77 protein-coding genes (1 of these 77 cut by a window edge) are annotated in these 90767 nt (G+C 44.0%); 21 read left to right on the top strand and 56 right to left on the bottom strand.

Features of this window, described 5'->3' with window-relative positions:
• The 7 genes from ACVBIL_RS01795 to yqfB all read right to left on the bottom strand — a co-directional run.
• On the bottom strand, positions 1-1629 hold a 1629-nt coding region (locus ACVBIL_RS01795; RefSeq protein ID WP_447165277.1), incomplete at its 3' end, for a FimV/HubP family polar landmark protein.
• Between the two features lie 180 nt (positions 1630-1809).
• Positions 1810-2826 (bottom strand): aspartate-semialdehyde dehydrogenase, encoded by a 1017-nt coding sequence (locus ACVBIL_RS01790; protein WP_447165276.1) that lies wholly within the window; start codon positions 2824-2826, stop codon positions 1810-1812.
• A gap of 2 nt (positions 2827-2828) precedes the next feature.
• Positions 2829-3959, bottom strand: coding sequence for a 4-phosphoerythronate dehydrogenase (locus ACVBIL_RS01785; RefSeq protein ID WP_447165275.1), 1131 nt, complete (start codon positions 3957-3959; stop codon positions 2829-2831).
• Between the two features lie 374 nt (positions 3960-4333).
• Positions 4334-7444 carry an efflux RND transporter permease subunit gene (locus tag ACVBIL_RS01780; protein WP_447165274.1) on the bottom strand — a complete coding sequence of 1037 codons (3111 nt, stop codon included), beginning with the start codon at positions 7442-7444 and terminating at the stop codon, positions 4334-4336.
• Positions 7441-8814: an efflux RND transporter periplasmic adaptor subunit gene (locus ACVBIL_RS01775; protein WP_447165273.1), complete on the bottom strand. Its 1374-nt coding sequence runs from the start codon at positions 8812-8814 to the stop codon at positions 7441-7443. Before ACVBIL_RS01775 ends, ACVBIL_RS01780 begins: the two co-directional genes overlap by 4 nt.
• Entirely contained in the window at positions 8807-9100 is a 294-nt protein-coding gene (locus tag ACVBIL_RS01770; RefSeq protein ID WP_447165272.1) for a hypothetical protein, read from the bottom strand. Before ACVBIL_RS01770 ends, ACVBIL_RS01775 begins: the two co-directional genes overlap by 8 nt.
• Before the next feature lie 171 nt (positions 9101-9271).
• On the bottom strand, positions 9272-9586 hold the full coding sequence (gene yqfB, locus ACVBIL_RS01765; RefSeq protein ID WP_447165271.1) for a N(4)-acetylcytidine aminohydrolase: 315 nt from the start codon (positions 9584-9586) through the stop codon (positions 9272-9274).
• 230 nt (positions 9587-9816) lie between these two features.
• Here yqfB and ACVBIL_RS01760 point away from each other — a divergent pair, with 230 nt between their 5' ends.
• Positions 9817-10062, top strand: coding sequence for a DUF2986 domain-containing protein (locus ACVBIL_RS01760; RefSeq protein WP_447165270.1), 246 nt, complete (start codon positions 9817-9819; stop codon positions 10060-10062).
• Positions 10063-10186: 124 nt separating this feature from the next.
• On the opposite strand, the gene ACVBIL_RS01755 is transcribed toward ACVBIL_RS01760, so the two are convergent.
• The gene (locus ACVBIL_RS01755; RefSeq protein WP_447165269.1) at positions 10187-11716 is read right to left on the bottom strand and encodes an MATE family efflux transporter; all 1530 of its coding nucleotides are present in this window, start codon (positions 11714-11716) and stop codon (positions 10187-10189) included.
• Between the two features lie 43 nt (positions 11717-11759).
• Positions 11760-12602: an ion transporter gene (locus ACVBIL_RS01750; RefSeq protein ID WP_447165268.1), complete on the bottom strand. Its 843-nt coding sequence runs from the start codon at positions 12600-12602 to the stop codon at positions 11760-11762.
• A 293-nt stretch (positions 12603-12895) separates the two neighbouring features.
• Between ACVBIL_RS01750 and ACVBIL_RS01745 the strand changes: the two genes are divergently transcribed.
• Together ACVBIL_RS01745 and ACVBIL_RS01740 are read left to right on the top strand one after the other, a co-directional pair.
• Positions 12896-13330: a L,D-transpeptidase family protein gene (locus ACVBIL_RS01745; protein WP_447165267.1), complete on the top strand. Its 435-nt coding sequence runs from the start codon at positions 12896-12898 to the stop codon at positions 13328-13330.
• A 127-nt stretch (positions 13331-13457) separates the two neighbouring features.
• Positions 13458-14018: a VOC family protein gene (locus ACVBIL_RS01740; protein WP_447165266.1), complete on the top strand. Its 561-nt coding sequence runs from the start codon at positions 13458-13460 to the stop codon at positions 14016-14018.
• Between the two features lie 81 nt (positions 14019-14099).
• On the opposite strand, the gene ACVBIL_RS01735 is transcribed toward ACVBIL_RS01740, so the two are convergent.
• From ACVBIL_RS01735 to ACVBIL_RS01710, 6 genes are all read right to left on the bottom strand, one after another.
• The gene (locus tag ACVBIL_RS01735; protein WP_447165265.1) at positions 14100-14561 is read right to left on the bottom strand and encodes a MarR family winged helix-turn-helix transcriptional regulator; all 462 of its coding nucleotides are present in this window, start codon (positions 14559-14561) and stop codon (positions 14100-14102) included.
• Entirely contained in the window at positions 14527-15552 is a 1026-nt protein-coding gene (locus ACVBIL_RS01730) for a DUF2955 domain-containing protein (protein ID WP_447165264.1), read from the bottom strand. The genes ACVBIL_RS01735 and ACVBIL_RS01730 overlap by 35 nt, the downstream gene beginning before the upstream one ends.
• Before the next feature lie 24 nt (positions 15553-15576).
• Positions 15577-16626 carry an HlyD family secretion protein gene (locus tag ACVBIL_RS01725; RefSeq protein ID WP_447165263.1) on the bottom strand — a complete coding sequence of 350 codons (1050 nt, stop codon included), beginning with the start codon at positions 16624-16626 and terminating at the stop codon, positions 15577-15579.
• Between the two features lie 276 nt (positions 16627-16902).
• Positions 16903-17550, bottom strand: a complete 648-nt coding sequence (locus ACVBIL_RS01720; RefSeq protein WP_447165262.1) for an alpha/beta hydrolase family protein — start codon at positions 17548-17550, stop codon at positions 16903-16905.
• Positions 17489-17890 (bottom strand): hypothetical protein, encoded by a 402-nt coding sequence (locus ACVBIL_RS01715; protein WP_447165261.1) that lies wholly within the window; start codon positions 17888-17890, stop codon positions 17489-17491. The genes ACVBIL_RS01720 and ACVBIL_RS01715 overlap by 62 nt, the downstream gene beginning before the upstream one ends.
• 588 nt (positions 17891-18478) lie before the next feature.
• A complete protein-coding gene (locus tag ACVBIL_RS01710; RefSeq protein WP_447165260.1) occupies positions 18479-19393 on the bottom strand; it encodes a M14 family metallopeptidase in 915 nt (304 codons plus the stop codon).
• A gap of 240 nt (positions 19394-19633) precedes the next feature.
• On the opposite strand from ACVBIL_RS01710, the gene ACVBIL_RS01705 reads away from it, so the two are divergent.
• A complete protein-coding gene (locus tag ACVBIL_RS01705) occupies positions 19634-20014 on the top strand; it encodes an STAS/SEC14 domain-containing protein (RefSeq protein WP_447165259.1) in 381 nt (126 codons plus the stop codon).
• 108 nt (positions 20015-20122) lie between these two features.
• Here the strand turns inward: ACVBIL_RS01705 and lolE are convergent, their stop codons facing one another.
• From lolE to ACVBIL_RS01690, 3 genes are all read right to left on the bottom strand, one after another.
• A complete protein-coding gene (lolE, locus tag ACVBIL_RS01700) occupies positions 20123-21376 on the bottom strand; it encodes a lipoprotein-releasing ABC transporter permease subunit LolE (RefSeq protein ID WP_447165258.1) in 1254 nt (417 codons plus the stop codon).
• Complete coding sequence (lolD, locus tag ACVBIL_RS01695) at positions 21373-22071, bottom strand: lipoprotein-releasing ABC transporter ATP-binding protein LolD (protein ID WP_447165257.1); 699 nt, start codon at positions 22069-22071, stop codon at positions 21373-21375. Before lolD ends, lolE begins: the two co-directional genes overlap by 4 nt.
• A gap of 63 nt (positions 22072-22134) precedes the next feature.
• Positions 22135-23358: a lipoprotein-releasing ABC transporter permease subunit gene (locus tag ACVBIL_RS01690; RefSeq protein ID WP_447165256.1), complete on the bottom strand. Its 1224-nt coding sequence runs from the start codon at positions 23356-23358 to the stop codon at positions 22135-22137.
• 238 nt (positions 23359-23596) lie between these two features.
• On the opposite strand from ACVBIL_RS01690, the gene ACVBIL_RS01685 reads away from it, so the two are divergent.
• The 3 genes from ACVBIL_RS01685 to ACVBIL_RS01675 all read left to right on the top strand — a co-directional run bounded on the left by ACVBIL_RS01685 (position 23597) and on the right by ACVBIL_RS01675 (position 28769).
• Positions 23597-24193, top strand: coding sequence for a hypothetical protein (locus ACVBIL_RS01685; protein WP_447165255.1), 597 nt, complete (start codon positions 23597-23599; stop codon positions 24191-24193).
• Positions 24194-24282: 89 nt separating this feature from the next.
• A complete protein-coding gene (mfd, locus tag ACVBIL_RS01680) occupies positions 24283-27756 on the top strand; it encodes a transcription-repair coupling factor (protein WP_447165254.1) in 3474 nt (1157 codons plus the stop codon).
• Positions 27757-27758: 2 nt separating this feature from the next.
• A complete protein-coding gene (locus ACVBIL_RS01675) occupies positions 27759-28769 on the top strand; it encodes a peptidoglycan binding protein CsiV (protein ID WP_447165253.1) in 1011 nt (336 codons plus the stop codon).
• Here ACVBIL_RS01675 and ACVBIL_RS01670 read toward each other — a convergent pair.
• From ACVBIL_RS01670 to nagZ, 3 genes are all read right to left on the bottom strand, one after another.
• Positions 28766-29041: an acylphosphatase gene (locus tag ACVBIL_RS01670; RefSeq protein WP_447165252.1), complete on the bottom strand. Its 276-nt coding sequence runs from the start codon at positions 29039-29041 to the stop codon at positions 28766-28768. The genes ACVBIL_RS01675 and ACVBIL_RS01670 overlap by 4 nt on opposite strands.
• Before the next feature lie 198 nt (positions 29042-29239).
• Positions 29240-29776, bottom strand: a complete 537-nt coding sequence (gene ycfP, locus ACVBIL_RS01665; RefSeq protein WP_447165251.1) for an alpha/beta hydrolase YcfP — start codon at positions 29774-29776, stop codon at positions 29240-29242.
• A 72-nt stretch (positions 29777-29848) separates the two neighbouring features.
• Positions 29849-30856: a beta-N-acetylhexosaminidase gene (gene nagZ, locus ACVBIL_RS01660; RefSeq protein ID WP_447165250.1), complete on the bottom strand. Its 1008-nt coding sequence runs from the start codon at positions 30854-30856 to the stop codon at positions 29849-29851.
• 406 nt (positions 30857-31262) lie between these two features.
• Between nagZ and ACVBIL_RS01655 the strand changes: the two genes are divergently transcribed.
• Complete coding sequence (locus tag ACVBIL_RS01655; RefSeq protein ID WP_447165249.1) at positions 31263-32639, top strand: L-serine ammonia-lyase; 1377 nt, start codon at positions 31263-31265, stop codon at positions 32637-32639.
• Between the two features lie 104 nt (positions 32640-32743).
• Here ACVBIL_RS01655 and cysB read toward each other — a convergent pair whose 3' ends face one another.
• Positions 32744-33718, bottom strand: coding sequence for an HTH-type transcriptional regulator CysB (cysB, locus tag ACVBIL_RS01650; RefSeq protein ID WP_447165248.1), 975 nt, complete (start codon positions 33716-33718; stop codon positions 32744-32746).
• A 226-nt stretch (positions 33719-33944) separates the two neighbouring features.
• Here cysB and ACVBIL_RS01645 point away from each other — a divergent pair, with 226 nt between their 5' ends.
• On the top strand, positions 33945-34721 hold the full coding sequence (locus ACVBIL_RS01645; protein ID WP_447165247.1) for a hypothetical protein: 777 nt from the start codon (positions 33945-33947) through the stop codon (positions 34719-34721).
• 145 nt (positions 34722-34866) lie between these two features.
• Here the strand turns inward: ACVBIL_RS01645 and topA are convergent, their stop codons facing one another.
• Entirely contained in the window at positions 34867-37566 is a 2700-nt protein-coding gene (gene topA, locus ACVBIL_RS01640) for a type I DNA topoisomerase (RefSeq protein ID WP_447165246.1), read from the bottom strand.
• A 336-nt stretch (positions 37567-37902) separates the two neighbouring features.
• Between topA and astB the strand changes: the two genes are divergently transcribed.
• The gene (gene astB, locus ACVBIL_RS01635) at positions 37903-39240 is read left to right on the top strand and encodes an N-succinylarginine dihydrolase (RefSeq protein WP_447165245.1); all 1338 of its coding nucleotides are present in this window, start codon (positions 37903-37905) and stop codon (positions 39238-39240) included.
• Positions 39241-39337: 97 nt separating this feature from the next.
• On the opposite strand, the gene ACVBIL_RS01630 is transcribed toward astB, so the two are convergent.
• Positions 39338-41851, bottom strand: coding sequence for a hypothetical protein (locus tag ACVBIL_RS01630; RefSeq protein ID WP_447163421.1), 2514 nt, complete (start codon positions 41849-41851; stop codon positions 39338-39340).
• A 217-nt stretch (positions 41852-42068) separates the two neighbouring features.
• Between ACVBIL_RS01630 and ACVBIL_RS01625 the strand changes: the two genes are divergently transcribed.
• Positions 42069-43397 carry a dicarboxylate/amino acid:cation symporter gene (locus ACVBIL_RS01625; protein ID WP_447165244.1) on the top strand — a complete coding sequence of 443 codons (1329 nt, stop codon included), beginning with the start codon at positions 42069-42071 and terminating at the stop codon, positions 43395-43397.
• Positions 43398-43613: 216 nt separating this feature from the next.
• Here ACVBIL_RS01625 and ACVBIL_RS01620 read toward each other — a convergent pair whose 3' ends face one another.
• From ACVBIL_RS01620 to ACVBIL_RS01550, 15 genes are all read right to left on the bottom strand, one after another.
• Positions 43614-44918, bottom strand: a complete 1305-nt coding sequence (locus ACVBIL_RS01620) for an inosine/guanosine kinase (RefSeq protein WP_447165243.1) — start codon at positions 44916-44918, stop codon at positions 43614-43616.
• Between the two features lie 260 nt (positions 44919-45178).
• A complete protein-coding gene (gene hemH, locus ACVBIL_RS01615) occupies positions 45179-46174 on the bottom strand; it encodes a ferrochelatase (RefSeq protein WP_447165242.1) in 996 nt (331 codons plus the stop codon).
• Between the two features lie 182 nt (positions 46175-46356).
• Complete coding sequence (adk, locus tag ACVBIL_RS01610; RefSeq protein ID WP_447165241.1) at positions 46357-47001, bottom strand: adenylate kinase; 645 nt, start codon at positions 46999-47001, stop codon at positions 46357-46359.
• Between the two features lie 167 nt (positions 47002-47168).
• Positions 47169-48014, bottom strand: coding sequence for a tetratricopeptide repeat protein (locus tag ACVBIL_RS01605; RefSeq protein WP_447165240.1), 846 nt, complete (start codon positions 48012-48014; stop codon positions 47169-47171).
• A gap of 82 nt (positions 48015-48096) precedes the next feature.
• Positions 48097-50013, bottom strand: a complete 1917-nt coding sequence (gene htpG, locus ACVBIL_RS01600; protein ID WP_447165239.1) for a molecular chaperone HtpG — start codon at positions 50011-50013, stop codon at positions 48097-48099.
• A 167-nt stretch (positions 50014-50180) separates the two neighbouring features.
• Positions 50181-50780, bottom strand: a complete 600-nt coding sequence (gene recR / locus ACVBIL_RS01595; protein ID WP_447165238.1) for a recombination mediator RecR — start codon at positions 50778-50780, stop codon at positions 50181-50183.
• A gap of 260 nt (positions 50781-51040) precedes the next feature.
• Positions 51041-51985: a hypothetical protein gene (locus tag ACVBIL_RS01590; protein ID WP_447165237.1), complete on the bottom strand. Its 945-nt coding sequence runs from the start codon at positions 51983-51985 to the stop codon at positions 51041-51043.
• Between the two features lie 2 nt (positions 51986-51987).
• Positions 51988-52671, bottom strand: coding sequence for a tetratricopeptide repeat protein (locus tag ACVBIL_RS01585; RefSeq protein WP_447165236.1), 684 nt, complete (start codon positions 52669-52671; stop codon positions 51988-51990).
• A gap of 306 nt (positions 52672-52977) precedes the next feature.
• Positions 52978-53307 (bottom strand): YbaB/EbfC family nucleoid-associated protein, encoded by a 330-nt coding sequence (locus ACVBIL_RS01580; protein ID WP_012154758.1) that lies wholly within the window; start codon positions 53305-53307, stop codon positions 52978-52980.
• A gap of 99 nt (positions 53308-53406) precedes the next feature.
• Positions 53407-56340: a DNA polymerase III subunit gamma/tau gene (gene dnaX, locus ACVBIL_RS01575; RefSeq protein ID WP_447165235.1), complete on the bottom strand. Its 2934-nt coding sequence runs from the start codon at positions 56338-56340 to the stop codon at positions 53407-53409.
• Positions 56341-56536: 196 nt separating this feature from the next.
• On the bottom strand, positions 56537-57088 hold the full coding sequence (gene apt, locus ACVBIL_RS01570; RefSeq protein ID WP_447165234.1) for an adenine phosphoribosyltransferase: 552 nt from the start codon (positions 57086-57088) through the stop codon (positions 56537-56539).
• Between the two features lie 256 nt (positions 57089-57344).
• The gene (locus ACVBIL_RS01565; protein ID WP_447165233.1) at positions 57345-57713 is read right to left on the bottom strand and encodes a YbaN family protein; all 369 of its coding nucleotides are present in this window, start codon (positions 57711-57713) and stop codon (positions 57345-57347) included.
• A 282-nt stretch (positions 57714-57995) separates the two neighbouring features.
• The gene (locus ACVBIL_RS01560; protein ID WP_447165232.1) at positions 57996-58751 is read right to left on the bottom strand and encodes an HvfC family RiPP maturation protein; all 756 of its coding nucleotides are present in this window, start codon (positions 58749-58751) and stop codon (positions 57996-57998) included.
• Positions 58751-59602 carry an HvfB family MNIO-type RiPP peptide maturase gene (locus ACVBIL_RS01555; RefSeq protein WP_447165231.1) on the bottom strand — a complete coding sequence of 284 codons (852 nt, stop codon included), beginning with the start codon at positions 59600-59602 and terminating at the stop codon, positions 58751-58753. Before ACVBIL_RS01555 ends, ACVBIL_RS01560 begins: the two co-directional genes overlap by 1 nt.
• A gap of 81 nt (positions 59603-59683) precedes the next feature.
• Positions 59684-60085, bottom strand: coding sequence for an HvfA family oxazolone/thioamide-modified RiPP metallophore (locus tag ACVBIL_RS01550; RefSeq protein ID WP_447165230.1), 402 nt, complete (start codon positions 60083-60085; stop codon positions 59684-59686).
• A gap of 376 nt (positions 60086-60461) precedes the next feature.
• On the opposite strand from ACVBIL_RS01550, the gene dusC reads away from it, so the two are divergent.
• Together dusC and ACVBIL_RS01540 are read left to right on the top strand one after the other, a co-directional pair.
• The gene (gene dusC / locus ACVBIL_RS01545) at positions 60462-61406 is read left to right on the top strand and encodes a tRNA dihydrouridine(16) synthase DusC (RefSeq protein ID WP_447165229.1); all 945 of its coding nucleotides are present in this window, start codon (positions 60462-60464) and stop codon (positions 61404-61406) included.
• A gap of 128 nt (positions 61407-61534) precedes the next feature.
• On the top strand, positions 61535-61891 hold the full coding sequence (locus ACVBIL_RS01540; RefSeq protein WP_447165228.1) for a TraR/DksA C4-type zinc finger protein: 357 nt from the start codon (positions 61535-61537) through the stop codon (positions 61889-61891).
• A gap of 104 nt (positions 61892-61995) precedes the next feature.
• Here ACVBIL_RS01540 and ACVBIL_RS01535 read toward each other — a convergent pair whose 3' ends face one another.
• The 13 genes from ACVBIL_RS01535 to trmJ form a co-directional block, all read right to left on the bottom strand.
• Positions 61996-64749, bottom strand: coding sequence for a TonB-dependent receptor plug domain-containing protein (locus ACVBIL_RS01535; protein WP_447165227.1), 2754 nt, complete (start codon positions 64747-64749; stop codon positions 61996-61998).
• Between the two features lie 883 nt (positions 64750-65632).
• Positions 65633-66064 (bottom strand): nucleoside-diphosphate kinase, encoded by a 432-nt coding sequence (ndk, locus tag ACVBIL_RS01530; RefSeq protein ID WP_447165226.1) that lies wholly within the window; start codon positions 66062-66064, stop codon positions 65633-65635.
• A 226-nt stretch (positions 66065-66290) separates the two neighbouring features.
• Positions 66291-66461: a hypothetical protein gene (locus ACVBIL_RS01525; protein ID WP_447165225.1), complete on the bottom strand. Its 171-nt coding sequence runs from the start codon at positions 66459-66461 to the stop codon at positions 66291-66293.
• A 186-nt stretch (positions 66462-66647) separates the two neighbouring features.
• Positions 66648-66845: a Fe-S cluster assembly protein IscX gene (gene iscX, locus ACVBIL_RS01520; RefSeq protein WP_447165224.1), complete on the bottom strand. Its 198-nt coding sequence runs from the start codon at positions 66843-66845 to the stop codon at positions 66648-66650.
• A 368-nt stretch (positions 66846-67213) separates the two neighbouring features.
• The gene (gene fdx, locus ACVBIL_RS01515; protein ID WP_447165223.1) at positions 67214-67549 is read right to left on the bottom strand and encodes an ISC system 2Fe-2S type ferredoxin; all 336 of its coding nucleotides are present in this window, start codon (positions 67547-67549) and stop codon (positions 67214-67216) included.
• Between the two features lie 8 nt (positions 67550-67557).
• Complete coding sequence (gene hscA, locus ACVBIL_RS01510; RefSeq protein WP_447165222.1) at positions 67558-69420, bottom strand: Fe-S protein assembly chaperone HscA; 1863 nt, start codon at positions 69418-69420, stop codon at positions 67558-67560.
• A gap of 70 nt (positions 69421-69490) precedes the next feature.
• Positions 69491-70015, bottom strand: a complete 525-nt coding sequence (gene hscB / locus ACVBIL_RS01505; RefSeq protein ID WP_447165221.1) for a co-chaperone HscB — start codon at positions 70013-70015, stop codon at positions 69491-69493.
• Between the two features lie 18 nt (positions 70016-70033).
• Positions 70034-70357, bottom strand: a complete 324-nt coding sequence (gene iscA, locus ACVBIL_RS01500; RefSeq protein WP_447165220.1) for an iron-sulfur cluster assembly protein IscA — start codon at positions 70355-70357, stop codon at positions 70034-70036.
• Between the two features lie 14 nt (positions 70358-70371).
• Positions 70372-70755, bottom strand: coding sequence for a Fe-S cluster assembly scaffold IscU (gene iscU, locus ACVBIL_RS01495; RefSeq protein ID WP_447165219.1), 384 nt, complete (start codon positions 70753-70755; stop codon positions 70372-70374).
• Positions 70756-70795: 40 nt separating this feature from the next.
• Positions 70796-72010, bottom strand: a complete 1215-nt coding sequence (locus ACVBIL_RS01490; protein WP_447165218.1) for an IscS subfamily cysteine desulfurase — start codon at positions 72008-72010, stop codon at positions 70796-70798.
• An 83-nt stretch (positions 72011-72093) separates the two neighbouring features.
• Entirely contained in the window at positions 72094-72555 is a 462-nt protein-coding gene (iscR, locus tag ACVBIL_RS01485; RefSeq protein WP_220770735.1) for a Fe-S cluster assembly transcriptional regulator IscR, read from the bottom strand.
• A gap of 195 nt (positions 72556-72750) precedes the next feature.
• On the bottom strand, positions 72751-73572 hold the full coding sequence (cysE, locus tag ACVBIL_RS01480) for a serine O-acetyltransferase (protein ID WP_447165217.1): 822 nt from the start codon (positions 73570-73572) through the stop codon (positions 72751-72753).
• Between the two features lie 27 nt (positions 73573-73599).
• Entirely contained in the window at positions 73600-74364 is a 765-nt protein-coding gene (gene trmJ / locus ACVBIL_RS01475; RefSeq protein ID WP_447165216.1) for a tRNA (cytosine(32)/uridine(32)-2'-O)-methyltransferase TrmJ, read from the bottom strand.
• A 156-nt stretch (positions 74365-74520) separates the two neighbouring features.
• On the opposite strand from trmJ, the gene suhB reads away from it, so the two are divergent.
• From suhB to ACVBIL_RS01460, 3 genes are all read left to right on the top strand, one after another.
• A complete protein-coding gene (gene suhB, locus ACVBIL_RS01470) occupies positions 74521-75321 on the top strand; it encodes an inositol-1-monophosphatase (RefSeq protein WP_447165215.1) in 801 nt (266 codons plus the stop codon).
• Positions 75322-75997: 676 nt separating this feature from the next.
• A complete protein-coding gene (locus ACVBIL_RS01465; protein WP_447165214.1) occupies positions 75998-76405 on the top strand; it encodes a phosphate-starvation-inducible protein PsiE in 408 nt (135 codons plus the stop codon).
• 165 nt (positions 76406-76570) lie between these two features.
• Positions 76571-76867, top strand: a complete 297-nt coding sequence (locus tag ACVBIL_RS01460; protein ID WP_447165213.1) for a PilZ domain-containing protein — start codon at positions 76571-76573, stop codon at positions 76865-76867.
• A 115-nt stretch (positions 76868-76982) separates the two neighbouring features.
• Here ACVBIL_RS01460 and ACVBIL_RS01455 read toward each other — a convergent pair whose 3' ends face one another.
• Positions 76983-77225 (bottom strand): YecH family metal-binding protein, encoded by a 243-nt coding sequence (locus ACVBIL_RS01455; protein ID WP_447165212.1) that lies wholly within the window; start codon positions 77223-77225, stop codon positions 76983-76985.
• A gap of 226 nt (positions 77226-77451) precedes the next feature.
• On the opposite strand from ACVBIL_RS01455, the gene ACVBIL_RS01450 reads away from it, so the two are divergent.
• From ACVBIL_RS01450 to ACVBIL_RS01440, 3 genes are all read left to right on the top strand, one after another.
• Complete coding sequence (locus ACVBIL_RS01450) at positions 77452-79125, top strand: LytS/YhcK type 5TM receptor domain-containing protein (protein WP_447165211.1); 1674 nt, start codon at positions 77452-77454, stop codon at positions 79123-79125.
• A 3-nt stretch (positions 79126-79128) separates the two neighbouring features.
• Positions 79129-79839: a two-component system response regulator BtsR gene (btsR, locus tag ACVBIL_RS01445; protein WP_447165210.1), complete on the top strand. Its 711-nt coding sequence runs from the start codon at positions 79129-79131 to the stop codon at positions 79837-79839.
• A gap of 135 nt (positions 79840-79974) precedes the next feature.
• Entirely contained in the window at positions 79975-81414 is a 1440-nt protein-coding gene (locus ACVBIL_RS01440) for a carbon starvation CstA family protein (RefSeq protein ID WP_447165209.1), read from the top strand.
• A 723-nt stretch (positions 81415-82137) separates the two neighbouring features.
• Here the strand turns inward: ACVBIL_RS01440 and ACVBIL_RS01435 are convergent.
• From ACVBIL_RS01435 to ACVBIL_RS01425, 3 genes are all read right to left on the bottom strand, one after another.
• Positions 82138-83424: a peptidoglycan DD-metalloendopeptidase family protein gene (locus ACVBIL_RS01435; protein WP_447165208.1), complete on the bottom strand. Its 1287-nt coding sequence runs from the start codon at positions 83422-83424 to the stop codon at positions 82138-82140.
• 240 nt (positions 83425-83664) lie between these two features.
• Entirely contained in the window at positions 83665-86721 is a 3057-nt protein-coding gene (locus ACVBIL_RS01430; protein WP_447165207.1) for an AAA family ATPase, read from the bottom strand.
• Entirely contained in the window at positions 86718-87863 is a 1146-nt protein-coding gene (locus tag ACVBIL_RS01425; RefSeq protein WP_447165206.1) for an exonuclease SbcCD subunit D, read from the bottom strand. The genes ACVBIL_RS01430 and ACVBIL_RS01425 overlap by 4 nt, the downstream gene beginning before the upstream one ends.
• 320 nt (positions 87864-88183) lie before the next feature.
• On the opposite strand from ACVBIL_RS01425, the gene ACVBIL_RS01420 reads away from it, so the two are divergent.
• Positions 88184-89434 carry a valine--pyruvate transaminase gene (locus ACVBIL_RS01420; RefSeq protein ID WP_447165205.1) on the top strand — a complete coding sequence of 417 codons (1251 nt, stop codon included), beginning with the start codon at positions 88184-88186 and terminating at the stop codon, positions 89432-89434.
• 408 nt (positions 89435-89842) lie between these two features.
• Positions 89843-90767: the 5' end (the start) of an SslE/AcfD family lipoprotein zinc metalloprotease gene (locus tag ACVBIL_RS01415; RefSeq protein ID WP_447165204.1), read on the top strand. It continues 3761 nt past the right edge of the window; the window shows 925 of its 4686 coding nt (coding positions 1-925); it begins with the start codon at positions 89843-89845; the stop codon falls past the right edge of the window.

The following is a 90767-nucleotide window of genomic DNA, read 5'->3' as shown; positions in this document are numbered from 1 at the left end:
CGCATCTATGTCATCGATATCATCTTCTGTAGCAACACCCGTTTCATTGCTTTGTTCTAATTGAACAACTTGATCATTGTCATGTTCGAATCCAGCAAGCAAGGCATCTAAATCATCTTCTGCGCTCGCTTCAGGATTAGAAGTATCAAAGTCTGCAAGTAACGCATCTATGTCATCGATATCATCTTCTGTAGCAACACCCGTTTCATTGCTTTGTTCTAATTGAACAACTTGATCATCATCATGTTCAAATCCAGCAAGCAAGGCATCTAAATCATCATCTTTATCGCCTGATAATTGCTGTTCTTGTTCTTGCTCTGCCGGCTCATCAAAGCCCGCAAGTAGTGAATCAAGATCCGCTTCATCTGATGACATTGAAGCACTATCATCAGATGAAGCCGTAGTTAAAGTATTATTAAATGCGTCGAACTCATCAGTTTCATTTTGATCTTGCTCCCCCATCGCCTCAGCCCATAAATCATCTAAGGATTGACCTTCGTCTTGGGAGTCTTCAACTACAATATCTTGTTCTTCAGCAAACGCATCTGCAGCCAGGGCTCCCTTTAATGGCGTCATGCTAGAAGAGTCATCAGTATCCAGATGCACTGCTAAACCATCGGCATCATCAAGCTTATCTTCTAGCGTTCCATCAGCTTGAGCGTCTGAATGTTTTTCTATTACAGGTGCATCATCAGCTGATGGCTCTTCTGTTTTAGCGTCATTTCTGCGTCTAATAAACAACCAGAACAACATGATTACGAGGAGCGCGGGTAACACTGCCCCTAAAACTAACAGTAAAGGATTGTCTAATATCGTTCGCCACAGGTCGGACGTCGGCTCTTGTTTAGCCTCGAGTTGAGGCTCAGGTGCCGTAGCAAGCTGTTGCTGTTTAAGCTGAAGCTGCTGATTTAGAGCTTCATTTTCAGACTTTGAGTCTTGAAGTGCTTGCTTTAATAATGCGTTTTCTTCTTTAAGCTGCGAAATTTCATCTTGAAACGCTGCCGTATCCGACGAGCCGACAACAATCTCGTCACTCGCTCGGGCTAACTCATCGGTAAGCGCAAGATTTTGAGCTTGGATATCTTCCATTTGCTTAGTTAAAGCAGCGACTTCTGCTGATAATTCTGCAATGAGAGGGTTGTGCTTAGCGACAACCGCTGGCTTAGGAGTCGCTCTAGGACTTACAGACGTTGGAGCGACCGTTTTTGCGGTTACACTTGGCTTGACCGCTACAGGGCTTGAAGTCCATCTGCGATCATTACGTTCGGCGCGGGCTTTCGCGTCAGCTTGAGACGTTTGCAGCATCACAGCTTTACTCGGCACCAGTAAAATCATACCGCGCTCTAAGCTGTTATAGTTTTTGCTAGAAAATGCATGAGGATTGGCGTCGTATAACGCTGTCATGACTTGGTAAACAGTCACACTATTATCTGGCTTTACCCCTTGTGCGATACTCCAAAACGTATCTGCCGAGGTTGTCGGGCCATATTGACGAATGCTTTGCTTTACTTGGCCATCTGGCCCTGTAATTTTTAATGGCTCAGCAGCAACTGAATTAATCGAAGGGGCTGTAATAGCCACTATTCCCGTGGCGATTAAGCCGACAAGATGCGATGTGCGAAAGTTCATCAATCCTTCCCTTTAAAGCACGCTAGAGTCACCAGCCTGGTGACGAGCTTTAGGCAATTGTATTTATTGAGATTACTATAAACTAGATTCTGTCACCCTGCTACTGTTCACATCTTTAAAACATAAAAAGCCCGCATAATGCGGACTTTTTAATCATTGCTTACCCGCTATGAGCAGATATCAATAATAGTCTCTAATCAAAACTTCAGCGATTTGGACACTATTTAGTGCCGCACCCTTACGGATGTTATCTGATACTACCCAAAGGTTTATGCCATTTTCGTGTGAAATATCTTTTCTTACACGGCCAACATAAACAGCATCCTTGCCAGTACCTTCGGTGATTGCTGTTGGGTAATCGTCATCACCTTCAAACAATTCGACGCCCTCTGCACTGCGTAATACTGCTTTAACGTCTTCAGCATCAACAGCTTGTAGGGTTTCTAAATGAATCGCTTCTGAGTGACCGTAGAAAACTGGGACACGTACAGCCGTTGGGTTAACAACAATGCTGGTATCACCAAAAATTTTCTGGGTTTCCCACACCATTTTCATCTCTTCTTTGGTGTAGCCATTGTCCATAAACTTATCGATTTGTGGCAATACGTTAAACGCGATTTGCTTAGGATAAGTCTTAGGTTCAACAGGTAAACCTTGTAAAAGCTTCGCGCACTGACCCGCTAATTCTTCAATCGCCTGCTTGCCTGAACCTGAAACTGATTGGTAAGTTGCCACGTTAATACGTGAAATACCAAAGGCATCATAAATAGGTTTTAGTGCAACCAACATCTGAATCGTTGAGCAATTTGGGTTGGCAATGATGTTACGGTTTCTGAAATCAGCAATCGCTTCAGGGTTCACCTCTGGGATCACTAGTGGCACATCGATGTCGTATCTGAAATGCGACGTGTTATCGATAACAACACAGCCATTTTCGGCGGCAATAGGCGCCCATTTAGCTGAAACATCACCACCAGCAGAGAAGAAACCGATTTGCGCCTGTGACCAGTCAAAGGTGTCTACATCTAAAATTTCGACCTGTTTACCGTGGAAGCTTACCGTATTACCGGCACTGCGGCTGCTGGCAAGAGGATACAAATTCGCAATCGGAAAGTTACGCTCTTCGAGGATCTCAATCATTGTTTGACCCACTGCGCCCGATGCACCTAATACGACAACATTAAATTCCTGCGACATAATTACAGCCCGACTCCTGAAAACCCTAAATTGGATAACCAATTTACATTAGTTTGCCCTGTATTGCCTACCTTTAATGCGCTAAATTCACGGCGATGGGTGTGATTTTTTCTCATATGATCGAACCCTTGCTTATTTAGAAACTGTTTTCTAAATAATTCGTCGTCATCGCGCAAATCGTATACAAATCTGGCTAGCTGCAATAATGCTCTTTCACTGCTTATGTCTTTAAGAGTAACTTGCTCGCTCCAAAGGGCTGGCAGCAGTGTGTCCATCTGTTTATCGGTACTAATCTGTAAAACCTGTGCCAGTTTCTGATACAAGATATAAGTGCCGCGCGCTTTCCCCTCTAATGAGTAACCTGCGATATGCGGCGTGCAAAACTCAATATAAGGAACAAGCTCTGCCATAGGGTTGGGCTCACCTTCCCACACATCAAGCACCACTTTTACATCGTCTCGCCGCTGCTTGAAGTTTATTAGGGCGCGGTTATTTATCACCTCACCGCGGCAGCAGTTAAGCAGCCAACAGTTTTCACCTAGGCTATTGAGCCGCGCCTCATCAAACAGATACCAGGTTTTGTGCTCCCCGCTTTTAGTTATCGGCACATGTAGGCTAATCACATCACACTTTTTAATAAGCGTTTCTAACGACACAAAAGTACGGGGATCACCGCGTTGCGCTAATAGAGGATCATTTAGCAGCACTTTTATCCCGTAAGCCTCAAGGCATTTAGCAACCGCCGTGCCGGTATTACCCGCACCGACTATACCGACCACCTTGCCTTTAAGAGGACTATTAAAACGCTGCGCTAATTCAAGCATTGCTATAAAAGCGAATTCCCCCACCGCCGTCGCGTTACAACCTGGCGCGTTCGAAAATGGAATATCACGACTCGCAAGATAGTCGAGGTCGATATGATCGGTGCCAATGGTGGCGCTGCCAACAAATTTAAGTTGTTTATTGTCAGCTAACAGCGATTGATTCACTTTAGTCACCGAGCGGACGAGCAACACGTCAGCATCTTTCACTTGCTCAGGGGTGAGCTCCCTACCGTTTACCGTTTCAATGGTACCTAAATCACCAAACAACTGTTGAACATAAGGCATATTTTCATCGGCAAGGATCTTCATCATGATTCCCAAAAAGTGTGCTAAATAGGTAAGGATTGCATTCTAGCAAGATGGCTATAGCTTTAGAAACAAGCGATGTTAATATTTAAGCTGAACTCTGGATAATGAGTGTTTTTCGCACCTAAAGTTAACTAAAAATAATACCTTGCAGGCACCCGTTTATTGATACTGTTAATCACCAGCTTAGTCCGAATGATTATCGGTACATGATTATCGGTACATTATTATCGGTACATCATCATAGATGCATTGCCCGTAATTCACCCTTTGCAGATCATACGAAAACGGTTTCACTTAAAAAAAGACACTAAACCTAACGATTCAGTGTCTTTACTTTGACTGCCCTTTAGTTAAAGGGCTCTAAACACACGACGTTATCCCTCTATCGCCTCATTTTTTTTACTAAAGCTCACTTTGCCAAAGTCTTCTAGAATCGCGTAGCATGCTGGCACCATAAACAGCACCAGTGCCGTTGATGCAAAAATACCAAATACCATAGAGACGACTAATGGTTGCAAAACCTGAGCCTGAATACTGGTCTCTAATAAGAGTGGCAACATGCCCGCAGCCGTGGTTAAGGACGTAATAAATACCGCTCTGAAGCGCTCTTTGCTAGCACTCACTACCGCTTGATGCACCGATTGGCCCTCTTCTACATGAAAGCGGATATACTGCACTAGCAATATAGAGTCATTAACAACCACTCCCGCTAAGGCCACAAAGCCGAGTATCGATGGCATGCTCATGGAGTAACCCAATAATAGATGCCCCCATAACACGCCAATTAACCCAAGCGGAATAACCGCCATCACGACTAATGGCTCAATGTAGCTCTTGAACTGCAAGCTTAAGATGGCAAATACCGCCAGCAAGCCAACAATAAAACCACTCGCCATTGAGTTTTGGGTGGTGGCACTCTCTTTCACTTCGCCTTCATAGCTGACACGAATACCTGGATAGCGCTTTTTAAGCTCAGGTAATAGCTCATCTTTAAAGGCGTTATTGATTTCGCTAGCGTTAGCTAAGTGAGTATCCACTTCGCCAGTAATGGTGACAAATCGCATACCATCGAGGCGCGAGATCTTAACGTAGCCTCGTTGCCACTCAAAGTTGGCCACCGCGGATAGCGGCACTTGCTCACCGGCATTGCCGATGTTGATGGGGAAATTTGCCAAGTTTTCAAGCTTAGCGGCATCACTCTTATCTAACTGCACATCGATTTGAATGCTCTCAGGCCCTACTTGAATGGTATCGGCGGTTTGATGAAAATAGGCGCCGCGAAGTTGACTCGCGAGCATCATACCGTTGACGCCATATGCCTCGGCGCCCGGTTTTAAGGTCATCAAAATTTCGGCTTTACCCGGTCTCATGCTGTCCATCACGCCTGATACGCCATTAAAGCCTTGTAAGTATTGCTGCACCTCTATGGCTGCCGCTTTAAGCTCGTCTAAATTGTCACCTCTAACGCGAATTTCAATTGCGCGCCCAGCGGGCCCCATCTTAGGTTGCTTAAAGACAATGGCAATGGGATCAACCATTTCGCCCACGCCCTGCTGCCATTCTCTGATAAAGGTACTCATCAGTGTTTGGCGCACTTCAGCGCTGAGCAAGTCAACTTTTACCGTGGCCACATGGGCGCCACTTTCACCGGCATCGGCGTTAAAGTTAAAGCGCTCAGTGATGTGCTGGATAAGTTGTTGTCCGTCTTCTTTCTCGCTGTATTTATCACCTAGCTGGTTAGCAACGCTGACCACTCGATTAACCACCCGCTCAGTTTGTTGCAGCGTTGCGCCTGGCGGCAAGATAATGCGCGCTTCGGCTACATCACCGTCAAGCTCTGGAAAACCAACAAACTTAACTGCGCCACCTGCTGCTAGCGAAATAGAAATAAGCAATAAGCTGACCACTGAGCCCATAAACAGATAGCGCCAGTTGATCACCCACTCAACAGCAGCCACTAATTGCACGGTTCTAAAATGCTCAAACTGTTGGTTAAATTTTTGCTTAAAACGACTGGTTTTTCGCTCCTTGCCTTTGGCTGCGTGAGCCAGATGATTTGGCAAAATCAAAAAGGCTTCGACTAAACTCACGGTCAAGATAAGCAATAAGGTTTGCGGGATCACTCTGAGCACTTTGCCCATATCGCCTTCCATAAAGGCGATGCTAGAAAAGATAAATACCGTGGTTAAAAAGGATGATATCACCCCAGGTAATACCCGCTTTACCCCTTGAATAACGGCGTCAGTTTTACTCAAGCCTCGCTCAATATGGGCAGCAATAGACTCGGCGATAACAATCGCATCATCCATCATGATGCCAATCGCCATTAAAAAGGCCACCAGCGTCATAATATTAATGGTTAAACCCACTTGCGCCATAATGAACAAGCTCCCCATAAAGGCAACGGGTAAGCCCATCGCGACCCAAAATGAGTAACGTAAACTGAAGAACAACCACATACACAGGAACACAAGCACCACACCTTGCAAGCCATTTTCAATCAGCATATTGAGGCGGTCCCATAGCAAGGAGCTCAAATCATTTGAGGTGCTGATGGTGATCCCATTGGGAGTGCGGAGTTTTTCGGCGTCTAAAAAGCCAATGACTTCCTCTTTTAGCCTTAATGAATCTTGTGACTTATTCTTAAACACAGTCAATATTGCAGCTTGCTCGCCATCGAAGCGAATGCTCTCTTCATCAAGCTCAAATCTATCTGTAATGGTGGCTATATCTTTTAATCGAACCACGCCACCTTGTGCGTCTGAGCGAATAACAATATTGGCAAGACGCTCGGGTTGCACTTCACGCTGATCGAAGCGGATAAGAATATTCTTACTAGGTGTTTCGACAGTACCGCTGGGGAGCTGCACATTTTGCTGTTCAATCTGCTTCGCCACATCTGCCACACTCATGCCCAGACGTTTAATCGCCCCAAGCGAGATCTCGACTAATAGCTGGTGCGATGAAAAGCCGGCGATCTCTACTTGGCGAATACTGGTATCTAGCTTGAGTCGGCGCTTTAAGTCCTCCGCGTAGGCTTTAAGCTCAGGCTTGCTGGTTGAGGCCGATACCGCGATATCGATAATGCGTTCGTTAAAATCTAACTGCTCAACAATTGGCGGTTCAATCTCGGCGGGGAAATCTTTAATGGCAGAAATTTTAGTTTGCACATCAACAAGGCTTCGACCAATTTCAGCCTTATCGTCAAGTTTAAGCGTCATGCGCGCAACGCCTTCTAGCGCGTCACATTTGGTCTCAATAATGCTGCCCAAACTATCAACGGCATCTTCCATTCGAAGACACAAGTTTTCTTCCACATCTTGAGGCGATGCCCCCGGTAAAACCACTTGCGCACTAATATAGTTTTTAGAAAACTCAGGAAACGTCTCCCGCTTAAGCTGAGGCAGCGCCTTAATCCCTAGAATGATAAACGCCAACATCAACAAGGTCGTGGCGGTGCGATGACGGACAAAGAAACCGATCACGGCTTAATCTCCGCTTTGTTAGTTTCCGCCTGCTTAGTGTTCGCTTTAGCCGCGTTGTCGACATTAGCGTCATCTGTTTGAGTGCGCAGCGCCATACCGTTCACAGCAGGAATAAGGTCGGTTAACACTAACTTCATGCCCTCAACTAACTCACCTTGCAGCGCCGCTTGGCCTTGTTGACGGAACATCACCTGTACATCAACCAGCTGCAAGCGATTGTCTTGGTCCATAATGTAGAGCTTATCACCGTGCAACGCGCGCTCAGGCACCATCCAGTGATCACGCTCGCCACCTTTAATACGGGCGCTAACAAACATGCCATTGACTAGCGGAGGAGACTGACCGATTTTAAGCTCGCGGTACTGCTGCTCAACCTGTAATACCACGCTGACCGTCGCAAGTGTCGGGTCAACGGTTTCACCTATGCGGCTGATTTGAGCTGGCCAGCTAAAGGAGTAAGTGGCTCCTTTTAAGGTGATTTCTGCGCTTAGGCCTAATGACTCAGCACGCGGTAACTGTTTTTCTTGCCCTTGTGGCTTGTTGACGGTTTTCATCAAGGTCATCACATCGCCCAGTGACACTTGGGCCTCGACCTCCATCACCTCGATGCCATTTATACGAGCCAACACTTGCTGCGGCGACACCACCTGATTATTTTCAACATTCACTTCCGCTACCCGCCCCTCAAAAGGCTGACGAATTTTGGTTTTAGCCAGTTGGCTATTAGCTTCTGCTTCACGGGCGATGGCTTGTTGTAATTGCGCCTTGAGTATATCGGTCTCGTTGGGCATTAGGTTTAGACTGTTATCTAACTCTTGTAATTTTTGCTGCTGGGCTAAGAGGTTTTGTCTTTCACCATCAAGCTCTGATTGCGAGATGAGATTTTGCTTGCGCAGGCTTTCTTTACGCTTTAAATCTGACTTTACTAAGTCATAGCGATTATTTTCAATGGCTAGCGACAATTGTAAGTTTTTAAGCTGCAGGGCTTTACCTACTAGTTGTCCTTCAAGTGCTTTGCGGTCGGCCTTTGCTTGAGACAAACGAATTTGATAATCGAGTGGGTCGATAGACAATAATAGCGTGTCTTTGGGTAGGATTTTACCGACGGCAAGATCCGGGTGTTTATACACGACGCGGCCGCCAACCTCTGGCAGTAACTGCCACTGAATCTTAGGACTAACACGGCCAAACGCATCGACCTGCGCCACAACTGGAACTTGCTTTAACGCGATAACCTCAACCAACTTGCTCGGCTCTGCCTGTAGCTCTAGTGGCGGATGGCTACGCATTTTAACCACTAGAATAAGCACTACAAGCCCGACGGCAAGTGCAGGGAAAAAATACCACGGTTTTCCTTTTAAGCTAGACATGATGACTCTCCTTTATATAAACCGTGTTTTTGCACGCACAATATTGCGTTTGGCTAGTTGGGTGTAAATTGTTCATTAAGTTGATAACCGTGTCGTTTTCATTAATCGCATCTGCCTGCGAGTCATTTTCAAGCTGGCTGGAGTCATCATAGTCTGAAGCGGTAATACTTTGGTTTTTAGACGAACAGCTGTTCTGAGCGAATTGATTGCCCTCGAATAAGCTCTGCCGAACATCATGCTCGGCAGCTTTTTTGGGGCTGACTTTAAGGAAGATTTGCTCAGGCATAACACCAGACCCTATGATTCACGTTAATCGCGCAAGTCTACTGTTTGGCCTGTTTTTTTGCATGAACTATCGTTATTCAAAAACCAGAGTTTTGAATAACTGCACACTACGTGAAATTAAGCCGATTACGTACAAATATTATTGAACTAAAAACAATAATAACAAAGGCCGCTAAACTAGACTGAAACGGATTAAATACATGGATGTGATCCCAGGATAAATCAGTCTAATTAGGGTTTTAAGTTCTGCAAGGCTCATGTTTTCTTGTTCGGCATGGGTAGCATCTAAGTCGTTATAAGCCACTTTTTCAACCGACAAGATATCCAGCTCACCGTAACAGCGACCATCTTCTAGGTTTGATACGCTCACGCGCTGACCCGCAAGATAGAAAGACTCGGACTCATCACGCAGTGTAATGGTTTTCTTACCCGCTAAAATATCGGCCTCGAAGCGGCTAAAAAAGGTGATATTATTCGGTGGATTCATACTATTTTTTATACTCTTTGATGCATCGATATTGATGCTTTACCACTATTTTAATGGGAAGCGACTCATTGTTACAGGTTTTTGCATTCAACAGGTTAAAATAGTCGATTAAGATAGTATCAATACTGCGGTGGCAGTCACGCCTCGTTTAGGGTAAAATCCGCATCCGATTTCTAGCTTGGCGCACAATGTGCCACAATTGTCATATATAGGCATATCGTAGAGAACCCATGAACAGAAAACAGAAGATGATCAAAAGGACCGCAAAACGTGCTAAGGCTCGCCTTAACAAGCACACAGCGCCTACGATCAAAAAATATGTGTCTAAAGCTGAACGCGCTGAGCAACAAATTAAACTTGATGCAGAAGATGCCCAGCAAGACATGGTTACAGCAGAAGGGACAACTGAAGCGGATGCGGCAACTAACGACGCTCCAGTAGAAACTAACGAAGAAAAAGCGACACCTGCTAACTAATACTTTTCAAATGTTCTCTTTTATTAAGGCTATCTTTTTAAGAGCACCTTTAACTTAAAGTATGTGTTAGTTGCTGCGATTAAACCGTAGCGCAAAGCGAATTTCGTTAGATTTTAGATTGAGCTTACTTGGTTGAAGCCTTCTCTTCTTGTACACCAATAAGCTCAGCCACTTTATTGCTGGCTTCACAGTCTTGCTCTTCATTCACTATGGCCATGTTCGCGCAAGAGGAAGACAGTGGGCTTTGACTACTTAAGCTCAACTCCTCGTCAAACTCATTCTTATCAGCTTCTAGCTTATCTTGTCCCCCATATACGCCAGCAGTTGCTGTCATTGCTTGTACCTTATCGACCAACCTATAAGCCACTAACACACCTAACACACCAAAAATAATCGAGCCAACAGCTTGACCCACCAACACGCCATAGACTCCGCCCCAGTGTGCACCAAAGTACACAAACGGAATCGTGCCTAAGGTAGCTTTTCCTACATTAAACAAGGTTGAATATTTGGCCTTACCTAAGTTATTAAATGAAGCGTTAGCCACGAATAATATGCCAGAAAAGATAAAGAACACCGCAATATAGGTGCAAAAGAATAAGATCAGCTCTGCTGCATCCCCTTTCATATCAAACGCGCTAACAATTTGGTGACGCGTCAAGAAGAGCAATAGTGAAACACCCAGCACATAGAGGGTACAGAACTGAATCGCGCGAGTGAGTGACTCTTTAACACGCTCAAATTCTAGTGCGCCAAAGTTTTGCCCAACAATTGGCCCTACTGCGCCAGATAACGCAAAAATCATCCCGAATGACACCGGAATAAGTCGGCCCAATACTGCCCAACCAGCAACATAGCTGTCACCGAAATCAGCAATTGCACGCGTTACCACTGCGTTAGCGATAGGCGTTGCAACGTTAGTGAGCATGGCAGGGCCCGCTATGGCGAAAATAGGCTTTAGGTCTTCGACAAAGTGATCAACATTAAAACGACCGAGTAAATTGTGTTTAACCGCAACACCTCGTGCTGCTACAGCAAATACGGTAATGCGCGCCATAACAGAAGCGATTGCGGCACCTTCTATCCCCATGGCAAACATAAAGATAAAGATTGGGTCAAATACCGCATTAACACCACCACCGATGAGCGTCGATACCATAGAGAGTTTGGCATCGCCCACTGCGCGCAGCGCACTACCTAATGCCATGGCAAGACAGATAAACGGTAAAGATGGCACAACGATAACAAGGAAGCTCTCGGCCAGTTTTGCGGTTTCTCCTGTCGCGCCGACTAAACTGAGTAACTCTGGAATAAACATGTACACCAACAAGGCGACAAAAATACTCACTAAAAGCGTTACCACTAAGCTATTTAGCAGTAATCGTTTCGCTTTTTTAACGTCTTTGCTACCAATTGAGCGCGACACTAAAGCGCCTAATGCTATCGATAAGCCAATGCCTATTGAGGTGGTAAAAAATGAGATTGTGCCAGCATAACCCACGGCAGCAGCAAGCTCTAGCTCACCAAGTAAACTGAGAAAGAAGAGATCTAATAAGTCGACCACAAACAGCGCCGAAATACCCACAGCAGCGGTTGAACTCATCACCATTATGTGGCGTAAAATCGATCCCTGTACAAACTTGGCTACTGCCATATCACCTCGTTCCTCTTGGCTAATCCTTTAACATTGACTCTATTTATTCGTCGCTTTCCAACTCACTGCCACACTGATCGCAGTATTGTGCATTCGGATCATGACCCACTTTAAGACAGTTACTGCAACGCCTTAAGTCTCGCGAGCGGCCTATTTCTTGAGAAATTTCGGCGGTTAAAATACCAGTTGGGATCGCAATAATCGAGTAACCCAACAGCATGGTAAATGCAGCTATCGCCTGGCCTAAAGGAGTATGGGGAGTGATATCACCATAACCCACCGTTGTAATGGTGACAATGGTCCAATAAATGGATTTGGGTATCGAGCTAAAGCCATTATTTGGCCCTTCAACCATATACATAATGGCACTTAAAATGACCACAATAAGGCTGACAGAGAAAAAGAAGATAAATACCTTACGACTCGACTGCATCATGGCCCGCAGCAGTAAATTCCCCTCACTTAAATAACGTAATAATTTTAATACGCGGAAAATCCTAAACAGTCTCAGGATCCTAATCACCAAAGTGAAGTTTGCACCAGGGAAAAATAGCGCTAAATATGAGGGTAGCACTGATAACAGATCGACCACACCATAGAAACTTTTAGCATAGCTAAGCGGTTTAGCCGAACAATAGAGCCTTAATATGTATTCGATGGTGAAGATAATGGTAAAACACCACTCCATCACGACAATGATGTCACCGTACCGTTCATGAACCTTAGCGACGGTATCAAGAAAAACAATGAGAACACTCATCACGATACATATCATTAAGCTGATATCAAAATACCGCCCTGCAGGCGTATCTGTACCAAAAATCACTCGGCGTAATTTAAGCTTTAGTAAACTTTCAGACTTTTTTTCGGTTTTCTCGGTTGCCATTGGCTACAGCAAGTCCTTGCGCATTATGGCGAAGATTCAATCGACTAAGATTGATAAATCAACGCATTAAAATAAATGATATCAATAGTGTGACACGCCTATGCAGATAGCTCAAAAATAATCTTAGCTTTTAGCATCAACACGCGCGCTATTTTAGGGTAAAATGATTGTTATATTCGACACTGTTTTAGCTTATTTATTCAAGGTTTTTCATGCCCGCTATTGGTTTATCATTCAGTTTGCTAATATTCATATTTAGCAGCCTCTTCTCAACGACCACTTTAGCCAGCGCTATGGTCAACACAAAAGCCGATTTGGTTGTTGTGACAAAGTCAGAAGCGAGTATGTCACTACTGCGCCATGGCAAGCTCATAAAGAAATACCGCATTGCCATGGGCGACAATCCTGTTGGTCATAAGTTAACCGAAGGTGACCAACGCACGCCTGAAGGCCGTTACTTATTAGATTATAAAAAGTCTGATAGTGCATACTACCGCGCAATTCATATCTCGTACCCTAATGACGAAGACCGATTACGTGCCGATGCGCTAGGCATTAGTCCCGGCGGACAGATCATGATCCATGGCGAAAATCCCAACTCAAATTTGTCACCAGAAGAAGCACAGCAGTACAACTGGACTGACGGCTGCATTGCCATCACTAACGCCGAAATGGATGAGCTTTGGCGTGCGATAGATGAAGGTACACCGATTGAGATCTGGCCCTAAGCCTATTTAATTTAGCCCTGAAATCCTCAAAGTGAGCAAACGAGGCGATAAGGACTGAATTAACTACACCGTTTCCCCATACTCTTTTTCACTATATTCCGCCCCTTTTCAGCCTTAAGGCCTAAACATGACATACCAAGAATTAATCAACAGCTGGACGACATTTAGCCTAAATATCCAAGCCTTTACTCAAGAGTTAGGTCTAGATGAGCTGTCTTTAGAATGTGACCATACCGCGCTCAGAGTGAACAGTAACCAAAGTGCCGATGCACTACGTACTGAGTTTGCTAACGTCGGCAATATCATTTCTGATAACGTGATTAACGGCCGCCCGATTTTGATTATCGAACTCACCACGCCGTTAATGATGGGCACAAGTGCCATTGAATGTGTAGAGCTACCTTACCCAAGTGATAAGCTTTACCCGACTGAAGGCTGGGAGCATATTGAACTGGTACTCGATTGTAATGCTAAAGATTGCGATACATTGACTCAAGCGCTGCTTGAGCATGCCCCACAGTTAGCCCCCGTGTTAGCTGGAGAAACTGATATAAAAGTTAAAGTCAGTTCACCAAAAGGTGATAAAGAACGTTTAGCCAATCCGACTATTGCCTTTAAAAAAGACGGCATTTGCGTCAAGGTGCACGCTCACGGCATAAAAGCGGTGATTGCATCGGAAGCGGAATAAAGCGCTAAATTTATAGACTCAATGGAGAATCCTAGGTCCTAGGTCCTAGGTCCTAGGTCCTACAAAGTTTTAACCCATTAGTTAGTCATTTGCCAATAAAACATCATCTTTTACCAGCTTACGGCAAAGCACTAATATCGTTTCTCTCTCCTGAGCAGTTAATGGCGCGTAAAACTGTTCAATAATTCCTGACAAGATAGCGCTAGCCTGCTCTTTTACCTGTATGCCTTTATCTGTAATCGCTAAATATTTCGCTTTTTTATTTGTTTCATTTTTATAGCTGCTGATTAATTCGCGCTTAATGCAGTTATCAACTAGTCGCTTAGTCGCCGAGCGTTCACGCAGTAGGCTTTCAGCTAACCCTTGCTGCGGCATCTCGCCAGCATGGGCTAACACTTTAAGCGCACCTAACATTTCAAGACTAATGCCAAGCTTTGCCGTCAACGCTTGGTTAGCCAAGGTTCTAAATTGTTTATAAGCAAGTCCCATCATAAATGACGTACTAGCTTCAAGCTCCGGCACCATTTTGCTCGTCTGTGACATTGTGTTCTCTTCTGTTAGATAGCTGAAATAATAGGAATAATATACCTAATGTTAGCGCCAGTTCCCACGCTCTAAGTAAAATACTCTCCAACCCCATACTAGCGGTACCAATATAAAGTTGGATTGGTAGGACTGTCGCTAAAAGCGCATCGCCATGAAAGTCTCGTAACGCTTTTTCGGCTGTGACCATCTGGGTCGCAATCAAAAAAATAGCCGCGCCAACAATAAGCGTATAGTAACTGATAACCGCTTGATGGCCTGCAAGTAAAACGCTCACTATCACTGCAATGGCGCAGCCACCTACTTGAGTGATGAAGCGGCGCCTCACCACCTCTTTATAGGCATTGCGATCAATTTGAGTTGCTGCGGCGATGACTGGCACCATACAAAAGGTTGCCGAAAGAAGATTAATGTTCATCAATACCGCAATACCCGTACCGATAAGACTCATAGCCACAAGTCTTTGCTGATAGGTGACTTGTTGCGGCTTAAATATCACAGTTTTAGCGTTTTCCGCTAAGTCTGATACAGGGAAAAGCCGAACGACAACCTTTGCGACACAAACAGTAATCAACATCGATAGAAAAATTTCACCAATTCTATCCGGCATGCTTTGGCGACTAAATTGTGAAAAAACCACGATAAGAATCCAATTAAAAACCGGCATTATCATTGCGCCACGCTTAATGGGTGTATCTGCTTTTTTTCGCATCCAATCGACAAACAGTAAACTAATTGTCCACACAATAAAGGGATGAGACTGAAACAGTTCAACAACCACAAGCGCTATAGATGCACTGAGCAGTGTTGGCGCAAAGGTTTTTACAAGATGACTCCAAGAATAATCTTTTACTTTGGTCATCACGATTGTTGGATACAGCGCAAGGTAGACCGCAGAGTCAAAACTAAACATTTGACCAACCAACATACAAAGCGTAATCACTAAGGTGATCCTAATGGCTTCATTTCTTTGCATTGCGTTAGAAAACATATTCGAACCTGACTTCAAACCTGGCTAATACACATAGTGAAAGTAACTAACCAAGCTCATCCAGATCTTAGCGCTAGCATCCACCAGCCAATTACCGTTTATCACCATCACACTGGCTCGAGAGCCTGAAATCAATTGCTTATTTAGATCATTAACAGTAATACGAGTGCGAATTTTTTGCTGTTCCCTGATCCAGCGATCGCTATTAGTGACCTCGGCTAATTGATTGCTCATGCTCGATTGATCGTAAATGGCGCGATCCTGATTAATAATCTTTCCATCAAATATCTTGCCTGGCAGCGCATCAAATACAACCATCACGGGAGCGTCAGCTTGTATATGCGCAATACCATTTTCATTAAAATCTGCACTTAGCCAGGTGTCATGCTCATTTACAACAAACATGGCCGTCGCACCCTCCGCGACATAGCTTCCAGCTTGTAGTTGTAAATTACTCACCGAACCCGCGAGTTGCGCTGTAACCTGTGTATGCTCAAGATCTAGCTGAGCTTGAGCTAACTTTGCTTTGGCCAGTTCAATTGCGGCATTATCTTGCTCAGTTGCAAGCTCTGCTTTAATACGCTTCACATCCGCTTTGGCTGCAGACTCACCACTCAATGCGACGTTATAGGCTAACTCGGCATCTTCTAGCGCTTGCTGCGTGACCGTACCCTGCTTTAATAGCGTCTGATAACGCTTCATCTTACGGGTTGCATTCATTTTCTCTGAGCTGCGCTGAGATATAACCTGCTCAGCCGCAACTAACTCTTGCCCCTTGGCAGAGTTATCTTCTAATGCTTGATTAAGCTCAGCTTGGGCCTGTTTTACCGCAATCAGATACTTGCTTTTATTAATTGCAAATAATGGCTGCCCCTGAGTCACCTGCTGGCCATTTTCAACGTAAACCTGAGTAACGACTCCGGGCACTTCAGCAGCTATAGTCGCCACGTTCTTATGCACTGAAGCTTGAGTGGTAAAGGGAGCGATATTGTCGGTAGTGATCAAAAACAGCGAAAAAACGACTGCTAAGCCAAGAACTAAATAGCTAATATATTGGTACATTTTCTCTTTCATTATGTCTCCACAAGAATCCCTAGCTCTTGAGCCAGTATCTTTAATCAGTGGCTATAACAGGCTTAAGCTAGGCCTGTCTTGAACAGACTAACTAACATGCCATTTTAAAAGGTATATTGTTGCATATGCAACATGCGAAGAGTTTAGACTCATTTTGTTGTACAAGCAACAAAATGTTAGTTTTGCACCAATAAAAAAACGCAGCCACCTGATCCCAGATAATGACTGCGTTTTCTATTTATAACGCTATGTTTTAAGCTATGCCATAACTCTGGCTTAACCTATACGTTCACTCTGACCTGAGACGATCTCTTGGTTCGCTTGCTCTTTGTTGTGGGTTAAGCCGTGATCATCCTTTTCATAAACAACCAGCTTATGGCTCAAGTTATGCTGTTTCAGCTTCTCGGCAAGTGTAATTGAGTGGCTGACATCGACTCGCCTATCATCGCTGCCATGTAACAATAAGATGGGGACATTATTCGGTAACTTATTGACCCATTTAATCACCGAGCGCTTTTCAAGTTCGGCTACTTTATTTTGACGATAGTTTGGAATACGTTTTTTATATACACGCTCCATATCAGGCCGCGGGTTAAGACCCGCGAACAGATCAGTGTTCCCAGCTACCGTCACTACCGCTTTAATATTTTCAATCTGCTTCAATACTAGATAGTTTTGCATGCCTCCTCGGCTCCAGCCAAATAGGCCAATATGCTCGGAGTCTGCACCAGCAATACTTGGGATATAACCGATTAAACCAGTGACATCTTGTACATCTCTACCACCAAATTCGTCCTCGGCATTCATTTTATTGCGGGCTTGAGAGCCTGACTTAGAAGCGGCTGAAGCGCTATATGTCCCTCTATATTGGCTGCCAAGAATCACAAACCCCTCTCGCGCGATGGGAAAAAGATTGCGCATCATTGCGCTGAAGCCTACCCGGCAAAATCACCGTTGCACCGCGGTTAAAAACCACCACCGGCAAAGGTTTTATCGAGAACTTGGGGTTAATCACAAAGCCGTCTACGGGGATGCCACCGACCGAATAGGTAATCGTGCTGCAAGCTAATTCGCGCTGAGCATCATTAAATTTATGCCGGGGATATCGAGCTTCGAACGAGCTCATTGCATGACTTAGCTGCTCTTGGGTATGGTATTGCGGTTGGTATCTTTGCTTAATCTCTTTTTGCCACACATCATAGCTAGAGAACATCCCGCTAAAGCAATCCTGCTGCTGAGTAATATTGGCATTATCAATCAGCATCGATGGCTCACCGTTGAAGGGAGCAAGTACTGAGAGAGATTAAACAAAAGCGGCGGCCAAAACGGAGCTCATAAAAACCCTTTTAAATCAGCGTTAAATCTAATACAAACGGTAAATATAAAACATAGGAGTGACTAACTTATGCATTGAATTTCGAAGGTTCCTCTAGGCTTGAATGTCTTTTTTTAACGCTAGCACAGCGATAAAAATGAGTCCTAACGGAGGAATTATTGACAGCACAGCGCCGATTAACGCGATGAGTATGGGTGTAGTTGTCTTACGTTTGCCAAGATAGAAGCTTATCCCGCCAATCACTAACATTATCAGGAAGATAAACTGTCCAAAGAGGCTTGCATTAATGTTTATTCGCAAATTTCCTTTTGCTTGATATTTCAAATTATTGTTGCAAACAGGTTAACTGAAAATGGTCCTTCATTTCAAATCTATTGCTTCTAGCTGACTAAAAAATAGTCATAAAAAAGCCTCATCAAAATGACGAGGCTGTTATACAAAAGGCGTGCAACTGAAGGTAAAATTGCAGTTCCTAAACCAGAGACCTAAACCAGAGGCTTAAACTAGAGACGAAAACTACAAGCTCAGCAAGTAGTCCAATCCACCCGTTATCGCAGCGACCTGCGCCACAATGCAGTTTTCATCATCTGATAATGGGCTATCAGGGTAGACTTCTGTTGTGGTGACATATTTTGCATCTGTCACGCCCGCGCATAAACCTAAGGCTTTAGTCGCGTAATTAATCACGCCAAACTGAGCCAGAACGACACCAATTAACTTACCGCTGTCATCGGCTGGAGCGATATGAGTCACCTGCTCTACTGCCGTTATCATTGCGGTTTGAAACGCATCTTGTGGATTGATGGTATCGCCAACCAGATAGAATCCGTCTGGAATATTCCAGTTAGTGTGTTCTACCGCGTCACGCGCCGCCAATGCTGGTCTAAATTCGCTGTTATCGGTATCAGTGGTTTCATGCAAGTCGATATGGGCAAAAATATCCACTCCAATATCGGCTAACAGCTTAATTAACGCAGCCGACTCTTCTGCTGGGCTATCAGCATAGAACGAGCGATTAGGGTCAGTAGCCTTCGGGTTCCAGCGGTTAATGGTTTCATAGCCCCAAGGGCTAATACAGGGTGCCACTAAAATATTAAAATGCTTCGCATACTCAGCCGCTTTAGTCTCAGCAAAACGAATCGCACCTTGCACGCCGCTTGTCTCGTAGCCGTGCACGCCACCGGTCACTAAAATGGTCGCTTTGTTGTCATCCCAGTTTAGCGATTTAATGGCAAATAGAGGATAACGTGCAGCATCGTATGACAGCGCGCCATACTGCTCGACGTCAAAGCGGCCTTTAAGCGCTAGAATTTTACTCACTACTTCATCTTGGTAAGAGCGTTTCACTGACTGAGCATTAAACCACTGGGCTTTTTCTGCGTCTCCCCACTTTTGGCCTGTGACGCCAATTGAATATGCTTGCTGTTCCATTATTATTCCTTTTGGCTTGGTTTTCGCTCCAAGCTCTTCTATACCTAGTACCAAATATCAAATATCAAATATCAAATATCATCTAACCTTATAGCTAAACAGGCTAAATTAAATTGCCGAAAGCATAAACGTGATAATCATTGATATCAATGCAGTTGTCTGGATTAGTTTTCATGGCGCTAATATTATCAATATCAACAAATACTGTATGACGCGCATTATCTAACAAGGAGAGTCTATATGAATGCACTAAGACACGGTTTCTCTATCGGCATAGAGAGAGTGAGTGATGAGTTTTTCTTAACCTTAAAAGCCAAAGGTAAGCTGACCCATAGCGATTACCTTGCGATTACCCCTGTCATTGATTCCGCCCTATCTGAGGTCAAACAGCCTAAAATTAAGGCCTTATTCGATGCCACAGAGCTTGAAGGTTGGGAGCTTAGTGCCGCTTGGGACGATTTTAAACTGGGGCTTAAACACGGCAATCAATTTGTTAAGATTGCTCTATATGGTAATAAAGGTTGGCAAGAAACCGCCACCAAACTAGGGCGCTGGTTTGTCGCTGGAGAAATTAACTTCTTTGACAATGAGGATGATGCACTCGCTTGGCTACATGAATAGCGATTAAGTAAGCCGCCTAACTGTAGCTTATTGCATGAGTACGCATCTTAAAAATAACGCCAGCATTTGCTAGCGTTATTTTTTGACTTATAGAGCTGATAATCGGTATTACCTTCCGGCCAATGCTCTTGCCGGCGGAGTTTGGCTCGCTTTCCATGCGGGGTATAAGGTCGCGATAACACTCATCACAAAAGCCAAACAGACAACCGTTACCACATCACCACTTTTTAGCTGCGAGGGTAAAAAATCAATAAAGTACACATCTGCCGATAACAGTTGAACGCCTAATACTGACTCTATGGTACGTGCTATGGCACTTAAGTTAAGTGAAATCATGACCCCTAATACGCCGCCAATCGCACAGCCCAAAATGCCATTAAAGGCGCCTTGGACAATAAAGATCAGCATGATTGATGTTTTTCTCATCCCCATGGTCAGTAAGATGGCAATTTCAGACTGTTTATCGCGCACCGCCATTACTAGAGTCGACACAATATTAAAGCATGCCACCGCAATGACTAATGCAAGCACTAAGTACATCACCATGCGCACCAATTGAATATCTTGGTATAGATGCCCTTGAGTGCGTGTCCAATCAGAAATATACACATATTGCTGCTGACTATAACCAAGATCACGAATAAGCCTAGGGGCAGCAAATACATCATCAACTTTGATCCGCACGCCCGACACGCTGTCACCTAACTTTAAGGTCTTTGCAGCATATTGCATCGGAATATAAGCTGTGGTCATATCCAGTTCGCCACCAAGCTCAAAAATGCCCGAAACCACAAAGCGATGACTCTTAGCCGCGCCAATTTTACTTTGTGACTGGCCATTGATATTGGGCATATACAAGCTTAACGACTGACCCACTTTTAAATCTAAACTCTTAGCTAAACCTTTACCAAGAACAATATTATTACTGTGTTGCTCGCCGAGACTCTGCCAGCTATTTGCAGACATAAACTGCTGGATATTCGATACTTTTGCCTCGGTATTGATATCAATACCCAGTACAGACAGCCCCTGAAAACCACCGACTTTTTGTACTAAGCCCTGCATACGCACAAATGGGGCTGCGGCCGTGATCCCCGGCACTTTATTGGCATCATCAACGATGTTTTGCCACTGATGAATGGGTTCATTGACACCAATTAACTCACCATGTGACACCACACCTAACAAGCGATGCTCTAACTCTTTCTCAAAACCATTCATCGCCGACAACACCACGATAAGCACGGTTACCCCGAGCGCGATCCCCGCCGTTGAGGCAAACGAGATAAAGTTAATAAATCGATTTGACTGACGCGCTAAATAGAAGCGCCAGCCAACCCACATAGCTAACAGACTTCTCATGCAGTGAATTCCTCGGCTTGCACCAAGCGGCCATCTTTCATATGCAGCTGCCTATCCATTCTTGCCGCGAGGCTTTGATCGTGAGTCACCACAACAAATGCAGTGCCCAGCTGCGCAGCAAGTTCAGTGATAAGCTCATATACGGCTTCGCCGCTATTAGCATCGAGATTACCGGTTGGCTCGTCTGCGAGCACTAACTTAGGATCGTTAATCAAGGCTCTAGCAATTGCTACCCGTTGACGCTCACCACCTGACATTTCGGCGGGTGTATGGCTTAGTCTGTGACCTAACCCCACGCGCTCGAGCAATGACTTGGCTTTGGCTTCAACCTGTTTACGACGTTGACCTTGAATTAACGCCGGCATAGACACATTTTCAAGCGCAGTAAATTCAGGTAATAGGTGATGAAACTGGTAGATAAAGCCTAAATCTTCGTTACGCACCTTCGCTTGACGCTGACTCGATAACTTATACAGGTTCTCTCCAAGCATAGTGACGGTGCCACTGGTTGGGCTATCGAGCGTCCCCATAATATGCAGTAAGGTACTCTTCCCCGACCCTGAGCTACCGACAATAGCCAGTTGCTCACCTTTAAATACCTGTAAGTCAACATTATGCAAAACCTCAGTATCGACAGAGCCTTCTTGATAACGTTTGCTGACACCGCTGACTTGGAGCAATAATTCTTGATTCATTGTTAACTCGCTATTGTTACTTATTCTGTTCTTAGTCATATCACCGCTTACTCGTATGTTTGCTTACTCATACCTAAGCGCGGTAGCAGGCTGAACATTCGCCGCTCTAATTGCAGGGTAAACGGTGGCAACCAGTGTCATCACTAACGTACCGACCACAATCCAAGTTAATTGACTTAGTTCAAGTTGCACCGGTAAATTTTGCCCCGCTCCCAAGATAGAGATCCCTAAAAGGTGAGTAATAGTGTTGAGGTTATAAGTTAACAACACACCGACTGCAACGCCTGATATCAACCCGATAATTGCATTAAGTGATCCTTGGATCATAAAGATCCCCATCACGTTAGATGTGGTTAATCCTTGAGTTTTAAGCACTGCAACGTCAGTGGTTTTATCAACAACCATCATCACCAAGGCAGAAACTATATTAAATGCAGCAACGGCAATAATCAGGCTGAGCATTAAAGACATCATGTTCTTTTCCATCTTAACCGCACCGAACAAGTGGCCGTAGGTATCACGCCAATCAGTTGTCGTCACGGGCATGGCAAATTGGTCAATGACTTGAGGCGCCATTTTTGCAGCGTTAAAAGGGTCATCTAAGTACAAGCGTAGCTCTTTAACTTCCCCCGCCTTTTGCCTCATTAAGCGCTGAGCGTCATCATGATGGATATAGGCAAGCGTGGCGTCCACCTGAGAACCCATCTCAAATATACCAGCCACGGTAAACTTGCGCTGACTTGGCACAGGGCCCAGTGGCGTATACACCACGCCATCGCCGCTCAATACACGAATTTTATCTCCAGGGGCCACATCGAGCATTCGGGCAAGTTCTGCGCCTAAAATAATGCGGTATTTTCCAGACTCAAGTGCATCAAAGTCACCGGAATAAACTTGCTTGGTGGTATTGAGTAAGCTCTTTTCTTGTTCAGGGTAAATCCCATAAACCTGCGCAGCACCAATATTACTCGGTGATTGCACCATCGCTTGAGTTGAGATACTGGGGGTCGCCCCAATGACACCGGGAAGTTCACTTAGTTTGGCAACTTGTTCTGGCCAATCAACTATCGCGGTTTGCGAATGCACAGTTAATTGCGGCACTGCGCCTAAAATTCGCTGCTTGAGCTGACCTTCAAGGCCGTTCATTACGGAGCTGACTACGATCAGTGCTGCAACACCGAGTAAAATGCCAGAGACGGCAAAGATGGTAATAAATGATGCAAATGCATTGGACTTACGCGCTCGCCAATAACGATAACCAATATAAAACGATAATGAAAAATTCATTAAAAAACCCAAATATAATCGACTTAAGCTGAGCTCAATAGCCAGAGTATTTAACTGGCTAGCCCCATTAAAATGGGATTACAGAACCCCAGCACTTCACAAAATAACCTTAATATTTACTCAGTATCTTCTTAATACCGAACAAATAGTAAGACATTTGCGTGTCTAACCTTGCTAAATCATAAAGATGCGCACGATAATAGGGGTATTAGCCCCCTAAAAACAAGAGGCAAAACCCTTGTTAACTGACTCTACAGCCTATTTTAGTATTAATCATCCATTTGATGTCTATTTGAGTCCTTGGGATAGTGCTAAACCACTGCCGTCGACAGCGCAACTGGCCATGATGCTGCCTACCAGCTTGCAACTAATTAGTGATGTTAAAGCCCTTGAATCAGATTGCCTAATACAACTTCGTCATTTCGATGATGAAGCAAAAACGATAGTGGAGTTTTTAAAGCTTCAATCCCGTAAAATTGACATGGTTCTGCAACACGTCATGGCCAAAGAAGAATATGAAGGCACTCTCTATAAAGGCAGCTATTTTGGTGGCAGTGGCATTACACTTGTCAGCGCCGCACCGATTGAACTTGGACAGATATTTCAAGTGACATTGCATATAAAAGAGGAACTTGTTGCCCTGCTATGCCTTGCGAAAGTGAAAAGCTGTACTCTGCTTGAAGCTGACGCTGAAACAACCTCACAAGCTACCGCAGCCCAGTATGCCTGCGAACTCTCTTTTAGTGTGATCCAAGACAGCGATGTAGAACAACTAGTGAAAGCCAGCTTAAGCATACAGCAGAAGCAACTTAAACTGCGTAAGTTAGCTCGTTAAGACAAACATAATTTTCACTGGCATGAGTTGAAACAAGCCTCTACAATACTTAGCAACTTTACTGCTAATGGACTTGTTTCCTCGCCTTAATGAATGCTTTTTCCGTATTGACTCCACCAGCTGTCAAGAGTGCCAAATTGGCACAAACGCTGTGTACACTTAGCGGCGCAGCCCAAGCGCTAACCATCGCCAATATTGCTAGGCAACATCAGGGTGTGACCTTGGTTGTGACTGCCGATACGCCTAACGCTATCGGTCTAGAAGCTGAGCTAAGTTACTTACTCAGTGAGCAGTCAATACCGATTTGGCTGTTCCCTGACCGAGAAACACTTCCGTACGACAGTTTTTCGCCGCATCAAGATTTGGTTTCTCAGCGACTCGAAGCCCTATCACGGATCCCTCAAGCTCAGCAAAGCGTTGTCATTGTGCCGGTTACCACCTTAATGGTGCGCTTACCGCCGCAATCATTTCTCACAGGCAATGTACTGATGCTAGAAAAAGGCGATAAATATCGTCTTTTAGATGTGCGCGAGCAGCTAATTAATACTGGCTATCACGTGGTTGAGCAAGTTTACGAGCATGGCGAATTTGCCGTGCGCGGCTCTATTATCGATATTTTTCCTATGGGCTCGAGCCAGCCTTATCGAATCGAACTATTTGATGATGAAGTGGAGACCATCCGCAACTTTGACCCTGAAACTCAGCGTTCAAGTAAAGAAATCAATGCGATCCGCTTGCTGCCTGCAAAAGAGTTCCCAACCGATGACGCGGCCATTGAAGGCTTTAGACAAAGATATCGCCGCCGCTTTGAAGTATTAGTCAAAGAGCCGGGTTCGATTTACCAAATGGTCAGTAAAAAAACCATGCCTGCAGGTATTGAAAACTATCTGCCGCTGTTTTTTGATGAAACTGCTACTTTATTTGATTATTTGCCAGATCATACCCAATTAGTCACAGTGGGAGATATTGAGTCGGCGATTCAATCGCACCTTAATGAAGTTGAAGTGCGTTATGAAGATAGGCGCGTCGATCCATTAAGACCCTTGTTAGCACCGCAGGAGTTATACCTACTTACTGAGCAGGTTTTTTCCTCGTTTAAAACACTTCCTCGGTTTGGGCTTAAAAATGAAACCTATACAGGCACGGCTCTGCAAGGCAAAGTCGGCAAACTGCCGGATGTCACCGCCAATCATAAACTCAAGCAACCGTTAACTGAGCTTGAGAAATACGCCGCACAGGCCGATCGCCTGTTATTTAGTGCCGAATCAGAAGGCCGCCGTGAAGCGCTGTTAGAACTGCTCGCTAAGATTGATATCAAGCCAAAGCTATTTAGCCACTTCGATGAGTTTGTGACCAGCAAGACAAAACTTGGCCTGATTGTTTCACCGCTAGCCCAAGGCTGCATCGTTGAGAAAAAAACGGGTGGCAAGTTCAGCTTAATTTGTGAAACGGAACTGTTTGGTCAACGTATTTCACAGCGACGACGCCGTGATAAACAACGCCAAATAAGCTCTGACGCACTGGTTAAGAACCTCGCAGAGCTAAAAGTCGGCCAACCGATTGTTCATTTAGATCATGGTGTTGCCCGCTATCAAGGTCTAGAAACATTAGACACGGGCGGCCTCGTTGCCGAGTACCTAGTACTTGAATACTCAGGCGGCGATAAACTCTATGTGCCAGTGTCATCCTTGCACCTCATTAGTCGCTACAGTGTTGGCCCCGATGAAGAAGCCTCGCTGAATAAACTCGGTAACGAAACTTGGGCCAAAGCGAAGAAAAAAGCGGTTGAGAAAATTCGCGATGTCGCTGCTGAGCTGCTTGATGTGTATGCCCGCAGGCAGGCACGGCCAGGTGAAGCTTGCCACATTGACCAAGAAGAATATGCTCAGTTTGCTAACAGTTTCCCTTATGAAGAAACGGTTGATCAAGAGACCTCAATTAATGCGGTGCTTGAAGATATGCGCTCACCAACGGCGATGGACAGACTCGTTTGCGGTGACGTAGGTTTTGGTAAAACTGAAGTGGCTATGCGAGCCGCCTTTGTTGCCGTCAATGATGGCAAACAAGTCGCCATTTTAGTACCGACCACTTTGCTAGCCCAGCAGCATTACGAGAACTTTAAGGACCGCTTTGCTGATTGGCCTTTCAAAATTGAAGTGATGTCTCGCTTTAAAACGGCAAAAGAGCAAACTCAGGTGATGAAAGACTTGCTCAATGGCAAAGTCGATATCGTTATTGGTACCCACAAATTACTGCAATCTGAGGCTAAGTTTGAAAACTTGGGCTTGTTGGTCATTGATGAAGAACACCGTTTTGGCGTAAGACAAAAAGAGAAGATTAAGGCATTACGAGCCAACGTCGATATCTTGACCCTAACAGCAACCCCTATTCCACGTACATTGAATATGGCCATGTCGGGTATGCGTGACTTGTCGATTATCGCTACGCCGCCTGCCAAACGACTCGCAGTAAAAACCTTTGTCAGAGAATATGATGAAGCCACTATTCGCGAGGCATTGCTGCGCGAGATCTTAAGAGGTGGCCAAGTCTATTTCTTGCATAACAGTGTTGAAACTATTGAAAAACGCGCAGCTGAAATTAGCGAGCTTTTACCTGAAGCGCGAGTCGTTACCGCCCATGGTCAGATGCGTGAGCGTGAACTTGAGCGAGTGATGTCTGATTTTTATCATCAACGCTTTAACGTACTCGTTTGTACCACCATTATTGAAACCGGTATTGATGTGCCATCAGCCAATACCATCGTTATTGAACGTGCTGACCATTTTGGTTTAGCCCAGCTGCATCAACTTCGTGGTCGTGTAGGACGCTCGCATCATCAAGCTTACGCATATTTGATGACACCTCATCCAAAGCGCATGACAAAAGATGCCCGTAAACGTCTTGAAGCCATTGGCGCGCTCGAGGACCTCGGTGCAGGCTTTATGCTCGCCACTCAGGATTTAGAAATTCGCGGCGCGGGGGAATTGCTTGGTGATGAACAGAGCGGCCATATCTCTAAGATTGGTTTTACCCTCTACATGGAGATGCTAGAGGATGCGGTTAAGTCACTAAAACAGGGTAAAGAGCCTTCGCTTGAGCAGATGCTACGTCATCAATGTGAAATTGAGCTGCGAATTCCAGCATTATTGCCTGAAGATTACGTCGCTGACGTTAACATGCGTTTATCTTTATATAAACGCATTGCCAACTGTGAAACCGCTAAAGCTCTTGATGAATTAAAAGTCGAGTTGATTGACCGTTTTGGTATGTTACCCGACGCCACCAAAAACTTGATGGAAATGACCCTTTATAAGCACTTGGCCACACAGTTAGGCTTAAGAAAAATCGAAATGCATGCCAAAGGTGGTAGTATAGAGTTTGGTGAAAATAACAAGGTTGATCCAACCTTTATCATCGGCTTACTGCAAACTCAGCCCCAAGTATATCGAATGGACGGGCCCAATAAGCTAAAATTTGCTATGCCTTCTGAAACAGCAAAAGACAGGCTCGCATTACTCAAACTGTTAATTGAGCAGTTGTTTCAGCATCGTCTTGGAGAATGATCGTGTTAGGACTATCTAAAAACAAGCTAAGCACAGCTTTAGCTCTTAGCCTTTTATCCAGCCTATCTGCAAGTGTATTTGCGGCAGAAGAGCGTTGGTTTGAGGTCGAAGTCTACATCTTCGAACGCGATGTTCCGAGTGTTGAGCAATGGTCAACCAAGACCACTGAAGCGCGTAGTCGAAAAACCGTCGACTTTATCACGCCAATGGTCAGCACTGATTTAACCGCGGTGAGCATGGGGCTTAACGGTTGTACATCAACAGATTGGGCGACCGACAGCGTTAATTGTAATGAACAGTTAACTAGCGCCAACCATAAAGCCATGGCGGATATACCGATGCAAATAGCAGCAGCGAAGCCTGCTATTGCGCATTTAGGTGATGGCGCCGTGTTACTGGCTCAGAGCCAAAGTCAGTTTCAAGATATTATGGCAAGGATTTCTCGCGAAAAAGGCACCCACAGCCTTTTGCATATGACTTGGCAGCAATCTATGCTTCCGCGTAATCGCGCTGTTCCCGTTAAGTTGTACTCAGGTCATGATTATTCTGAAGAGTATGAATTTAACGGCCAACCTATTAAAGCTACAGATCCCAGCTCAGAGTTTGGCAACTTTGACTTTATGGGCTCCCAATTTAGCAGTGATACCAATAAGCCAGTGTGGAAATTTGACGGTACTATCAATATCTATCTGCAGCACTATCTGTTCATCGAAACTGATTTTAGATTACGTGAACCGGGCAGCAAAACCGTTTTAGTGGCTAAAAATGAGCTCAGAGCGTCGCCTAGTGAGATAGAAACAGGCGGGGCTGAAACAACACCTCAAGAGGTGATAACCCCTTATCTTTACTCTATCCCTATGGTACAAAACCGCCGAGTACGTAGTGATGAAGTACATTATTTTGACCACCCTAAGATGGGGATGATCATTCAGATAAGAAAAATGCAGCACCCCACAGCGAAAGTAACAGGTGCAAGCACTGACACTGTGGCCTTGCCTCTAGCAACCTTTTAAAGCTGCATAATTGAAAAGTCGAGGTAGATATCATCTGCCTCGTCCTCTTCTACAATCACCTCAGACACTTGCGACATGGGTGCACCAATGTGACACCAGCTAATGAGTTTATCGACAGCAAGATATCCACCTTGGGCTAAGATCTGCACTGAACCATCGCTAAGGTTACTCACGTATCCCGTCACGCCAAGTGCATTGGCCTGCATCAGGGTGTTTTGTCGATAAGAAACCCCTTGCACCTTTCCCTTCACTTTAATCATGACGCGCTTCATAGTGTCTTCCTTAGATGAGCGTTGAAATCTTCATATTGAAATCTTGATACTGATTGCTATAAAGATAACCCAAACCCCTGCGTTGAGCAAAAAACACCCATAAAAAAACCACTTACAGCAAAGACACTGTAAGTGGTTCTATTAAGCTTCGAGTACTAAAATAAAGTTAAGCAAAAATTAGCTTAACGTGAGCCTAATTCAGCCTTTGAACTCTTTAATTCGCTTTAGCTGAGCAGCAAGAGAGGCAAACTTATGCTGCTGCTCTTCATCCCACGCTATAGAGTAGTAACCTTTTAATGTCGACTCGACTTGCGTGTTGTCGTTAACCTCATCCAGCCTTGCTAAAATACACAGCGACTTACCCCTGTTCAAAGCACGAAAGTCCTTCACACACTTGTTGGCAATATCACGATACTCTTCAGGCCTATCAATACTGCCGACCATATTCTCTTGAGGCGTCAAATTTGGATTAATCAGTACTGACTTAATGCCATTTAAAAAACCAATCCGCTCAGCCCAATAACCGCCTAAGCCAACGCCTATAATTAACGGCGATTTATCATCAGACGATGCGATCTGCTTACTCACTTCATTAAGTAAATGTTGCATATCGTTTTTAGGATGCTGTGTGCTGTAACTCACTAAACGTACATCATCATCAATGAACTGCAACTGACGCATCTTGTCGTGATTACCCGGGCTTGTAGCATCAAACCCGTGAAGATAAAGGATCATTGTATCCCCCCAATAATTTATTCATCATTAATGTTAGCCAACCTAGCAAGCAATGCTTGTCTTTGTGTTGCGCTAAATCAAACTTTTAGCAATGGCCTTAGCATGCTCCCAGCGCTCATAATCCTCAAGTGCTTTAACCACTTTTTGGGGATTAGGCTTTAATAAGTTAGCACTTAATCCCTTGTCATCATTTGGCCACTGCACGCCATTGAGCACCTCTGTAGCCCCTTCGCTATCGTTACACACTAAAATCATGTTGCAACCCGCATCGAGTGCAGCTTGTGCTCTTGCGGTGTATCCACCAGCGACAGCGGCACCTTTCATTCCTAGATCATCAGAGAAAATGACCCCGTTAAAGCTTAACTGCTGACGCAGTACATCTTGTAGCCAAAATGAAGAGAAGCCTGCAGGCTGACTATCAACTTTTGGATAAATAACATGCGCAGGCATGATGCCTTGCAATCGATTGTTATCGATTAACGCCTTAAATGGCTGCATGTCATTAGCAAAAATCTCATCTTTTGTGCGCTCATCAACTGGCTTAGCAATGTGTGAATCGGCTTCGACGCTACCGTGGCCAGGAAAATGTTTGCCTACCGCGCACATACCCGCTTGCTCCATGCCATCAATAAACGCTCCCGCAAGTTCAACCACTTCATCTTTATTAGGGCTAAAGCTTCTGGTGCCTATCACTTGGCTAACCCCATTTAAATCCAGCACAGGTGCAAAGCTCAAATCGATATCAACAGCCAACAACTCAATGGCCATTAGATAGCCAAGCTCTGTTGCCCATTTCTTAGCTTGTGCCATATCACCATTTGCAGCGGGTAGAATATCTCCCATTGCAGGCAGAACAGTAAAACCATCACGAAAACGCTGCACGCGACCACCTTCATGATCGACGGCTATCACAATATCGGGGCGCACTGCGCGAATAGACTGGATAAGTGTAACCAGCTGGCTTCGGTCAACATAATTACGGCTAAATAAAATCAATCCACCTATCATAGGATGAACTAGCTGCGCAGATTCAGCTGCACTGAGCTCCGTGGACTCGATATCTAACATTAAATAACTCATATAACCCTCTAAATTTTAATCCCGATGATGCTATAGCCTACCTAAGCTTGAAAGAACCTCACCCATCAGTACATAACGAAATTCTCAATAAACACATGTTAAACAACAACTATTATAAAAATAATACAAATCCGCAGGTGATAATATTGTTGCTGATGTGTAATTAGTTTATCTAATGTTTAAATATTGCATACAAAAAAACTAATGATAGAGAAAAAGCTAAAGTATGGGATACTTTTTTACACCAATGAATTCAAGCGACTAAGATTAACATCAAGCATCATTTTTACACGCTGAATATAAGAAATATATCAAGAATAGAGTCATACCTCCATTCAGTTCTATCTTCAGTTTTATCTTAGTGAATTGGTAATAATTATAACGACTAGAGCAATAAAGGTTTAACATGATTAGTGTATTCGACATGTTCAAAATCGGCATCGGGCCGTCAAGTTCTCACACTGTTGGCCCAATGAAAGCCGGCAATATCTTCATCGAACAACTACAAGCGTTAGGTCATCTCGACAGCATAGATGAATTACGTTCAGAGCTATTCGGTTCTTTAGGTCAAACAGGTAAAGGCCACGGTACAGGAAAAGCGGTGATCTTAGGCCTAATGGGTGAAGCGCCGGATACGGTTGATACCGATAGCATTGACGCCATTTTAGAGCAAGTGAGTGACAATGAACGCTTAATCTTAGCCTCAGGTCGTGATGTACTATTCTCTCGAGCCAACGGCATTACTTATCATAGACGTAAAAGCCTTCCAGCCCACGCCAATGCCATGACCTTATATGCTTATAAGGAAGGCAAATGTATTTATGAGCGTACCTATTATTCAGTCGGCGGTGGTTTCATTCTCGATGAAGATGAAATAAAAGCCCAAGACGCCTCGCCTGCAGCGCCGATTAAGTCAGCACCTTTTGATTTTAATTCTGCACAGCAACTACTAGAGCTTTGTACTGAGAATGGTTTTAGTATTTCGTCCCTAATGATGGCCAATGAGCTTAGTATTGCCAATGCTGACGATATTAATGATCAACTTTGGCAAATTTGGCAAACCATGAAAACTTGCGTTGAGCGTGGTTATCAAAAAGAAGGTATTTTACCGGGAGGGCTAAAACTTAGACGCCGTGCACCTTCCCTTCACCGCCGCTTAAAAGCTGAAGGCAAAAACTGTGTTGACCCACTCACAGTTATGGATTGGGTTGACTTATTCGCACTGTCTGTTAACGAGCAAAATGCTGCTGGCGATCGTGTTGTCACCGCTCCAACTAACGGCGCTGCGGGTATTATTCCGGCCGTTTTATGCTACTACGATATGTTCGTCCAAGAAGTTGATAGAGACGTATGCGCTCGCTACCTGCTTACCGCCGCTGCTATCGGTATTCTTTATAAGAAGAACGCGTCTATCTCTGGCGCAGAAGTAGGCTGTCAGGGCGAAGTAGGTGTAGCTTGCTCTATGGCTGCTGCGGCACTGACTGAGATCATGGGCGGCACAGTTGAGCATGTAGAGAACGCTGCAGAGATTGGCATGGAGCATAACCTAGGACTCACTTGTGATCCCGTAGGCGGTCTTGTACAAGTTCCTTGTATTGAACGTAACGCTATGGGTGCAGTAAAGGCGATTAACGCTTCCCGTATGGCAATGCGCGGTGATGGTAACCATAAAGTCTCACTCGATAAAGTGATCAAGACCATGATGGATACAGGTAAAGACATGCGCAGCAAGTACAAAGAGACCGCCAAAGGCGGCTTAGCCGTCAATATTGTTGAATGTTAAAGCTGAGCAGATGTAAGCTTGCCAAGTAATACTGATATTGCATTAACAAAAAACCTCGCTATTGCGAGGTTTTTTTATTCTAAGGAGTCAACAGCGCCTATACCCTATCTAACGGGCAGTTCGACATTCGCAAACATCGCTTCAATCTGCTGAGCATCTCTTAACGCTACAGCTTGCTCAACCACGGTGCGGGTCAAGTGTGGTGCAAAATACTCAATAAAGTCATACATATAAGTACGTAGGAAGTTACCCTTTCTAAAGCCAATCTTTGTCGTACTATGCGCAAACAGGTGACTAGCATCAATTGCAACCAAATCTTTATCCATATGCTCATCAATTGCCATCGACGCAATCACACCGACACCTAAACCAAGCCTGACATAAGTTTTAAGTACATCAGCACTGGTGGCACTGAAAACAACTCTAGGTTCAAGGCCTGCACGATTAAACGACTTTTCGATCTCAGAGGCACGGTCAAAACCAAATACGTACGTGACTAAGGGGAAGCGGGCCAGATCTTCGATACTAATGTTGCTTCTCGCGGCCAATGGATGATCACGGGTCACGACAATAGAGCGGTTCCAGTGATAACAAGGCAGCATAATCAAATCGCTATACAAGTGCATCGCTTCTGTTGCTATCGCAAAATCAGCATCCCCTCTCGCAGCCAACTCACTGATCTGTGACGGCGTACCTTGATGCATATGCAAATTAACTTTTGGATAGCGGTCAATAAAGCCTTGAATAATATGAGGTAAAGCATAACGCGCTTGGGTATCTGTAGTCGCAATATTAAGCTCACCTTGATCAGGCTTAGTGTACTCTTCAGCGACTTTCTTAATGCTTTCTACTTTGCCAAGAATATCGTTAGCAATGCTAATCACTTGCAAACCCGCCGGGGTAACATGAGTCAGATGCTTACCACTGCGACCAAAAATCTGGATCCCTAGCTCATCCTCAAGCATGCGTACTTGCTTACTTATGCCTGGTTGAGATGTATACAGATTCTCCGCTGTAGCCGAAACATTGAGATTATGATTTACGACCTCTGCAATATACCTAAGTTGCTGCAACTTCATCTTTTATCCTTCCGATGGGCAGGCTTTTACCTGTCTAGTAAATAAGTAATGACGCATTTAACTATAATTATTGGTTATAGTACATGGCAATAATTAAATCAAATGGAATATAACATAATTGTCAATCTCTGCGAAGAGCTTACTATAGAAAGCATGATGAAGATTACTACCCTAGAATGTTGATTTATAGTAGCATTAGCCGAATTGTAAACTTATTGGTTTCACTATGATATTTGCTTCAGTCTTGGTTTTACTCGGCGCCTTATTACTCCTAGTGATAGGCGTGAGTCTCGTCCAACAACAAAAAGCGCGCGTTGAAGCCGAAAGGCGAACTGAGCTTGCACGCCAACGCGCAGTGATAGATGAAACAGAAGACGTTTTGTCTAATACTGGTCTCATCCCCTGCTCTTCAAGCATCATTTTAATCCTTTATCGAAGAGTTGAAGAGGGCTTGGCTCTGGCACTCCCACTGGCTGCAAATCTCAGCAATGATTATGAACGTCGCCTTATCGACGTGCGCACTCAAATACAGGCGCTGCAAGCGAGTCCTAAATCCGCACCTGCCATTGAACAATTTCGCTTACCTGATAACGATAGACAAATACTCACTCTGGTACAGAACCTTAAGAAGATGAAAGCCATTTTACGAGCCGAGCATAACAAAGGTAAGGTTGAGCCAGCAGTCTTTAGCCAAGAAGAGATGCGCATTGATAGTTTGCAGCTACGTATCAACGTTGACTCTATGCTAGCGCGAGGACGAGCGGCTTGCTTTATGAAACAATACGGCTCAGCAAAACAGATGGTCACAAAGGCATTGGGGACTCTACACACGATAAAAGCACAAACTCCTAATGATCCGTTTATTGCCTGTAAAGTTGAAGAGGCAAAAAACATGCTTGAAGAGATCACTAGCGCTCAGAAAACCGCTCATCCAGTCGCAGTGAAATCAAAAGGTGATGACGATGATATTGATGTGCTATTCCAGCCAAAGAAGAAGTGGTAACCGGTATTCGCTAACACAGTGGTGAGCTAACTTAGTTCGCTAAACCAATCCATTAAGCTTGCTTTACTAAATCTGCTTCGTGAAAAAAGACACAAAAAAGCCCCGACTTAGCGGGGCTTTTTTATGGCTTAGTTTTTACAACGAATTACTCCGCTTTTTTCGCCTTAGCTTTTGGCTTGGCTTTTGGCTTGGCTTTTGGCTTGGCCTTAGGCTTAGCTTTTGCTTTCGCCTCAGTGACCCACTTGCCATCAACAAACTTTGATGACCAGCCAGTTGCCTTACCGTCTACATCCGTTGCGACATACTGCTCTTTTGTCTTACGACTAAAGCGCACTGACGCTAAGTTACCGTCATCATCTGCCACAGGTGCATCAGCGAGATACTGATACTTAGGCCATAATAATTCACGATACTTAATAAGCTCTTCCACTAACGGACCACGTGTCTCTCGTGATTTAGGGAAGGTACTTGCAGCAAGGAAAATACCCGCTGCACCGTCGCGCAGAACAAAGTATGCGTCAGACTTAGTACATTTCAGCTCAGGTAGGTGAATTGGATCTTCTTTTGGCGGCGCAGCTTCACCACTTCTCAGCAGTTTACGCGTATTCTTACACTCAGAATTTGTACAGCCAAAGTACTTACCAAAACGACCGTTTTTAAGCTCCATATCGTTGCCACAGCGATCGCATTCGATAATTGGGCCTTCGTAGCCTTTAATCTTAAACTGACCGGCTTCGACTTCGTAACCTTCACACGTTGGGTTGTTACCACACACATGTAGCTTACGCTTTTCATCGATTAAGTAGCTATCCATGGCTGTACCACAAATGCCACAACGATGTTTAGCACGTAACGCTTCAGTTTCAGCATCTTCACCGCCTTCACTTATCGCTTCTTCACCAGGCGTTAAGTTTAGAGTCGTTTTACAACGCTCTTTTGGTGGCAATGCATAACCTGAACAACCTAGGAAGACACCCGTTGAACCGGTGCGGATCCCCATAGGACGACCACAGGTTGGACACTTAATGTCGTCTGTAATCACCATTTCGTTCGGGCGCATACCGCCCTCTTCAGGAGGCAATTCAGCAACTTCTAACTGCTTTGTGAAGTCCTTGTAAAAACCATCAAGTACTTTTTTCCACTCAAGCTTACCTTGAGCAACATCATCTAATGTTTGCTCCATGCTTGCGGTAAAGTCGTAACTCATCAGATCTTCAAAGCTACCGACCAAACTATCACTGACGATCTCACCCATCTTTTCTGCATAGAAACGACGGTTTTCAACTTTGACATAACCACGGTCTTGAATGGTTGAAATGATCGTTGCATAAGTTGATGGACGGCCAATGCCACGCTTTTCTAACTCTTTAACCAAAGAAGCTTCACTGAAACGTGGTGCAGGCTTAGTAAAGTGCTGCTTAGGCAACAACTCTTTAAGCGCAACTGCATCACCTTGTGCCACGTATGGCAGGGTATTGTCTTCTTCATTCTTCTTTTTGATCGCGGTTTGTACACGCGTCCAACCATCGAAACGAAGAGTACGGCCCGTTGCTTTAAGCTCATATTCACCCGCTTTTACAGTCAGGCGAGTTGCATCGTATTTTGCAGGAGTCATCTGACACGATACAAACTGACGCCAAATAAGCTCGTACAGACGCTGAGCGTCCCGCTCCATGTCAGACAGCGATGCTGCGCTCACTTTTACATTTGAAGGACGAATCGCTTCGTGAGCCTCTTGAGCGCCTTCTTTGCTACCATAACGAATTGGAGATTCTGGCAGATAGTTATCGCCATAATCTTTAGCAATCATGTCGCGCACGTTATCGAGTGCTTCTTGGCTTAGGTTTGTCGAGTCGGTACGCATATAAGTAATATGACCCGCTTCATACAAACGTTGAGCCATCATCATCGTCTTCTTAACGCCATAGCCTAAACGCGTACTCGCTGCTTGCTGTAACGTTGAAGTAATGTATGGCGCAGATGGCTTACTTGATGTTGCTCTATCTTCACGAGCAGCCACCACAAAGCTTGACTGAGATAACTGACTAACTGCTGTTTGCGCTTGCGCCTCATTCACAGGGTTAAAGGCTTTACCTTCAAACTTGACTACCTGCATTTTCAGCAAATCATCAGTTAAAGTATTTAACTCTGCATGCACGTCCCAGAACTCTTCTGGCACAAAGGCTTTAATTTCGCTTTCACGCTCAACAACCAAACGCACAGCGACTGACTGTACACGACCGGCAGATAAACCACGTGCGACTTTCTTCCACAAAAGTGGTGAAGCCATAAAACCAACAACGCGGTCTAAGAAACGACGGGCTTGTTGGGCGTTAACCATATTAGTATCAAGCACTGATGGCTGACTAAATGCATCTTGAATCGCTGTCTTGGTAATTTCGTTAAATACCACGCGCTGATAGCGAGATGCGTCACCACCAATAACCTCTTGCAAGTGCCAAGCAATTGCCTCCCCCTCTCTATCCAAATCGGTTGCGAGATAGATATGGTCAGCTGATGCTGCCAGAGTTTGAAGTTCCTTAACGACTTTTTCTTTGCCGGGTAAGGTTTGGTAATTGGCTTTCCAGCCATTTTCTGGATCAACCCCCATGCGCGAAACTAATGCTTGCTTCGCTTTTAAGCTCTTATACTCAGCCTTCTCCTCTGGAGACATCTTTTTGACTTCAGCTGCTGTCTTACTGACAACTTTAGCGTCTGAACTCGATGATGTAGGCAGATCACGGATGTGACCTACGCTCGACTTAACGATGAAATCTTTGCCTAGATATTTATTAATAGTCTTGGCTTTGGCCGGTGATTCGACGATTACTAGCGATTTACCCATAGATTAATTTGCGCCAACGAGTCTCAAAAATCGGAAATTTGGCTCCATATATAGAGGGTTGTGTAAAGAGTTTCAAGCTAATCCCTCTTTTTTTTGTACTGAAGTACCATTTTTTAACCGTTTTCGAAATTTATGTGAAAAAAATTAGTGCGTATTTAAAAACTAATATTTCATTATTAGTCATCAAGTAAGTATCAGTTGTGCATTTTGATGCAAATTCAATATTTTCACCAAATTATACTCGCTTGTGCCGCACTCACGCTTAAGTATACTGACCACAATAATTACAACTCAGAAAAGATATCACAACCTGAGATACCCTAAAGGAAAACAAGAATGAAGCATTTTGAAGCGAATTTCGACGGGCTCGTTGGGCCAACGCATAATTACGCTGGTTTATCATTTGGTAACGTCGCCTCATTAAATAACGCCGCTGCAAACTCAAGTCCTAAAGATGCTGCAAAGCAAGGGCTCAAAAAAGCAAAGGCGTTAGCCGATCTCGGTTTAGTTCAAGGAATGCTTGCTCCGCAAGAACGCCCAGACCTACACACGCTGCGTAGAATCGGTTTTACCGGCACCGACGCTGCAATCCTCAATAAAGCAGCGAAAGAAGCACCAGCGCTTCTACGAGCATGCTGCAGTGCATCAAGCATGTGGACAGCTAATGCGGCAACGGTATCGCCAAGCGCCGACACTCACGATGGAAAACTGCACTTTACCCCTGCAAACCTGGTCGACAAACTTCACCGTAGTATTGAACCCGTCACAACTGGCAATATTCTTCAAGCTACGTTTAACGATAGCCGTTATTTCAAACATCACCAACATCTTCCAGAACATGCCAGCTTTGGTGATGAAGGTGCAGCTAACCATACTCGCCTTTGCAATGAATATGGCCATGCAGGTGTTGAGCTGTTTGTTTACGGCCAAGAAGCCACAAATCCTTCGGCGCCTAAGCCACAAAAATTCCCTGCACGCCAAACTCTAGAAGCATCACAAGCGGTTGCTCGTCTACATCAGTTGGAAGATGACGGCACGGTTTATATTCAGCAAAACCCAGATGTGATTGACCAAGGTGTATTTCACAACGATGTGATTGCCGTCGGCAACCAAAACGTATTGTTCTACCATGAGCAGGCATTTTTAAACACTCAAGCTAAGCTGACTGAAATCAAACAAAAGTTTGGTGAATCAGCGCTGCACTTTGTTGAAGTACCAACTTCAAAAGTTGCTATTCAAGATGCCGTAAAGAGTTATCTGTTCAATACCCAAGTAGTCACGCTACCTTCGGGTGAAATGGCAATTATTGCGCCAACCAACTGTCAAGAAAATCCAGCGGTTTTCGCTTACCTTAACGAACTTGTCACTCTTGATACACCGATTAAGCAAGTGCTTTACTTTGACGTTAAGCAGAGCATGCAAAACGGCGGGGGCCCAGCCTGTTTACGCCTTCGCGTTGCGATGAACCAAGACGAAGTTGCCGCAGTAAACCAGCACACCTTGATGAATGATGGATTATTCACACGCTTAAATCAGTGGGTCGATAAGCATTATCGTGACCGCTTACTCGTTGAAGACTTAGCCGATCCGCAGCTTATCATTGAGTCCCGCACAGCCCTTGATGAGCTAACCCAAATCATGAAGCTAGGCAGTGTGTACCAGTTCCAGAGATGATTATTTAACGGCTGTACGTAAGCTGGTTTACTAAGTAAAAAAGCCCCGCATCGCGGGGCTTTTTTACAGGTAAAATGTTAATACCCTATTAATCGAACTAATTAATATTAATATCAATTGAGATAACTTCAGTTGCTGTGCCGTTGATCCTTGTTCCATCGGCTGTCGTCACCCCTGGTGTTTCGACTGTGACTAAAAAAGTTCCAGAATTAGGTTCATCTTCACCTTTAACCGTCACACTAAACTCTCGCCCACCATTGTAGTTCGTGCTCGGCCAAGTATATTCACTGCCACTAACCACTGAACCAGCACTCGCGGTGAACTTAACCTTAGTACCCGCTGGCATCTGCTGATTATGAAGATCTGAGATTGTAAAATAAACTGTGCCTGTCGATTTACCAATAATATCGATACTTTGATCGTAGGTACCATTCGGACCACTATAACTATCAACAATCAATACATTTGATTCATCAGTAGCAAGAGCTGTACTGCCTGACATCACAATAACAAGGCTTCCACGAACATATATAGACTTAGGTTGATTAATACCATCAGCGCAACCATCATGCGCTGTTTCAGAACAGAGCACACCGTTGTATTTACCATCTTTAAGATCAAAAATGCCATTTGCATTAAAATCTATGGGTTCTTCTTCTTCACCACCAGATTGTCCACCAGCCTGTTGCGGGTTAAATAAGCCGTCTTCATTATGATCTACAAATGCATCATTTAGATCAAATGGCATGCCACTAACATCTTGACTGTTCTGAAATGCATTGACTTCGTTTGCATCAAAGCGACCATTACCATTCAAGTCAGGAAAAGACTCTTCGCCAATAGCGGTAGCTGTTATCGTTGCTCGTCCGCCGTATTTTTGGCCATAAAAATTACCGTACACCTTCAATGCAGCATCGTATGCAAGACTACTTATAGGGTTACGGATCTGAATTCCAGCGCCATCAATAAGTTTCTCACCTACAGGCCTTGCAAGTTGACTCGTCCAAATAACGCTACAAGCACCATTTTTGGTCTGGCAAGCATCTTCAATTGAGCCACCTTCAGTTGTAAAAGACACTGTTGTGCCATCAGGTACGGGGTTGTTAAATGCATCTGCAAGTCTAGCTGTGACATTCACCATTGTCCCATCAATATTCCACGCTTCAGCGTTTAACACTGAAGCAGAGAGAGAGAAACTATCTTGGTCAGGAATACCCGTTGAAACAATCAGCTGCTTAGATTGACTTGATATCACTGGAGATGAGCCATCCACAGTACCTGTTACGCGCACAGATGTTGCAACCGTACCCGTTCTGACAACAGTTTGTGCGATACCCTGACTATTTGTCGTGGCAGTAACAGGATCAAGTGAAATTCCGCCAACATCGGTATTAAGCGAAAATGATACTGCCTGGTTACTAACTGGATTGCTGTTAGTATCGAGAACTTTGAACTTAACAACCGATGATTCATCGCCACCAGTTCCTAAAATACTAATATTTTCAGGTGTTGCAGAATCAAATACGATACTCCCAACACTGGCAGATAACACGTTAATGGTTCCTGTCGCTGCCAAATTCAAACCACCAGCATTAGCTGTAACGTTAATCGCATCATCACCTTTACAACCTTGAGCTAAATAAGTGGTTGTTGCTACACCATTCACTGAAGGGACTGGTGAGCTAATTTCAGCTTCTGGAGTAAGCTTAGCAGAACAAGTAGATGAAAAGTTAACATCAACAGGCTGAGTAAAAGGGTTTCCGTTCTCATCTTGTATAACAACTGAAATCGTTGCGGTGCCACCAGCGGTTAGCTCGGCAACACTGATGCTTGCAACCCCTTCCTTAAATGGTGAGCCACTGCCCATAACAACATTAGTCGCACCAACCACAACAACCGTTTTTCCTTCTTCACCAGTTGAAAGAGATGCTGTTACCTCACCAGCCCCCAATGAGCTACCAGCGTAGATATCAACAGTCGCTTTACCATTTACATCGGTTACAGCTGAGGTAATTGGCAGATCTCCGATTGCAGTAGCAAAAGTCACTATCGAAGGTTTATTGATCCCTGTTACTGTTGCAGTAATCTTGCCGGGTTCTGTAGTCGTAATCGCTTCAATTGCATTACCCGCGGCATCTGTTAATACCACAACAACGGAGGCTCCTCCACTGACTTCGCCACCGTCGCCTTGCATAACGAAAACTAACGGCTCTGAAACAATATCACTGTAACCAGCAACCTCAACGGTTAATGAGCTGGCACCTGGAATATTAGACGTCGCCAACAATACTTTTGCAATACCATTTGCATCTGTTTTATCGGTACCAATACCAGGGATGAAAGTACCAATATCACTGTCATTTAGTTTAAACGTGACAAGCTTTCCGGCTAAAGGACCGTTTAACGAACTGCTTACCACTGCAGTTACTTCTGCCGGGGCGTCAGCCGTAATGGATTCGGAATTAGAAATTGAAAGCGAAACGGTGATGACTTCGGTTGGCTCTGGTGGATTTGGGTTGTCAGGATCGGTAGAAATACTACCTCCACCACTACAACCAACGAGAATAAACGACCATATAAAAGCAATAAAAATGCTATAAGCTGACTTCATTGTCAGACTCCCTGTTACTCAGATTATTATTTTTGATAACTATCAAGCTACCTAGCAACTCACATTACACAATTTTCCCATAACTTTTCCACAATAAACATCTATTTATTTGCAAGAACCCTGCAAAACTTAACTTTTACCCCATTTCCTCGGTGACACTTTCTTGCTAGGCTTTATGACGCAAATTGAAAAGCATAAAAATTATACAGGAAGCACTATGTCTGCTACGAAAACCAAAAAACTCGGCTTAACGAGTAAAATTATTATCGGTATGTTTACCGGTATTATTCTCGGGCTGTTATTACGCAATCTGTTTCCAGAGAGTGACTTTGTCAAAGAGTACATCACAGAGGGTGTGCTCAATGTAATCGGTACCATCTTTATCTCAAGCTTAAAAATGCTTGTTGTTCCTCTTGTTTTTGTTTCATTAGTCTGTGGTACTTGTTCACTGAGTGAGCCTTCTAAAGTGGGTCGACTCGGTGGCAAAACCATCGCGTTTTACTTGTTTACCACTGCGATTGCACTTTCAATGGCCATTTTAGTGGCTATTGCAGTCCACCCAGGTAACGCCAGTATGGTCACTGAAGGCATGCAGTTTGATGTCAAACAGGCACCAAGCCTTTCAGATGTACTGATTAACCTTGTACCGACTAACCCACTGCATGCAATGAGTGAAGGTAATATGCTGCAGATCATCATATTTGCGGTGATCTTCGGTTTTGCTATCTCGCATATTGGCGAGCGTGGCGCACGTGTTGCAGCGCTGTTTAACGACCTTAACGAAGTGATCATGCGTGTTGTTACGCTAATCATGCAGCTTGCTCCATATGGTGTGTTTGCCTTGATGGCAAAACTTGCTCTAACACTGGGCATGGAAACCTTTGGTAGCGTGGTTAAATACTTCTTCGTAGTACTTGGCGTATTACTTATCCATGCGTTTGTTGTTTACCCTGTGTTGCTTAAAGTATTCTCGGGACTTAATCCATTCACCTTTATCCGTAAAATCCGCGACGTACAGCTATTTGCCTTCAGTACGGCAAGTTCAAATGCCACATTGCCTGTGACGATTGAGACTGCAGAGCACCGTATGGGCGTTGACAATAAGATTGCCTCTTTCACCTTGCCACTAGGTGCGACCATTAACATGGATGGCACCGCAATTATGCAAGGTGTTGCAACCGTCTTTATTGCTCAAGTATTTGGTATCGAGCTAACCATCACCGATTACGCTATGGTTGTGGTAACAGCAACCCTTGCCTCTATCGGTACTGCTGGTGTGCCTGGTGTGGGTCTAATCATGCTTGCTATGGTACTAAACCAAGTAGGCCTTCCTGTTGAAGGTATCGCATTGATTATTGGTGTCGATAGATTGCTTGATATGGTGCGTACAGCGGTAAACGTCACTGGCGATACAGTCGCGACAGTGGTGATTGCCAAGTCTGAAAATGAATTTAACGAAGCCATCTTCAACGATACTCAAGCGGGTAAAGTGGCTCCAGGCTTTAATGCTCAAGTTCATGCAGAAGAGATGAAGTTGAACAAATAAAACACAAACAAAACACAGGTTCAATCTAAAAAGGCATCCAAATGGATGCCTTTTTTAATAGTTTACTTTCTAAACGTGTCATTTGTTATAACGATAGGCACGCAAATGGTTTGCCAGCGACGACTTAGATAGTAGATTCAAAAAAGGCACAACTCAGAATCCCAAGTTATGCCTTTCATAAATGATGTCACTAACAGCCCATTAGGGCTGCTGTGCTTATCTTTCCCAGTACGACTCTTCTAAGCTATCTTCACGCTCTGGTAAGCCGCGAGATAATCTTGGGCTGTGCTGTGCTAGCACTTCATAAGCCACGCGGTTAGCGTACTTACAAATTTGCGAGAACGACGAATAACACAAGCCATCACGTTTATGCTTGCTCGAGCCAGGCACATTGGTCTTATGGAAAGTGTTAGACGCTAAGTCATGCAGCAGCGCCGCAAGTGCGCCGTCGCCAGCGCCGTTAGTATTACGAATAATCTCAGGTCCGCCCATGTAGGGTGAGATATGCGCGTACACCTTAAGTGGTGACTCACAATCTACTTTCAGTTTAGGGCGAGAGAACTCGTAACGGTTAAATTCAGGAATCGAGCCTGGCAATAGCGTGTGGCTGGTTTCGCGCTTTTCAGAATCCTCGGTGTAACCGGCAGTATAAAGCCCTAAAGGCCCCGCGGTCGTTAACACCATGTCACACCACTCAAGCGCCATCTCACTGGCTTGCAGAGGGTCGCTAAAGCCGGTTAATGCTTCGCCTTCATCTTCGTTCATCGCCAAAATAGTCACATGTTCTTTAATGAACTCTTGCCACCATTTAGGATCTTCTTCAATGAGAAAACGTGTACCCAAAGTCAGTACCACTGGCACTTCAGCTTCCTTGGCGTAACTAATTGCCGTCATCGCCGCTTCAGTGATTTGATCGTCGCCGCTAGCGCGCATCAAATAAGCGGTCAAGATAAGCGCAGAGCCCCCCTGAACCACATCTTTGTCGATAAATTCAGGCGTAAGTTGATCCATCGAGCCTTTGCTGATAGCAAAAGTACGTTCACCACACTCAGAAATAAGCGTGAAACAACGACCGATTGGGCCGGCTACAGGCTGAAGATAGTTCAAATCGACTTTCGAAGAGGTGTTACAAAGGTAGCGATAAGCATAACTACCGACTTCAATATTTTGACTCATTACGCCAAATAATACTGAACGATCATCAGCCAAAATTGAGTAATTGTGTACCGTGTTACCAATGGTGCCACCAGCGAACTCATCGCTGATTAACTCATTGTTTTTAAGCTCGGTATAAAGTGCATGGGCCTTGTCATCGTCAATCAAGGTTGAGTTGCCTTTGGGTAACTCATATCGACTCAGTAACTCATCTTCCACTTTGGCCTCGATGTCTACCAATGTCTGATCGATACCAGATATATAAGTAGAAATAGGCAGAGGCTGCTGGATCAACTGCGCCAACAGTGGATCGCGATTTTTAACGGGAAAATAATGTTTAGACTTACGCTGACCTGGAAACTTCATATTGAGCTCTCTTTCATTCGGCATCCATGCAAAATATCAATTTAAACGGGTAAGTTATTTCTAGTTGTTTATTCAAAGTAACAATAAACAGACTCTGCATTTCTGGCCGCTAACCTTAATTTGTTTGCCACGACATTGTTTAGCTTAGTCACAACTAGCACAAAATAGTGACCTTAAAGGGTTAGTAGCACAAAAAGGTGGGGGATTTTACCACACCCCGCCTCTTTCGCTAGCTGAAATCACTATAGAACTTAGAAAAATTAATACCAACCTTGGGTTTGTTGCTGCACAATATTCGCAAGCAACTCAATATGTGCAGCAGAATCATTTAAACAATCAATGAATTCGTAACGCTCGCCGCTCGCCGCTAAAAAGTCTTGTTTACCTTCTTGCGATATTTCTTCTAGTGTTTCTAAACAATCACAGGAAAATGCTGGACACATAATATCGACTGATTTAACGCCCTGTTTCGGTAATGATTCTAATAACTCATCTGTTGCCGGCTTTATCCATTCCTCTTTGCCAAATTGCGACTGAAAACAGATGCGCCATTGATCGCTCGACAACCCCAACTCAAGCGCTAATAACTCAGCGGTTTTTTGGCACTGAGCTTGATAAGGGTCGCCTTCTGTCACATAGCGAAGAGGCACTCCATGAAATGACATTAACAAGACTTGCGCCTGGCCTTTAACTTGCCAATGTGCCTTCACTGACGTTGCAAGCGCTTTTATGTAAGCGGGATGGTCAAAATACTGTTTGTTGATGCGCATTTCTGGAATGTTGCGCTCAGATTTAAGCAACTCGGCAATCGCATCATAAACAGGGGCGACTGTTGAGCAAGAATATTGAGCATACAGCGGCAATACAAATATCTTTTCAACCCCTTGGGACCTGAGGCTATCGATACCCGATTGCAGTGATGGATTACCGTAACTCATCCCCAGTTCAACCGGAATGGTTTGGCCTAGGCTGGTTGCTAAAGTTTGCTTAAGTTTATCACGCTGCTTTTGGCTAATGACCATTAGCGGCGAGCCATCTTGCCACCAAATAGATTGATACAGTTTGGCAACTTTGGCTGGACGCGTATTAAGAATGATACCGTTTAAAATCGGTTTCCAAATCCAAGGAGATAAATCAACAACGCGGGGATCGCTTAGAAACTGTTTGAGGAATTTTTTTACATCGGTGGCGGTCGGTGAATCTGGGGTACCTAAATTAACTAATAACACACCGAACGCAGGGGATAAGTCACTCACATGAATTCTCTTTTTAACAAGATATTCAGCTCAGGCTATCATTGCAAAATGCATAAAAAAAGCCCATTTAAATGGGCTTTTTCAAATATGAGAACTAGCTCATAAACACGTTATCGCTAGAGTATTTTTCATACTCAGTTAACGGCTTATATTAGCTAAATGCGTTTTTAACTTAGCCTTGTTTAGCTAAGTACGGTAACGATTTCTTCGCTAACAGACGCTACAGACTTAGTGCCGTCAAACTTATTGTAAGTTACGTCACCTTTAGCTGCTATCGCGCCGTAGTATTCTACTAGCGGTTTAGTTTGCTCATGATAAATATCAAGACGCTTACGTACAGTTGTCTCTTCATCATCTGGACGAATAGCTAAATCGTCACCCGTTACGTCATCTTTACCTTCAACCTTTGGTTGATTAAAGACGATGTGGTAAACACGACCAGAACCTGGGTGAACGCGACGACCGCTCATGCGCTTAACGATCTCTTCGTCTGGCACATCGATTTCAATCACGTGATCAAGTGCAATACCACTTGACGCCATAGCGTCGGCTTGTGGAATTGTGCGTGGGAAACCATCTAATAGGAAACCAGCAGCGCAATCATCTTGTGCAACACGCTCTTTAACTAAACCAATAATTAGTTCATCAGACACCAATTGACCCGCGTCCATCACTTTCTTAGCTTCTAGGCCTAATGGCGTACCAGCTTTAACAGCGGCACGTAACATGTCGCCTGTTGAAATTTGAGGAATACCGTACTTTTCCATAATGAATTGGGCTTGAGTACCTTTACCGGCACCTGGGGCACCTAATAGCATAATGCGCATTTCAATCTTCCTCTTAATTTCGCACTGTGATACCAACATCTTCCTAGAACAAGCACAAAAAGCTGTCTAACTGATGGGTATTATATGTTTAGGGCGCCGATCTTCGCATAAATGGCCGCAATTTTGAAGTCATTTGTCCTTCGACTTTAGCATCAGTGTCTTGAAAATCAGTAAAGTAAGGTGTAAAGCTTGCGCCTATATTGATTGGCTAAGCTATTGCCTTGACCTAGAGCGGTTAAGATCTCTAAGAACGACTGCTTTAGCTTGCCATCAAGCGCTGACATATCTTTTTGTAATGGAGTAAACAACAAGGCTAACGCTTCGTCATTTCGCCCTGCTTGATGCAATGCTTTAGCAAGATTAACCTGCAACTCTATATTGTTAGGTTGGTTTTCAACATCTTGCTGTAACTTTCTTATCTCAGGCGTATCAGCGGCATCTAACGCTAAAGCTAATTTAGCCTTGAGGCTTTGATAATAACTGTCTTGATCGGCAAGACCGACTGAATCAAGTAACCCTGACGCATCTTCAAGTACGCCCAATGACAAGTAAACATCTGCTAACGCCAACGCAATTTCCGCTAATGGTTTTTCCGCGTAAGCCTCTTTTAGCAAAGGCAAAGCCCCAATGGCATTTTGCTCAGCTAAAAATACTCGCGCTTGATTTAGCTTTAGTTGCCACTCGGCGGGTAGATGCTTATCTAGCATCTCTAATATTTGCGGCGCTTCTTGTACCCCTGCAAAACCATCAACGGGTTTGCCTTCATGCAATACTAAAGTTGTTGGCAAACTTTGGATCTGGAAATAATTCGCGATTTCCATTTCTGTTTCATAGTTAACTTTAGCGAGTACGAAGCGGCCATTTTGCTGCTGAGCAATATTCTCAAGAGTTTGCATCAATGCTAAACTCTCAGGGCTTTGACTCGCCCAAAAAGCCATCACAACAACCTGCTCCATCGAAGCATCGACCACTTGTTGAATATTTTCTTTAGTCAGTTCTAGAATCGATTCCATAACTTTCCTTTAGCTTTCGCCTGAACTTATCTGGACCATAAAAAAGAGGCAATTTAATTGCCTCTTTAATCATAGCCGCTAATTACTTAACGTTAGCCAATAGCATTTGGTTCATTAGCTTAATAAACGCCGATGGGTCAGCTAGGCTGCCTTTTTCTGACAACAATGCCTGTTGCAATAGCAACTCAGACCACTGAGCAAACTGCTGCTCGTCTTGCTCGTCATTTAGACGCGCAACTAGCGGATGCTCAGGGTTTAGCTCAAATGTCGGCTTAGACTCAGGCACGTCTTGCCCTGCAGCTTGCATCAGCTTGATCATCTGGGTCGACATCTCGCCTTCACCAGCAACCACACAAGCAGGCGTATCGGTTAGACGCGTTGTCACTTTAACTGCAGACACTTTATCGCCTAAGCTGTCTTTAACTCGCTTAACTAAGCCTTCTGATTCTGTTTGTAGCTTCTCTTGCGCTTCTTTCTCACCAGCATCTTCAAGCTCACCTAGCTCAAGGTCACCGCGAGTTACCGAGTGCAGCTTCTTGCCATCGAACTCAGTTAAGTGATTAATCAACCACTCATCGATACGCTCTGACATTAATAACACTTCAATGCCCTTTTTACGTAGCAATTCAAGATGTGGGCTATTTGCGGCGGCTTCATGGCTGTCAGCAACAATGAAATAAATCTTAGACTGACCTTCTTGCATGCGCTCAACGTAATCTGCTAACGATACGTTTGCCGTTGCCTCACCAGTGTGTGTTGATGCAAAACGCAGTAGACCCGCAATACGCTCTTTATTAGCGAAATCTTCAGCTGGGCCTTCTTTTAGCACTTGGCCAAACTCTGTCCAGAAAGACTGGTACTTTTCAGCGTCATTCTTAGCCAGCTTTTCAAGCATACCTAAAACGCGTTTAGTCACTGCAGTACGAAGCGCGGTGGTCACCTTGTTATCTTGTAAAATTTCGCGAGAGACGTTTAGTGGCAGATCGTTCGAGTCGATAAGGCCCTGTACAAAACGCAAATAGCTAGGCATAAACTGCTCAGCATCATCCATAACAAATACACGTTGCACGAATAATTTAAGGCCATGCTTGCGGTCACGGTTCCACATATCCCAAGGTGCTTTAGCAGGAATATAAAGCAGGCTAGTGTACTCTTGCTTACCTTCTACACGGTTGTGACTCCAAACTAGCGGATCGGTATAATCGTGAGAGATATGCTTATAAAACTCTTTGTATTCTTCGTCTGTCACATCGCTCTTGTTACGAGTCCAAAGTGCGGTAGCCTTGTTCATTGGCTTCCAACTGCCTTCTGTCGCTGCAACAGCTTCAGTATCTTCAGTTGCTTCAACAGCAGGCGTGCCTGCTTCAAACATCTCAACGGGTACTGAGATATGGTCAGAGTACTTAGTAATGATTGAACGTAGACGGTAATCGTCAGCAAACTCTTTTTCATCGTCACGAAGATGTAGCGTGATTTCAGTACCACGGCTTTGCTTAGAGATAGTCTCAACCGTGAAGTCACCTTCACCCGCTGACTCCCAAAGTACCGCTTCATCTGCGCTATGACCTGCAGCGCGTGTACGCACAGTCACTCTGTCAGCAACAATAAAAGCGGAGTAAAAACCAACACCAAACTGACCAATCAACTGTGAGTCTTTTGACTCATCACCTGACATGTTCTTAAAAAATTCTGCCGTACCCGACTTTGCAATTGTACCTAAGTGCTCAATCACACTATCTCGGGTCATACCAATACCATTGTCTTCAATGGTTACGGTACCTTTTTCTTTATCGGCACTAATGCGCACACGTAGCTCGCCGTCGCCTTCATAAAGGTTGTCATTGGTTAGGGCTTCATAACGTAACTTGTCTGCAGCATCGGCAGCATTTGATACCAATTCACGCAAAAAAATCTCTTTGTTTGAATACAAAGAGTGGATCATCAAATTAAGTAGTTGTTTGACTTCAGTTTGAAAGCCGTGCGTCTCTTGTTGTGACATGACATGTTCCCTTTAAAAAATCAGTTTAAATAAAGCTTACAAATAAGATGGGGCTATAAAATGGCTTTTCAAGGGATAAATGCTGCATTGGTTTCAATTGCACAAAAAAAATCCAGTCTGCGGCAATTCACTGACTGGATTTTATTTTATATCATTATTGTAAATCGTTAGATTGGTAAGCGCCCATTAAACGATAACGCTAAGGTTGTGCTATCGACATACTCAAGCTCGCCGCCGACAGGTACACCATGGGCGATGCGACTAACAATGAGATTATGACGCTTTGCCATATCGGCAATATAGTGCGCTGTCGCGTCACCTTCAACGGTTGGGTTCGTCGCTAAAATAAGCTCATTCACGCCACCAGACGCTAGGTGTTGCTCAAGTAGCGCAAGCCCAAGCTCTTCAGGTCCCACGCCATCTAGCGGAGACAAATGCCCTAATAAGACAAAGTAACGCCCAGAAAAATGGCCACCCGCTTCAATCGCTAATACGTCGGCAGGTGTTTCAACCACACAAATCACATCAGAATGACCACGCTTGGTACTGACACAAATCGGGCAATAGGTTTCTTCGGTAAAAGTACGGCATGACTGACAATGACCAACATCTGACATCGCTTTTGCTAACGAGTCTGCAAGCTTAGCCCCCGCTTTACGGTCACGTTCTAATAGCTGAAATGCCATTCTTTGGGCAGACTTAGGGCCAACACCTGGTAAACAACGAAGTGACTGAATGAGCTCATCAACGAGTGGACTAAATTTCATTTAACGTTCCGCTTAGAAAGGCATCTTCATGCCCAAGATAATGGTCGATGATGTCGATAAAAGGGGAAACGTCCCGCGAATACAAGCCATCATAAAATTAGCGTCAGATACTAGCATAGAATCTTGAGCTTTTGCCTGCTATCTCCATAACGGCGTATTCCTTAGCGGCATTAACACAGTAGCTAAGCAAGGTGGGCGCCTGTATAAACCGATAATCTACTATGCTAAGCAACATGACTTCCACTCACACTTAACTCTAATCATTTAAGCTCAATGGCTTTCACACTCAGCGCAATCACAGATCCCTCCCCTTTTACGACTGCGCGCATACCAGGATGTATAATCTTCCAATAGGCTCTATCTTCTAGACAGAGAGTACCTGAGTAATCTTTAATGTTAACGCCACCTTTACAGTTTTTGCCCCAGTAATCCTGGCGCTTATCGGCAAAAACGATGTCAACTTGTGTCGCCTGTGCCGTGATAAGATGCAGTAAGTTACACCCTCCAGCAACGAGAGCTAAACTAAGCACAAGATTACCAATAAGTATGCCAAATACTTGTTTAGTCGTACTTTGCCCTACTTGCTCTGCACGCTCTCTGCCTTCCTGCGACAAGGCCTTAAGCAGCAATATGGGCAAAGTGATGACATAAGTGACGCCAGCAGCGATATAGGCGGAGTGAAACATATCGTCATGCCAGATTAAATCGGAGAAAAAGATAAACGATAACAAGCCTAGACAAGCGGCGGTTATGTAGGCGATGCCTAAGAATTTTACAGCCCGATTAATACATGTTTGCTTCGGGAAATAGTATTCGACAAACTTGTGCTCACTCTCGCTCAAAAGTCGCTGTAGATGCGATTCAAGCTCACTAAGGCTCACAAAGCCAAACTCCTTTTGACGCTCCCGCCCTCCCTTAGCATTGGTATAATACAGCGCTAATAAGCCCTCTTCCTTACTCAAAAGATCATAAGTGAAGGTGATCTCACTACCTTTAACCTGAGCCAGAACGATCAGCATAGGCATAGTAAGTGCCTCTGCTAAATGATCCCCTTTAACTTGCTCGCCATCAGGTGCCGGCTCGTTAAAGATAACCGTGTCTCGTATCTCTTTGAGTCGATGCTTTAATGTGGTGCGGCTAGTCACCGCCCCCATCTGTTGAATCTGACCACTGGCGAACTCCAGTGAAAGCGAACTTATCTTCATGATTAAAATACCTGTTCTAGCAATGCGCCAACCTGAACATTGTCGTCATTCCATTCATGTTGACCCTTCGAATTTCTATAGTGCTGGTCAGCATTCGCTTTTTCTTGGGGGGTTAGGTGCTCTATAGCTTGCTTGACTAGGCTTCGAGATTGGGAAAAATCATTACTTCTAGCATAAAGCCCCCATAGGTAAGCTTGGCTATAATCACCTAGATTAAAATAATACACAGCCAAATTATGTTGAGCAGCGGGGAAAGAATATGCGGCAGATTTTTCAAGCCAAAATAGGGATTTTAATTGGCTTTGAGGTACGTAATAGCCGAAGTGGTATAACAAGCTTAAATAATATTGAGCAAAAGCATTATCGCTATTTTGACTAAACCAACGATACGCCTGCTGGTAATTGTTAGCAGTAGTCAAATCGTAAAAATAGAGTGTTCCTAGCGATAACTGGCTACCAACATCACCTAACTGCGCAGAAGGCGTAAAAAATGCTCTCGCCTCTGGATAGCGCTTAGTATTAAACAACATAAAACCGAGCTCGCGCGCCTCTTCCACTGTGACTTTTTCAGGGTGTTTTTCAATACCACTCAGGGCGATAGGCGGTGCGCCAAATAGCGCATTAAAGATGAAAATGACGAAGAATATGACTAAGGAAAATCCCAGTCCTTTGAGTTTTTCTTTCACGCTATCTATCCAAGTCTACAAGTAAAAAGCATTCAAAATGACGCATTTATAAAGGAAATAAATCGAGCGAAGTCTGACACATAGCGGCTTATGTCGCAAGGTCACATAATGTAGCCAATTGAAAGTATAGAGTTTATAGCAATTGTAACTGTGATATCTGATTTTAATTGATGAATTAAATACGGATACAAAAAAGCTCAAGCAAATTGCTTGAGCTTTTTCTGTTTTTAATCGCTCGGATTTGGCCCCTATTTGGCCCCCTCCACTCTAACCGTGTAAATACACGGTTAAAACAGCAACTTAAAACTAGAATGGCATCTTCATGCCTGGTGGTAGTTGCATACCGCCAGTCACTTCAGCCATTTTCTCTTTTTGGTTCTCTTCAACGCGGCGAGCGGCGTCATTACAAGCTGCAGCGATAAGATCTTCTAACATCTCTTTGTCGTCTTCAAGCAGGCTTGCATCGATATCGACTTTACGTACGCTGTGAGAGCCTGTCATGGTGACTTTAACTAGGCCTGCCCCGGCTTCGCCAGTCACTTCCATACGTGCGATCTCTTCTTGCACTTTAGCCATTTTGTCTTGCATCATCTGGGCTTGCTTCATCAAGTTGCCCATACCGCCTTTTCCAAACATACTCTAATTCTCTTCTATTACGTATCACAACAAATAAAGTGGGCTAATCTTACTAAAAAATGAATGATTAGCAATGAAAGCTGAAATTCAATTGTAAAATTATGACTCAGTTAACCGCTTAAAGTTCGCGATATCGATTAACTCAATCAATTTTCCTTTCTGTACTAGCAACTCTGGCGCATAAGTTAATGAATCAGCCGTCATTTGAGCGCCCATGTTTAGTGTTAACCAGCGTATATTATGATCCGTTATTAGGTCATGATGCGCTTGAGTTAAAATTTCTTTATGAAAGCGTCGTCTCACCTCTAGTGGCGTTTCGCGCTCGCTGTCAACGCCTACTGCAACACTTACACTGCATGGTTCGCCAAGAGCATCTGACATCGCCTCTTCTAACTGCTTAATGGCAATATCCGCCGCTAGATGCTTTTGATCAGGCTTAAGCAGTAATGACAAAGGTTGCTCAAATTGATGGCAAATAGAGTTAACCGCTAGCTGCCTAACTCGGCCGCCAACTTCAAGCTCAGCCATAAATCGATACCATTTTAAATCGACTTCATTGCCCGTTAACTCGCCACTAGGCAATGTAGGTAAGTTTAGCTCAGCAGCCTGAACAGGAGATGAATCAACTGTTAGTTGACTTTGATTTTCAGATTCTTCTGACGCCTGACTATTCAAATTATTGTCGCCAGAACCGCTAATGCTGACTTGAGCCTTTACCGTTTTCGCCTTGCTATCATCTGTTTTATCTAATGCCCTTGGATCATCAAAGCGTGCACACGGATCTTGCTCATGCGGCTCTTCCCATGGTGGTCTATCAACGATTTCGGCTTCGATTTCCGTTGCGGGCGCAGTATTCTCATTTATCGCCGTACGTTGATTACTGCTAACCTCACTCTCCATAGAATTATTACTTGGAGCAACGGGCTGCTTTCTTACTGGAGGCGTAAACGCTTTACGACCCTCTGAAGACTTTTTTGAGGATTCCTCCTTAGGATCATCCTCTCCTAGTCCTTCGAGTAATGTTGCTCTTGCTGCTAATGCAGCGTCCAAAATATCATCACTAGCAGCCGGGTCTGATGGCGCTGTCGTTAATTGAGCCGGCGACGGGGTTTGATTTGTATTATTGTCTGCCTGTTGCGCATGCTGGCTGGTTTGTTGCCCTTGATAGTCATCGTTATGGGCGAAACCATAGTCATCATTTTGGCTATTTTCAGCGTTATCGTAAGCGCCCGCATAATCGGCATAAGATGCAAGTTCACCGTCATCTTGGCTAGCATAACTCTGCTCCGAGTGACTTTGACCCAAGTGACTTTGTTCTGAGCGACTTTGAAGCCCATCAGCTGATGATGTCGCTTGAATCGCTTGCTCTGATGTTTCTTTTGCTGACGTTTCTTTTGCTGATATTTCTTGCTCTGGTGCTTTTATCTCAGTATCTAACGCTACGGCTTGAACATCACGCTGTTGAACACTTGATTGCTCGGTTGTAGTCGCCTGCTCTGCAGCATCTTTAAAGCCTTGGCCTTGAGCCTGGCTCATTATCACCGCCATTTCGCTATTCAGCCTATCGAGCTGCTCATCCGATGCTTGAGGCTCGACATGTTCGGCCTTAGACGATTCAGCTGCTGATACGACTTGCTGCTGATTTTCAATTTGCGCAGTTGCAGCTACAACTGAAGAGGTTTCAGCCTCAGAAGTTTGGGCCTCGAGCGGATCAGCCAACTTTTCCTGAGCGGATGAGCTATCGGCAGTGCTATTAATGGAGTCCTGGGAGTCCTGGGGGTCCTGAGTTGCAGCTTTATTAGCGACAACTTGGCTATCTATAACTTGGTTAGCTACTTGCTGAGTGATACTCAACGCTGTCGCAGTTTTATTTGCAGTATGCTGCGACGATGTAGTGGCATCTGGCAGTGCGATATCAGATCTAGACTCAATCGCCCATCGCGTCACAGGCTTTTCTGGTACGAAGGTCACTGCACGCAGTAGTGCCATTTCCAGACCAGATTTAGGATCCGGCGCATGTGGTAAATCCTTTCGACCCGTTAATAACAATTGATAGTAAAGCTGAACCTGCTCTGCTGATAATTGCTGGGCAAACGCGCTAATCTGCTCGCTATAAAGTGACATTTGCGCCGCAGCGGGAGCAAATTGAGTCAACGTAATTTGATGTAACAGCTCGAGTAAACTGCGAAGTACCTCTTCAGGCTCAGCGCCAAATGACAACACTTTCGCCGTCACTTGCATCAAGTCCATTATATCGGCTTTTGCCAACGCTTCTAGCAAGGCGAGAACATGCTTTTCATCAATACTGCCGAGCATTGTTTGTACTTGCTCAAGCTTTACTTGGCCTGCGCCAAATGCAATCGCTTGATCTGTCAAACTTAACGCATCACGCATACTGCCATTAGCCGCTTTTGCCAGTAGCGTTAAAGCGGGGTCTTCAAATGGCAATTGCTCTTGGGTCAATACATGATTTAGCTGGGCTGCGATCTCATCTTGAGTCAGACTCTTTAAATTAAATTGCAGACAACGAGAAAGCACAGTCACAGGTAAGCGCTGCGGATCGGTTGTCGCTAACAGAAATTTTACGTGTTCTGGCGGTTCTTCAAGTGTTTTTAATAAAGCATTAAAACTGCTGCGAGACAGCATATGTACTTCATCGATAAGATACACTTTATAACGGCCACGACTCGGCCTGTACTGCACGTTATCGAGCAGTTCTCGAGTGTCATCAACCTTAGTTCTTGACGCCGCATCGACCTCAATAAGATCGACAAAACGTCCTTCGGCAATTTCAACACAAGCAGAACACTTTCCGCAGGGTGTTGCGGTTACACCTTGTTCGCAGTTTAGGCCTTTAGCAAAAAGACGTGCAAGACTAGTCTTACCGACACCACGGGTACCGGAAAACAGATAGGCATGATGTAATCTTTGCTGAGTGAGCGCATTAGTTAAGGCATGTAAAACATGCGACTGACCAACCATTTGCTCAAATGTGGCAGGGCGCCATTTTCTGGCCAACACCTGATATGACATGGAACTCCCCAACGTGTCATGAATATGGTTTCGGGAGCACGCTCCTCGACATGTTTGAACAATAGCATGCAACGCTTTTACATGCTATCTCAAGCGCCTGAGGAGCGATTTGGCGGTGATAAAATCACCTTTTATGATAAAGAATAATCAGTTTGCAGATTCTTTATCGCCACAACGTTTCGAAGTGGCCTTATGTTTATTCGCCTTCGAACTCACATAAGCTTAATAGCTTTAGATCCATCGCTTTAAGACGCTCTTCACCGCCTAAATCAGGCAATGAAATAACAAACGCTGCATCATTAACCGAGCCACCTAGCTTGCGGATCAATTTTACTGTTGCTTCAATTGTACCGCCAGTCGCAAGTAAGTCATCGACAACCAATACTTTATCGTCAGCGTTAATGGCATCAACATGGATCTCTAAAACATCATGACCATATTCAAGCTCATAGCTTTCAGAAATGGTTTCTCTTGGTAATTTACCAGGCTTACGCACAGGAACAAAACCAAGGCCAAGTTCTAGAGCTAACGGTGCACCAAATAAAAAACCGCGCGCTTCGGTACCGACAACTTTAGTAAAACCTTGATCTTTATAGTGCTCCACTAAAAGGCCTATGGTCAGTTTATAGGCTTGTGGATCTTCTAATAAGCTAGTCACATCTCTAAATAGGATCCCTTCTTTAGGATAGTTAGGGATGGTTTTAATGCTGTTCTTTATTAGTGCCAAGCTGTCAGTATTCATTACCATAATTCTTTACTTAATCTACTTTAGTTTGCTGACATCCCCAGCTCCAAACTTGAGTATACCGGTATAGATGCCATCGAAGTGTAAAAATCGGCATCAAGCTTAAGCCGCTTTATAGCGAGTTGCAACCTACTAACGCCAGAAGTGTAGTCTTTATCTAGGCATTTTTTATTTTCGATTGTTCTGAGCGGGAAAGACCTTTGGCAATGATTCAAAATAAAGCTTAATTTTCAATATCATGAGCCAATACAGTAGGCTGTCACCCGTCAATTTCAGGGATGCTTCTCAGGTAAATAATTAACCCCGCTCCAAGGCAGGCCAACATCACTTTCACCCAAATTAGCGGTACGATAACAATACTGGTGATAAAGCTGAGGCTACTTACTAGATAAGCTTTTTTCTTTAAGCTTTTACGAATAGCACCTTGAGCCTGCCAATTCTTGAGAGCATCGGCAAACCAAGGATGGCTCATTAGCCATTGATAGAGCCTGTCGCTTGAACGTGCGAAGCAGTATGCGGCCAGCAAAATAAACGGCACGGTTGGTAATATAGGTAACAATATCCCTAATAGTCCTAGGGCTAAACTACACAGACCCAAAATTAGAAAAAAGCCACGTTTTAACGCCATTAATCTACCCTGAAAACTAAAAAGCCACTCGATTTGAGTGGCTAGTATACCTGAGCTTGGCTTAAAGGCGGATTAATTTAAACCCAAGACCATTAACCAAGATAGGGTAGCCGGTAATGTTGGGATCAACAGTACAAGAATAAAAATAATGAAATAAAAAATATTGAATGGGTCTTTAAACGGCTGACTCATGACTTCCTCTACTTATTATTGCTGACGATATTTATTGATCTAGATCAATTTTCACAATCATTATAGATGTGGATCACGCTAATAGAAAGCCTATTGGCCAATAAATTGTTTAATAATGCCTTTCTGACTCAGATCTGTGAGTAGCAGTAAACACCCAGCCGTTAAGGCATCAGCGTCGATATGAGTGAACGTTTGTACGAGCCAATGCACCAAGTCTGTGTAACCAAGACTAGTATGTTGCGACACATAAGCCAGTACCTGAGCTGTTAACGGGTTTAATTGTAAAAAACAGACCTCTTCATCGAGATCTCGATAGATACAGAAGAACTGCGGTGCTTTACTAGGAGATTTGGGGCGATAGTCAGGACTAATGTGCTGTACATCATAGGCATACTGCGCAATTTTAGCCGTAGATGACACACTAAGATTGATGGCTTCTAAATTTTGTTCAGTGAGGTTAATCAGCTGATGGTTGTTATTATCTTGAGCGACTGCGACCACTAACTCTAACCACTCGTAATGGGCCAATTCCAACATAAACGGCGGATCGATTTCTGTCGTTTGATGCTCTGTTTGCAAGAACAGTAAAAACTCTTGAGCTATCTCAATGAAAATGGGCGTGTGACAATCGTGTGTGACAAAGAAATCTTGCACTATGTCTAGCCACTCCTCTTGTTTGTACAAGCTTTTGAGCACCGGAAACGCGTTTGACACAAAGCCATCGACATTATTAAAAAATAACTCTCGATATATCTTCATTCTGCGCGCTTCCATCCCGTCGGGTAACGGCCGCGATGGATCTTTAATGTAATCCATAAAGTTTTGTTGTACATCAACAAAGCTCATTAAGCGCTCCTTTTTAAACTGGCGATATGTCGATTTTGATAATCGTGAATTTGGTTAATCTCTAACAATAATTCAGACGTTTCGGGGATATTGAAATCACGCTCTAATAATGTAGGAAAAACGCCATGGTATTCATGGCAAGCATCCAGAAGCTTCCAGACGGGGTCGACAATGTCTGCACCATGAGTATCGATAATTAAATCTTCAGCCTCCTCAAAATGCCCTGCTATATGCAGATAAGCAATTCTGTCTGTCGGCATAGCTTTCAAAAACTCAACAGCATCATATTGGTGATTAATAGAGTTAACGTAAATATTATTCACGTCCAGTAGCATCTTACAATCGGCCTCTTGCATGACTGCGTTCACAAATTCAGCCTCTGACATTTCAGCGCCGGGAGCAGCATAAAAAGAGACATTCTCAAGCACTAATGGTCGTTCAATAATGTCCTCTACTTGCTTAACCCTTTTAGCCACATGCATAACGGCTTCAGACGTAAATGGAATAGGCATTAAGTCATACATATGGCCGCTGCCGGAGCAGTAACTTAAGTGCTCTGAATAGGTTTTTATCTGATGAAGGTCTAAGAAGTCTTTTACATTTTTGACAAACTGAATATCGAGCGGTGCGGGGCTACCGATAGAAAGTGATAAACCATGGCAGTAAAACTCATGCTTTTCGGTAAGCTCGCTAAATTGTCGGCCAAACTTACCACCGAGAATCATCCAGTTTTCAGGGGCGACCTCAAAGAAATTGATTTCGCTTGGCACACCTTGGCAAAACTCGTCTAACATTTCGCGCCTGAGGCCTAAACCAACTTGGCCCTTATTCACCTTACTATTATTTGTCATGCTGCACGCTTACTCATTTAGGGATCATTAACAAATAGGGCCAGCAATAGCTGGCCCTGCTTTACCTAAGCCGACAGCTGATTATTTCGAACCACCCCACTTACCTTCTTTCTTAGCTTTCTTATCGCCGCCACACTTACCTTCACCGCACTTGCCTTCTTTGGCTTTCATTTTATCGCCGCCACACTTACCTTCACCGCATTTGCCTTCTTTGGCTTTCATTTTGTCGCCGCCACACTTACCTTCACCGCATTTGCCCTCTTTGGCTTTCATTTTGTCTGCGCCACACTTACCTTCGTTAGCCTTTTTCTTCTCGGCGCCGCATTTACCTTCACCACACTTGCCTTCACCTTCAACGAGTTGGTAACCGGCTTGCATTTCGCTATAACCAAATGGACCTGCTTGTACGCTAGCACTCAGTGCACTTCCCATTACAACAGCACCTACAGCGACAGTGATTGCAGTTTTATTTACTAATTTCATAATATCTTCCTTTTTACTTAATCAACAACTTCGGTTACCAACAAGGCATTTTATTGGCTTGTCTAACTAGACCAGCCAACCAACAAATTAATTTCAATTTTTCAACAACTGTCACATTTATGACTGATAAAAGCTGATAGTGCAAATTTTCACTACATAAGAAGAAACTGATATTTAGGTGGTTAACGCGCTGTTATCGGTTATTTTAAAAAATGTTCATCCATAAGGTAGGCGACCTAAGCAACAATCACGCAGCAGCATGTGTTATAGGAGTAAACTAACTTTTATTAGCATAAAAATAGTCAGTCTATTTGGATGCCTGCTAGGTATGAGGTAGAATGCAGCGCCTCGAAATATCGATATGTTGGACAAGTCAGTGCGAATAATTTTGGCGCCTATGGAAGGCGTTGTAGATGATTTAATGCGAGAGATCCTCTCTGCTATCAACCCTTATGACCTAATGGTCACAGAATTTGTCCGCGTCGTGGACCAGCTTTTACCTGAAAAGGTGTTTTATCGTATTTGCCCTGAACTGCATTCTGGTGGCAAAACTCTTTCAGGAACCCCTGTACGAGTGCAATTACTAGGGCAAGAACCAGGTTGGATGGGAGAAAATGCCGCAAGAGCCATTGAGCTTGGCTCACAAGGCGTCGATGTGAACTTTGGCTGTCCGGCCAAAATGGTCAACCGCAGCAATGGCGGCGCAGTCATGCTGCAATACCCAGAACAGTTATATAACGTCGTTAAGGCCATGCGTGATGCCGTGCCTAGCGAACAGCCAGTGACAGCAAAAATACGCTTAGGCTTTAACGATAAATCACTTTATATGGAAAATGCCTTAGCGATTTATGAAGCTGGAGCGAGCGAGCTTGCAGTGCATGCACGCAGTAAAGTTGATGGTTATAAGCCACCCGCATACTGGGAATATATCACCGATATCAATGCTAAATTGCCTATTCCTGTTATTGCTAATGGCGAGATCTGGAATAAAGAAGATGCTTCACGCTGTATGCAAGTGACCGGTTGCGACAGTATCATGGTTGGGCGCGGTGCCATATCGCTGCCTAACCTTGCTGCCAGCTTTAAAGGTGATACCCCCTATACTTGGCAACAATCGCTTGAACTCATGCTTGAATATACCGACCGTGAATTAGAAGGCAGAAAAAGCACCTATTACCCTGCACGTATCAAGCAATGGTTTGGTTACTTAAACCGCCAATATCCTGAGGCTGACGAGTTATTTAGAGAATTAAGAGTCTTTAAAACAGCGGAAGAAATTATTAAAGTACTAAGGTTGGCTCGAGCAAAACTACCTGATTAGATCAATCTTAAGTCTTATTTATGCTGCATTCTGGCAAAATTATACTCTGAATTGATCTCAATCATAACGCTATGTGCCCACGGGACTAGACTAACAAGCCATAAAGTCAATAATTGCAGGCAACTGAAGTGAGTACCAACCAAATCAAGCAAACCTTATCCGCTATCGAGTCGGAACTAAGAGTCAAGATTGGTGCACTCCCCGAGATGCAAGCCACGCTAATGGACCAGCATAATTATTCTCTTTGTGAACTGATTCAGATTATGACAGAGGTTCACTTATGCGATCACCCATTATTCATCAATTTGATGCGTTTAGATGCCACACGTTGTCAACTTGAGATTGGCTTGTACGGAGTTTGCAGCGATTGTGAGAATGACATAGAGGCTGAACGATTAGCCAATGATCCGCTAGAACAGCGTTGTGCAACCTGCTGCGGCCAGTTCCATCGCCAACATAGGCAAGAGTTAAGGCTTAATCACTAAGGTAAACGCCATCAATTAAAGGCTATCTTTACCAAAGTTCATCCATAAAAAAACCTCCTAATTAAGGAGGTTTTTTATTATGTCCTAAACGAACCTTTCCAAGTTTAGAACTTTACACTTGCTCTTACGAAGAAGAAGCGACCTAACACATCATAAGTGTATGGATCAGTGTTTGAGTCATTATTACCTGAGTAGTAAGGAGGCTCTTCGTCAAAAATGTTATTCACACCGCCCGATAGACGAACTGTGTTAGTCAAATCATAATTTGCCGATAGATCATGGTACATCACACTATCTACACTTGGTGCATAACATTCTGATGGATCATCTTTACATGAGAATGAATCCATACCGTCGATATAACGTGCTTCGTATGTTGCGCTCCAATCATCACCTGTCGCAGTAAGGTTCAAGTTAGTCTTAAACTTTGCATACGATCCTGAACCACTTGTGATAAAGCCAAGGTAATCGATTGCTACACCATCTTGGTCAAACTCTTCATACTTATCGATGATTGACGTATCTAAGCCTGCTTTCCAATTAAGTCCTAGACCTTCAAAGGTATATGCCACATTAATATCATAGCCAGCTGTATTAGTTTGACCTAAGTTCTGTAGACCATTATCAAACGAAATACGACCCGTACCATCTATAGCGATATTCGCTGACTGACAAAGTGCTGTATCGTTATTAATTTTATTACCCGTTGCATCCATACACTGATTAGCAATGTAGTTAGAATCAACAGAAGTAATAGTATTCGTGATTTCAATATTATAGTAATCAAGTGTCAAAGACAGACCTTCAACAAAACTTGGCGAATACACCAAACCAAGAGTTGTGATATCAGCTTCTTCAGGAGTTAAGTCAGGGTTACCACCAACGGTAACTTCAGCCTGTGTCTGCTCAGTTGCTTCATGCTTAATTTGATCGAATGATGGTGACTTACCACCGTATAGCTCACTTACAGTCGGCGCACGGAATGCCGTAGACATTACACCTCGGAGCATTAGATCATCAATCACGCGCCAAGTTAAACCTAGTTTCCACGTATTATCAGAGCCAAATGTACTGTAATCAAAGTAACGAATTGCCGCACTTAAATCCACTTGCTGTGCCATAGGCAGATCGCTAAGTAATGGTATAGCTAGTTCGGCATAAACTTCATTCACATCAAAAGAACCTTCAGTCGCTTCTTGACGTGGGTCGTTAGCGAGTCCTTGAGAAGTCAACGAATCAGGCGTGTAGTGCGCTGACTCTTTGCGGTACTCATAACCGGCAGCAAAACCAAGAACACCGGCGGGTAAATCCATAACTTCGCCAGAAAGAGTCGCAGCCATGACATCGAGCTCACTACCACCACTGTTAATTTCAGTGTAGATAAAAGGTTCGATACTTTCACCGACCCAAGAGTCTTGACTAAACGGATCGAACTCTTTCGCTAATACCGCATCGTTGATAGAACCAAGGTTGTGCAAGTTGGCTAATGTATCAACAGAGTCGTTCTTACCCTTGTTGTAAGACGCATCCCAAGTCCAACCATTGTCGAACTCGCCCTCAAGACCGACAACAAGACGCACTGTATCCACTACCTGTGAGAAGTTACGTGTGCCAGATTCTACCACGCGGCGACCGTAATCTAATTTTTCGCCTTCTTGTACTAGACCGACTAAGTCATCTGTCATCCAAGATGAATCATATGCCCAAGCCGTGTCATTCCAAATTGGCTGCGGTGCCATTTGCTGTTCAGACCAACGCTTTGAGTACATTGCTTCTGAAAAAAACATGATTGAATCTGAAAGCTCATACGTACCTGAGAAAGATAGATTCAAACGCTCCATTGGCGTAGAAAGGTAACTGTCTTCTGAGTAATTATATTTATCATCATTAGTGAAATCATGATATTCACCGCCACGACCACTTAAGTTGGCTTCAGTAACATTGTCATCGAAGTATTCAAACTTAGCCTTACCATCATCACCCGCAACATAGTGACCGTAGTAACCAGAATCTCCAATCTCATATGCTCCTTCGACACCAGAGCCGACAAGATCATGGTGTGAATCGCCCCAGATATGGCCACCTTCAGAGTATGAGCTACCGCCACAATAAAGCTCGCTACCGTCTGAAGTTTCAGTAATAGGGCATTCCGAGAAGCTACGGTCAGCTTGGCTAGCATCGCCGCGCTTAGTGTACTGCGCATTGATAACAACATTACCCTTATCAAAGGTATTACCTATGGTGAAATCCACACTTGATTCATCAGCATCGCCCTGGCCAGTAACACCAGTTTGTACATTCATCTCAAAACCATCAAAATCACGCTTAAGAATTACGTTTACAACACCTGCAATAGCATCTGTGCCGTAAACTGCAGAAGCACCATCTTTAAGTACTTCAACGCGTTGGATCATCGAAACAGGGATAGTGTTCAAATCAACAGATGAAGCTGCGCCTGTACCCGATGCAATCATACGGCGACCATTGACCAGTACCAATGTACGATTTGAGCCTAGACCACGTAAATTAACGCGTGCATTACCACCAGAGCCATTGTTAACCGCGGCATTGGTCATAGCACCGCCAGATACGGTCATATTTTGCAGGACATCATCAATCGATGTTGCACCTGATGCAATAATTGCTGAAGCATCAATAACAGTTACCGGACTTGCAGATTCCATATCCGCACGTTTAATACGTGATCCAGTAACTTGAATACGTTCTACTTTATTTTCTGCTGTATTGTCTGCACTGGCTTCTTCTGCAAATGCAAATCCTGATAAGGCTACACTTGTCGCTGCTGCTGCAATAAAGCTACGACGTATTGCTTTTGCGGTTAAGGTTTCTGAGTTCATATTTATCCCCTCAAATTTCAGAATGTTAAAAACTGAAACTGATATATTTATTATTCTTTAAAAGGAAGTTAATTACTTCGCAATAAATACTGTTAAAATTTAACCTTTAAGTCAATAGCCATTACAAAAAAATAACGCAAATGATATCAATTGATACAATAACACTTAAACACTCAAAAAAATAAAGCATAATAACACTTTAAAACAACGACATAAGGCAGTAACCGCCCGTAACAACTTCAACCCAACAGATGTATCAAGCGGCGATATGATTGTTAACACCTTATTAACGCGGCGTGGTGTGAATAGGCTAACTAATAAATCAATTACGACTATAAAAACAGCATTATTAATACTTAAACCTCTAAAAACCTGACTTTTGCGGAATATTTAAACACGACATGAAAATAAAAACACCAGACCGAATTGACACATACCATTAACAACAAATTTAATATGTATCGGAAATTCAAATAAAATTACTTTTATTTGAAGATGAAATTTAACAAAAACAAACTATCTCTATTCAACTTGTGAAATAATTGGTCAATAAATACCCGCTATTGATGAGTAGATTATTTACCGTAACCTAAAATAAGATCGTTTATGCTTAGAAAGTAAGAAACTCGTCGCCTCAATGAGTGACTAGAAAATAGAAAGTAGGCAGTAAGCAGTAGGAAGTAAGCAGTAAGCAGTAGAAAGTAGGCTGTAGGCTGTAGGCTGTAGGCTGTAGAAAGTAAGAAATAGGAAGCTGAACGCTGAATCAGATAGTTAACAAAAGAAAGGGATAAAGCTACAGCAGCGAATGTGTCTTATCTTGAATGCTACGCTTTCAACAGGTAAAAAAAAGGAGCCTTGAGGCTCCTTTTTTTACGCGTTCGTATTAACGAGTGCGTGGGCATAGCTCTTCAGTACTGAAGAAGTAAGCCACTTCACGCTCTGCAGAAGCTACTGAATCAGAACCGTGGGCAGCGTTCTCATCGATGCTTTCAGCGAAATCTGCACGGATTGTGCCTTCAACCGCTTCAGCTGGGTTAGTCGCGCCTAGGATTTCACGGTGAGCAAGAACGGCGTTCTCGCCTTCAAGAGTCTGAACCATGATAGGACCAGAAGTCATGAATGCAACTAGTGCACCAAAGAATGGACGCTCACTGTGCTCAGCGTAAAAACCTTCAGCTTGTTCTTTGCTTAGGTGAACCATTTTAGAAGCGATGATTTTCAGGCCAGCCGTTTCAAAACGGTTATAGATAGCGCCAATGTGATTTTTTGCAACAGCATCAGGCTTGATGATAGAAAAAGTACGTTCGATAGCCATGAAAAGCTTCCTTGTTGAATATAGGGTTTTAATTTTCGCGCGGATTATACGAAATTATAGGCCTATTGCCTACCCTTAGAGGGCTATCTAATTGAGATACGTCTTATATCAGAATTAATATTAGAGGCATTCATCACACTTTCGCGCAATGAAAAACGAATTAATCGACTATATTCACCACAGCTAAACGATTAGCCAGAAATTTAGCTAATCGTATATAAGCATATTATTTACGTTTTTTAACCCAAATCACCCCTGCCGCAACAACTGCTAACAGGCCTAATACAGGTACGAGTTCAAGAAAATGATGAAATAGACCTACACCACCATGCCCATCATGTGCAAACGCCACTGACGGCAATAACAGCATTATGTTTAATAATAACAACTTACGCATGCTAACATCCCTTTTAAAATTGATTCAAATCGATGAGTTAATATTAAGTTCATCAGTACACAGCCCCAAATTTAGACCAATTACAGTAAATACCTTTGATACTGATCAACTCTAATCGTCATTGTTGTTTTAATCACCAACAGACGGGATCTAGATCACGCTTTTTGAACGCTAGGTTCAATTGATTCATCTTTCAGCGATCCAGTTAGCTTGAATAGCCTCTAACACTCGTTCGTTACAATGATTTGGGTCATCATCAAAGCTATCTAAACTAAGTACCCACTCACTAAGGTCAGTAAAACGAATTTGTTCTGGATTAACCTCTGGGTACTTTTCCAGTAAATATAATGCTATTTCTAATGAATCTATCCACTTAAGCTTCATAGTCTTGTCCTTATCGCTCACCTATTTTGAGTATAAGACACCGCACCATGAGTGCCAGTGATCTGCGGAAAAATCCTTTTTTTGCTGATGCTGCTACAACTCAATAGTGGCAACAGTAAGAGGATGTCATCATTACAAACTAACACTGCTAATATCAGTCATTGCAGTATATCTAGGCTCTCGTTGCTCTCTGACACAGCAAACTGCAGAACTTTCAGTACCTTGCTGCAGGCAAAACCTAATACCAATCGCTATTAGTAATGATTCAGCTTATAAGTGGTCAGTGGTTTAGAGCCGAAAACAAAAAAGCCAGTAGACTTAGCTACTGGCTTTACACAAACACACGATTAAACGCTAATGCGTAATAATTAGCCTTCGCTAACCATGTTAATCGTGTATTTGGGGATATCAACAACGATATCTGAAGCGGGCACTTTTGCTTGGCAAGAAAGACGGCTTTCAGGCTCTAAGCCCCACGCTTTATCAAGCATGTCATCTTCTAGCTCATCGCTTTCTTCAAGTTCGTCAAAACCTTCACGAATAATTACGTGACAAGTCGTACATGCACATGATTTTTCACAGGCGTGCTCGATATGAATACCGTTACGCAGTGCAACGTCTAATACTGTTTCGCCGACATTCGCTTCAACTACTGCGCCATCCGGACATAACTCTTCATGGGGTAAAAATACAATTTGTGGCATAACCTTACCTATATATTGTCAACCGACTGCCCTTTTAGAGCGAGTCGTATTGAATTATCCATACGCTTAGCAGCAAAGTCCTGCGTCGCTGTATCTAGTGTTTCGATAGCGGCTTCTATCGCGTCAGCATCGCCTTCGCTAGCTATCTGAGCCAACAAGGCCATATTAGCTTGAATCACTTCACGTTCATCTGTCGTCAATAAGTCGCTGTCTTTATTTAGAGCTGAACTTAATGACTCAAGTACGCGAGCCGCTTCTACTTGTTTTTCTGCCAGCATCCGACGTGTAATGTCATCTTTGGCGTTTGCCATAGAGTCTTTTAGCATGCTGCCAATTTCTTGATCACTTAGGCCAAATGACGGCTTAACTTGTATCGTGGTTTTCACACCCGTTGATTTTTCCATAGCGGTGACACTAAGTAAGCCATCCGCATCAACTTGGAAAGTCACCCGGATATGCGCTGCACCTGCAGCAAGCGGTGGAATACCTTTTAACGTAAATCTAGCAAGTGATCGGCAATCAGCCACTAGCTCACGCTCACCTTGAACCACGTGAAATGCCATCGCCGTTTGACCATCTTTAAAAGTAGTAAACTCCTGTGCCCGAGCAACTGGAATAGTGGTATTACGTGAAACGACCTTTTCAACTAAGCCGCCCATGGTCTCAATACCCAGTGACAATGGAATAACGTCTAACAGTAATAAGTCCGATTCTGGCTTATTGCCTACTAGAATATCAGCTTGAATCGCGGCACCAATCGCAACTACGCGATCAGGATCAATAGAAGTCAGCGGCATTTTCCCCATGAAGTTTTCAACTTCTTGGCGCACTAACGGCACTCGAGTAGAGCCACCCACCATAACGATTTCGAGTACTTCATCGCGGCTTACGCCAGCGTCACGCAGAGCGCGGCGGCAACTACTTATGGTCTTTTTAACTAACTGGCTGATTAAACTATCAAACAGCTCGCGGCTAACGGTTAACGTCAGCGTTGTGCCTTCACCATCAACGACACTAGCTAAGGTCTCATTAGACTCTGTTAAAGCTTCTTTTACGCGTCTAGCTTCAATCTGCATCTTACGCGTCATACTGGCGCTAACATTCGTTAACTGCCACTGTTCAGTAAAATAGTGTTGTAGCATATGGTCGAAGTCATCACCGCCTAATGCTGAATCACCACCCGTCGCGAGTACCTCAAATACGCCTTTATTTAAGCGTAATATAGAGATATCAAACGTACCACCGCCTAAGTCATAAACAGCGATAACGCCTTCTTGACCTGAATCTAAACCATAGGCGATTGCTGCGGCTGTTGGCTCGTTCAACAGACGTAATACTTTAACGCCTGTTAACGCTGCCGCATCTTTAGTACCTTGGCGCTGGGCATCATCAAAGTAGGCAGGCACAGTGATCACTACACCTTCTAATGTGCCACCCAGTGTTGATTCTGCACGCGCGACAAGCGGTTTTAAAATTTCAGCTGAAACTTGTACCGGATTGACTTTACCTTGAGGGGTCACAAAAATCGGCAAACCGTTTTCGCTTGCTTCGAAAGAGTAAGCAAATGATTGTTCGCTCGACTGAATATCGTCGAGACTACGGCCCATAAAGCGTTTAACTGACACTATGGTATTTTGCGGATCTTGAGCTGAAAAAGCTTCGGCTTCGCGCCCTACCATTACAACATTTTGGGTATAACGGACGACAGAAGGCAATGAATGCTGTGAATCTTCATCGGGTAACGTATTCGCCACGCCGCTACGTACCGCAGCAACAAGTGAGTTAGTGGTGCCTAAATCGATCCCAACAGCGAGACGATGTTGGTGGGGAGCAGCGCTCTGTCCAGGCTCTGCTATCTGCAAAAGTGCCATAAATATCCAACTTAAAAAAATGTTGGCTCAACGACTTGAGCCAACAATATTATAAAATTAACATAGCTGACTAATCTAAGAGCGCATCTTCCACTCTCGTCAACTCGTCTTGTAATTTTGCCATAAACTTAAGTTTACGAATTTGATCTGCTGCCTGCAAATGATCCGTTTCAAGATCACTCAGTAGCAACGCTTTTAGCGCTGCTGTGATCTGTTTCGCGTATTGCTCAAAAGAGTCATAAAGCGCGGCGACCTCTTCATCGGGATCATCACAGTGACGGATATCTTCAAGTGATTCACGCCACTGCATCTGTTGCATTAAAAATTGAGTATCTTTTAATGTGGTAGATTCGTGGCTCAACTCTAGCCCTTTCAATGCAAGCAAGTGCTCAGCTCTTTGAATGGGATTTTTGAGTGTTTGAAAAGCATCATTGACTTGTGCGGTACGCTGCACAGAAAGACGTTTATCTTGCTCACTTGCATTAGCAAATTTGTCGGGATGAACCGCCCTTTGCAGATCGCGGTAGCGCTCTGCAAGTAAGGCGGTGTCGACATCATAGGAAGAAGGTAAACTAAACAGCTCGAAATAATTCATAGTTTAACTTTAAATGGCTTATACGGTAAAACTCTCACCGCAGCCACATTCACCTTTCGCATTAGGGTTATTAAATTGGAAACCTTCGTTTAGACCTTCTTTAACAAAGTCCAACTCAATCCCTTGGAGATAGATAAAGCTTTTGGCATCGATGATGATTTTAACACCATCGATATCATAGAGCTCATCGTCGTCATTAAGATCATCAACAAACTCCAGTACGTATGCCATACCAGAGCAGCCTGATGTCTTAAGCCCTAGACGTAAGCCCAGACCTTTACCACGGCTAGCTAAAAAACTTCTAACTCGGTCTGCCGCGGCGGGAGTGATACTAATTGCCATCTTAACTCCAAGTATTACTTAGATTGCTTTGTTTTGTACTCGTCTAGAGCAGCTTTGATCGCATCTTCAGCCAAAATCGAACAATGGATTTTAACTGGTGGTAATGCTAGCTCTTCAGCAATATCGGTGTTTTTGATTGCTAGCGCTTCAGCAACTGTTTTGCCTTTTACCCACTCGGTTACCAGTGAGCTAGAAGCGATTGCACTACCACAACCGTATGTCTTGAACTTGGCGTCTTCGATGATACCGTCATCGTTGATGCGCAATTGTAGCTTCATTACGTCACCACAAGCTGGTGCACCAACCATTCCGGTTACAACTGAAGGGTCATTTTTGTCAAATGAACCTACGTTACGCGGGTTTTCATAATGATCGATTACTTTTTCGCTATAAGCCATGATACTACTCCAATTTATCTATTCGTGAATTAAGTTAAGGTTAGTGATGTGCCCACTGGACTGAGTCCAGATCGATACCGTCTTTGAACATTTCCCAAAGCGGCGACATTTCCCTTAAATTACCAATAGATTCTTTAATCGTTTCTATTGCATGGTCGATCTCTTCGTCAGTCGTAAAGCGACCGATTGAGAATCGGATTGAACTGTGAGCCATTTCGTCATTCAAGCCTAGTGCACGCAGAACATAACTTGGCTCTAAGCTTGCAGAAGTACAGGCTGAACCTGATGATACGGCTAAGTCTTTCAACGCCATCATCAATGATTCACCTTCAACGAAGTTGAAGCTCACGTTGAGGCTACCGCAGGCTCTTTTTTCCACATCACCATTAATATAGGTTTCTTCGATGTGGTTAATACCGTTCCATAGCTTGTCGCGTAGACGAGCAATACGTTCGTTATCAACGACCATATCGGCTTTCGCTATGGCAGCGGCTTCACCCATACCCACGATTTGGTGCGTCGCAAGTGTACCACTACGCATACCACGCTCGTGTCCACCACCGTGCATCGCAGCTTCTAGGCGAATACGTGGCTTACGACTGACATAAAGTGCACCGATACCTTTAGGTCCGTACATTTTGTGTCCAGAAATAGACATTAAATCCACTTTAGTGCTTTGCACATCGATAGGTAATTTACCTGCGCTTTGCGCCGCATCGACATGGAATATGATTTTACGTGAACGACAAAGTTCGCCAATCGCATCAATATCTTGAATCACACCGATTTCGTTATTCACTTGCATGATGCTGACTAAAATAGTGTCTTCACGCATAGCCGCTTCAATCATAGCAACTGGAATTAGGCCACTTGGCTCAGGTTGAAGGTAAGTCACTTCGTAACCTTCACGCTCAAGTTGGCGACACGTATCTAACACGGCTTTGTGTTCAGTCTTGCTGGTGATGATGTGCTTGCCCTTCTTATGATAGAAGTGAGCCACACCTTTAATCGCTAAGTTATCAGACTCAGTCGCACCTGAAGTAAACACGATTTCACGAGGATCGGCGTTAATTAAATCTGCGACTTGGTTACGAGCGATATCGACAGCTTCTTCAGCTTGCCAACCGTAACGGTGAGAACGAGACGCTGGATTACCGAAAATGCCGTCCATAGTCAGACACTGCATCATTTTCTCTGCAACGCGAGGGTCAACCGGCGTCGTCGCAGCATAATCTAAATAGATAGGTAGCTTCATCACACACTCCGTACTTTGTAGCCTCAGCTGGAGACCACTTACAACGTACAAAAAATAATTTTTATATTCATAACAAAGACTGCTTAGATGCTGAGTCTTTGCTCCTGCTGCAATTTATCTTGTTTAACGGAGATAAACTGCACATCTCTCTTATGCATCAATCCTGCTAACGATATGCCATTTAAGAAATCAGAGATCTGATTACTTAAATCTCCCCAAAGCGAATGGGTTAAACAACGTGTTCCACTCTGGCAATTACCTTGACCTTGGCAGCGTGTTGCATCGACGGACTCATCAACCGCACGTACAACCATTCCAACGGAAATGTCGCAAGCATCTGTACCTAGGCGATATCCACCACCAGGTCCACGGACACTTGAAACCAAACCATTTTTTCTGAGTTTTGCAAAGAGTTGTTCGAGGTAAGATAGAGAGATCCCTTGACGCTCGGAAATATCGGCCAATGGTACAGGACCATTAGTTGAATGCATGGCAACGTCTAACATTGCAGTTACTGCGTACCGACCTTTCGATGTAAGTTTCATGCTACTACGTCTCCCAAAAAAGCTTAGGCTAATTTCAACATACCCGACTGTTTTAGTCAAGTATAAAGCCTAGCAATTTGGTCAGGTATTAATAGGATCATGACAAGAATTAAATACCCCGTCATTTTGCTGGGGTATTTAACCTGTTTATTAGGCAAGATTCAATGGCATTTAGGATTTTAAACGCACATTGTTCTAGATAATGGGATCAAACTCATCTAATGACTTCTGACGTTTCTGCGCTGCCGCAATTTCTGCATCATTGAAATCTTCCACATCCAGCTCTGGTAGCTTCTCTGTGCAAACGCTTCCGCCTAAAGTTTGTACTGCCTGGCAGACTTCTTGAACCTTTGAATCCATCAAATGCATATGATCAAGCATTTGCCCAATGGCATTGGCAACCGGATCAGGATTATCTGGCGATACCGCGTAAGCATCGAAACCATACTTTTTTGCCATTTCAGTGCGACGTTGCGACGTTTCTTTTGACTGAGCCGATGGCGTTGCAACGACTCGACCAGGAATACCCACCACAGTGGTATCGACGGGCACATCTTTAACCACTACAGAGTTTGAGCCAACGCGCGCGCCATCATTCATGGTAATAGGGCCTAAAATCTTAGCGCCCGCACCAATCACCACATTATTGCCTAATGTAGGGTGACGTTTACCCGCCTGCCAAGTTGTGCCGCCTAAGGTAACGCCATGGTAAAGGGTACAATCATTGCCGATATTAGCGGTTTCGCCAATAACCACCCCCATGCCGTGATCAATGAAAAAGCGGTCACCAATAGTGGCACCAGGGTGGATCTCGACTCCCGTTAGCCAACGAGAAAATGTCGATAAACATCGCGCTGAAAGTCGCCAATTTCTGACCCAGAGTTTATGACTCACCCTGTGGATCCAAATAGCCTGCATTCCCGGATAATTGAATAAAATTTCAATGGTACCGTTCGCGGCTGGATCTCTATGGTAAATAGAGGCTATGTCGTCTTTCAATCTTGCGATAACACCCATTTAGCTATTTCCTTTGCTTAATGTTCTTTACTTCTCTTTGGTCTCATTCTTGGCAGCGACTTTATCAATCGAGGTCAATATTCCGCGCAAGATGTTCATCTCTTGACGTTCAATTCTAGTACGACTAAATAAACGACGCAGCTTCATCATTACATGGCCAGGATGGTTTTTAACAATAAAGTTAGTGGCTAGTAATGTATTTTCTAAGTGCTCATAGAAGTTTTCACGCTCTTTTGATGATGGAAAATCAACTAGAGTGTCCTCACTATCAACAGTTTGAACAGGCTCTGCGCTACTTTGCACTTGCGCAAGGTGCGCTACCCGTGCCTCATAACAGATAATCTGCACTGCTTGTGCCAGGTTCAATGAGGTGTATTCTGGGTTAGCAGGAATAGCAACATGATAATCACAGCGCTGTAGCTCTTCATTCGTTAGGCCGTTATTTTCACGTCCAAATACGATAGCTACTGGGCCGGTTAATGCTGAGCCGACTAATTTCTCACCCGCTTCACGTGGCTCAAGCATCGGCCAGTCTAAGGTACGGCTACGAGCACTTGTTGCAATCACTAAGCTACAATCTGCAATGGCTTCTTCTACTGAGCCTACGGTAATCGCATGCTTTAGAATATCCGATGCACCAGCCGCTAACGCGATCGAATGACCATCTGGCTCAACCTTTGGCTCAGCAAGATATAAAGTGGATAACCCCATGGTTTTCATAGCACGGGCTGTAGAACCTATATTCCCTGGGTGGGAAGTACCGACAAGAACGACGCGAATATTGCTGAGCATGAAACTACTTAATTTTCTGAGAGAACACGTGAAATTATGTTACCACAAGCGACTCATTTTGCTTATACAAAAATCAGCATTTGATATAACGACCAAATAGAGTATAATCCGCCTCCGATAATTTATATCCGTTCTTTTACATCCAGGGGATTTGCAATGCTTCCAATGCATACCATTGCTGTGCGCGCTGCTCGCGCTGCCGGCCAAACTATTGTCCGCGCTTATGCGGAACTAGACCGTATAGAAGTCACCTCTAAAGGTGTTAACGACTACGTAACTAACGTAGACAAGGAAGCTGAAGCTGCAATCACGTATCAGATCCGTAAGGCTTACCCAGACCACACTATCATTGGTGAAGAGACTGGCGAGAACAAAGGTTCTAACAAAGATTACGTTTGGATTGTTGACCCTCTGGATGGCACAAATAACTTCGTAAGAGGTATTCCTCACTTTGCTGTATCTATTGCGATGCAGTTCAAAGGCAAAACCGAAGTTGCTGTTGTTTACGATCCTATCCGTGATGAATTGTTCTCTGCTGTACGCGGTAAATTCGCTAAGCTTAACGATTTCCGTATCCGTGTTGCCAATAAAGAATTGAGCGAAACTATCATCGGTACTGGTTTCCCATTCAAAGCTAAACAACACACTGAAACTTACATGAAGTTGTTCGCAACTGCATTTAGCCAATCAGCTGATCTACGTCGCGGAGGTTCTGCTGCACTTGATCTAGCTTACCTTGCTGCTGGCCGTTTAGATGGTTTCTTTGAAATCGGTCTTAAGCCATGGGATATCGCTGCAGGCGATCTTATCGTACGTGAAGCTGGCGGTACTGTTACCGACTTTACGGGTAACCACAACTACCTAGTTTCAGGTAACATTGTTGCTGGTACTCCTAAAACAACAACAGCACTAGTTAAAGCATTCCGCCCATTATTGAGCGAAGCTCTTAAGCGTTAATTAGCTTAAGATGATACTTAAAACCGCCACTTAGGCGGTTTTTTTATGCCTTTTTTTAGCCGCGATTCACCTAAGCAAACTTACCTTTTGCCCACATGATCAATAATAGCCATAATAAAATCGAGTAATCCCAAATCGATTAAATATCAATTCAGAGCGCTTTACTGTTCAATTCAAGATACATAGTTGAAATGGTTATTCCCCTATTAGATTCAGGCAATGCAGAACTTAAAGGCTAGAGGCTAGAGACTAGAGACTAGAGGCTAGAGGCTAGAATAACGATAAGCTTCACTCATCCGCTAGCGACAGGAATGTGGTAAATGCCTCTATCGCACGACCATATGAATTCAGGAAGTTAAAGTAACCTAGGAGCAGTTACTGAGGATGCTAGAGCCGAGGAGCAAATGCAGCGGTTGCCTAAAAAGTTTTGAGTTGCCGCCAAATCAGCACATATTTTAATAGGGTTGAGACAATAACACCTGTACCAATTTTGTTACTATATTAAACAAAAGGCTAAACTAAATAGGCAAGCGTTATGGGTTCCACTATAACCTGTGATTTAACAACGCTGTTAGCGAGAATTATCAAGCGCAATTGTGAATAGTGTCACATCGATAATGTCACATTATTTTAATTTGCTGGTACCCTTTATCAAACGACTGTATTAGGGAACATCATGGATAAAATGTATCGAAAATATGGCATTGCCAGTATCAAAGCCATTGAACATCTCGTATTAATCATTATTGCAATCGCAACGGTTGTTGCGATTGGACAAGAAATTAAACATATTTTTGATGTGGGTGCCGTAACACTCGCGGATCTACTGTTATTGTTTATTTACTTAGAAGTACTTGCGATGGTATCGCACTACGCGGAGTCGGGTAAATTGCCGATCCGTATGCCACTGTATATTGCCATTGTCGCACTGGCGCGTTATCTCATTTTAGATATGAAAGCCATGGATGATTGGCGTATTACTGCGATCTCTCTCTCTACACTTATTCTTGCTGCGACCGTGATTGTGATCCGCTGGGGACAACTCAAACTACCCTACCCCCGCCCTAAAGAAGAAGACCTATAAAGATAACGCCTGAAGATAACTCTTCAGGCGTTTTTTATTGTGGCTAAAAAACGAATAAGTCGTTAACTCATTTATAAATATAGCCTGTTATCAATATTGACTTTATATTATTAAGATCTTTAAGCTACTAGCAAGACGAGCTAAACAGTGAAAGGATTATAGAGTATGGAAAGCTATCGTGAAGAAAGGCGCAGTTCGGCACGTGTTGATATGGAGTATGAGAAAGTCATCATTGCAATACAAAGTGATTTAGACATCATCACTAAACCCTCTGAGGCGATATGTATTGATCTGTCTCGAAAAGGGGCGCTGTTAAAATGTTCCCAAGCGCTACCGTTAGGCACCTTAATTGCCATCACGTTTAATGCGGGGAAAGATAACCAAAACATCGTAAAAGGTCAGGTTTGCCGCTGTTTCCCCTTAGATGATACCGGCCACCATATTGCGCTTCAGCTTATTTGATTCGCATGTAATACCAATCGTACTAACCATGAGATTGCTATAAACATGCACCCACAAGCTATCTAATAAAAAACCTGCATCAGCAGGTTTTTTATATGCTATTAAATAGCAAGGTCTAGTGATTACAAATTTTATCAGCGGCAGTCTCAATTCCAGCCTCAGAATGGATAAACTTGCCCTTTTTCTCAAGAAAAGCAATTAACTCATCGGCATCCATCTCTGCTGCTGAACAAGTATGATAACGGGCCTGTTCACCAAATTCGGTATACATTTTCGATTTTAACGCTTCTTTAGTTAATGACTCGCCATGAGCAAGCATTAGCTCCATCACTTGGTGACCATGAATAGAAATTGACATATTTCCTCTACATAAGATGTATATATTAAGCACTTTATACGCTATCTCAACACTCAAAACTTTGATCTGCTTGGCAGTCACACCATTACGAGTAAAATTTTGTAGGAATAATCCATAGAAACGCATTATATTAGCGATTCAGCTCAGCTAACACCTTGGCCGCATACGCCGCTTTTACTGTTATCAAATCATTATCACGCAATCAATATTGTAAAATAGGTCCGTCATGTCGTTAATTTTATTACTTACACAACAGATGAGCCTGTACATGGTGATTGTCTACCTTTTGAGTAAAACGCCTTTATTTAAAGTCTTTACCGAAGCTGCGACTCGATTACCGCACAAGGTTTATATCTACTTTATTTTCTCTGGTTTTTGCATCATGGCCACCTATTTTGGTGAGCAAACCAATGATGCCATCGCTAATACTCGGGCAATGGGAGCAGTCTTAGGCGGATTATTAGGCGGTCCAGTTACCGGTTTTTTAGTCGGCTTAACCGGTGGCCTACATAGATACAGCATGGGCGGATTTACCGATGTGGCCTGTGCGATTTCGACAACATTAGAAGGCTTATCCGCCGGCTTGTTTAGCTACTATCTGCGCCGAATTGGCCAGCAAGAGCTAATCTACTCGCCGCTTATGGTATGCGTTATCACTTTTGCGGCAGAGGTGATGCAGATGCTGGTGATCCTATCGGTTGCTAAACCTTTTGATGAAGCTTGGTGGCTGGTTGAGCAAATCGCCCTACCTATGTTGCTAATCAATTCAGTTGGCGCCGCACTGTTTATGAGTATTATCCGCGATCAAAAAGCCATGTACGACAAAATGTCGTCGGTATTTTCCACTCAATCGTTACGGATAGCCGAGCGCAGCGTCGGTATTTTATCAACTGGATTTACCGAAGATAGCTGTAAACAAGTCGCGCAAATTGTCAAACAAGAAACCCAAGTCGGCGCGGTCGCCATAACGGATACCGAGAAACTACTCGCCTTTTGTGGTATCGGAGATGATCACCATATTGCTGGTACGCCTATTTCGTCTCAATTGACTCAAGATGCCATTGAACAAGATAAAGTTATGTTCGCAGATGGGGTTAACATGCCCTATTCCTGTTCTATTTCCCACAGTTGTCAGCTCGGCTCTTGCTTAGTGATCCCGCTACGCTCTGACGCTGAAGTTATCGGCACGATTAAACTCTACGAACCTAAAAATAAATTATTTTTAAATATTAACCGTAGCTTAGGTGAAGGATTAGGCCGCTTACTATCTAATCAAATTCTTTACGGCCGCTTTACTGCACAGCAAAACCTACTGACCCAAGCTGAGCTTAAGTTGCTGCAAGCACAAGTTAATCCACACTTTCTATTTAATGCGCTTAATACCATTGCCGCGATTGTTCGCCGCGATCCCAATACCGCTCGGCAACTTATCCAAAATCTATCGCAGTTTCTTCGCATTAATTTAAAACGTACGACCGGATTAGTGACTCTGGCTGATGAACTAGAACACATAGATTCATATTTAACCATTGAGAAAGCACGCTTTATCGACAAATTAACCGTCAATATTAATATTCCACAATCATTGCTTCATTGTAAATTGCCCGCATTTACCTTGCAGCCCATCATCGAGAATGCAGTTAAGCATGGCACATCGAATATGCTGGATTCTGGATTGATAACAGTAAGAGGCGCACAACTTGCAGACGATAGTTTATTATTGTCAGTCACGGATAACGCGGGCCTTTATAAACCGAAACCTAACAGCGAAGGGCTCGGTATGAATATTGTCGATAAACGTATTCAAAATATGTTTGGTAGCCAGTTTGGCGTTGCTATCGATTTTGTGCCAAACCAATACACTACAATTAGTATTCATCTACCGATAATGGGGGCTTAAACCTTGATTAGCTGCATCATAATTGACGATGAACCCTACGCCAGAGAAGAGATTGCCATACTACTGGAACTTGAAGCAGATATTGAAATTGTTGCCCAGTGCAGTAATGCAGTAGAAGCAATACAGGCAATCACCAAATTAAAACCGCAGCTTATCTTCTTAGATATTCAAATGCCTAAGATATCTGGGCTTGAGCTCGCTGCGATGCTGGATCCCGATAACTTACCACGAATCGTATTTGTCACGGCATTTGACGAATATGCAATTACCGCATTTGAAAAGCAGGCCTTTGATTACTTACTAAAACCAATTGATGATGCGCGATTTGCCAACACATTAAGTCGATTACGTAAAGACCTCACCCCCAAATTGCTAGGGCCGATTGTGACTAAAAAGCTCGAGCATATTCCCTGCTTTTGCGGCAACAAATTAAAGGTCGTCGCTACCGACTCGGTACAATATGTTTATAGCGATATGACAGGCGTACATGTCGCTACGGCTAATGAGTTAGTTCACACTCACATGACCTTAAGAGTATTAGAGGAAAAAACCTCATTAATCTATTGCCACAGGCAGTATTTAATCTCTCCAACGGCCATTGCCGAAATAGAAGTTCAAGAAGCAGGAGCCGAAGTCACTACTCGCTCAGGTGCTAAAGTCCCCGTATCAAGGCGCTATTTAAAACAACTAAAACAGCTATTTGGTTTTCAATAGCCTTAAAACGGATTACCACTCAGGTCAGCATACTGCCGCTGACCTTGGCTATTTGACCGCTGAGTAATTTGTAACTTTCTGAAACCATAAATAAGTTTACACTCCGTGCAATTCTAAGTTGAGCGAGTTAATAATATGTCTTGGTTTTTTCTTTGCGTCGGTCTGTTGATCGGTGGCTATTTTATTTATGGTGCATTTGTCGAAAAAGTGTTTGGCATCAATGCAAAACGCCAAACCCCTGCGTTTACCAAGACTGACGGTGTCGATTATGTGCCTATGTCTAAAGGTAAAGTGTACCTAATTCAGTTACTCAATATTGCAGGTGTGGGTCCGATCTTCGGCCCTATTCTCGGTGCGCTCTACGGTCCAGCGGCAATGCTTTGGATTGTACTGGGTTGTATTTTTGCCGGTGCAGTTCACGATTACTTTTCAGGCATGTTATCGGTGCGCAATAACGGCGAATCAGTACCAAGCCTTGCGGGTAAGTACTTAGGCACAGGCGCTAAGCACTTTATGAACGTGTTTGCCATTATCTTACTATTACTCGTTGGTGTGGTCTTTATCTCTGCTCCTGCAGGCCTTTTAGCTAAGCTGACAGGTTGGGATTTGAGCATTTTCGTTGGCATCATCTTCTGCTACTACTTGATTGCTACTATCGTTCCTGTCGATAAGATTATTGGTCGTCTATACCCATTCTTTGGTGCATTACTGGTATTTATGTCTGTTGGCTTAACTATCGCATTGATTGTTTCTAGCGAATACAGCCTGCTACCAGGCGTTGAAGTCGGTGACTTTTTAACTAACCTAAACCCGAACGATATGCCGCTATGGCCAGCACTGTTTATCACCATCGCTTGTGGTGCAATCTCAGGCTTCCACGCAACGCAATCACCGCTAATGGCGCGCTGTGTTGAAAACGAATCAAATGGCCGCTTTGTGTTCTTTGGCGCAATGATTGGTGAAGGTATCATCGCGTTAATCTGGTGTGCTATCGCGCTGTCTTTCTTTGGCGGTGTTGAAGGCCTAAATGCGGGTATGGCGGGTAATCCTGCTAACGTGGTATACGAAGCGTCAACGGGTCTTCTCGGTGCTGTAGGCGGCTTCTTGGCAGTATTAGGTGTAATTATATTACCCATTACTTCTGGTGATACTGCATTCCGTAGCGCGCGCTTAATCTTGGCTGAATTTTTCAAGATGCCACAAACTGAATTACCAAAACGCTTAATGTTCGCCATCCCATTGTTTGCTGCTGGTGCATTACTCACTCAGGTTGACTTTGGTGTGATTTGGCGCTATTTCGGTGTAGCAAACCAAGCGACTGCAGTAATGATGTTGTGGACCGCTTCGGCTTATTTGCTTCGCCTTAATAAGTTCCATTGGATCTGTACTATCCCGGCCATGTTTATGACAACGGTTGTGATTAGCTTCTTATTAAGTTCACCAACGCTAGGTGCGGGTCTGCCAATGACGCTATCAACGGTTGCTGGTGTGGTATCAACATTAATCATCACTGCATTAATCGTTGTGAAGACCAAAGGTAAGGGTGACGTAGAGGCTGAAGCTGAAGAAGCTTAACCTCATCAGCTTACGCACTCATTAAAATCGATACAAAAGATATCAGCCACTACATTATCAAAGATGTAGTGGCTGACTTACTTAAGCTATGAACAAAGGCTATGGCCAAGCTTTTCATCATCGTTTTTGTTCAATACAACTGCCCTCCTACATTAATCCCACTCGTAATAAAAGCAAACAAGCAGACATTATCTTTTGCCGCTTACTTCAACGTGAATGTTCGCACCAATAAGGCTCCCTTTAAGCCTTGCAGGACAGAGTGATTGCCACAAAAACATCCGCTTTACTACCGAGTAATCACATTTAAATTTAGCGGTTAACTAACTTAAATACAGAATAATTAGGCTCATCCGAGTGGACTAACGACATAGAGCACAAAATGTCCTTTGTGCTGGAGCCATTAATGGAGTGACTACGTCGGGCTAAACGTGAGTTAAGTTGCGAGTGTTTTATAGCAAAGGCGATAACGTCAATGCTGTGATAAACATACTATTGAAATGACTGGCTTTGACCACCAGCGAGCGCGTTATCCTTGAGTACAAAAAAGCACCGAACGTATCTACGTCCAGTGCTCTACATACTCAGTGCTATTATATTGCGCTGATGTCTTGAACAGAAATCGTCGTTTTTAACCGAACCGCATTACTCTAAAAAGGCGGCGACGTTATCGGCCCACTGCAATTCTTGGTTATTAAACCGCACAAGCAATCACGATTAACCGGTTTAAGCTATTCCCATCATCATCTTGCGAACTTTCACTATCTGGCTAAACTCGTGCATATCTTTAGAGGAAAGCTTACTCGCCATCGGGATTTTAGCTTTCGTCGAGTCAACTGCGCGCCCATTAATATGGAACTCATAGTGTAAATGTGGCCCTGTGACACGACCAGTATTACCCGATAAGCCAATAACTTGGCCACGGGATACTCGCTGCCCCTTGTGGACAAGAAACTTAGACAGATGCAGGTAGCGAGTACGGTACTTATTACCATGTTCTATCACCACATACTTACCCGCAAAACGATGATTGGTAACTAAAGACACAATACCATCGCCGGGTGCGACGATTTTAGTACCGATTGGGATAGCAAAATCGGTTCCATTATGGGGAGAATTTCTGCCAGTGACTGGGTGATGGCGATGCGGGTTAAACCGTGAGCTAATACGGTAATTCTTTAACAGCGGAACTCGCTGAAATGCACGGGCTAAGCTTTGACCTTGCTCATCATAGAAATTGCCATCGCTATATTGATAGGCATTAATACTGCTGGAGCCTCTATCAATTGTCACCCCAAGCACATGGCTATTGCCAGTGGCTTCGCCATCGATAAACTGATCGTTCATCAATACCGAAAATTTATCGCCTGCTCGAAGATCGCGAGCAAAATTGAGTTTCTCTTTCAGCAAGGATTCAATCCGCTGGATCTCGCCAGCATTGAGTCCCATCTTTTTGGCTGAAACATAAAATGATCCATAGATCTGACCCGAAATAGCGCGGTCTCGCCAAATACCTTCGATGTTAATTTCATCAACATTAAATGAACCATCATCGAAACGAGTAAATATCACCTGCCTTGCGGCGTTAAAGTAGAGACTTAACTTTTGCAGCTCACCAACATCATTGAGCCAGAATTGAATATTGTTTCCCGGCATTAAGGTGTCTAACGCCAGTACATTTAAGTCCGCTTCTAACACTCGATACATGGTTTGTTGATCGACGCCGCCCTGTTCAAACAAACCACTTAGCGTATCGCCTTTAACGATCTCTTTTTGGAATGCCGCTGCTGGTTCTAACAATTCGCGACTGGGCAGAGCCACGTTTTGAGAAAGAATCGACTCGATATCGAGCTGAACCGGAATGCGCTGAGGCAATAGCTCATGATTGCTTGGTATTAATGTGGCAGCGCCAATCACCAATACAGAGCCTAAAAGGACTTTCCGATGTAAAGCAGATAGCCCCGAGAAACGGTTTTTAGACATATTTGAAAAAGAAAATTTACTTGCGCGCAACCTGTGCCTCAACTTTCATTATTATGATTATCTATTTGTCCCCAAACCCCCTTAAAGCGAGGTTTGATGCCAAGTTATATCAAAAATAATTCAATTTACAAAATGATCAACCGCACAAATTGATGACTACGCCATGATAAGTTACAAACTGAGCGTGCTAACCCTGTTGTACTTGTTCAATAAATATACCGATACAACAGGATTACGCCACTTCGCTCTAGAAGAGCTATAACTTGTGAATTAAGGCAGTACTATGCTTACCTCACTGCCGATTGCTGTCTTGGTAATATCGATACGGGTACCAATCTGCTCTTTCATCTCAGACACGTGAGAAATAACCCCAATCATGCGACCCGAAGACTGCAGATCCATCAAGGTCCGAATAGCTAAATCAAGCGAGTCCTGATCTAGGCTGCCAAAACCCTCATCGATAAACAAGGTATCGAGTTTAATCCCCCCCGCATAAGCCTGCACCACATCAGATAGCCCTAGTGCCATCGACAGCGCCGCCATAAAGCTCTCACCACCGCTTAAGGTCGCCACAGGGCGAACCTTCGAGGTATAAGCATCTTCCACTTCCAGCTCAAGTCCTGATGCCTTATTGCCCTTGGCGCGGTCTTCTTTGCGTAGCAGACGATAACGGCCTTTACTCATCAGCTGTAGACGGTGACTCGCCTCCAGTAACACATCATCAAGCAGTACGCTAAGCACAAAACGCTGTAAGCTAATTTTATTGCCAGTTTGACCGTTAGCCACTTCTGATAATGTGCCAATCACCGCATATTCATCTTCAAGCTTCTTGGCTTTGCCGTCCGCCTCTTTAAGCTGCTTTTGGGTTTGGGTTAGCTGGGTAACTCGACTCTGCAACCCTTGCCACTCATGCTCTGCCGCATGCTGCTTGGCTTGAATACTAGCCAAACGTGTCTCAAATTCTGCAAGTTCGGGCTTCACCTGTTGTGATAACTTTTCATTCAACTGAGTTAACGTCGTTTGATTAGCGATACAAGCTTGCTGATACGCTGCTATCTCCTCGCTTATCCCTTTTAGTGCATCACTGGATAACAAAGCCTGAGTTAGCGCCTGCTGATCGCTAAAACCAGAACTGAGTAATTGCTCATTTAACTCTGATAACGCCTTATCACTTTGCTGTTTAGCCTGTGTGAGGCTGGACTGAGTACCCGTTAATGCAGCAGTGTTCGATGCATCGAGCGACAGCGCTTGAGTGTGAGACTGACGCACCGCATTGATGTTTTGTTGTAGCGTCGTCACCTGTGTCTTAACTTGGTCTATCGCCTCATTGAGTGCATCTAAACTGTGATACTGCTCAGGAATGGCGGCAGATGCTTGTTCGAGCTGGCCTTGCAAACTCGAGACTAAGTTCTGTTGTTCAGAAAAATGCTCTCGCTCAGTATCGAGCTGCGTTTGTAACGCCCGCTCTTTTGTTTGCCAGTTTTGTATCTGCTGCCTTAATTGAGCTAATTGCTGAGCTGCACTATTGGCTTGATTTAGCTGCTGTTGTAACTGCTGCAACTTTAACTGCAAATCTTCAAGGCTTTGAGTACTGCTGTCACCGATTCTTTGCAGTAGTTCACCTAACTGCTTTAACTGTTCTTGGTGCTTAGTATTAAGGCTTGAGTATTCAGCTCTAGCTTGATTGAGCGCCTCATTAGCCGACTCCTCATATTGCTGAGCTTGCTGCAGCTGCTCTTCTGTTGGCAGTTGCTCTGCACTTTTAGCCGGATTAGGGTGCTCATCGCTGCCACATACAGGGCATGGCTGGCCTGGGCTTAACTGCAAGGCTAAACTTGCCGCTTGGCCACGGTGCCAAATGAGCTGAAGTTGTCGATGGCGAGTTTGCGCCTCAATAAAGTGCGCACGAAGCTGGCCGCCCTTCTCTTTTGCATGAGCTAAGGCCAGCTCGGTATTGCTCGCCTGCATACGCGCCTGTTGCCATTGCTGATAACGCTCAATTAAATCTGCTTGAGTGCTAACGGCTTGCTGCGCATTAACCTGCTCACGGGCTATTTGTTCTAACTGGGGAAGCTGCTGCTCTGCGAGCTGTTTTTGTGTCAGCAGTGCATCTAAAACGCCCTTTTCTTTAATGCCCTTCTCTTTGGCTAGATCCCGCTGACTGCTTGCTTGATTAAAGCTTTGTTGTAGAGCGTCTAATCCTTGGAGTTGAGGCACCAACTGCACTAATTTTTGCTCTTCATTCTGGGCTTGCTGTAGTTGATGCTCTTGCTCGGGTAGCATCGAAAATTGAGTTTGACTTACCTCAAGCGCTTGCTCACTTTGCTGTTTGGCTGACTGGGCGTGGCTGACGGCAGCTTGTGCCTGTGTCACCTCTGTATTGCGGGCAAGCGAAACATCTAACACAGGTTTGAGTTGCAATGCTTTTTGGCCGCTCTCAAGCCTTATTTTATCTTGCTCAATAGCGGGCTTTTGTTCATCGAGTAAGGCTGCGGTTTGCTTTAGCTTATCTAACGCATCAAAGTCATTGAGCAATAACTTGGCCGATTCTAGCTGCTTGTTAGCATCAATGAGCGACAGTTTGCTCTGCTCTTTCAGCTCTAATGCATGAATAAGCTTAGGCTCAAGCTCTGCAAGCTCATTATTTAAAGCGTCATCTGACTCAAGCTCGATATTGTGCAGCATGCCATCACGCTTACTTTGGTGATCGCGCACTTCAGTTTTAATCGCCGCCGCTTGAAATTTTAATTTATCTTCAATTTTACGATAGATTTGCGTCTGAAATAGCTGACTAAAAATCTTCTCTCTGTCTTTAGAGTCGGCCATTAACAATTCGCGAAACTTGCCCTGCGGCAACACCATCACCTGGCGGAACTGATCGGCATCAAGCCCGGTTAGAGTTTCAATTTCTGCGGTGGCCTCTGAGACTTTGCTTGCCACCAGCAAATGCTCAACGCCATCGTTATCTATGTGGTAAAGCTGAGCTTCCGGCTTTTGCACCGTGTAACCATCGCCACTCTTTTTAGCCCGCTGCTGCTCTGGCACACGGCGAATACGATACTGCTTATCGCCCAGTGCAAAACTAAAGGTGACTTCGGTCAATAGGCTGTCGGGGGCGAGATCGCAGCGCATCTGGCTGCCCTCGCGCTCATCCCCTGTGGTCTTGCCATATAGCGCAAAGCAAATTGCATCTAAAAGCGTCGTTTTGCCCGCCCCCGTTGGACCATTAATCAAAAATAACGGATTAGAACCTAATGCGGAAAAGTCGGTCATTTGAGTCGATGCAAAAGGGCCGAACGCTGACATTTCAAGGTTAATGGGTCTCATGATGTGCGCTCCACTTTATGTAACTCATCGATTGCACTAACCATCGCTTGTTGCTGTGACTCCGTCATTGGCTCACCAGATACCTGAGTAAAGAAGTCAGTAAACATATCCATCTCGCCCTTCTTGATATGATCTCGGCTGAGCTCTACTTTATTACTCTCGCTCATTAAGCCTGTACGCTCTAGATGCAGCACATTCGGGTACACACTTCTTAGTTTGCCCATCGCGTCTAAGATGGCCGTTTTATCGCTTAATCTCACCATCAAATAATCTTCACGATTCACATCGCTTTTGCCTTGCTCTAATAAGTCTTGCAACAAGCCTTCGATAATTCGCACATCTCGCATGGCCGATAGCGGCAATAACTCAAAGTGAGCTTTGCCTTCATTATCTAATTCAACCAAGGTGACCGATTTGTTTTGATGCTGCTCACTGAATGAGTACTTAAGCATTGAGCCCGAATACCTGACATGTTCAGCACCTTTATATTGCGGCCCATGTAGATGACCCAATGCCGTGTAATTAAAGTCATTAAACAGCTTTGGCGAGACTTTATCGGCGCCGCCAATGCTCAGTGGACGCTCAGACTCAGACTCACTACCACCATCGAGAAAGCAGTGACTAATCACGACTTTGGGCAAGCCTTGGCTATCATGTTCATGCACCTGTTCAAGCAATGTCACCATCGCTTGTTCATGAGTACTGACTTCACTATCAAACACATGACGCACAGTAGCAGGGTCAGCATAAGGTAAGCCGTAAAACATGGCATTACCCTGCTTGCCTTTAATCTCGACTGCATTAATTTCTGTCGTTAACGGCCCGATGATATGTAGCCCGCTTTGATTCATCTGCCTTGATGCAAAACCTAAGCGCTCATGGCCGTCATGGTTACCCGCAATCATAATAAGCGGGATCTCAAGCTCATTGACCAAGCGATTCACCACTTCATCTAACATGGCGACGGCTGCGGCAGGCGGAATCGATCTGTCATAGATATCGCCAGCAACGACGACAGCATCAACGTCATGAGTTTGAGCAAGTTCAATAATCTGATTTAAAACGAAGCGCTGATCATCGAGCAGGCTCTGGTTATGAAGCTGTCTGCCGATATGCCAGTCAGAAGTATGGATAAATTTCATGCTTTCTCGTTTAAAAATGAGGGAGATGTGGAAGTGTCGCCGTTTTGGCTTTCCATTTTAATGAATAGTAAGAAAACTCAGCCCATTTCACAATAGGAGTTAATGGCACAGATAAACGAACACAAGGTTCGTCCACCAGCAATACACAAACCTGCGATCTTGTTTTTGTCAAAAATGGAATAATCGAACAAATAATTTACGATTTACGCAGTAAAACATGACGAATGCCAAATTAGTCACTAAAAGTGAAAAAAATAAGTGCGTTTTATTCTGAGTATTGTTACTACAGGCATACTTAAGTCATTGTGGTACTAGATAGCATGCAGTTTTCAAAGTTTGGTGAAAAATTTAATCGTTACTCCGGCATTACTCAGTTAATGGATGATCTTAATGAGGGCTTAAGCACACCCGGAGCGATTATGCTCGGCGGTGGCAACCCCGCTTCGATCCCGGCAATGCAAGATTACTTTCACCAAGCCACTGCCGATATGCTGGCTAATGGCGAGTTAGTGGCAGCATTAGGTAATTATGACGGCCCACAGGGTAAAGATAGCTTCTTAAAGGCGTTGGCAAACTTACTACATGAGACCTACGGCTGGGACATCACTCCCAAGAACATTAGTCTTAGCAATGGCAGCCAGAGTGCTTTCTTCAACTTGTTCAATTTACTGGCAGGTGAACAAGTCGATGGCAGCCAAAAGAAGATCTTACTGCCTCTTGCACCCGAATACATCGGCTACAACGATGCGGGACTCGATGATGACATTTTTATCTCTTACCGCCCCGATATTGAGATGCTAGATAACCGCATGTTTAAATATCATGTGGATTTTGAAAAACTAGAGGTCGATGACTCGGTGGCTGCGATATGTGTGTCTCGCCCGACCAATCCAACGGGTAATGTGCTCACCGATGCCGAAGTGGCAAAACTCGATGAGTTAGCCAGAGCGAATGGGGTCCCACTGATCATAGATAACGCCTACGGCACTCCGTTCCCCAATATCATCTTTGAAGAAGTGACCCCGTTTTGGAATAACAACACCATACTGTGTATGAGCTTATCTAAGCTTGGCTTACCGGGCGTTCGTTGTGGCATTGTGATTGCCAGTGAAGAGATCACAGCAGCACTGTCCAACCTCAATGCCATCATCAGCCTAGCACCTGGCGGGTTTGGGCCTGCCATTGCTAAGCACATGATTGAGTCTGGCGATCTACTCCATCTAAGCGAAAACGTTATCAAGCCTTTTTATCAGCAAAAATCTGAGTTTGCGGTTGCCTTATTGCAGCAGTCGATTAGCGATAGCCGCTTTAAAATTCATAAACCTGAAGGCGCTATGTTCCTCTGGCTTTGGTTTGATAAGCTACCTATCACGACCATGGAGCTGTATAACCGACTAAAAGCGCGCGGTGTGTTGATTGTCCCCGGCGAGTACTTCTTCTTTGGCCTAGAGGAAGATTGGGATCATGCGCATCAGTGCCTGCGAATGAATTACGTACAAGATGAAGCCAAAATGCGTGCAGGAATTGCGATTATCAGCGAAGAAGTCGCAAAGGCTTATTCAGAAGTTTAAGCGAATTATATGCTCAATACAGTTCAGCACGGCGGCTGCGTTGCTGAACTTGTTTTTGAATTCTACGTTTTTGCCTTATAAATATACCAAGCTCCCCGCTTAAATATCTCCTGAAAACCCAATCTATTGCTGTAATGGTTTTCAACAGTCTAATTAATGACTTACTAAAATAAAATTATATTTATTCTCTATTTATTGAGATAATAAACGTCTCATTTATACGTATATTTGCTAAATATTCAATTTTGATACTTTTCTGTCGCTTTAACTTCTAATCAATACCCCTATTTATTTAAAACTTAAAACCAACCATTAACAGCTAATCAAATTACAAGTCATGTTCTCTAAAATCTATTGATGGATAGATCTTAGAGAAAGTAACTTTGCTTTTAGTTATGAGACCAAAGAATGAAAAAAATAATACTTGCTGCAGTAATAAGTAACCTTTTGACAGGTTGTTTCGAAAGTAGTGATTCTCCAGAGCCGTCAACACCTGTTGTACCGAGTATTCCGCTAGAGCCGTCAATGCCAGTTGTGCCAAGCATTCCACTTGAGCCGTCAACACCGGTTGTGCCAAGTATTCCGCTAGAGCCGTCGACACCGGTTGTGCCGAGTATTCCACTAGAGCCGTCAATACCGGTTGTGCCGAGTATTCCACTAGAGCCGTCAACACCTTTGTTTGACATCATTGCAGACACCTTATGCGAAGGTAACTTCAAAGCTGAATTGACAACAGATGAGCACTATTTCTGTAGTACTGACTCAAAAGAGCAAATTGGTGACAGCAATGCACTTACGGCGAATAGTTACGCTAGTTTAGCGTTATGCCAAGCGACTCTAGCAGGCTTGATCGCAGACAGTACGACTTATACCAATACGCAATGCTTTACCGGTCAAATAGAGACAACACCGCCAACGGTTATCATCCCCGCGAAAAAGACCTACCAAGGCAGCTTAATGCTTAGCGGTAAAACCCTGTCCGGCCACATTACCTGTAACGGTCAAGTACTAGCTGAAACAGGATTTTTCAGCTTTAAAGATGGCGACAACGTCAGTTGCTCTTATGGCTCTTTAGAGCTAATTAATAAAGATATTCCGTTGCCAGATGGCTGGACACGCGATACTCATAACGCGATGGCGTTGGATATGCAAAATGACTGGTCGCATGACAACATTAGCGTGGCTGATGGTGCAAAGATCATGGCCAAGGTCAGCACCTGCCCAGCAATTACCACAGAGATCTGTTTGGATGAACTCGACAGCTTTGATGTGTCACCATTATTTTCAAGTGGCGATGAAAACGATATTGACGCATTTTTAAACCCTCCAGCAG

Source organism: Shewanella sp. 125m-7 (genome assembly GCF_052977045.1).
This window is presented reverse-complemented; position numbering and strand designations above follow the sequence as displayed.

What these genes read in the sequence shown, in the direction of transcription:
- ACVBIL_RS01735 (WP_447165265.1), bottom strand. Translation starts at nt 14,561, where the DNA reads ATGTCACAGACGAGCAAAATGGTGCCGGAGCTTGAAGCTAGTACGTCA.
- ACVBIL_RS01620 (WP_447165243.1), bottom strand. Translation starts at nt 44,918, where the DNA reads ATGAAGTTTCCAGGTCAGCGTAAGTCTAAACATTATTTTCCCGTTAAA.
- lolE (WP_447165258.1), bottom strand. Translation starts at nt 21,376, where the DNA reads ATGAGAAGTCTGTTAGCTATGTGGGTTGGCTGGCGCTTCTATTTAGCG.
- ACVBIL_RS01725 (WP_447165263.1), bottom strand. Translation starts at nt 16,626, where the DNA reads ATGAAAGAGAAAATGTACCAATATATTAGCTATTTAGTTCTTGGCTTA.
- adk (WP_447165241.1), bottom strand. Translation starts at nt 47,001, where the DNA reads ATGCGCATTATGCTATTAGGTGCCCCAGGTGCCGGTAAAGGTACTCAA.
- ACVBIL_RS01755 (WP_447165269.1), bottom strand. Translation starts at nt 11,716, where the DNA reads ATGGCAGTAGCCAAGTTTGTACAGGGATCGATTTTACGCCACATAATG.
- ACVBIL_RS01420 (WP_447165205.1), top strand. Translation starts at nt 88,184, where the DNA reads ATGCAGTTTTCAAAGTTTGGTGAAAAATTTAATCGTTACTCCGGCATT.
- ACVBIL_RS01785 (WP_447165275.1), bottom strand. Translation starts at nt 3,959, where the DNA reads ATGAAGATCCTTGCCGATGAAAATATGCCTTATGTTCAACAGTTGTTT.
- ACVBIL_RS01450 (WP_447165211.1), top strand. Translation starts at nt 77,452, where the DNA reads ATGTCGTTAATTTTATTACTTACACAACAGATGAGCCTGTACATGGTG.
- ACVBIL_RS01720 (WP_447165262.1), bottom strand. Translation starts at nt 17,550, where the DNA reads ATGATGCGCAATCTTTTTCCCATCGCGCGAGAGGGGTTTGTGATTCTT.
- htpG (WP_447165239.1), bottom strand. Translation starts at nt 50,013, where the DNA reads ATGTCACAACAAGAGACGCACGGCTTTCAAACTGAAGTCAAACAACTA.
- ycfP (WP_447165251.1), bottom strand. Translation starts at nt 29,776, where the DNA reads ATGATCCTTTATCTTCACGGGTTTGATGCTACAAGCCCGGGTAATCAC.
- ACVBIL_RS01455 (WP_447165212.1), bottom strand. Translation starts at nt 77,225, where the DNA reads ATGTCAATTTCTATTCATGGTCACCAAGTGATGGAGCTAATGCTTGCT.
- ACVBIL_RS01580 (WP_012154758.1), bottom strand. Translation starts at nt 53,307, where the DNA reads ATGTTTGGAAAAGGCGGTATGGGCAACTTGATGAAGCAAGCCCAGATG.
- ACVBIL_RS01525 (WP_447165225.1), bottom strand. Translation starts at nt 66,461, where the DNA reads ATGCGTAAGTTGTTATTATTAAACATAATGCTGTTATTGCCGTCAGTG.
- ACVBIL_RS01710 (WP_447165260.1), bottom strand. Translation starts at nt 19,393, where the DNA reads ATGGAACAGCAAGCATATTCAATTGGCGTCACAGGCCAAAAGTGGGGA.
- ACVBIL_RS01440 (WP_447165209.1), top strand. Translation starts at nt 79,975, where the DNA reads ATGTCTTGGTTTTTTCTTTGCGTCGGTCTGTTGATCGGTGGCTATTTT.
- ACVBIL_RS01465 (WP_447165214.1), top strand. Translation starts at nt 75,998, where the DNA reads ATGGATAAAATGTATCGAAAATATGGCATTGCCAGTATCAAAGCCATT.
- cysE (WP_447165217.1), bottom strand. Translation starts at nt 73,572, where the DNA reads ATGGGTGTTATCGCAAGATTGAAAGACGACATAGCCTCTATTTACCAT.
- ACVBIL_RS01630 (WP_447163421.1), bottom strand. Translation starts at nt 41,851, where the DNA reads ATGAAGTCAGCTTATAGCATTTTTATTGCTTTTATATGGTCGTTTATT.
- ACVBIL_RS01645 (WP_447165247.1), top strand. Translation starts at nt 33,945, where the DNA reads ATGATATTTGCTTCAGTCTTGGTTTTACTCGGCGCCTTATTACTCCTA.
- ACVBIL_RS01430 (WP_447165207.1), bottom strand. Translation starts at nt 86,721, where the DNA reads ATGAGACCCATTAACCTTGAAATGTCAGCGTTCGGCCCTTTTGCATCG.
- ACVBIL_RS01590 (WP_447165237.1), bottom strand. Translation starts at nt 51,985, where the DNA reads ATGAAGATAAGTTCGCTTTCACTGGAGTTCGCCAGTGGTCAGATTCAA.
- dnaX (WP_447165235.1), bottom strand. Translation starts at nt 56,340, where the DNA reads ATGTCATATCAGGTGTTGGCCAGAAAATGGCGCCCTGCCACATTTGAG.
- fdx (WP_447165223.1), bottom strand. Translation starts at nt 67,549, where the DNA reads ATGCCACAAATTGTATTTTTACCCCATGAAGAGTTATGTCCGGATGGC.
- ACVBIL_RS01760 (WP_447165270.1), top strand. Translation starts at nt 9,817, where the DNA reads ATGAACAGAAAACAGAAGATGATCAAAAGGACCGCAAAACGTGCTAAG.
- ACVBIL_RS01560 (WP_447165232.1), bottom strand. Translation starts at nt 58,751, where the DNA reads ATGAGCTTTGTTGATGTACAACAAAACTTTATGGATTACATTAAAGAT.
- iscX (WP_447165224.1), bottom strand. Translation starts at nt 66,845, where the DNA reads ATGAAGCTTAAGTGGATAGATTCATTAGAAATAGCATTATATTTACTG.
- ACVBIL_RS01555 (WP_447165231.1), bottom strand. Translation starts at nt 59,602, where the DNA reads ATGACAAATAATAGTAAGGTGAATAAGGGCCAAGTTGGTTTAGGCCTC.
- ACVBIL_RS01535 (WP_447165227.1), bottom strand. Translation starts at nt 64,749, where the DNA reads ATGAACTCAGAAACCTTAACCGCAAAAGCAATACGTCGTAGCTTTATT.
- astB (WP_447165245.1), top strand. Translation starts at nt 37,903, where the DNA reads ATGAAGCATTTTGAAGCGAATTTCGACGGGCTCGTTGGGCCAACGCAT.
- ACVBIL_RS01655 (WP_447165249.1), top strand. Translation starts at nt 31,263, where the DNA reads ATGATTAGTGTATTCGACATGTTCAAAATCGGCATCGGGCCGTCAAGT.
- ACVBIL_RS01605 (WP_447165240.1), bottom strand. Translation starts at nt 48,014, where the DNA reads ATGGAATCGATTCTAGAACTGACTAAAGAAAATATTCAACAAGTGGTC.
- cysB (WP_447165248.1), bottom strand. Translation starts at nt 33,718, where the DNA reads ATGAAGTTGCAGCAACTTAGGTATATTGCAGAGGTCGTAAATCATAAT.
- ACVBIL_RS01425 (WP_447165206.1), bottom strand. Translation starts at nt 87,863, where the DNA reads ATGAAATTTATCCATACTTCTGACTGGCATATCGGCAGACAGCTTCAT.
- ACVBIL_RS01490 (WP_447165218.1), bottom strand. Translation starts at nt 72,010, where the DNA reads ATGAAGCTACCTATCTATTTAGATTATGCTGCGACGACGCCGGTTGAC.
- nagZ (WP_447165250.1), bottom strand. Translation starts at nt 30,856, where the DNA reads ATGAGTTATTTAATGTTAGATATCGAGTCCACGGAGCTCAGTGCAGCT.
- ACVBIL_RS01625 (WP_447165244.1), top strand. Translation starts at nt 42,069, where the DNA reads ATGTCTGCTACGAAAACCAAAAAACTCGGCTTAACGAGTAAAATTATT.
- hscA (WP_447165222.1), bottom strand. Translation starts at nt 69,420, where the DNA reads ATGGCACTTTTGCAGATAGCAGAGCCTGGACAGAGCGCTGCTCCCCAC.
- mfd (WP_447165254.1), top strand. Translation starts at nt 24,283, where the DNA reads ATGAATGCTTTTTCCGTATTGACTCCACCAGCTGTCAAGAGTGCCAAA.
- lolD (WP_447165257.1), bottom strand. Translation starts at nt 22,071, where the DNA reads ATGAATCAAGAATTATTGCTCCAAGTCAGCGGTGTCAGCAAACGTTAT.
- hscB (WP_447165221.1), bottom strand. Translation starts at nt 70,015, where the DNA reads ATGAATTATTTCGAGCTGTTTAGTTTACCTTCTTCCTATGATGTCGAC.
- ACVBIL_RS01460 (WP_447165213.1), top strand. Translation starts at nt 76,571, where the DNA reads ATGGAAAGCTATCGTGAAGAAAGGCGCAGTTCGGCACGTGTTGATATG.
- ACVBIL_RS01705 (WP_447165259.1), top strand. Translation starts at nt 19,634, where the DNA reads ATGAATGCACTAAGACACGGTTTCTCTATCGGCATAGAGAGAGTGAGT.
- ACVBIL_RS01715 (WP_447165261.1), bottom strand. Translation starts at nt 17,890, where the DNA reads ATGCTGATTGATAATGCCAATATTACTCAGCAGCAGGATTGCTTTAGC.
- iscA (WP_447165220.1), bottom strand. Translation starts at nt 70,357, where the DNA reads ATGGCAATTAGTATCACTCCCGCCGCGGCAGACCGAGTTAGAAGTTTT.
- suhB (WP_447165215.1), top strand. Translation starts at nt 74,521, where the DNA reads ATGCTTCCAATGCATACCATTGCTGTGCGCGCTGCTCGCGCTGCCGGC.
- ACVBIL_RS01730 (WP_447165264.1), bottom strand. Translation starts at nt 15,552, where the DNA reads ATGTTTTCTAACGCAATGCAAAGAAATGAAGCCATTAGGATCACCTTA.
- iscR (WP_220770735.1), bottom strand. Translation starts at nt 72,555, where the DNA reads ATGAAACTTACATCGAAAGGTCGGTACGCAGTAACTGCAATGTTAGAC.
- trmJ (WP_447165216.1), bottom strand. Translation starts at nt 74,364, where the DNA reads ATGCTCAGCAATATTCGCGTCGTTCTTGTCGGTACTTCCCACCCAGGG.
- ACVBIL_RS01770 (WP_447165272.1), bottom strand. Translation starts at nt 9,100, where the DNA reads ATGCCTGAGCAAATCTTCCTTAAAGTCAGCCCCAAAAAAGCTGCCGAG.
- ACVBIL_RS01670 (WP_447165252.1), bottom strand. Translation starts at nt 29,041, where the DNA reads ATGAAGCGCGTCATGATTAAAGTGAAGGGAAAGGTGCAAGGGGTTTCT.
- ACVBIL_RS01745 (WP_447165267.1), top strand. Translation starts at nt 12,896, where the DNA reads ATGGTCAACACAAAAGCCGATTTGGTTGTTGTGACAAAGTCAGAAGCG.
- ACVBIL_RS01775 (WP_447165273.1), bottom strand. Translation starts at nt 8,814, where the DNA reads ATGTCTAGCTTAAAAGGAAAACCGTGGTATTTTTTCCCTGCACTTGCC.
- ACVBIL_RS01790 (WP_447165276.1), bottom strand. Translation starts at nt 2,826, where the DNA reads ATGTCGCAGGAATTTAATGTTGTCGTATTAGGTGCATCGGGCGCAGTG.
- ACVBIL_RS01690 (WP_447165256.1), bottom strand. Translation starts at nt 23,358, where the DNA reads ATGAATTTTTCATTATCGTTTTATATTGGTTATCGTTATTGGCGAGCG.
- recR (WP_447165238.1), bottom strand. Translation starts at nt 50,780, where the DNA reads ATGAAATTTAGTCCACTCGTTGATGAGCTCATTCAGTCACTTCGTTGT.
- iscU (WP_447165219.1), bottom strand. Translation starts at nt 70,755, where the DNA reads ATGGCTTATAGCGAAAAAGTAATCGATCATTATGAAAACCCGCGTAAC.
- topA (WP_447165246.1), bottom strand. Translation starts at nt 37,566, where the DNA reads ATGGGTAAATCGCTAGTAATCGTCGAATCACCGGCCAAAGCCAAGACT.
- ACVBIL_RS01740 (WP_447165266.1), top strand. Translation starts at nt 13,458, where the DNA reads ATGACATACCAAGAATTAATCAACAGCTGGACGACATTTAGCCTAAAT.
- ACVBIL_RS01750 (WP_447165268.1), bottom strand. Translation starts at nt 12,602, where the DNA reads ATGGCAACCGAGAAAACCGAAAAAAAGTCTGAAAGTTTACTAAAGCTT.
- ACVBIL_RS01550 (WP_447165230.1), bottom strand. Translation starts at nt 60,085, where the DNA reads ATGAAATTAGTAAATAAAACTGCAATCACTGTCGCTGTAGGTGCTGTT.
- yqfB (WP_447165271.1), bottom strand. Translation starts at nt 9,586, where the DNA reads ATGAATCCACCGAATAATATCACCTTTTTTAGCCGCTTCGAGGCCGAT.
- ndk (WP_447165226.1), bottom strand. Translation starts at nt 66,064, where the DNA reads ATGGCTATCGAACGTACTTTTTCTATCATCAAGCCTGATGCTGTTGCA.
- apt (WP_447165234.1), bottom strand. Translation starts at nt 57,088, where the DNA reads ATGGTAATGAATACTGACAGCTTGGCACTAATAAAGAACAGCATTAAA.
- ACVBIL_RS01565 (WP_447165233.1), bottom strand. Translation starts at nt 57,713, where the DNA reads ATGGCGTTAAAACGTGGCTTTTTTCTAATTTTGGGTCTGTGTAGTTTA.